This window comes from Brevundimonas sp. NIBR10 (assembly GCF_027912515.1).
In the GTDB taxonomy this organism is placed as follows: domain Bacteria; phylum Pseudomonadota; class Alphaproteobacteria; order Caulobacterales; family Caulobacteraceae; genus Brevundimonas.
This window is the reverse complement of sequence record NZ_CP115464.1, coordinates 1,570,292-1,683,582: the sequence shown is the minus strand read 5'-3', so window position 1 is coordinate 1,683,582 and position 113,291 is coordinate 1,570,292. Positions and strand designations below refer to the sequence as shown.

At 67.4% G+C, this 113,291-nt stretch carries 109 protein-coding genes and 1 other RNA gene (2 of these 110 running past the window's edge); 60 read left to right on the top strand and 50 right to left on the bottom strand.

The annotated features are described in order from the left end of the window. On the top strand, nt 1-380 hold the 3' portion of the coding sequence (locus O5K39_RS08260) for a hypothetical protein (protein ID WP_271146797.1). Its footprint begins 148 nt before the window's first position; 380 of the gene's 528 nt are visible here — the last part of the coding sequence; the start codon falls outside the window, past its left edge; the stop codon is at nt 378-380. 44 nt (nt 381-424) lie between these two features. Beyond that, nucleotides 425-745, top strand: a complete 321-nt coding sequence (locus tag O5K39_RS08255) for an Mpo1-like protein (RefSeq protein ID WP_271146796.1) — start codon at nt 425-427, stop codon at nt 743-745. Between the two features lies 1 nt (nt 746). On the opposite strand, the gene O5K39_RS08250 is transcribed toward O5K39_RS08255, so the two are convergent. After that, nucleotides 747-1,367 carry a 3D domain-containing protein gene (locus O5K39_RS08250; protein ID WP_271146795.1) on the bottom strand — a complete coding sequence of 207 codons (621 nt, stop codon included), beginning with the start codon at nt 1,365-1,367 and terminating at the stop codon, nt 747-749. A 219-nt stretch (nt 1,368-1,586) separates the two neighbouring features. Here O5K39_RS08250 and O5K39_RS08245 point away from each other — a divergent pair, with 219 nt between their 5' ends. From O5K39_RS08245 to O5K39_RS08230, 4 genes are all read left to right on the top strand, one after another. Then, nucleotides 1,587-2,174, top strand: coding sequence for a glutathione S-transferase family protein (locus tag O5K39_RS08245; RefSeq protein WP_271146794.1), 588 nt, complete (start codon nt 1,587-1,589; stop codon nt 2,172-2,174). A 105-nt stretch (nt 2,175-2,279) separates the two neighbouring features. After that, nucleotides 2,280-2,558: a hypothetical protein gene (locus tag O5K39_RS08240; RefSeq protein WP_271146793.1), complete on the top strand. Its 279-nt coding sequence runs from the start codon at nt 2,280-2,282 to the stop codon at nt 2,556-2,558. Beyond that, nucleotides 2,555-2,869, top strand: a complete 315-nt coding sequence (locus O5K39_RS08235; protein WP_271146792.1) for a hypothetical protein — start codon at nt 2,555-2,557, stop codon at nt 2,867-2,869. The genes O5K39_RS08240 and O5K39_RS08235 overlap by 4 nt, the downstream gene beginning before the upstream one ends. 134 nt (nt 2,870-3,003) lie before the next feature. Beyond that, a complete protein-coding gene (locus O5K39_RS08230) occupies nt 3,004-3,459 on the top strand; it encodes a hypothetical protein (protein WP_271146791.1) in 456 nt (151 codons plus the stop codon). Between the two features lie 16 nt (nt 3,460-3,475). On the opposite strand, the gene O5K39_RS08225 is transcribed toward O5K39_RS08230, so the two are convergent. Next, on the bottom strand, nt 3,476-4,834 hold the full coding sequence (locus O5K39_RS08225) for a M28 family peptidase (protein WP_271146790.1): 1,359 nt from the start codon (nt 4,832-4,834) through the stop codon (nt 3,476-3,478). Nucleotides 4,835-4,987: 153 nt separating this feature from the next. Between O5K39_RS08225 and O5K39_RS08220 the strand changes: the two genes are divergently transcribed. From O5K39_RS08220 to O5K39_RS08210, 3 genes are read left to right on the top strand one after another with little or no spacing between them, the layout of a single operon-like run. After that, the gene (locus O5K39_RS08220) at nt 4,988-6,019 is read left to right on the top strand and encodes a S1/P1 Nuclease (protein ID WP_271146789.1); all 1,032 of its coding nucleotides are present in this window, start codon (nt 4,988-4,990) and stop codon (nt 6,017-6,019) included. 4 nt (nt 6,020-6,023) lie between these two features. Further along, nucleotides 6,024-7,460, top strand: coding sequence for a sulfotransferase (locus O5K39_RS08215; RefSeq protein WP_271146788.1), 1,437 nt, complete (start codon nt 6,024-6,026; stop codon nt 7,458-7,460). After that, nucleotides 7,457-8,221 (top strand): RNA methyltransferase, encoded by a 765-nt coding sequence (locus O5K39_RS08210; RefSeq protein WP_271146787.1) that lies wholly within the window; start codon nt 7,457-7,459, stop codon nt 8,219-8,221. The genes O5K39_RS08215 and O5K39_RS08210 overlap by 4 nt, the downstream gene beginning before the upstream one ends. Here O5K39_RS08210 and O5K39_RS08205 read toward each other — a convergent pair. Next, on the bottom strand, nt 8,218-8,928 hold the full coding sequence (locus O5K39_RS08205) for an NAD-dependent deacylase (RefSeq protein WP_271146786.1): 711 nt from the start codon (nt 8,926-8,928) through the stop codon (nt 8,218-8,220). The two genes, O5K39_RS08210 and O5K39_RS08205, sit on opposite strands and share 4 nt — an antisense overlap. Before the next feature lie 100 nt (nt 8,929-9,028). Here O5K39_RS08205 and O5K39_RS08200 point away from each other — a divergent pair, with 100 nt between their 5' ends. From O5K39_RS08200 to O5K39_RS08155, 10 genes are all read left to right on the top strand, one after another. Further along, complete coding sequence (locus tag O5K39_RS08200) at nt 9,029-10,135, top strand: S-(hydroxymethyl)glutathione dehydrogenase/class III alcohol dehydrogenase (RefSeq protein WP_271146785.1); 1,107 nt, start codon at nt 9,029-9,031, stop codon at nt 10,133-10,135. Continuing rightward, the gene (locus tag O5K39_RS08195; RefSeq protein ID WP_271146784.1) at nt 10,135-10,479 is read left to right on the top strand and encodes a hypothetical protein; all 345 of its coding nucleotides are present in this window, start codon (nt 10,135-10,137) and stop codon (nt 10,477-10,479) included. Before O5K39_RS08200 ends, O5K39_RS08195 begins: the two co-directional genes overlap by 1 nt. Nucleotides 10,480-10,501: 22 nt before the next feature. Next, nucleotides 10,502-10,942, top strand: coding sequence for a hypothetical protein (locus O5K39_RS08190; protein ID WP_271146783.1), 441 nt, complete (start codon nt 10,502-10,504; stop codon nt 10,940-10,942). Between the two features lie 12 nt (nt 10,943-10,954). Further along, a complete protein-coding gene (locus O5K39_RS08185) occupies nt 10,955-11,335 on the top strand; it encodes a VOC family protein (RefSeq protein WP_271146782.1) in 381 nt (126 codons plus the stop codon). A gap of 2 nt (nt 11,336-11,337) precedes the next feature. Beyond that, nucleotides 11,338-12,192, top strand: coding sequence for an S-formylglutathione hydrolase (gene fghA / locus O5K39_RS08180; RefSeq protein ID WP_271146781.1), 855 nt, complete (start codon nt 11,338-11,340; stop codon nt 12,190-12,192). Continuing rightward, nucleotides 12,189-12,428: a hypothetical protein gene (locus O5K39_RS08175; RefSeq protein WP_271146780.1), complete on the top strand. Its 240-nt coding sequence runs from the start codon at nt 12,189-12,191 to the stop codon at nt 12,426-12,428. Before fghA ends, O5K39_RS08175 begins: the two co-directional genes overlap by 4 nt. A gap of 104 nt (nt 12,429-12,532) precedes the next feature. After that, nucleotides 12,533-13,147: a superoxide dismutase gene (locus O5K39_RS08170; protein WP_271146779.1), complete on the top strand. Its 615-nt coding sequence runs from the start codon at nt 12,533-12,535 to the stop codon at nt 13,145-13,147. A gap of 137 nt (nt 13,148-13,284) precedes the next feature. Continuing rightward, nucleotides 13,285-15,666 carry an EAL domain-containing protein gene (locus O5K39_RS08165; protein ID WP_271146778.1) on the top strand — a complete coding sequence of 794 codons (2,382 nt, stop codon included), beginning with the start codon at nt 13,285-13,287 and terminating at the stop codon, nt 15,664-15,666. Between the two features lie 178 nt (nt 15,667-15,844). After that, on the top strand, nt 15,845-16,462 hold the full coding sequence (gene rpsD, locus O5K39_RS08160) for a 30S ribosomal protein S4 (RefSeq protein WP_271146777.1): 618 nt from the start codon (nt 15,845-15,847) through the stop codon (nt 16,460-16,462). Between the two features lie 199 nt (nt 16,463-16,661). Beyond that, on the top strand, nt 16,662-17,057 hold the full coding sequence (locus O5K39_RS08155) for a hypothetical protein (protein WP_271146776.1): 396 nt from the start codon (nt 16,662-16,664) through the stop codon (nt 17,055-17,057). On the opposite strand, the gene O5K39_RS08150 is transcribed toward O5K39_RS08155, so the two are convergent. From O5K39_RS08150 to O5K39_RS08110, 9 genes are all read right to left on the bottom strand, one after another. Beyond that, the gene (locus O5K39_RS08150; protein ID WP_271146775.1) at nt 17,054-18,121 is read right to left on the bottom strand and encodes a histidine kinase dimerization/phosphoacceptor domain -containing protein; all 1,068 of its coding nucleotides are present in this window, start codon (nt 18,119-18,121) and stop codon (nt 17,054-17,056) included. The two genes, O5K39_RS08155 and O5K39_RS08150, sit on opposite strands and share 4 nt — an antisense overlap. A 209-nt stretch (nt 18,122-18,330) precedes the next feature. Further along, the gene (locus O5K39_RS08145; RefSeq protein ID WP_271146774.1) at nt 18,331-18,756 is read right to left on the bottom strand and encodes a thioesterase family protein; all 426 of its coding nucleotides are present in this window, start codon (nt 18,754-18,756) and stop codon (nt 18,331-18,333) included. A gap of 2 nt (nt 18,757-18,758) precedes the next feature. Next, the gene (grxD, locus tag O5K39_RS08140; protein ID WP_271146773.1) at nt 18,759-19,112 is read right to left on the bottom strand and encodes a Grx4 family monothiol glutaredoxin; all 354 of its coding nucleotides are present in this window, start codon (nt 19,110-19,112) and stop codon (nt 18,759-18,761) included. 85 nt (nt 19,113-19,197) lie between these two features. Beyond that, on the bottom strand, nt 19,198-20,118 hold the full coding sequence (locus tag O5K39_RS08135; protein WP_271146772.1) for an oxidoreductase: 921 nt from the start codon (nt 20,116-20,118) through the stop codon (nt 19,198-19,200). 3 nt (nt 20,119-20,121) lie between these two features. Beyond that, nucleotides 20,122-20,361 (bottom strand): BolA family transcriptional regulator, encoded by a 240-nt coding sequence (locus O5K39_RS08130; protein WP_271146771.1) that lies wholly within the window; start codon nt 20,359-20,361, stop codon nt 20,122-20,124. A gap of 416 nt (nt 20,362-20,777) precedes the next feature. Continuing rightward, the gene (locus O5K39_RS08125) at nt 20,778-21,311 is read right to left on the bottom strand and encodes a GNAT family N-acetyltransferase (RefSeq protein WP_271146770.1); all 534 of its coding nucleotides are present in this window, start codon (nt 21,309-21,311) and stop codon (nt 20,778-20,780) included. Next, the gene (locus O5K39_RS08120; protein WP_271146769.1) at nt 21,308-22,306 is read right to left on the bottom strand and encodes a N(4)-(beta-N-acetylglucosaminyl)-L-asparaginase; all 999 of its coding nucleotides are present in this window, start codon (nt 22,304-22,306) and stop codon (nt 21,308-21,310) included. The genes O5K39_RS08125 and O5K39_RS08120 overlap by 4 nt, the downstream gene beginning before the upstream one ends. Beyond that, nucleotides 22,303-23,034 (bottom strand): DNA repair protein RadC, encoded by a 732-nt coding sequence (gene radC / locus O5K39_RS08115; protein ID WP_271146768.1) that lies wholly within the window; start codon nt 23,032-23,034, stop codon nt 22,303-22,305. Before radC ends, O5K39_RS08120 begins: the two co-directional genes overlap by 4 nt. Further along, nucleotides 23,031-23,522, bottom strand: a complete 492-nt coding sequence (locus O5K39_RS08110; protein WP_271146767.1) for a hypothetical protein — start codon at nt 23,520-23,522, stop codon at nt 23,031-23,033. The genes radC and O5K39_RS08110 overlap by 4 nt, the downstream gene beginning before the upstream one ends. Between O5K39_RS08110 and O5K39_RS08105 the strand changes: the two genes are divergently transcribed. Continuing rightward, nucleotides 23,521-24,276: a competence/damage-inducible protein A gene (locus tag O5K39_RS08105; protein WP_271146766.1), complete on the top strand. Its 756-nt coding sequence runs from the start codon at nt 23,521-23,523 to the stop codon at nt 24,274-24,276. The genes O5K39_RS08110 and O5K39_RS08105 overlap by 2 nt on opposite strands. A gap of 67 nt (nt 24,277-24,343) precedes the next feature. Here O5K39_RS08105 and O5K39_RS08100 read toward each other — a convergent pair whose 3' ends face one another. Continuing rightward, complete coding sequence (locus O5K39_RS08100; RefSeq protein WP_271146765.1) at nt 24,344-25,861, bottom strand: DEAD/DEAH box helicase; 1,518 nt, start codon at nt 25,859-25,861, stop codon at nt 24,344-24,346. 377 nt (nt 25,862-26,238) lie between these two features. On the opposite strand from O5K39_RS08100, the gene O5K39_RS08095 reads away from it, so the two are divergent. From O5K39_RS08095 to O5K39_RS08085, 3 genes are all read left to right on the top strand, one after another. Further along, nucleotides 26,239-27,318, top strand: a complete 1,080-nt coding sequence (locus tag O5K39_RS08095; RefSeq protein WP_271146764.1) for a site-specific DNA-methyltransferase — start codon at nt 26,239-26,241, stop codon at nt 27,316-27,318. Between the two features lie 480 nt (nt 27,319-27,798). Beyond that, the gene (locus O5K39_RS08090; RefSeq protein ID WP_271146763.1) at nt 27,799-28,905 is read left to right on the top strand and encodes a glycosyltransferase family 4 protein; all 1,107 of its coding nucleotides are present in this window, start codon (nt 27,799-27,801) and stop codon (nt 28,903-28,905) included. 123 nt (nt 28,906-29,028) lie between these two features. After that, nucleotides 29,029-31,176 (top strand): amylo-alpha-1,6-glucosidase, encoded by a 2,148-nt coding sequence (locus O5K39_RS08085; protein ID WP_271146762.1) that lies wholly within the window; start codon nt 29,029-29,031, stop codon nt 31,174-31,176. Between the two features lie 49 nt (nt 31,177-31,225). On the opposite strand, the gene O5K39_RS08080 is transcribed toward O5K39_RS08085, so the two are convergent. Then, the gene (locus O5K39_RS08080) at nt 31,226-31,921 is read right to left on the bottom strand and encodes a CAP domain-containing protein (protein WP_271146761.1); all 696 of its coding nucleotides are present in this window, start codon (nt 31,919-31,921) and stop codon (nt 31,226-31,228) included. 166 nt (nt 31,922-32,087) lie between these two features. Here O5K39_RS08080 and glnD point away from each other — a divergent pair, with 166 nt between their 5' ends. Together glnD and murJ are read left to right on the top strand one after the other, a co-directional pair. Further along, nucleotides 32,088-34,796: a [protein-PII] uridylyltransferase gene (gene glnD / locus O5K39_RS08075; RefSeq protein ID WP_271146760.1), complete on the top strand. Its 2,709-nt coding sequence runs from the start codon at nt 32,088-32,090 to the stop codon at nt 34,794-34,796. A 9-nt stretch (nt 34,797-34,805) separates the two neighbouring features. Further along, nucleotides 34,806-36,404, top strand: coding sequence for a murein biosynthesis integral membrane protein MurJ (gene murJ, locus O5K39_RS08070; protein ID WP_271146759.1), 1,599 nt, complete (start codon nt 34,806-34,808; stop codon nt 36,402-36,404). Nucleotides 36,405-36,443: 39 nt separating this feature from the next. Here the strand turns inward: murJ and mutY are convergent, their stop codons facing one another. After that, nucleotides 36,444-37,487: an A/G-specific adenine glycosylase gene (gene mutY / locus O5K39_RS08065; RefSeq protein WP_271146758.1), complete on the bottom strand. Its 1,044-nt coding sequence runs from the start codon at nt 37,485-37,487 to the stop codon at nt 36,444-36,446. 20 nt (nt 37,488-37,507) lie between these two features. Here mutY and O5K39_RS08060 point away from each other — a divergent pair, with 20 nt between their 5' ends. From O5K39_RS08060 to O5K39_RS08025, 8 genes are all read left to right on the top strand, one after another. After that, on the top strand, nt 37,508-38,077 hold the full coding sequence (locus O5K39_RS08060; RefSeq protein WP_271146757.1) for a DciA family protein: 570 nt from the start codon (nt 37,508-37,510) through the stop codon (nt 38,075-38,077). 17 nt (nt 38,078-38,094) lie between these two features. Further along, on the top strand, nt 38,095-38,484 hold the full coding sequence (locus O5K39_RS08055) for a hypothetical protein (RefSeq protein ID WP_271146756.1): 390 nt from the start codon (nt 38,095-38,097) through the stop codon (nt 38,482-38,484). Nucleotides 38,485-38,810: 326 nt separating this feature from the next. Beyond that, nucleotides 38,811-39,473, top strand: coding sequence for a thioredoxin domain-containing protein (locus O5K39_RS08050; RefSeq protein WP_271146755.1), 663 nt, complete (start codon nt 38,811-38,813; stop codon nt 39,471-39,473). 27 nt (nt 39,474-39,500) lie between these two features. Beyond that, nucleotides 39,501-40,115, top strand: coding sequence for a thioredoxin domain-containing protein (locus tag O5K39_RS08045; RefSeq protein WP_271147127.1), 615 nt, complete (start codon nt 39,501-39,503; stop codon nt 40,113-40,115). 12 nt (nt 40,116-40,127) lie between these two features. Then, entirely contained in the window at nt 40,128-40,742 is a 615-nt protein-coding gene (locus O5K39_RS08040; RefSeq protein WP_271146754.1) for a DsbA family protein, read from the top strand. A gap of 4 nt (nt 40,743-40,746) precedes the next feature. Next, a complete protein-coding gene (locus O5K39_RS08035) occupies nt 40,747-41,364 on the top strand; it encodes a DsbA family protein (RefSeq protein ID WP_271146753.1) in 618 nt (205 codons plus the stop codon). 96 nt (nt 41,365-41,460) lie between these two features. Beyond that, a complete protein-coding gene (locus tag O5K39_RS08030) occupies nt 41,461-44,898 on the top strand; it encodes an AAA family ATPase (RefSeq protein WP_271146752.1) in 3,438 nt (1,145 codons plus the stop codon). Nucleotides 44,899-45,159: 261 nt separating this feature from the next. Then, nucleotides 45,160-46,140 carry a LysR family transcriptional regulator gene (locus tag O5K39_RS08025; RefSeq protein ID WP_271146751.1) on the top strand — a complete coding sequence of 327 codons (981 nt, stop codon included), beginning with the start codon at nt 45,160-45,162 and terminating at the stop codon, nt 46,138-46,140. A gap of 33 nt (nt 46,141-46,173) precedes the next feature. Here the strand turns inward: O5K39_RS08025 and O5K39_RS08020 are convergent, their stop codons facing one another. Further along, nucleotides 46,174-47,208 carry an aromatic ring-hydroxylating dioxygenase subunit alpha gene (locus O5K39_RS08020; RefSeq protein ID WP_271146750.1) on the bottom strand — a complete coding sequence of 345 codons (1,035 nt, stop codon included), beginning with the start codon at nt 47,206-47,208 and terminating at the stop codon, nt 46,174-46,176. A 129-nt stretch (nt 47,209-47,337) separates the two neighbouring features. After that, the gene (locus tag O5K39_RS08015; RefSeq protein ID WP_271146749.1) at nt 47,338-48,000 is read right to left on the bottom strand and encodes a glutathione S-transferase family protein; all 663 of its coding nucleotides are present in this window, start codon (nt 47,998-48,000) and stop codon (nt 47,338-47,340) included. A gap of 58 nt (nt 48,001-48,058) precedes the next feature. Between O5K39_RS08015 and O5K39_RS08010 the strand changes: the two genes are divergently transcribed. The 4 genes from O5K39_RS08010 (at nt 48,059) to O5K39_RS07995 (ending at nt 50,359) form a co-directional block, all read left to right on the top strand. Next, nucleotides 48,059-48,445: a DUF1801 domain-containing protein gene (locus O5K39_RS08010; protein ID WP_271146748.1), complete on the top strand. Its 387-nt coding sequence runs from the start codon at nt 48,059-48,061 to the stop codon at nt 48,443-48,445. 79 nt (nt 48,446-48,524) lie between these two features. Next, nucleotides 48,525-49,343: a type I methionyl aminopeptidase gene (gene map, locus O5K39_RS08005; protein WP_271146747.1), complete on the top strand. Its 819-nt coding sequence runs from the start codon at nt 48,525-48,527 to the stop codon at nt 49,341-49,343. Further along, on the top strand, nt 49,343-49,825 hold the full coding sequence (locus O5K39_RS08000; protein ID WP_271146746.1) for a hypothetical protein: 483 nt from the start codon (nt 49,343-49,345) through the stop codon (nt 49,823-49,825). The genes map and O5K39_RS08000 overlap by 1 nt, the downstream gene beginning before the upstream one ends. 57 nt (nt 49,826-49,882) lie before the next feature. After that, nucleotides 49,883-50,359, top strand: coding sequence for a hypothetical protein (locus O5K39_RS07995; RefSeq protein WP_271146745.1), 477 nt, complete (start codon nt 49,883-49,885; stop codon nt 50,357-50,359). Here the strand turns inward: O5K39_RS07995 and O5K39_RS07990 are convergent. From O5K39_RS07990 to panD, 13 genes are all read right to left on the bottom strand, one after another. After that, nucleotides 50,310-51,458: a mechanosensitive ion channel family protein gene (locus tag O5K39_RS07990; RefSeq protein WP_271146744.1), complete on the bottom strand. Its 1,149-nt coding sequence runs from the start codon at nt 51,456-51,458 to the stop codon at nt 50,310-50,312. The genes O5K39_RS07995 and O5K39_RS07990 overlap by 50 nt on opposite strands. A 223-nt stretch (nt 51,459-51,681) precedes the next feature. Next, the gene (gene murG / locus O5K39_RS07985) at nt 51,682-52,779 is read right to left on the bottom strand and encodes an undecaprenyldiphospho-muramoylpentapeptide beta-N-acetylglucosaminyltransferase (protein ID WP_271146743.1); all 1,098 of its coding nucleotides are present in this window, start codon (nt 52,777-52,779) and stop codon (nt 51,682-51,684) included. Between the two features lie 217 nt (nt 52,780-52,996). Continuing rightward, complete coding sequence (gene ftsW, locus O5K39_RS07980) at nt 52,997-54,190, bottom strand: putative lipid II flippase FtsW (RefSeq protein ID WP_271146742.1); 1,194 nt, start codon at nt 54,188-54,190, stop codon at nt 52,997-52,999. 10 nt (nt 54,191-54,200) lie between these two features. Next, nucleotides 54,201-55,676, bottom strand: coding sequence for a UDP-N-acetylmuramoyl-L-alanine--D-glutamate ligase (gene murD / locus O5K39_RS07975; protein ID WP_271146741.1), 1,476 nt, complete (start codon nt 55,674-55,676; stop codon nt 54,201-54,203). 4 nt (nt 55,677-55,680) lie between these two features. Continuing rightward, entirely contained in the window at nt 55,681-56,790 is a 1,110-nt protein-coding gene (gene mraY, locus O5K39_RS07970) for a phospho-N-acetylmuramoyl-pentapeptide-transferase (protein ID WP_271146740.1), read from the bottom strand. An 8-nt stretch (nt 56,791-56,798) separates the two neighbouring features. Then, nucleotides 56,799-58,202, bottom strand: a complete 1,404-nt coding sequence (murF, locus tag O5K39_RS07965; protein ID WP_271146739.1) for a UDP-N-acetylmuramoyl-tripeptide--D-alanyl-D-alanine ligase — start codon at nt 58,200-58,202, stop codon at nt 56,799-56,801. Then, nucleotides 58,195-59,667 (bottom strand): UDP-N-acetylmuramoyl-L-alanyl-D-glutamate--2,6-diaminopimelate ligase, encoded by a 1,473-nt coding sequence (locus O5K39_RS07960; protein ID WP_271146738.1) that lies wholly within the window; start codon nt 59,665-59,667, stop codon nt 58,195-58,197. Before O5K39_RS07960 ends, murF begins: the two co-directional genes overlap by 8 nt. Continuing rightward, nucleotides 59,664-61,409 carry a penicillin-binding protein 2 gene (locus O5K39_RS07955; RefSeq protein ID WP_271146737.1) on the bottom strand — a complete coding sequence of 582 codons (1,746 nt, stop codon included), beginning with the start codon at nt 61,407-61,409 and terminating at the stop codon, nt 59,664-59,666. Before O5K39_RS07955 ends, O5K39_RS07960 begins: the two co-directional genes overlap by 4 nt. Continuing rightward, complete coding sequence (locus O5K39_RS07950) at nt 61,406-61,840, bottom strand: cell division protein (RefSeq protein ID WP_271146736.1); 435 nt, start codon at nt 61,838-61,840, stop codon at nt 61,406-61,408. Before O5K39_RS07950 ends, O5K39_RS07955 begins: the two co-directional genes overlap by 4 nt. After that, complete coding sequence (rsmH, locus tag O5K39_RS07945) at nt 61,837-62,787, bottom strand: 16S rRNA (cytosine(1402)-N(4))-methyltransferase RsmH (RefSeq protein WP_271146735.1); 951 nt, start codon at nt 62,785-62,787, stop codon at nt 61,837-61,839. Before rsmH ends, O5K39_RS07950 begins: the two co-directional genes overlap by 4 nt. Then, entirely contained in the window at nt 62,784-63,257 is a 474-nt protein-coding gene (locus O5K39_RS07940) for a division/cell wall cluster transcriptional repressor MraZ (protein WP_271146734.1), read from the bottom strand. The genes rsmH and O5K39_RS07940 overlap by 4 nt, the downstream gene beginning before the upstream one ends. Before the next feature lie 278 nt (nt 63,258-63,535). Then, a complete protein-coding gene (gene hemF, locus O5K39_RS07935) occupies nt 63,536-64,414 on the bottom strand; it encodes an oxygen-dependent coproporphyrinogen oxidase (RefSeq protein ID WP_271146733.1) in 879 nt (292 codons plus the stop codon). A 51-nt stretch (nt 64,415-64,465) separates the two neighbouring features. Beyond that, on the bottom strand, nt 64,466-64,822 hold the full coding sequence (panD, locus tag O5K39_RS07930; protein ID WP_271147126.1) for an aspartate 1-decarboxylase: 357 nt from the start codon (nt 64,820-64,822) through the stop codon (nt 64,466-64,468). Between the two features lie 216 nt (nt 64,823-65,038). Here panD and sppA point away from each other — a divergent pair, with 216 nt between their 5' ends. The 3 genes from sppA to O5K39_RS07915 all read left to right on the top strand — a co-directional run bounded on the left by sppA (nt 65,039) and on the right by O5K39_RS07915 (nt 68,055). Then, nucleotides 65,039-66,817, top strand: a complete 1,779-nt coding sequence (gene sppA / locus O5K39_RS07925; protein ID WP_271147125.1) for a signal peptide peptidase SppA — start codon at nt 65,039-65,041, stop codon at nt 66,815-66,817. Between the two features lie 137 nt (nt 66,818-66,954). Next, nucleotides 66,955-67,272 (top strand): hypothetical protein, encoded by a 318-nt coding sequence (locus tag O5K39_RS07920; RefSeq protein ID WP_271146732.1) that lies wholly within the window; start codon nt 66,955-66,957, stop codon nt 67,270-67,272. An 18-nt stretch (nt 67,273-67,290) separates the two neighbouring features. Continuing rightward, on the top strand, nt 67,291-68,055 hold the full coding sequence (locus O5K39_RS07915; RefSeq protein ID WP_271146731.1) for an N-acetylmuramoyl-L-alanine amidase: 765 nt from the start codon (nt 67,291-67,293) through the stop codon (nt 68,053-68,055). On the opposite strand, the gene O5K39_RS07910 is transcribed toward O5K39_RS07915, so the two are convergent. Next, nucleotides 68,052-68,348, bottom strand: a complete 297-nt coding sequence (locus tag O5K39_RS07910) for a type II toxin-antitoxin system RelE/ParE family toxin (RefSeq protein ID WP_271146730.1) — start codon at nt 68,346-68,348, stop codon at nt 68,052-68,054. The genes O5K39_RS07915 and O5K39_RS07910 overlap by 4 nt on opposite strands. Beyond that, nucleotides 68,345-68,542 carry a hypothetical protein gene (locus tag O5K39_RS07905; protein WP_271146729.1) on the bottom strand — a complete coding sequence of 66 codons (198 nt, stop codon included), beginning with the start codon at nt 68,540-68,542 and terminating at the stop codon, nt 68,345-68,347. Before O5K39_RS07905 ends, O5K39_RS07910 begins: the two co-directional genes overlap by 4 nt. Before the next feature lie 81 nt (nt 68,543-68,623). On the opposite strand from O5K39_RS07905, the gene rnpB reads away from it, so the two are divergent. After that, nucleotides 68,624-69,006, top strand: an RNA gene (gene rnpB / locus O5K39_RS07900) — RNase P RNA component class A. Nucleotides 69,007-69,187: 181 nt separating this feature from the next. Here the strand turns inward: rnpB and O5K39_RS07895 are convergent. Further along, nucleotides 69,188-69,646, bottom strand: a complete 459-nt coding sequence (locus O5K39_RS07895; protein ID WP_271146728.1) for a hypothetical protein — start codon at nt 69,644-69,646, stop codon at nt 69,188-69,190. A gap of 30 nt (nt 69,647-69,676) precedes the next feature. Beyond that, nucleotides 69,677-70,420: a type 1 glutamine amidotransferase gene (locus O5K39_RS07890; protein ID WP_271146727.1), complete on the bottom strand. Its 744-nt coding sequence runs from the start codon at nt 70,418-70,420 to the stop codon at nt 69,677-69,679. A 118-nt stretch (nt 70,421-70,538) separates the two neighbouring features. Here O5K39_RS07890 and O5K39_RS07885 point away from each other — a divergent pair, with 118 nt between their 5' ends. Further along, on the top strand, nt 70,539-71,420 hold the full coding sequence (locus O5K39_RS07885) for a WecB/TagA/CpsF family glycosyltransferase (RefSeq protein ID WP_271146726.1): 882 nt from the start codon (nt 70,539-70,541) through the stop codon (nt 71,418-71,420). A gap of 12 nt (nt 71,421-71,432) precedes the next feature. On the opposite strand, the gene O5K39_RS07880 is transcribed toward O5K39_RS07885, so the two are convergent. Together O5K39_RS07880 and O5K39_RS07875 are read right to left on the bottom strand one after the other, a co-directional pair. Further along, nucleotides 71,433-74,924 (bottom strand): M10 family metallopeptidase C-terminal domain-containing protein, encoded by a 3,492-nt coding sequence (locus tag O5K39_RS07880; RefSeq protein WP_271146725.1) that lies wholly within the window; start codon nt 74,922-74,924, stop codon nt 71,433-71,435. A gap of 122 nt (nt 74,925-75,046) precedes the next feature. Further along, nucleotides 75,047-77,569, bottom strand: coding sequence for an ATP-binding protein (locus tag O5K39_RS07875; RefSeq protein ID WP_271146724.1), 2,523 nt, complete (start codon nt 77,567-77,569; stop codon nt 75,047-75,049). 121 nt (nt 77,570-77,690) lie between these two features. On the opposite strand from O5K39_RS07875, the gene rutB reads away from it, so the two are divergent. The 7 genes from rutB to O5K39_RS07840 all read left to right on the top strand — a co-directional run bounded on the left by rutB (nt 77,691) and on the right by O5K39_RS07840 (nt 87,053). Beyond that, complete coding sequence (gene rutB, locus O5K39_RS07870; RefSeq protein ID WP_271146723.1) at nt 77,691-78,392, top strand: pyrimidine utilization protein B; 702 nt, start codon at nt 77,691-77,693, stop codon at nt 78,390-78,392. A gap of 2 nt (nt 78,393-78,394) precedes the next feature. Then, nucleotides 78,395-78,787, top strand: coding sequence for a pyrimidine utilization protein C (gene rutC, locus O5K39_RS07865; RefSeq protein ID WP_271146722.1), 393 nt, complete (start codon nt 78,395-78,397; stop codon nt 78,785-78,787). A 2-nt stretch (nt 78,788-78,789) separates the two neighbouring features. Continuing rightward, complete coding sequence (gene rutD, locus O5K39_RS07860; protein ID WP_271146721.1) at nt 78,790-79,590, top strand: pyrimidine utilization protein D; 801 nt, start codon at nt 78,790-78,792, stop codon at nt 79,588-79,590. A gap of 11 nt (nt 79,591-79,601) precedes the next feature. Next, the gene (rutA, locus tag O5K39_RS07855) at nt 79,602-80,657 is read left to right on the top strand and encodes a pyrimidine utilization protein A (protein WP_271146720.1); all 1,056 of its coding nucleotides are present in this window, start codon (nt 79,602-79,604) and stop codon (nt 80,655-80,657) included. Nucleotides 80,658-80,661: 4 nt separating this feature from the next. Beyond that, complete coding sequence (locus O5K39_RS07850; RefSeq protein ID WP_271146719.1) at nt 80,662-81,393, top strand: GNAT family N-acetyltransferase; 732 nt, start codon at nt 80,662-80,664, stop codon at nt 81,391-81,393. Nucleotides 81,394-81,484: 91 nt separating this feature from the next. Next, a complete protein-coding gene (gene alaS, locus O5K39_RS07845) occupies nt 81,485-84,151 on the top strand; it encodes an alanine--tRNA ligase (protein ID WP_271146718.1) in 2,667 nt (888 codons plus the stop codon). Between the two features lie 1,111 nt (nt 84,152-85,262). Beyond that, nucleotides 85,263-87,053 (top strand): DUF885 family protein, encoded by a 1,791-nt coding sequence (locus O5K39_RS07840; protein WP_271146717.1) that lies wholly within the window; start codon nt 85,263-85,265, stop codon nt 87,051-87,053. A gap of 6 nt (nt 87,054-87,059) precedes the next feature. Here the strand turns inward: O5K39_RS07840 and O5K39_RS07835 are convergent, their stop codons facing one another. The 3 genes from O5K39_RS07835 to O5K39_RS07825 form a co-directional block, all read right to left on the bottom strand. Continuing rightward, entirely contained in the window at nt 87,060-87,614 is a 555-nt protein-coding gene (locus tag O5K39_RS07835; RefSeq protein WP_271146716.1) for a DUF2939 domain-containing protein, read from the bottom strand. A gap of 46 nt (nt 87,615-87,660) precedes the next feature. Beyond that, complete coding sequence (locus O5K39_RS07830; protein ID WP_271146715.1) at nt 87,661-88,290, bottom strand: DUF2939 domain-containing protein; 630 nt, start codon at nt 88,288-88,290, stop codon at nt 87,661-87,663. A 98-nt stretch (nt 88,291-88,388) separates the two neighbouring features. After that, nucleotides 88,389-88,622, bottom strand: coding sequence for a hypothetical protein (locus O5K39_RS07825; protein ID WP_271146714.1), 234 nt, complete (start codon nt 88,620-88,622; stop codon nt 88,389-88,391). Between the two features lie 267 nt (nt 88,623-88,889). On the opposite strand from O5K39_RS07825, the gene O5K39_RS07820 reads away from it, so the two are divergent. Then, entirely contained in the window at nt 88,890-89,915 is a 1,026-nt protein-coding gene (locus O5K39_RS07820; protein ID WP_271146713.1) for an AraC family transcriptional regulator, read from the top strand. A 69-nt stretch (nt 89,916-89,984) separates the two neighbouring features. Here O5K39_RS07820 and O5K39_RS07815 read toward each other — a convergent pair whose 3' ends face one another. Next, on the bottom strand, nt 89,985-91,205 hold the full coding sequence (locus O5K39_RS07815; protein WP_271146712.1) for an NADP-dependent isocitrate dehydrogenase: 1,221 nt from the start codon (nt 91,203-91,205) through the stop codon (nt 89,985-89,987). A gap of 196 nt (nt 91,206-91,401) precedes the next feature. Between O5K39_RS07815 and O5K39_RS07810 the strand changes: the two genes are divergently transcribed. The 4 genes from O5K39_RS07810 to O5K39_RS07795 are packed head-to-tail and all read left to right on the top strand — an operon-like array spanning nt 91,402 to nt 93,809. Continuing rightward, entirely contained in the window at nt 91,402-91,539 is a 138-nt protein-coding gene (locus O5K39_RS07810; protein ID WP_271146711.1) for a hypothetical protein, read from the top strand. Further along, nucleotides 91,536-91,748, top strand: a complete 213-nt coding sequence (locus O5K39_RS07805) for a DUF2945 domain-containing protein (protein WP_271146710.1) — start codon at nt 91,536-91,538, stop codon at nt 91,746-91,748. The genes O5K39_RS07810 and O5K39_RS07805 overlap by 4 nt, the downstream gene beginning before the upstream one ends. Before the next feature lie 22 nt (nt 91,749-91,770). Further along, entirely contained in the window at nt 91,771-92,907 is a 1,137-nt protein-coding gene (locus O5K39_RS07800; protein WP_271146709.1) for a DUF1176 domain-containing protein, read from the top strand. Further along, entirely contained in the window at nt 92,904-93,809 is a 906-nt protein-coding gene (locus tag O5K39_RS07795) for an NAD(P)/FAD-dependent oxidoreductase (protein ID WP_271146708.1), read from the top strand. The genes O5K39_RS07800 and O5K39_RS07795 overlap by 4 nt, the downstream gene beginning before the upstream one ends. Here the strand turns inward: O5K39_RS07795 and O5K39_RS07790 are convergent. Continuing rightward, nucleotides 93,806-93,961 (bottom strand): hypothetical protein, encoded by a 156-nt coding sequence (locus tag O5K39_RS07790; RefSeq protein ID WP_271146707.1) that lies wholly within the window; start codon nt 93,959-93,961, stop codon nt 93,806-93,808. The genes O5K39_RS07795 and O5K39_RS07790 overlap by 4 nt on opposite strands. Nucleotides 93,962-94,060: 99 nt before the next feature. Between O5K39_RS07790 and O5K39_RS07785 the strand changes: the two genes are divergently transcribed. Then, on the top strand, nt 94,061-94,981 hold the full coding sequence (locus tag O5K39_RS07785; RefSeq protein ID WP_271146706.1) for a LysR substrate-binding domain-containing protein: 921 nt from the start codon (nt 94,061-94,063) through the stop codon (nt 94,979-94,981). A 10-nt stretch (nt 94,982-94,991) separates the two neighbouring features. Here the strand turns inward: O5K39_RS07785 and O5K39_RS07780 are convergent, their stop codons facing one another. The 3 genes from O5K39_RS07780 to O5K39_RS07770 are packed head-to-tail and all read right to left on the bottom strand — an operon-like array spanning nt 94,992 to nt 100,729. Continuing rightward, the gene (locus O5K39_RS07780) at nt 94,992-96,785 is read right to left on the bottom strand and encodes a DUF885 domain-containing protein (protein ID WP_271146705.1); all 1,794 of its coding nucleotides are present in this window, start codon (nt 96,783-96,785) and stop codon (nt 94,992-94,994) included. A 14-nt stretch (nt 96,786-96,799) separates the two neighbouring features. Beyond that, nucleotides 96,800-98,647, bottom strand: a complete 1,848-nt coding sequence (locus tag O5K39_RS07775; protein ID WP_271146704.1) for a DUF885 family protein — start codon at nt 98,645-98,647, stop codon at nt 96,800-96,802. 60 nt (nt 98,648-98,707) lie between these two features. Further along, nucleotides 98,708-100,729, bottom strand: coding sequence for an ATP-binding protein (locus tag O5K39_RS07770; RefSeq protein ID WP_271147124.1), 2,022 nt, complete (start codon nt 100,727-100,729; stop codon nt 98,708-98,710). A 168-nt stretch (nt 100,730-100,897) separates the two neighbouring features. On the opposite strand from O5K39_RS07770, the gene O5K39_RS07765 reads away from it, so the two are divergent. Genes O5K39_RS07765 through O5K39_RS07755 form a run of 3 tightly spaced genes read left to right on the top strand, consistent with a single transcriptional unit; the run spans nt 100,898 to nt 103,218 of the window. After that, the gene (locus O5K39_RS07765) at nt 100,898-101,782 is read left to right on the top strand and encodes a TIGR01459 family HAD-type hydrolase (protein WP_271146703.1); all 885 of its coding nucleotides are present in this window, start codon (nt 100,898-100,900) and stop codon (nt 101,780-101,782) included. Between the two features lie 23 nt (nt 101,783-101,805). Then, nucleotides 101,806-102,258 (top strand): MaoC family dehydratase, encoded by a 453-nt coding sequence (locus tag O5K39_RS07760; protein ID WP_271146702.1) that lies wholly within the window; start codon nt 101,806-101,808, stop codon nt 102,256-102,258. A gap of 6 nt (nt 102,259-102,264) precedes the next feature. After that, the gene (locus O5K39_RS07755; protein ID WP_271146701.1) at nt 102,265-103,218 is read left to right on the top strand and encodes a bifunctional riboflavin kinase/FAD synthetase; all 954 of its coding nucleotides are present in this window, start codon (nt 102,265-102,267) and stop codon (nt 103,216-103,218) included. Here the strand turns inward: O5K39_RS07755 and O5K39_RS07750 are convergent. Next, a complete protein-coding gene (locus O5K39_RS07750; protein ID WP_271146700.1) occupies nt 103,196-103,753 on the bottom strand; it encodes a DUF3828 domain-containing protein in 558 nt (185 codons plus the stop codon). The genes O5K39_RS07755 and O5K39_RS07750 overlap by 23 nt on opposite strands. Nucleotides 103,754-103,845: 92 nt before the next feature. Further along, complete coding sequence (locus tag O5K39_RS07745; RefSeq protein ID WP_271146699.1) at nt 103,846-104,349, bottom strand: DUF3828 domain-containing protein; 504 nt, start codon at nt 104,347-104,349, stop codon at nt 103,846-103,848. Between the two features lie 265 nt (nt 104,350-104,614). Between O5K39_RS07745 and ileS the strand changes: the two genes are divergently transcribed. Beyond that, the gene (gene ileS, locus O5K39_RS07740; RefSeq protein ID WP_271146698.1) at nt 104,615-107,593 is read left to right on the top strand and encodes an isoleucine--tRNA ligase; all 2,979 of its coding nucleotides are present in this window, start codon (nt 104,615-104,617) and stop codon (nt 107,591-107,593) included. A gap of 168 nt (nt 107,594-107,761) precedes the next feature. Here the strand turns inward: ileS and O5K39_RS07735 are convergent, their stop codons facing one another. The 4 genes from O5K39_RS07735 to kduD all read right to left on the bottom strand — a co-directional run bounded on the left by O5K39_RS07735 (nt 107,762) and on the right by kduD (nt 112,751). After that, nucleotides 107,762-108,478, bottom strand: a complete 717-nt coding sequence (locus tag O5K39_RS07735; protein ID WP_271146697.1) for a LamG domain-containing protein — start codon at nt 108,476-108,478, stop codon at nt 107,762-107,764. Beyond that, nucleotides 108,475-110,106 (bottom strand): pectate lyase, encoded by a 1,632-nt coding sequence (locus O5K39_RS07730; protein ID WP_271146696.1) that lies wholly within the window; start codon nt 110,104-110,106, stop codon nt 108,475-108,477. The genes O5K39_RS07735 and O5K39_RS07730 overlap by 4 nt, the downstream gene beginning before the upstream one ends. An 824-nt stretch (nt 110,107-110,930) precedes the next feature. Continuing rightward, nucleotides 110,931-111,971 carry a sugar kinase gene (locus O5K39_RS07725; RefSeq protein ID WP_271146695.1) on the bottom strand — a complete coding sequence of 347 codons (1,041 nt, stop codon included), beginning with the start codon at nt 111,969-111,971 and terminating at the stop codon, nt 110,931-110,933. Nucleotides 111,972-111,992: 21 nt separating this feature from the next. Next, nucleotides 111,993-112,751 (bottom strand): 2-dehydro-3-deoxy-D-gluconate 5-dehydrogenase KduD, encoded by a 759-nt coding sequence (gene kduD / locus O5K39_RS07720; protein WP_271146694.1) that lies wholly within the window; start codon nt 112,749-112,751, stop codon nt 111,993-111,995. Between the two features lie 198 nt (nt 112,752-112,949). On the opposite strand from kduD, the gene O5K39_RS07715 reads away from it, so the two are divergent. Then, a protein-coding gene (locus tag O5K39_RS07715) for an RpiB/LacA/LacB family sugar-phosphate isomerase (RefSeq protein WP_271146693.1) crosses the window boundary here: on the top strand, nt 112,950-113,291 show its 5' portion. Its footprint extends 321 nt past the window's final position; 342 of the gene's 663 nt are visible here — the first part of the coding sequence; the start codon lies at nt 112,950-112,952; its stop codon lies off the right edge, out of view.

Genomic DNA, 113,291 nt, shown 5'->3' with positions numbered 1-113,291 from the left:
TGGGGCTGGCGGCGCTGGGGCTGGGCGTCGGGGTGGTGGTCAGCCTGATGTCGAAGGAGACGCTGGGGACCAAGCTGGTGATCGTGATGCTGGCCGTGGTGCTGGCGATGCCGTTGCTGTGGGGGCCGGTGTCGGCGGCGGTGGTCGCGGCGTTCCTGGCCGACCGGTCGATCGAATATTCCCAGGTCTATGCCGCCTTCCAGATCCGGATCAGCGAGATCCTGTATCCGGTGACTCAAGCCGTGTTCGGCACGACGTTCCAGACGGTGTGGACCCTGTTCCAGGGGGCGGCGACGGTGGTGGGGTTTTTCTCGGCCCTGTCGACCCTGTGGCCGCGTATCCGGCGGTTGCTGGGCCCCGAACCCGTCCAGGAGGCGTGATCCGCGATCTTGTCAGATGCGACGTTCCGGCGCAGCATCGGCACATGAGCAGCCAGCCCGCACCCGAGCGATACGCCTCGTTCGCCGCCTTCTATCCCTACTATATCCACGAGCATTCGAACCGGACGTGCCGGCGGATCCATGTGGTGGGGACGACCGTGGTGCTGGCGGCGTTCGTCGGCTTCCTGTTCACGATGAACCCGTGGTGGCTGCTGGCCATGCCGGTGGTGGGCTATGGCGCGGCCTGGATCGGGCATTTCTTCTTCGAGAAGAACCGGCCGGCGACGTTCAGATACCCGCTGTGGAGCCTGATGGGCGACTGGCGGATGTGGTTCGAGACCCTGTCCGGCCAGCGGAAATTCTAGATCAGTTCGAGGCCATCTGGATCGGGGCCGAGGCCCGGGCCGTCTGGGTGATGACCGGCACGGTGCGACCCCAGGCAGGCGGGCAGCCTTCGAAACGACCCGCGTCGATCACCGTCAGGGCGCGCTGGTTGAAGCGCATGGCCGGCTGCATCGAGCCGCGGCCGTGGCCGGTGTAGAGATCGACGCGCTGGCCCTTGATCGCGCCGCCGGTGTCGGTGGCGTACCAGTAGCCGTCGTGTCGCGTGCCGTCGGGCATCCGCATGCCGACCGTCTCGCGGATGAACAGGCGGGTCCGGCGGGGAATGACGCGGGGATCCACGGCGACGGTGCGCATGGCGATCGGGCGGCAGCCGAGCGAATCGTTGCCGGTCGCCCCGCCTCCGCCTGCGTGATACAGGCTGGCATGGGCACGCCAGTCGCCGTCGCGGGCCATCATCTGGGCGGTTTCAGCGCTGAGTTCGACACCCGCATCCGCCACATCGCCGCTGGAACCAACCGTCGCATCCGGGGTTTGAAGGGCAGCCTGTTCGGCAGCCAGAACCTCGGTATAGGCGATCGGCTCACCCATGGCGGGGAGCGCGAACGCACAGAAGGCGACGACGGCAGCGGCGACGAAACGCATGGACACGGCTCACGGTGGCGCCGACCCCGTACCGTGGCGGCGTGGGCTGTGTCGTTTCGACCTGTGTCCAGAATGTGGCAACCCGGCCCGGTGCGACGGTCTGTCCACACCTGCGACGGATCAGTCCCCCTTATCGATAGCACAGCGGAATCGCGGTATGGCATCTTTTGAGATGGCGATATCAGTATTCGTGCGATCTGTGACCTTCGGGGGTGCGTGATGCTTACTGTCTATGGCGACATTCGTTCGGGTAACTGCTTGAAGGTCAAGTGGATGCTGGACCGGGTGGGGCGTGATTATCGCTGGGTCGAGGTGGACATCATGTCGGGCGGTAGCCGAACACCGGAATTCCTGGCGATGAGCCCCGCCGGGCAGGTTCCGATCATTGTATTGGAGGACGGCAGGCCGCTGGCCCAGTCGAACGCCATCCTGCTGCATCTGGCCGAGAGCACGGACGTGATACCCGCCGACGCCTATGACCGGGCCAGGATGATGGAGTGGCTGTTCTGGGAGCAGTACAGCCACGAGCCCTATGTGGCGGTGGCGCGATTCCAGCGGCTGTATCTGGGCAAGACCGAGGTCGAGGGGCGGATCATGCAGCGGGGCGACGCGGCGCTGGACCGGCTGGAGGGGGCGCTGACGGGGCGGGACTGGATTGTCGGCGAGGGAATGACGCTGGCGGATATCGCGCTGGTCGCCTACACGCGGATGGCGGGCGACGGAGGGTTTGACCTTTCGACGCGAACGGCGACGCGAGCCTGGATCAGACGGGTCGAGGCGGCTCTGGCGCTGGAGCCGTACGGCTGAGGCCTGGTGCCGAGGTCAGGCTCAAGTGACCCGAAATGGGTCACTGGCCCGTGGTTTTTCGAAGGTCCACCCACTAGGAGCGGCCCCCGATCATCGGGGCGCACTATGGAACACGACAGTCACCTGCAGGCGATTTCAATCGATCTGGCCGCCTTGCGATCGATCGTGCTCGGGCTCAGCCGGGCCATCGGCGGGCGTTCGTCTGGTGACATGGCCGATGTCCTCCAGGCCCTGTCCATCGAGGCCGACCGTCTGCGGCAGGAGTGCCGCAACACCGACAGTCCCACGCCGGCAGGCGCAGATGCGGTGGTTCGCGCCTATATTGACAGCCTGACCGAAGAAGCCTCGACCTTGCCTCAAACTCGTCAGGCGAGCCTGTCATGACGTCCCGAGACGCAGCCTCGCGTCAGGCCATGATCCGGGGCCGCGTCGACACCCTGAAGGAAGTCGTCTGGTTCCACCAGCAACTCAGACCCGAGCCGTGCGGCGATCGGGAAAGGCTCGCCTTAGCCTTTGCGGACGCCAATGCGGCGATGGGAGAATGGCTGGCGGAACGACTGAACGATGCCGTCACCGACAGTCGGATGATGCCGGGTCAGGTCGATGCCGTCCAGGCGACCCTCCTGCGCGAGGCCTATACGGCGAAAACCGGCAGACCGCCGCGACAACCGGCAGGTTCGCTCGGATGCCAGTGAAGCCTGCCTCGACAAGGCCGTCCTCAGCGCGCAAGGACATCTGCCGCCTCCGCTGAGCGCGGTTGCCGACGAGGCGCTGGTCGCGAGCGCGCAATTCGAGCACCCTGTCTCCCAAAAATGGGGAGCGAGGTCCGGTGCAGGCGAACCAGGATGATCCGACGGTTATTGCGCTTACGGAGCGCGCGCAGGCGATTTCGGCGATAGAAATCCTTCTGCGTCTGGTGCGAAAGGCGCATGACTGTTTCGAGGGCGACGACGTGGAAACCATCCTCGTCATCCTGACGGTCGCCGCCGCGAGCGCCGGCAAACACCTCCGCGATCCGGAACTGCTGGAGGCGCTCAAAACTCATTCGCTCCCCGACCACCTGCATCAGCCGACGAGCGGACGTTCCATAGCCGATTCGACGGGACTGCCGCGAGAAACGGTGCGGCGCCGTCTCAAGGCGCTGGTGGAAGCAGGACGCCTTGTGAAGGACGCCCGGGGGTATCGAACCCTCAGCGGCATGCTGACCCGGAACCGGAACCTGGAGTTTTCGCGATTCATCATCGGCGAATTGAAGGCCGCGCCCCACAAGCTCGATCGCTTCTGATCCGGATCGAGACGCCTTATCGCGCGCCGGCGACCGGCCGCCCGCCCTCGGCCCATTGCGGGGTGAATGCACCGTCGGCCAAGGAGCGCAGGGGCTCGACGAGGGACTGGATGGCGGCGGTCATGAAACCGATGTCGAGGTTGGCGATCGTGTCCTCAGCCGAGTGGTAGGTCGGGATGGTGGCCCAGCCGGAGATGGTGTGGGCGACGATGCCTTTCAGGGCCAGGGCGTAGTTGTCGGACCGCTGGAAGAACTGCTGCTCCAGATAGGGATCGGCCGTGACCAGGGCCCCGCGCGCCTTCATCAGCGGGCCGAAATCGGAGCGGTCGAAGCCGGTCATCATCATGACGCCGGCGGGCAGGTTGGGGTCCTGCTTGCCGATCATCTCGATCTCGAGATTGGCGACGATCCGATCGAGCGGCACGGGCGGGTGTTCGCCGAAAAACTGTGAGCCCAGCAGGCCGATCTCCTCGGCGCCATAGGCGACGAACAGGATGCTGCGTTTGGGTTGGGGGCCAGCGGCCAGGGCGTGGGCCAGTTCCATCACCGCCGCCGTGCCCGAGGCGTCGTCATTGGCACCCGGCATCAGGACGCCGTCCACGACACCGAGGTGGTCGAGGTGGGCCGAGATCATGACGACGCCGGCGGTGGGGTCGGAGCCCTCCAGCCAGCCGATGGCGTTGACGGTCGAGGCCTCCTCGATCGTCGGCGTGCCGGGATCGAGGACGGCGGGTCCGGTCGCGGCGGCGAGGCGGTCGAAGGCATCAGCGCTCAGGACCAGGATGTCAGGACGCATACCCGGCTCCTCGCCGACCAGGGTGTAGCCGGGGCGTGGGCGCGAGCGTGCGGCCGCCTGTTTCAGGGTGTCGGTCTCACGCAGGACGATGACCTTGGCACCCGCCGCCCGCGCCGCGCCCATCAGGGGACGGAAGCCCGGCCCCTCCGGCGGGGCGACCAGGACGATGTCGGCCCTGGGCATGGCTGCCGCATCCGAACCGGTAGCGACCGAACCCTCGATCCGCTGGCCCGAGGCCGACAGGATCGACAGGCCCTCCCCTTGCGCGACCGCCACGCCGCCGACCGTCAGGATGGCATGGCCGCTGGGGGTGGACCTGGTCAGGGGCGCGGTCTGCAAGAAGCCGGCCATGTCGGGGGCGGGCGTCAGGCCGTAGCGTTCGAAGACCGAGGCGACATAGGTGGCAGCGACGACCTCGTCCGGGGTCGCGCTGCCCCGGCCGCGCAGGGCGGGGGAGGCGAGGAAATTCTCGTGGGCGCTGACCCAGGCCGGCTTGACCGTCCAGGCCTCCTGCGCCTGACCCGCCGTGGCGAAGGCGGCGACGAGGCCTGCGACGAGGAGCGTACGGAGGTTCAGCATGAGACGTTTCCGGAAGGACTTTGGTCCGGTTTGATCGGCGGCCCCCGAACCGTCAAGCGGCGGTGCGAACCCCGGCGTGCAAGAAACCGATAGACGGCGTCGCGGCATGGTTTTAACCGCGCAGACCACACCTCACCTCCCCGGACGGTCGCCATGAAACGCCTGACGAAACGCCTCGCCCTCGCCACCGCCTGCGTCGCGGTCCTGGCCGGATCGGCCGTGCAGGTCTCGGCCTGGGGGTCGACCGGGCACCGGCTGATCGGGGTGGCGGCGATGCGGGCCCTGCCCGAGACCCTGCCCGCCTTTCTGCGCGATCCCGGCAATATCGCCGACGTCGGCGAACTGTCGCGCGAGCCCGATCGCTGGAAGGGCGCGGGCCAGCCGCACGACCGGGAACGCGACACGGCGCATTTCGTCGATCTGGACGACAATGGTCATGTGATGAACGCGGCTGGGATGTCGATCGACGCCCTGCCCGAGCTGAAGTCCGAATATGACGCGCAGCTTCTGGCCGCCGGGATCAAGGTCAATGACGCGGGCTATCTGCCCTATGCGATCATGGACGGCTGGCAGCAGGTGGTGCGCGATCTGGCCGGCTGGCGCGTCGTCTACGCCATGGAGCAGCGCGAGACCGATCCGGCCAGGCGCGCCTGGTATCGCGAGGACCGGGTACGGCGCGAGGCCCTGACGCTGCGCGACATCGGGGTGCTGTCCCACTATGTCGGGGACGGATCGCAACCGCATCACCTGTCGATCCACTACAATGGCTGGGGGCCGTTCCCGAACCCCGAGGGCTTCACCAACTCGCGCCAGACCCATAGCCTGTTCGAGGGCGCCTTCACGCGCCGGGTCGCGCGTCTGGACCAGGTCGAGGCGGCCATGTCGGCACCGGCAACCGAGCCGTTCCAGATGAAGGCCCGCGTCGTCGGATATATGAAGAGCACGCTCGGCACGGTGATCCCCTTCTATCGGCTGGAGAAGGCCGGCGTGTTCGTCGAGACCGATCCGCGCGGCGCCGAGTTCGTCAACCAGCGGCTGAGTGCCGGCGCGGCGGAACTGCGCGACATGCTGGTGGCGGCCTGGGCCGCGTCGGGCGAGGCCTCCATCGGCTGGCCCGCCGTCAAGGTCGCCGAGGTCGAGGCGGGGACGGCCGATCCGTGGATCTCCATGATCGGCGAGGACTGATCGGTTGAGCGCAGAAGCCGAAATCCTGTTGCGGGAGGCGCAAGGCCACCGCGCGGCCGGACGGGCGGGCGAGGCGGCCGACGCCTATGCCGCCCTGCTGGCGATCCAGCCGGACCTGCCCGACACCTGGTTCAACCTGGCCCTGATGCAGCGGCAGGCCGGGCGGCCGGCCCAGGCTCTGGCGTCGTATCAGCAGGCGCTGGATCGCCGCATCCGGGGCCCGGAGGAGGTCCATCTGAACCGGGCGGTGATCTATTCCGACGACCTGGGTCAGGCCGAGGCGGCGCAACTCGAACTGGATCGGGCGCTGGCGATTGACCCGGACTATCTGTCCGCCCTGCTGAATCTCGGCAATCTGCATGAGGACAAGGGCGAGCGGGATGCGGCGCGGGCGGCCTACGCCCGCGCGCTGGCCGTCGCCTCGCCGCCCGAGGCACCGCTTGCCCTGGCGCGGCTGGCCAATGCGACACGGTTCACTGACGCGGCCGATCCCTTGATCGGGCAACTTCGGGCGGCGATGTCGGCACCTGGCGCAAGTCCGGCTGACCGGGCCGAGCTCGGCTTCGCACTCGGTCGGGCACTGGACGAGGTCGAGGCCTACGACGAGGCCTTCGCCGCCTATGCCGACGCCAATGCCGCCAGCCGTGCGGCGACGGGAGCCCGCTACAACCGGGCGGCGCAGGAAGCCTTCGTCGACCGGTCGGTCGCGACCTACGCGGCCCCGGCCGAGGCCGTCGGTTCGACGGGTACGCCGGTCTTCATCCTGGGGATGTTCCGGTCGGGATCGACCCTGGTCGAGCGTATTCTGGCCGCCCACTCCGGGGTGATCTCGGGCGGCGAACTGGCCTTGCTGCCGCGTGTGGTGGCGGGGATCGCGCCCTATCCGGAGGCCGTGGCGGAGGCATCCACGGAAACGGTCCAGGGATGGAGAGAGACTTATCTGGAGGGCCTGCGGGCCGCGCGGCCGGGAGACGGGCTGGTCACGGACAAGCGGCCCGACAACTTCCTGCACGTCGGGCTGATCAAGGCGATGTTCCCGGATGCGCGGATCATCCACACAGTGCGCGATCCCATGGACGTCTGTCTGTCCAACCTGTTCCTGCATCTGGACCGGTCGATGGCCCATGCGACGGACCTGTCCGACATCGCCCACTGGCTGAAACAGCACGATCGGCTGATGGCGCACTGGAAGGCACTGTATCCGGACATCCTGACCGTCGACTACGACGCCCTGGTCGCCGATCCGAGGCCCCAGATCGAACGGGTGCTGGCCCACCTTGGTCTGGATTGGGAGGAGGCCGTGCTGGACTTCCACAAGGCCGGCGGGGCGGTGCGCACCGCCAGCGTCTGGCAGATCCGCCAGCCGCTGTATCGCAAGTCGTCGGGGCGGTGGCGGAACTATGAGGCGCATCTGGGGGCGTTGAGGGCGGCGCTGGCGTGACCCCACCGATCATCATCCTCGACCGGCCCCAGATGGCTGAGAACATCGGCGCGGTGGCGCGGGTGATGGCCAATTTCGGGCTGGACCGACTGCGGCTGGTCAGCCCGCGCGACGGCTGGCCTCAGGAACGCGCTTGGGCCACCGCATCGGGAGCGGACTGGGTGCTAGAAGGGGCACAGGTGTTCGAAGGTGTCGCCGATGCCGTCGCCGACCTGAACACCGTCTTCGCCACCACGGCCCGCCCGCGCGAGACCCGCCAGCCGGTGCGCACCCCGCGTGAAGCGTCGCGGGTCCTGTACGACGACCGGGCCTCGGGTTTGGAGATCGGCCTGCTGTTCGGGGCCGAGCGGGCGGGGCTGGAGACCACCGACATCGCCCTGTGCCACGGCATCGTCACCATCCCCATCGACCCCCGGCATCAGAGCCTGAACCTGGCCCAAGCGGTGGCGATCAACGCATATGAGTGGCGCACGCTCGTTCTGGACGCCCCACCGCCGAACTTCCGCGAGGGCGATCCTCCGGCGGACGGTGCGCTGACCCTGGGGATGTACGAGCATCTGGAGAAGGAACTCGACGCCGCCGGCTTCTTCCATCCGCCCGAGAAGTTCCGCTCCATGAGCCAGAACCTGCGCGTCATGCTGGGCCGGGCCGCGTTTTCGGCGCAGGAGGTGGCGACCTTCCGTGGGGTGATCACGGCGCTCTCGAAGGGACGCGGCAGGGTGCTGGAACGGCTGGCGCGCGAAAAGGCCGGGAAAGACTAGAGCGCTGCGAAAAATCCCGGCACGACCTCCGTCGCCGGCCCATAAAGACCCTCGTCGAACAGCCCAGCCCCGAGGCTGGGTTCCAGGTTGATTTCGACCGTCCGCGCGCCGGCCCTGCGCGCCAGATCGACGAACCCCGCCGCTGGATAGACCGCGCCAGACGTCCCGATCGAGACGAACAGGTCGCAGGCGGCCAGCGCCCGCTCGATCCGGTCCATGTGCAGCGGCATTTCACCGAACCAGACGATGTGCGGCCGCATCCAGCCATCAGGGTGATCGGGCGAGGGCTCGTGGGCGGCCATGTCGCCGGGCCAGTCGCTAACCAGGCCCGTGCGGGTGCAGCGTCCCTTCAGCAACTCGCCATGCATGTGGATCAGCTCGAACCCCATGCCGGGCAGTGGGTCGGCGTGGGCCCGGTCGTGCAGATCGTCGACGTTCTGGGTCACCAGCAGGAAGTCCCCCTCCCACCGCGCGGCGAGCTCGGCCAGGGCATGGTGGGCGGCGTTGGGCTGGACCGTCGAAAGGGCGGCGCGGCGGAGATTGTAGAACCGCTGGACCAGCTCTGGATCGCGCGCGAAGGCTTCAGGCGTCGCCACATCCTCGAACCGGTGGCCCTCCCACAGGCCGTCGGCACCCCTAAAGGTGGGCACGCCCGATTCTGCCGAGATGCCGGCACCGGTCAGAACAACGATATTGCGATGGGTCATGAGACCGTCATCGCGTCCGACTGTGACGGTTTCTAGCGCCGGTTCTTTCGACCCGGCTCACGGCTCGCTACAAGAGGCCCGAGTCACACGAGGATCGCCCATGAAAACCCGCGCCGCCGTCGCCTTCGAGGCCAAACGTCCGCTCGAGATCGTCGAGGTCGATCTGGAAGGGCCGCGCGCCGGCGAGGTGCTGGTCGAGATCAAGGCGACGGGCATCTGTCACACCGACGCCTACACGCTGGACGGGCTCGATTCCGAGGGCATCTTCCCAAGCATCCTGGGCCATGAAGGCGCGGGCGTGGTGGTCGAGGTGGGGCCGGGCGTGACGAGCGTGGCGGTCGGCGATCACGTGATCCCGCTGTACACGCCGGAGTGCCGCCAGTGTAAATCCTGCCTCAGCCGCAAGACCAACCTGTGTACGGCCATCCGCGCCACCCAGGGCAAGGGGATGATGCCCGACGGCACGTCACGCTTCAGCTACAAGGGACAGGCGATCGCCCACTACATGGGTTGTTCGACCTTCTCGAACTATACGGTCCTGCCCGAGATCGCCCTGGCCAAGATCCGCAAGGACGCGCCGTTCGCGAGCGCCTGCTACGTCGGGTGCGGCGTGACGACCGGCGTGGGCGCGGTGGTCAATACGGCCAAGGTCGAGCCGGGTGCAAACGCCGTGGTCTTCGGCCTGGGCGGGATCGGGCTGAACGTCATCCAGGGGCTGAAGATGGTCGGGGCCGACATGATCGTCGGCGTCGATCTGAACCCGGCCAAGGAGGAATGGGGCCGCCGCTTCGGCATGACCCATTTCGTCAATCCGAAGGATGTGAGCGACGTCGTGGCCCATCTGGTCGAGCTGACCGGTGGCGGAGCGGACTATACCTTCGACTGCACGGGCAACACCGTGGTCATGCGTCAGGCGCTGGAGGCCTGTCACCGGGGCTGGGGCGAGAGCATCGTCATCGGGGTGGCCGAGGCGGGCAAGGAGATCGCCACCCGGCCGTTCCAGCTGGTCACCGGCCGCGTCTGGCGCGGCTCGGCCTTCGGCGGCGCGCGCGGACGGACGGATACGCCGAGGATCGTCGACTGGTACATGGACGGCAAGATCGAGATCGACCCGATGATCACCCACACCCTGCCGCTGGAACGGATCAACGAGGCCTTCGACCTGATGCACGCGGGGGAGAGCATCCGGTCGGTTGTGGTGTTCTGATGCTTACCGCGCTCGCTCTCTCAGCCTTGTTCTCTGGCGGCGCCTGCGAGCTAGATGCAGATGAGCAGGTGCGTATGGCCAACGCCAGCATCAGAAGGGTCAGCGCCGGTGAGACCTCCTCTGCGCCGATCTTTGAAAGCAGCAGCAGTCCGGCGGGTTGCGGGGTCTGGGAACTCACCGTCGGTGAGGACGGCACAGTCAAGGACGCCCGATTGCTTCGTGGCGATTTCACAGAGAACTACGAGCGCTATGTTCGACCGATCTTGCTGACGCAAACCTATGCTCAAGGTGGAACGCCATGGAGTGCGCTCGTTGTCGTGAAGCTCAACGAGTCGCCAAAGTGACTTTGGTGGGCGGACAATCCCGATGATCGCGGTCGGCCTCGCCATTGCGCTCCTGTCAACGCCGCCCCAGGCCGCGACCGCCGACGCGGACGGCTATAGGCCTTCGACCGCCGCCTACAATTTCGCCCTCGAACTGCCCGCTGATGCGACGTTGACGCGGCGGGAGATCCTGGATTTCGATCTGTACCGGGTCAGTGTCGATGGGGTCGTTGGGCTGAACCTGTACGAAGGCTGGTCGGCCAATGTCGGGGACTGGGTCACCGATCGCCATGCGGCGGGGCGTCAGGAGCGCAAGGTCGGCGATCTGACGGTCGAGTATTTCTGGAACCAGCAATGCGACGGCTGGTCCAACGAGGTCCATGCCTGGATCACCGCCGACACTCCGCCTGAGATCGCCTCGCGCGCGCGCGAAATCGCCGATACGGTGGTCATGAAACCGTGCTTCAACACGCCGGAAGAATAAGGGAGAGAGCCGATGTTCAGCCACATCATGGTCGGGGCCGACGACATCGAGGCGTCAAAGGCCTTCTATGACGCGGCCTTGGGTGCCCTGGGCGTCCGGCCGGGGACGCTGGATCCGAAGGGCCGGGTCTGGTGGCGAACCGACAAGGGATTGTTCGCCATTTCCAGACCGATCGACGGCGGTCCCGCCAGTTGCGCGAACGGCGGCACCATCGGCTTCGTCGCCGCCTCGATCGAGGCGGCCGACGCCTTCCACGCTGCGGGCCTGGCCCACGGCGGCACGGCCATCGAGGACCCGCCCGGCCTTCGCGACGGCACCTTCGGCAAGCTGCACCTGGCCTATCTGCGCGACCCGGCGGGCAACAAGGTCTGTGCGATGCATCGGCTGGGGTAAAAGTGGAAACTCTGAAGACCCACACCGTCCACGGCGGCACCCTGCGCTACCTGCGTCACGACAGTGCGGCGACGGGCACGCCGATGACCCTGTCGGTGTTCACGCCGCCGGGTGAGGGCCCCTTCCCTGTCCTGATCTGGCTGTCGGGCCTGACCTGCACCGAGGACAACTTCACGACCAAGGCCGGGGCCTATCGGTCGGCGGCCGAGCATGGGGTGATGATCGTCGCGCCGGACACCTCACCACGGGGGCCTTCGAGCAAGGGCGGGGAGGTCGCCGACGATGAGGCCTATGACCTGGGTCAGGGGGCGGGGTTCTATGTCGATGCGGTGCGCGAGCCGTGGGTGCCGCATTTCAACATGGAGACCTATGTCACCCGCGACCTGATCGCCCTGATCGACGCCGAGTTCCCGACGACGGGCGTGCGCGGGATCAGCGGCCATTCGATGGGCGGGCACGGGGCCCTGACGCTGGCGCTGCGCCACCCGGACCTGTTCCGCTCGGTCTCGGCCTTTGCACCGATCGCATCCCCGACGCGGTGTGAGTGGGGTCAGAAGGCATTCGGGGCTTACCTCGGCGACGATCGCTCCGTCTGGGCCGGGCATGACGCCGCCCTGTTGATCGAGAGCGGTGCCGCAAAGGGGCGGTTCGACGACATCCTGGTGGACCAGGGCGACGCGGACGGGTTCCTGGCCGACCAGCTGAAGCCGGAACTGCTGACCGAGGCGGCGCGGATCGCGGGCCAGACGCTGACCCTGCGGATGCAGCCGGGCTATGACCATTCGTATTTCTTCATGGCCAGCTTCATCGCCGACCACGTCGCCTTCCACGCCGAACGCCTGAAAGCCTCATCATGACCGACGCCGACAGCGAGCTGGACCGCCACGCCGGGATGTTCGGCGCGCTGTGCAAGGAGCTGGGTTACTGTCTGCATGACAAGGGTCAGAAGCGGGTGATGGCGGCCCTGCCGGACGGGCTCGACGCGGCGGTGAAGGCGGTGCTGGACGCCGACGGAGCCGACTTCCTGAATTCGTCCGGGACTCTGAAACGCCAGATTCGGGACTGTCTGAAAGCCAATCTGCCCGCAGGCTAGCGAACGACTCGCAAGAGGAACGAAAACGCGGCCTCCGGCTTGGGTCCGGCAGGTGGGTTGCCTAGATGCAGCCCGTCGCAACCTTGTCCTGACGGAGCCTCCCCATGGCCTATGAACTGCCCCCCCTGCCCTATGCCCACGACGCGCTGGAGCCGATCATCTCCAAAACGACGCTGGAGTTCCACCACGACAAGCACCATCAGGCCTATACCGACAACCTGAACAAGGCGCTGGACGGCCTGGCCGAGGCCGACGGCAAGTCGCTGGAGGAGGTCTTCGCCGAGATCTCGAAATTCCCCAAGGCCGTGCGCAACAATGGCGGCGGTTACTGGAACCACATCTTCTACTGGGAGAGCATGGCACCCCAGGGTGAGACCGGCGAACCCTCGCCCGAGCTGGCCGCGGCCATCGACGCCGACCTGGGCGGGATGGACGCGTTCAAGACCGCGTTCGAACAGGCCGGGGTGACCCAGTTCGGTTCGGGCTGGGCCTGGCTGATCCTGAAGGACGGCAAGCTGAAGGTCATCAACACGCCGAACCAGGACAACTCCCTGATGGACATCAACCCCGACAAGGGAACGCCCCTGCTGGTCAACGACGTCTGGGAACACGCCTACTACCTCGACTACCAGAACAAGCGCCCAGCCTTCCTGGGGGCCTTCTGGCCGATCGTGAACTGGAACAAGGTCAATGAACGGTTTACGGCAGCCAAAGCTTAATTGAACGGATATACAGAACAACTTTTGGTTGATCTGTAGGATTTGCAGTATAACGCCGTCACATCAGCCGATGTGGCGGCGTTCTATTAACGCCTTTCGTCTAGTCTTGACAGGTAGCGAACATTGTACCGGCCAAGATGCGTATTTATACCTGCCTCGTCGAAGACCATAATTTAGTCCTTGTCCTGCTCGCTGCCGCGATCTGCATCGTAGGGGCCTGGACCACGGTTCGGCTGGCACAACGGGTCCGAAGCCGCAGCCGGGGCCAGAAGATGGCCTGGCTCTTCCTGGGTGCCGTCGCCTCGGGCGCCACCATCTGGTGTACCCATTTCGTCGCCATGATGGCCTATCAGCCCGGCGTGACGGTCACCTACGAACCCATCATGACGGGCGTGTCCCTGGGGATCGCGGTCCTGGGCTGCACCATCGCCCTGGCCGTAGGTGCCATCCAGAACCGCTTCGCGCCCGCCGTCGCCGGGGCCATCTTCGGCGCCACCGTCACCACCATGCACTATGCCGGAATGTCAGCCTTCGCGGTCGACGCCCAGGTGCTGTGGTCCGCCGCCTATCTGGTGGCCTCCGGGATCGCGGCGCTCGTGATCGGGTCGATCGCATGGATCCTGGCCAGCCGCGAAGCGGGTTTGAAGGGCCAGGCCTGGGCCGCCGGCGCCTTGGTGCTGTGCATCGTCAGCCTGCATTTTACCGGCATGGCGGCCATGACCATCCTGCCCTTCGCACCGGTCGCCGGTGCCACTACGGCGGACGGTGCCTCGGCCCTGATGGCGCTGGGCGTGGCCGGGGTCGCCTTCCTGGTCCTGGGGATCAGCGTGGCCACCCATGTGATCGACACCCAGATGGCATTGCAGAACCGCGGCAGACTGAAGGACCTCATGGAAGGGTCGGTCGACGGCATGGTGGTGGTTCGCCACGGCAGGATCATCAACGTCAACTCCGCCCTGACCACGCTTTGCGGCATCTCCCCGGAGGTGCTCGAGGGATGGCCGATCGGAAGCCTGATCGACGGCGCCGCCACGATGGAAAAGGACGTCCTGATCCAGAGCTATCTGATCCGGCCGGGTCAGGAATCCATTCCGGTCGAGATCGCGATCCGACAGGAGACGGGCGATGGTGGCCAGGCCCTGATCTTCGCCGTGCGAGACTTGCGCGCGCGTCTGGCCCAGGAACGTCGTATCAGCCACCTGGCGCGCAACGACAGCCTGACCGGCCTGCCCAACCGCACGTCCTTCCTGGAGAAGCTGGAACGCAGCATCGCGACCCTAAATCCCGGCGAGACCCTGGCCCTGCTGGCCATCGACCTGAACCGCTTCAAGGAGGTCAACGATCTGTATGGCCACGCGGCCGGCGACCGGTTGCTGATCCACGTCGCCAACCAGATGCGCGATGCGCTGACGGAAACCGAGTTCGTGGCCCGGCAGGGTGGCGACGAGTTCGTCGTCCTGGTCGGTGGCGTCGGGCGTGACGGTGCCCTGGCGGCGGCGGAACGGCTGCGGGACGCGATCATGGTTCCGACCGAGATCGAGCATGCCCAGGTCGGCTGCGGTGCCGCCATCGGCATCGCGCTGTATCCCGACGACGCCGCCGATGCCTCCAGCCTGATCAACGACGCAGACCTGGCCATGTACCGGGCCAAGGGGTCGCTGCTTCGGCCGATCTGCTTCTATGAGGAGGCGATGGACGAGGCGGTCCGCAACCGCCGCCGCCTGACCCAGAGCCTGCGCGAGGCCCTGGATAACGACCAGTTCGAGCTTCACTATCAGGTCCAGGGATCGCTCGAGACCGGCAAGGTGACGGGCTACGAGGTCCTGCTGCGCTGGCGACAGGCCGACGGGTCCTTCATTCCGCCGGACAATTTCATCCCCCTGGCCGAAGAGACGGGGCTGATCCTGCCGATCGGCGAATGGGTGCTGAGACGGGCCTGTGGCGAGGCGGCAAGCTGGCCCGAACCGCACAAGATCGCGGTCAATCTGTCGGCCGTACAACTGGCCCATACCGACCTGCCCCGGCTGGTCCATCAGATCCTGATCGAGACGGGCCTGAAGCCGTCGCTGCTGGAGCTGGAGATCACCGAGACGGCGATGATCGAGGATCTGGATCGCACGACCCATGTCCTGCGCCAGCTCAAGATGCTGGGCGTGTCGGTGGCGATGGACGACTTCGGCACGGGCTATTCGTCGCTATCGACCCTGCGCGCCTTCCCGTTCGACAAGATCAAGCTAGACCGGTCCTTCATGTCGGCGTTGAACGACAGCCCGCAGTCCCGGGCCATCATTCGCGCGGTGCTGGCGCTGGGGGCCGGTCTGGAGATCCCCGTCCTGGCCGAAGGCGTCGAGACGCGAGAGCAACTGGCCTTCCTGCGCGATCAGGGCTGCGACGAGGTCCAGGGCTATCTGCTGGGGCGCCCCCAGCGCGAGGCGGAACACGCCGATCTCGCCGAGGCCGTCCTGTCCACCGACGACCAGATCGAAGACCTCGACGGTCCGGTTTCGATGGCGTCTTAGACGACCCAGGGCCCGATGGGCGTTGACTCAAGGAGGGCGGGCCGTCATAAGCCCGCCTTTCCCGCGTCGGCCTTATGGCTGAACGCGCGAAGACACTACGGACGATGCGTGGACCGCCGTTGAGATCGCCCTCCCACTTTCGGGAAGGCCGGGCCGCATCACTGAAGAAGAGATACGTATGTCCAAGCGCCACAGCGCCAAGTACAAGATCGACCGGGCCATGGGTGAAAACCTGTGGGGTCGTGCCAAGTCCCCCGTCAACAAGCGTTCGTACGGCCCCGGCCAGCACGGCCAGCGCCGCAAGTCCAAGGTCTCCGACTTCGGCCTGCAACTGAAGGCCAAGCAGAAGCTCAAGGGCTACTATGCCAACCTGACGGAAAAGCAGTTCCGCAAGACCTATGACGAGGCCGCGCGCCGCAAGGGCAATACCTCCGAGACCCTGATCGGCCTGCTGGAAGCCCGCCTGGACGCCATCGTCTATCGCGCCAAATTCGTGCCGACCCCCTGGGCCGCGCGCCAGTTCGTCAACCACGGCCACGTCACCGTCAACGGCAAGAAGGTGAACATCGCCTCCTATTCCGTGAAGCCGGGCGACGTCGTCGAGGTCAAGGAAAAGTCCCGCAACATGGCGCTGGTGCTCGAAGCCCAGCAGTCCGGCGAGCGCGACATCCCCGACTATATCGAACTCGGCGACCGTGGCTTCTCGGTCCGCTTCATCCGCTTCCCCGAACTGGCCGATGTGCCCTTCGCGGTGAAGATGGAGCCGAACCTGGTCGTGGAATACTACAGCTCCTGATCGCTCCGCGATCAGTTCGCTTTCCTGTTCCGGCTACCGCGCTTCGCGCTACTTGAGCCGGGACGGGATCAAAATCGAAGAAGGCCCCGGGGAAACCCGGGGCCTTTTCCTTTGGGGAAGGATTACGGAACCGTCAGTTCCCTTGGCGCGCGAACAGGCGCACTATGTGTCAGGGTTCGGGATCCGGCGGGAGGCTGGAATGAAACGCATCGTCGTCGCGTTGATTGCGATCGCATCGCTGACGGCCGGGTGCGCCGCCTTGCCGTCAGGCCTGCCGTTCGGACCGGACGACGTCCAGGTGGCGACACAGCCCCCCATGCCCGGCCAGTTGGAGCCTATCCACGCCGCCGCCCTGGTCAACAATGTCGCGGTGTTCTGGGTGTCGTCGAACGGCTGCACCACCAAGGACGACCTGACGCCGGTGGTCGAGACCCACGGCGACGCCTCGGTCATCACCCTGCGCCGCATCTCCGAGGATCGCTGCAAGACCCCGCTCGACGACGGGTTCGAGGTCCAGTGGTCGTATCAGGAACTGGGACTGACGCCGGGATCGCGGGTGTCGGTCAACAACCCCTATCAGCTGCCGCAGACCTAAGGCGTCCCACTCGCGCTGAGCGAGGGGTTCTGGACCGCCTCCAGCTGACTGTGGATCACCGACACCATTGTGCCGTGGCCGGGGCTCTCGACCTGAATCCGGGCGTGAAGCTGTTTGCCCAGAGCCTCGACGATACTGGTACCCAGACCCGGGGTGGCACTGGCCGCGTCCTTGGGCATGCCGACGCCGTCGTCGCGAACCGTCAGGGTCCAGTTGGGACCATGGCTGGAATAGCCGACCACGATCGTGCCGCTGCGTCCGCCGGGAAAGGCATGCTTCAGGGCGTTGATGACCAGTTCGGTCACGATCAGGCCCAGGCTGACGGAGACGTCGGCGGTCGTGGAGCTCTCATCGGCCTCGACCCTCAGCGACAGGCGGGTCGGGTCGTGGATCATCGAGGCGCCGATGCTCTTGCACAGTTGGATGAAGTATGGGGCCAGCTCGACCTCACCGAGGCGAGAGGTCGCGAGTTGCTGTTGCAGGGCGGCGACCGACATGACGCGACTGTGGGCGTCTGTCAGATGCAGTCTGGTCTCGTCGGAGGTGGTCTTCTTGGCGCTTTGCAGGATGACGCTGGCGATGATCTGCAGGCTGTTGGCGACACGGTGCTGAAGCTCCTGCAACAGGACGGCCTTCTCGCGCAGCAGGTCGTCACGCAGTTGGCTGTCGGCGCGCGCATCGGTGACATCCTGGATCGTCAACAGCAGGCGGACAGGATCGGTATCGGAATAGACGAGCCGCTGGGCGTTGATGACCAGTTTGCGAACGCCCTGGCGTGGGCCCTTCAAATCCATCTCATAGGCGTCGATGGCGGCGTCACCGTCGGCTGTGGCCTCAAGCAGCACCCGCAGTTGGGGCCTGTTCCATTCGCCGATTCCGATCTCGCCCAGGAAGCGATCGACGATCCGATCCGGGTCGATGTCGAACGTACGACAGAAGGACGTGCTGGCGGCGATGACCTTCAGGGACTGGTCAAGAAGCAGCAGCGGGGCCGTCGAGGATCCCACAACGGCCAGCGCGAGGCTGAGCGGACCATCGGGATGCAGCGGCGGGTGGGCAGCCATGGCTGACCCTTCAGGTGATCCGGAGGCTCGCGGAGCGAGAGCCATACCCGGCCGAGATTTCGAGGAAACGCGAAGATCGCCCCAGACGATCATTCGATCAGGATGAAACCTTAACACGCGTCGCGCACTTGCGCGCGTTTTATTGCGCCAACGTCCATCAGCCCGGCTGAATACAGTGAAGCTTTGGGCCGACTGACTATTGCCGGGCGTCAGCGCGCCTCAAAGGTCGGCAGCATGGTCGCCGGGATGCGGGTCGGCCGCATGGTGACGGCATCCACCAGGCACCATTCCGACAGCCCCTGCGCGCACAGCCGGCCCTCGCCGTCCTCGATGCGGACATAGCGGTTGAAGCGCGGCCCCTGCGGGTCGCCGACCCAGGTGCGAGCAACGGCGGTCGCGTCCGGCATGAGGGCGCGCAGATAGTCGATCTCGTGCCGAAGGGCGACCCAGGACCAGCGGGCGCGCGTCTCCGCATCGAAGCGGGCGTTCCAGTGGGCGGTGCCCGCGTCCTGGAGCCAGCCGACATAGACGACGTTGTTGACGTGGCCGTTGGCGTCGATGTGCTCGGGCAGCAGGTCCAGCAGGACGGTGAAGACCTCGCGGTCCGGACGCGGTTCGAGGATGGGCCGGGCCAAGGTCAGTCCTGACCGAGCGCCACGCCCTTCTCGGCCATCAGGGCGTGCAGTTCACCGGCCTGGAACATCTCGCGCACGATGTCCGATCCGCCGACGAACTCGCCCTTCACATAAAGCTGGGGGATGGTGGGCCAGTCGGTGAAGGCCTTGATGCCGTCGCGCAGGGCGTCGTCCTGAAGAACATCAACGCCGACGAAGGGCGCGCCGACCTGATCCAGGATCTGAACGGCCAGGGACGAGAAGCCGCAACGCGGCGCATCCGGCGTGCCCTTCATGAACAGCACGACCTCGTGGTCCCTGACGGTCGAGGCGATGAAGTCGTGGACGGGATCGGCGGCAACAGCTTGGTCGGTCACGGGAGGAGCCTTTCGGGTTCGCCCGTCAGCTAGGGACGATGCCCCGGCCGGTCAAGGCCGACGGGCCAAGGTGACCGGAGCGTGATCAGGCGACCTGTCTGGCCGCGCCGACGCGGGCCATCTCGATCTGGGCCGACAGGCCGGGCGGCATGTCGCGATCGGGAACGGTGGCCAGGACGGCGATCCGGGCCTCGTCGCGCGCCTCGATCATCACGCTGCAGATCGCGGGATCGGTCATGACGTGGGCCAGAGAGATCGACTCGGCGTCCCAGCCCGGGGTCTGGTGCAGGAAGGCGAAGGTGCCCGCGCCGGCCAGGGGATCGTTCTTGGGGCGACCCGAGCCGAAACCGAACAGACCCTTTTTCGGCTGGTGCAGTGAGGCGGCCTTTTTGGGGGTGGCGATGGTCTCGGGGAAATAGCCATAGGCGAAGACGGCCATATCCTGTTCCTTGGCGGCGCGGATCCGGCTGCGCACCCGCCACTCGGAATCGACGTGATAGGGGGTGGCCAGGACGTCGAAGGCCCCGGTCGAGACATATGCGTCCATGACCTCGCCGTCGCCCGAGACGCCCAGATAGCGGACACGTTCGGTGGCGCGCAGGGCCTTGAGCGCATTCAGCGAGGACTGGGGCAGCTCATTCTCTTCGGGCTGTTCCAGCAGGGCCATGTCGATCCAGCCGAGACCCGAGATGTGCAGGGCCCGGTCGATGGCGTGGGTCATGCCCTCGGCCGAGAAGTCGCGCTGGCTGTTGCGACGGCCGTCGCCGCGCCCGAGCGTCAGGCTGACGTTCAGCAGCTTGCGATCGACGCTGGACAGGGCCTGACCGACGCATTCGGCCAGGACCGGGTCGGCGCTTTGCAGGCAGTAGGCGTTGATGCCCGCCTCCAGCCCCGCATAGATCAGGGCGGCGGCCGCGTCAGGCCCGCGCGAGATGGCGTCCAGACCCAGGCTGAGGGTCACGGTCGAGATCGAGGCGCCCGTGGTGCCGAAGGGGCGGTAACGCATGGATCAGCTTCCAGTTGGAGCAGAGGTTTCGAGCGCGAGGGCGTGCAGGGCCCCGCCCATCTGGCCCTTCAGGGCCGCATAGACGAGCTGATGCTGGCGGACCCGGGGCATACCGGCGAAGGCGGTCGAGACGATGCGCGCACGATAATGGTCGCCGTCCCCGGCCAGATCGTCGATGGCGATCTCGGCGTCGGGAAAGGCCTCGGCCAGATGGGCGTGCAGCGTTTCGGCGGACATGGGCATGGAGGGGCGGTCTCGTCGCGACGGTTCACCGCTCAGAGTGGCGCATAAACCTTAATGGACGGCGTACGGCGCACGTGGCCACCAAGGCTACCCGCCAGATCGTTCCCGGAGTGCAGCGCCGTAACACCGGTTCAACATGACCAACCAACCTACGCCGCCAGAGATGATGAGCACCGCCAGCATGACTTGAACCCATCGATCTTGCGCTGCGAATGTTCCCAACAGCAGTCCAGCGAGGAACGCCATGACCGCTGCTCGGGCCCAAGTGACACGATAGGCCGGTGTCGGCCGGTCGCCAACACTCTCTGATACCTGCCACAACCGACGGGATTGGCCGTTGAAGTGTTGCCAGAGCCGGAAATCTCCGAGAACCAAGAAGGCGAAAGCAATCAGAAATTCGATGACGAGCTGAGCTGTCACTTTGCGCTCGTCCGAAGCCGCTCCAAGAGGATGACGGGCCGCTCGTAGTACACCCCCTCCGCATAGGGCCTGAAGCCTGTCCGTTCGGCCAGTTTCAGCGACGGGGCGTTGTCGGGGTTGATCATGCAGACGGTGCGCGGGGCCTTCAGGCTATCGTCCGCCCAGGCCAGGGCAGCGTCCAGCCCCTCGCGCGCCAGCCCCTGGCCCTGAAACGCCGACCCGACGCCCCAGCCGAGTTCGGGCGCGTCCAGTGGCGGCGTGCAGCCCCGGCGATAGTCGAGCACCCCGACGCTGCCGACATAGGCCCCGTCCGTCTTCTGGCGCAGGGCCCAGTTGCCGAAGCCCAGGGCCTGCCAGTGGCCGATGTCGCGCAGCAGGCGGAACCAGACCTCTTCCTCCGACATCGCGCCGCGATGGGCGATGACCTGGGTGAAGACGGGGTCGCTCCACAGGGCCATCAGGTCGTCGAAATCCGCCAGGGCTACAGGCGTCAGGATCAGCCGCTCGGTGGTGAGGATGGGAAGGGTCATCGGGCCTCGAACAACGAACCGGCGCGCTCGACGCGTGTCGCACCCGACGCATCGGTGACGGCGAAGGTGAAACCGGGCTGGAGCGCCCAGCCGCCCCACTCGCCCTGTTTCGACAGGGCCAGGAAAGCGACCTGATGGTCGGCGACGGCCGTGCCGCGCAACCGGGCCAGACGTTCGATCACGCTGCGGCACGCCTCGGTCGGGGATTTTCCCTGACGCATGGCCTCGACTACGGCATGGGACCCGGCGACGCGAACGACGTCCTCTCCGACCCCGGTGGCCGTCGCAGCCCCGACCTCGTCATCGACAAAAAGGCCCGCGCCGATGATCGGGCTGTCGCCGACCCGGCCGCGCATCTTGAAGGCCAGACCCGAGGTGGTGCAGGCCCCGGCCATATGGCCGTCCAGACCGATGGCCAGCAGGCCGATGGTGTCGTGATTGCCCGGCCCGCCCGGCATCGAGCGCCACTCGGTGTTCTCGCGATTGCTGACCGGGGCATAGGTCGAGGTCTTCAACCATTCGCGCCAGGCGGCCTCCGCGCTCGGCGAGGGCATGACGGCGGTCTCGAACGCCTGATCGAGCGCAAAGCGGCGGGCCCCCTCCCCCACCAGCATGGTGTGGGGCGTCTTCTCCATCACCGCCCGCGCGACGGAGACCGGGTGGGTGATGTCCTCCAGCGCGCAGACCGCGCCGATGTCGCCGTTCCAGTTCATGATGCAGGCGTCCAGCGTCACCCGCCCGTCGCGATCCGGATAGCCGCCGATGCCGACCGAGGTGTTGTCGGGATCGGACTCGACAACCCGACCGCCCGCCTCGACCATGTCCAGCGCCGAGCCCCGCGCGCGCCGAATCTCGATCCCCGCCGCGTTGGCCACCCGTCCGAAATCCCAGGTGGAGACCATGACGGCACGCGCGACCGGCGTCTGGGCTGAAACGGCCGAGGCCAAGGCCAGGCCGGGGGCGAGGAACAGGGCGCGGCGGACGATCTCGCTCATATCAGGCCCAGTTGCTTGAAGCTGGCCACGCCGTCGCGACCGACGATCAGATGGTCGTGGACGCTGACGTTCAGCGGATGGCCGGCGGCGACGATCTGCCGGGTCATGTCGATGTCGGCGCGGCTGGGGGTCGGGTCGCCGGCCGGGTGGTTGTGGACCACGATGATGTTCCTCGACGACAGTTCCAGCGCCCGGCGGATCACCTCGCGCGGATAGACGGGGGCATGGTCGATGGTGCCCCGGTTCTGGACCTCGTCGAGGATCAGCTGATTGCGGTTATCCAGATAGAGGACGCGGAACTGTTCGATCGGCTCGTGCTGGAGGGCGACCCGCACATAGGCCAGTAGCGCCGTCCAGGACGAGATGACCGGGCGCTTGGACGCCGGTTCGCGCGCCACCCGCCTCGCCGCGTCGAAGATCAGCTGGAGGTCCAGAGCCGTGGCGCGCGATTGCTTGCCGCGCACGATCTGGAGAGACTCCGCCACCTGGGCGTCGATGGCCTCGTGACTGGCCGCGCCGATGCCCTCCAGGCTGCCGAACCGGGCCAGCAGGTCCTTGGCGAGCGGCTTGGTGTCCCTGTACGGGATCGAGCGGAACAGCAGCATCTCGAGCAGTTCATAGTCCGGCAGGGCGTCGATCCCGCCCTTGGCCGCGCGTTCGCGCAGCCGCTCGCGGTGGCCGGAGTTGCGACTCTTGGCCGGAAGGGGCGCGGGGGCGGCGTCGCTCAAAGCCGGCTTAACATCATCATCACGAACAGGACCCAGGCCGGATAGGCGAACGGCAGGGCCATCGAGAACCCGAACCCGAGCCGCCACATCCGGCGGCGATAGGCGTCCGTGTCGCGCGGGGTCAGCAGCTTCTCGCTGAACGCCCCGATCAGGTAGCAGGCGTTCGCCGCCGCCATGAACCCGAGATACAGCAGTCCGTGGATGAGGATCGCCGGCCAGGGAACCTCGACCGGAGAGGGGTCATTGCGAAAGCTCCAGATCACCAGGCCGGTCAGCCCTCCGGCCAGGACACCCGCCACGGCGAGGCCGAGGTTATAGCGAAGCCGGCGCGCCTCCCACCATTGCCAGGTGTCGGTCGGAGTCTGGTCGGCGATGAGCGCCTCGGCCGGCATGGCGTGGATTCCCCTGTGCCTCCTGATCATGCGCGGCACGGGTGAGGCGTCAAGGGCGCTGGTGCCGTCCGACCCCGACGCGGTAGGTTTGGTCATGACCAAACCCAGCCCCACCGCCGCCGTCCTGATCATCGGCGACGAGATTCTGTCGGGCCGCACGGCCGACACCAATCTCAACACTATCGCCCGGTTCGTGACGGCGCTGGGGATCGACCTGAAGGAGGCGCGCACCGTCGGCGACGTGCCGGCCCAGATCATCGACGCCCTGGACACCCTGAGGGCCAGCCACGACTATGTCTTCACCACCGGCGGCATCGGCCCGACCCACGACGACATCACCGCCGACTGCGTGGCCGAAGCGTTCGGCGTCGCCCTGTCCGAACATCCAGACGCCCTGGCCATTCTGGCGCGGCGCTATGGCGACGACTTCAATGCGGCGCGGCGGCGGATGGCGCGTATCCCAGAGGGCGGCACCCTGATCGCCAATCCGGTCACCGATGCGCCGGGCTTCCAGATCGGAAACGTCTTCGTCATGGCGGGAGTGCCCAGGATCATGACGGCCATGCTGGAGGACGTCGCGCCCCGCCTGCGCACCGGGGCCGTCGTCCATTCGCGAACCCTGAGGGTCACTGGCGTCGGTGAGGGCGCGATCGCCGAGACGCTGGGGGCCGCGGCAAAGGCCCAGCGCGAACTGTCGTTCGGCTCCTATCCGTTCGGCGCAGGATCGGACGGCGAGATCGGGACGAACCTGGTGGTGCGGGGGCGGGATGCGGCGCTTCTCGACGCCGCTGTCGTCTCGCTTTCAGACGCCCTGCGGGAACGGGGCGTGACGGCGATTCTCCAGCTCTGACTAAAAAACCCGCCCGGTTCGCACCGGGCGGGCTCTGCGTTACTCGAACTATGGGTTCCGTAGGCCCTTAGGCCGCGTAGCCCTTGCCGCCGTTGGAGGGACGACGGCCACGGGGGCGGCGCTTGAACTCGCCGTCGGGCTTGGCTTCGGAGACCGGACGGTTGGCGGCCGCGGCCGAGCGCGCGCGGTCGGCGGCCAGGGGGTCAAACGGCTGGGTCGAGGCCAGGGGACGGTCGTGATGGACGCGCGGTGCGCCGTCACGAGCGCCGTCGCGCGCCGGACCGGGCTTGCGCTGGCGGTGGGGCTGACCGCCGTGGGCTGGCTTGACGCCGTCGCGACGGGGGTTCCGATTGCCGCGACCTTCGCCACGGGGACGCTCTTCACGATCGGGCATGGTCGCCTTGGTGCCGACGCCGGCGGCCATGATCGACTGATCCAGCAGACCCAGGGACTTGTCGTTGCGACGGTCGGACGCCGGGATCTTCTGGCGAGTGACCTTCTCGATGTCCTTGAGCAGCTTCATCTCGTCGCCAGCGCAGAAGCTGACGGCCGAGCCGTCCTTGCCCGCGCGGGCCGTCCGGCCGATGCGGTGGACATAGGCTTCGGGCACGAAGGGCAGTTCGAAGTTCACGACGTGCGAGACGCCGTCCACGTCGATGCCGCGCGCGGCGATGTCGGTGGCGACGAGCACGCGCAGCTTGCCGGCTTTGAAGGCGGCCAAGGTGCGTTCACGCTGGGGCTGGGACTTGTTCCCGTGGATGGCGCCGGCCTGGACGCCACCGGCTTCCAGATAGGCCGCGACCTTGTCGGCACCGTGCTTGGTCTTGGTGAAGACCAGGACGCGAGTGAATTTGTCGTCGGCGAACATCTCGGTCAGCAGGGCGCGCTTCCTGCCCTGTTCGATGTGGATGATCGATTGGTTGATGCGCTCGACCGTCGTCGACTGAGGCGTCACCTGGACCTTGACGGGCTCTTTGAGCAACTCGCCGGCCAGCTTGCCGATTTCGGTGGGCATGGTGGCGGAGAAGAACAGGTTCTGGCGCTTGGCCGGGATGCGCGACACGATCTGGCGGATCGGCTTGACGAAGCCGAGGTCCAGCATCTGGTCAGCCTCGTCGAGGACGAAGATCTCGGTCGACGACAGGTCCAGGGTCTTCTGCTGCATGTGATCCAGAAGGCGGCCGGGGGTGGCGACGAGGACGTCGAGGCCGGCCTGGATGGCGCGTTCCTGGGGGCCGTACTTCACGCCGCCGAAGACGACCGCGACCTTGAAGCCCAGGTGTTTGCCATAGGCCTTGAAGCTCTCGGCGATCTGGCTGGCCAGCTCACGCGTGGGCGACAGGATCAGGCAGCGGGTGGTGCGCGGCAGAGGCGCGACGCGGTTCTCGGCCAAACGATGCAGGATCGGAAGCGCAAAGGCCGCCGTCTTGCCGGTGCCGGTCTGGGCGATGCCCAGCAGGTCCTTGCCGAGCATGACTGACGGAATGGCCTGGGCCTGGATCGGGGTGGGGGTGGTGTAGCCCTCGGTGGTGAGGGCCTGCAGCAGGGCCTTGTTCAGACCAAAGGATTCGAATGTGGTGGTCAAGGTGATGTCTTTCGCGTGCGGCGACGCGCATCAGCCATGGCTCAACGCCAGAAAAGGCCGCGCACCGCCAGTCCCGATGGGGCACCAGAGTGGAGCCTTCGGGGTGGATCGGGCGCCGCCCCGCGTGTCCGGGCAGCGTAGTGAACTTGAGGGCCGGCCGCTGCTACAGTCAGGTCTTCGTTGGGGAGTGAAGACCCACACGCGCTGGAGCGCACCGGGGATCGCAATTGTGCGACGCAGGGCAGATGGGCGTTTATTGCGGCCAAGTCAAGGCGAAGGCCGCAAAGGCTCCGGTCGGCCGAAGCGACGCGTCGGCCGGTTACGCCACCTTAACCACAAGGATTCACCATCACGGCTTCTTCTCCCCGAGGCTGCCTGTGACCGATCTGAAGACCGACATCATCCACCTCGGCGACTGCATCGAGATCCTGAGGTCACTACCGTCGAAGTCGGTCGACATGGTCTTCGCCGATCCGCCCTATAATCTGCAACTGGGCGGCGACCTGCTGCGGCCGGATAACTCCCGGGTCGATGCGGTCGACGACGACTGGGACAAGTTCGACAGTTTCGCCACCTATGACGCCTTCTGCCGCGACTGGCTGAAGGAGTGCCGGCGAGTGCTCAAGGACGAGGGCTCGATCTGGGTGATCGGCAGCTATCACAACGTCTTCCGGCTGGGCGCGGCGATCCAGGACCTGGGGTTCTGGGTGCTGAACGACATCATCTGGCGCAAGTCCAACCCGATGCCGAATTTCAAGGGCACGCGGTTCACCAACGCGCACGAGACCCTGATCTGGGCCGCAAAGTCGCGGGATCAGAAACGCTATACCTTCAACTACGACGCCCTGAAGGCCTTCAACGAAGACACCCAGATGCGTTCGGACTGGACCTTCCCGCTCTGCACGGGCGAGGAAAGGATCAAGGGCGAGGACGGCAAGAAGGCCCATCCGACCCAGAAGCCCGAGGCCCTGCTGCACCGGGTCATTCTGGCCGCCACCAAACCCGGCGACGTCATTCTGGACCCCTTCTTCGGCACCGGCACGACGGGCGCGGCGGCCAGACGGTTGGGGCGTCAATACATCGGCATCGAGCGCGACGAGACCTATGCCAAGGTGGCCCGGACCCGCATCGATGCCGTCATCCCCGGCAACCCCGAAGACCTGATGGTCATGGGCTCCAAGCGGGCCGAGGTGAAGGTGCCGTTCGGGGCCTTGGTCGAGGCGGGAATGCTGGCACCCGGCGACATCCTGTATGGGCCCAAGGGGGATCGTCAGGCACGGGTGCGGGCGGACGGGTCGCTGGTGTCCGGCGAATTCACCGGCTCGATTCACAAGCTGGGTGCCCTGCTGGAGAACGCCCCGGCCTGCAACGGCTGGACCTACTGGCAGTTCAAGACGGACACGGGAATGCGCTCCATCGACGCGTTGAGGGCCGAGGTTCGGGCCGCGATGCAATAACCGACATATTGACGCAGAGTCATCTGCGGCGAACGATACGACGTTCCTCCACGGTCAAGCTTGAATCGGGAGGCATGGATGACGATCAGCAGACGGAAATTGTTCACCGGTGCCGGTGCAACAGCATTCGGGATATCCTCGCAGGCAGTGGCCCAGAGCGAAGGATTTCAGCCAAAGCTTACAGTGGCCTATCAACCTGTTCCGAGGGAGGGTCGAGCGTGTGCGGGCTGCCGGCTCTTCAGACCGGGCAAGGAAGCGGACGCACCAGGAAAGTGCATCGTCGTTGCCGGCCCAATCAGAGCGAATGGCTGGTGCGTGCTGCACGACGTGAAATGACAAGGTAGAAATGTCTGCAACCGCGCAATTCGCCTTCTGTAACCGACCGATATCGTTGCGGATTTTGGCTCTCGCGGGGGGAACCTTGTCCGCACTTTTCTGTTGATCCCTACGGCCCGGCTAAGCGGGTCGGGAACATCCGCCATGAAGATCGCCCAGGTCACTCCGCTTTACGAGGCCGTTCCTCCGAAGCTTTACGGGGGGACCGAACGGGTGGTCGCCCATCTGACGGACGCCCTGGTCGATCTGGGCCATGAGGTCACTTTGTTCGCCAGCGCCGATGCGCGCACCAAGGCGAAGCTGATCCCCGTGCGCGATCAGGCGATCCGGCTGGATCCCTCGCCGCTGAAGTCCGACCTGGCGGCTCACATGACCATGCTCTCGGAGGTCATGGACCGGATCGACGATTTCGACGTCGTCCATTTCCACACCGACATGATCCAGTTTCCGATGTTCCGGAAGTACGCCGGCAAGACCCTGACCACCCTGCACGGGCGGCTCGACATGAAGGACCTGCCCGAGGTCTATGAGCGGTTCGGCGAATACGGACTGGTGTCCATCTCGGACGACCAGCGCCGGCCCCTGGCCTTCGCCAACTGGCGCGCGACCGTGCATCACGGGATGCCGGCCGAACAGTACAAATTCCATGCGACGTCGAAGGGCTATCTGGCCTTCCTGGGTCGTATCTCGCCGGAGAAACGGCCGGATCGGGCCATCGAGATCGCGCTCAAGCTCGGCAAGCGACTGAAGATGGCGGCCAAGGTCGATGCGGCGGACAAGGTCTATTATGAGACGAAGATCAAACCCCTGATCGAATCCAGCCCCCTGATCGAGTTCATCGGCGAGATCGGCGATCATCAGAAGTCCGACTTCCTGGGCGGTGCCGAGGCCTTGCTGTTCCCCATCGACTGGCCCGAGCCCTTCGGTCTGGTGATGATCGAGGCCATGGCCTGCGGCACGCCGGTCGTTGCGTTCAAATGTGGTTCGACGACCGAGGTCATCGAGGACGGCGCGACCGGCTTCCTCGTCGACACGATGGAACAGGCGATCGCGGCGACGGACCGGGTCGGTCTTCTGGATCGCGAAGCCATCCGCGCCCGGTTCGAGCTGCGGTTCTCGGCCCAGGCGATGGCGAGGCGTTACGTCGATGTCTACCATGACCTGCTGGCGGTCCAGCCGGTCATCAAGTCGCCGGTCAATGACGTCGTGACGCCGCTGCATGAGCCACGCAGTTTCGGCAACGTCGCCTGAAACACGACGTCAGCGGTTCAAGCTGAACCGTTCGCAGTCTGGGGCATTCGTCACCTGAGCGGCCCGCAAGCGCCGCATTCGGGTGACACGTTCGAACGTCCCCAAGCCGCGCATAGAGACCTCATGGACGATACCTATTCGGTTCAGACCACGGCCGCCGAAACCTCGGACAGCGGCGGACTGGATACGCTCCAGGCGCTGAAGGACGGCGATACCTTTCTGGTGGCCGACACCTGGGGCGACCTGAAGGGCGGGGCCGACGGCCTGTTCGATCAGGACACCCGCATTCTGTCGCGCCTGACCCTGTCAGCGGGGCTGGCGCGGCCGTCGCGGCTGAGCAGCGGCGTGTCGCGCGACAACGTCTTTTTCACCGCCCACCTGACCAACCGCCCCCTGCCCCCGATGGGTGGACGGTCGGCGCCGGCGGGGGTGCTGCATATCGAGCGGCGGCGGTTCCTGTGGGACCGGCGGATGTTCGAGCGGGTGCGGGTGGTCAACCACGGCATCGAGGACGTTCTGCTGCCGCTAGCCTTCGATTTCGGGGCCGATTTCGCCGACATCTTCCAGGTGCGGGGCACTTTGCGCGAGAAGCGCGGGACCCAGCATACGCCGACGCATGACGGTCGCCGCGTCACCTTCCGCTATACCGGTCTGGACGATGTCGAGCGGACCAGTTGCCTGTCCTTCTCCGAGCCCCCCGCCCGCCTGACCGCCAGTCGCGCCGAGTTCATGTTCAGCCTGCCCATGGGCAAGCGGATCGACCTCTACATCGAATGCGGCGGCAATGCCTGCGAGGCTCCAGACGCGCTGCGCTGGCGTCAGAATGCGCTTAAGGCCCAGCTGTCGATGCGTCAGAGGCGGCGGCGCGGCGCCTCCCTTCGCGGCCCTCGCAGCCCCCTTTTCAACGCCTGGCTCGACCAGAGCCGCGCCGACATCGCCCTTCTGACCACCGACCTGCCGACCGGCCCCTACCCTTACGCGGGGACGCCGTGGTTCTCGACCCCGTTCGGGCGCGACGGGATCCTGAGCGCGTGGCAGATGCTGTGGCTCGATCCGTCGCTGGCGCGTGGCGTCCTGACCTATCTGGCCCGGCGTCAGGCGACCGAGGTCTCCGCCTTCCGTGACAGCCAGCCCGGCAAGATCATGCACGAGACCCGGGGTGGCGAGATGAGCGCCCTGCACGAGGTGCCGTTCGGCCTCTACTACGGCGGGGTAGACACCACCTGCCTGTTCATCGCCCTGGCGGGTGCCTACGCCCGGCGTACCGGAGACCTGGAGCTGATCCGGACCCTGTGGCCCAATCTGGTCGCGGCGTCCGAGTGGATGCGCGACTATGGCGACAGCAACGGCGACGGCCTGATCGACTATGCCCGCGCCGCCGAGACCGGCCTGTCGAACCAGGGCTGGAAAGACTCCGAAGACTCCATCTTCCACCGCGACGGCCGCTTCCCCAAGGGTCCGATCGCCCTGCTGGAAGTCCAGGGCTATGCCTATGCCGCCTGGCTGGCGATGGCCGATCTCGGTGCGCGTCTCGGCGACGCCCGCGCCCAGGCCTGGGAAGACCATGCCCACGAGGTCCGGTTCCTGGTCGAGGACAGGTTCTGGATGGAGGACGAGGGCTTCTACGCCATCGCCCTGGACGGCGACGGGGAACAGGTCCGGTCGATCGGGTCCAACGCGGGCCACCTGTTGTTCAGCGGTTTGCCGTCGGCGGAGCGGGCCAAGCGGGTAACGCGGCGGATGCTGTCGAACGAGTTCCGATCGGGCTGGGGTCTGCGCACCCTGGCCAAGGGTCAGGCCCGGTTTAATCCGATGAGCTATCACAACGGCTCGGTCTGGCCTCACGACACCTCCCTGGCCGTCGCCGGCATGGCCCGCTACGGCGAGCGCGACGCCGTGGCCATGATCATCAGCGAGATCTACACCGCCGCCAGCCATTTCCAGATGCGCCTGCCCGAACTGTTTTGCGGCTTCGACCGCGAACCGGGCGAGGGCCCGATCGCCTATCCGGTCGCCTGCCTGCCCCAGGCCTGGGCGGCGGGATCGGCCTTCCTGATGCTTCAGGCGGCGCTGGGCGTGGACGTCGATGCGCTGAACGGCGTCGTCACCGTCACCAACCCCACCCTGCCGAACGGCGTCGACCGCCTGGCGGTCACCGACCTGCGGGTCGGGGGCTCGAAAGTCGATCTAATCTTCGAACGTATCGGCGAGGGAACCGTGCTGATGCCGCGCGGAAAGTCGGGGGATGTTCGGATTCTGACGGCGCGGTAGGTCGCCCCTCGTCCTCGTTCGCCAGGCGACGAACGGGGAGGAGTCGGGTCTACGGCATCGCCGCTCGTGCCGCGCCCGCCGGCTTCCTCGGCGCGTATCCGTAGTCGATCACGCACATATAGCTGAACACCGTGTGCGGGCCGCAGCCGACGCCGGCGCGGACATAGCCGGGGCGGAACAGGTTTACGCGATGGCCCCGGTCACGGACATTGTCGTCGACCAGCAGCTGGATGATGACCTCGCGCGCGGTGTCATAGCCGTAGGAGATGTTCTCGCCGCCATAGGGCTCGCCGCCGCGACGGGCAACGCGGGTGGCGAAGTCCCAGCCGTCGGAGGAGTGGTGGCCGATGTAGCCGGCCGGTCCCTGGTCACGCGCATGGTCGGCGGCGGCCAGGCCCAGGATCGTATCGGGCTGGAGCGGGGGCATCGGCGACTGGGCCTGGAGAAAGCGAATCGCTTCGTCCACGGCGGCGACGCCTTCGCGGGTCTGGATCGAGATCCGGCCCGGGCGAATGACGACGTCGCCCCGGAACTGGGCGCGATAGGCTTGCAGCACAGCGACATAGCCCTGCGGGTCGGCCCGCATCAGGTTCATCTCGTCGAAGACCTCGCGCGACAGCTGGCCGGCACCCCCGCCGGGGCCGGTGCTGGCCGGCATGGCGGTCACGAGCCGATCCGTCGCCCCCAGGGCCATGAGGCCCGGGGCAGCGCAAAGCACCGCTGCGGCGAATAGAAAGCGTTTCAAGAAGTCAGCCCCGACTTGTTGAAGCGACACTGCCTCAGGAAATCACGGGTTTCCAGACCACACGCCCCTCAGGCGAAGCTTGGCGACGAGGTGTCGCATGAGACCCACAGATTCCCGGTCGATGGCGTCCAAACGGTCAAGGATTGTGCCTATAGTATGCGGGCCGATGCCCGCCAGTCCCCCCGCCAATGCCGAACTCTCCGACCTCGACCGGCGTCTTGACGCCCTGGTCGGGGGGCCGAACGTGCGGGCCGAGGTCGCGACCCTGCTGGGCGCGCACCATGCCGCCGCCCGCCACAGGATCGGGTCGAAACTGGCGAACGGCCTGGGCGGGGTCGAGGTCGCCCGGCTGTATTGTCAGGCGGCGGACGAGATCCTGATCGCCCTGTGGCGATTCACCACCGAGACCCTCTACCCCTCCCCTGCTCCAAACGAGGCCGAGCGGCTGTCGCTGATCGCGGTGGGTGGATACGGACGCGGCGTTCTGGCGCCGTTTTCGGACCTGGACCTGCTGTTCCTGCGGCCGTGGAAGACGACGGCCCGGACCGAGACGGTGGCCGCCTTCGTCCTCTATGTGCTGTGGGATCTGGGGCTCAAGGTCGGATCGGCGGCGCGGGCGGTCGAGGAATGCTTGGCCCTGTCTCGCACCGACATGGTGGTGCGCACCACCCTGCTGGAAGCGCGGTATCTGGCCGGGGACCGGCTGCTGACCGAGGATTTCCTGTGGCGGTTCCGGGGGATGGTGACCAACGCCGACCCCCGCCCCTTCATCGCCGCCAAGCTCGAGGAACGCGCCGCCCGGCATGAAAAGGTCGGAGCCGTTCGATACCGTGTCGAGCCCAACATCAAGGACGGCAAAGGAGGCTTGCGCGACCTCAACACCCTGTTCTGGATCGCGCGGTCGCTGGCACCCAATTCCGTGCTGGGGGCGGCGGTGCTGGACGACCTGCTGACGTCGCGGGAGCGACGGACCTTCGAAGAAGCGTTCGATTTCCTGTGGCGAGTGCGGGCGCATCTGCACCTGACGGCCGGCCGCGCCGAGGAGAAGCTGACCTTCGACCTCCAGCCCGAGGTGGCGCGGCGGATGGGCTGGCGCGGGCGCGGCGACGAGCCGGCGGTCGAACGGTTCATGCGCCGGTACTTTCTGGTCGCGCGCGACGTCGGCGCACTGACCCGCGCTATGAGCGCGACGCTTGAGGCACGCCAGCAGAAGAAGACGATGAGCCTGTCGCGGCTGATCCCGGGGCGGAAGCGAAACCTGGGCGTCGAGGGTTTCATCGAAGAGGGCGGCCGACTGTCGGTGACGGGGCCTGAGGTCTTTGCCGAAGATCCGGTCAAGCTGCTGAAACTCTTCGTCTGTGCCGATCAGCACGACCTGGACGTCCATCCCCACGCCTTTTCGGCCGTGACCCGGTCGCTGGGGCTGGTGACGCCGAAACTCAGGCGCAATCCGGAGGCGACGGCGGCGCTGCTGCACATCCTGGCGCACGGCGCGCGGCCCTATCGGGTCCTGACCATCATGAACGAGACGGGTCTGCTGGGCCGGTTCCTGCCCGAATGGGGGCGGATCGTCGGCCAGACCCAGTTCAACATGTACCACGCCTATACGGTCGACGAGCACACGCTCCAGGCCATCGGCATCATCAACGACATCGCGCGCGGCAAGCTGAAGCACGACCATCCCAACGCCTCGGCCATCATCCACCTGATCGCCGATCCGGAGGTGCTGATGCTGGCCATGCTGCTGCACGACGTCGGCAAGGGCGGCGAGCGGGGCCAGCTCGAGGACGGCGCCATCGCCGCGCGCCGGGCCTGTGTGCGCCTGGGCGTCGATCCCCGCCGCATCGAGCTGGTGGTCTGGCTGGTTCGGAATCACCTGGCCCTGTCCGACTATGCCCAGAAACGCGACACCTCCGACCCCGCCACCATCCGCGCCTTCGCCGAACTGGTCGGCGATCCCGAGCGGCTGAGGCTGCTGCAGGTCCTGACCGTCGCCGACATCCGGGCGGTGGGACCGGGCGTCTGGAACAGCTGGAAGGGGCAGTTGATCACCAGCCTGTACAATGCCACCGAGGCCCTGTTCCGGGGCGAGGACGTCCAGGCGCTGGACCCCCTGGCCGACCACGCCGAACTGGTCGCGCGGGCGGCGCAGACGGGCGCGGCGGTTGAGACGCGTCAGGGACCGGGCCGGATCGAATCGACGACCCAGATTTCTCTGGCCGCCCGGGATCGCCCCGGCCTGTTCGCCGACCTGACCGCCGCGCTGGCCGCCGCCGGAGCCGATGTGACCGGCGCGCGGGTCGCCACCACGCCCGACGGCACGGTGCTGGACGTCTTTCAGGTCCAGGACGGCGCCGACGCCCCCTATGGCCAGAACGAGCCGCGCCGCCTGACCACCCTGGTCGCCGCGCTGGAAGCCGCGGCCCGGGGCGAGACCCCGATCGCCCCCCCGCCCATGCCCGCCGCAACCCCGCGCCGGGCCGTTTTCGACGTGCGGCCCGTGGTGATGATTGACACGGCGGCGTCGGATACGGCGACGGTGATCGAGGTCTCTGGCGCCGACCGGCCGGGGCTGCTGGCCGAGCTGTCGCGCACCCTGACGGACCTCGGCCTGTCGATCCGCTCGGCCCACGTCGCCGGCTATGGCGAGCGGGCGGTGGACAGTTTCTATGTCGTAGATCGCAAGGGCCGGAAGGTCTTCGCGGAACAGATCCTGACCGAGATCCAGACGGCGCTGGAAGCGGTGCTGGAACGCACCCCCGCCGCCCCGGCCGGCCGCCGCATCACCGCCGCCCGGGCCAGCGCCCGCGATGTCTCCGACCTGAACCGCCCGATCCGCCGCAAGGCCGTTTCACCGGTGCCGGAAGCGCGCTAGAGGCCGCCGATGTCCCTCGCCCGCAACACCATCGTCCAGTCGACCCTGACGCTCGGCAGCCGCATCCTGGGGTTCGCGCGGGATCTCGTGCTGTCCGCGCGGTTCGGCCAAGGGCCGATGATGGACGCCTTCACCACGGCCCTCATGCTGCCCAACATGTTCCGCCGCCTGTTCGCCGAGGGCGCCTTCGCCCAGGCCTTCGTGCCCATCTACGGCGGGGTCCGCGCCGCCGAGGGCGAGGAGGCGGCGGCCGTCACCGCGTCCGAAGCACTGTCCTTCCTGTTGGCCGTCGTCGCGGCCTTCTGCATCGTCGCCCAGGTCGCGATGCCTTGGATCATGCCCTGGCTGCTTTCGGCGTATCGCGACAATCCCGGCGTGATGGTGGCTGCCGTCACGGCCGCCCAGCTGACCATGCCCTATCTGGTCTTCATGACCATCGCCTCGCTGTTGTCGGGCGTCCTGAACACGGGCGGACAGTTCGCCTTGTCGGCCGCCGTTCCCGTTTTCCTCAATCTTTGCACCCTTGTCGCCCTGTTCGCCCCTGCCTTCATTCCGATGAGCCAGCCCGACATCTTGCTGGCGGTCTCGGCGGCCGTGACGGTGTCGGGCGTCATTCAGGCGGGGCTGCTGTGGTGGGGCGTTCGTCGTCTCGGCATCCGACTGAGAATCTCCTGGCCGACCCTGACCACGGGTGTTCGAAAGACCCTGACGCTGGCCATTCCCGGTGTCTTGGCCGGAGGTGCGTTGCAGATCAACGCCGTCGTCAGCCAGTTTTTGACCGGGTCGGACGTGGGCGCGCGTTCGGTGCTCTACAACGCCGACCGCCTGTACCAGCTGCCGCTCGGTCTCGTAGGCGTGGCGATCGGTCTCGCACTCGTACCCCGTCTGACCAAGGCCTTCGTCTCAGGCGATCACGAGGGTGGTCAGAGGACGCTGGACGACGGCATCACCCTGGCCATGGCCTTCACCCTGCCGGCCGCCGTCGCCCTGTTCGTCATGCCCTTCGTGGTCATCGACGCCACCATGACGCGCGATGCCTTCACCTCGGCCGACGCGGCTCGCACCGCCGACGTCCTTCGCCAGTTCGCCTGGGGCGTGCCCGCCTTCGTCCTGGCCAAGGTGCTGACCCCGCCCTTCTTCGCGCGGATGGATACGCGCCGGCCGATGATCTTCGCCATCACTTCGGTGGTGATCACCGTGATCCTGGGGGCCGGGCTGTTCTTCTGGTTCAGCCGGATCGGCGTCGACGGCGTCCTGGGCCTGGCCATCGCCACCTCGGTTTCGGCCTGGGTCAATGTCGCACTTCTGGGCGGCACATTGATCCGCGAGAAGGCCTGGCACGCCTCGCCCCGGTTCGTGTCGCGCATCGCCCGCGTCCTGGCCGCCAGCGCGGCCATGGCCGGCGTATTGTTCGCCGCCAGCGTCTTCTACGAGGACCTGTCAAGATGGCTGCTGGCAAAGGAGATCGCGGTGCTGGTGGTCTGCGGCGTCGGCGGCATGGTCTATGCCGCCTGCCTGATCGCGTTCCACGCCGTGACCCCCGCCGAGCTCAAGGCAGTCCTGCGTCGCGAACCGGGGGCGCCGACCGTCAATGGCGGGCTCGACTAACGCTCCTGCCTGTTACCAAGCGACGGGGTAGCGAAGACATCATGCCGCCAACCCCCGCGTCAGCGCCTTGGCAAAGACGGTCGGCAAGGCCTTGAGCGCCTCGCCTTCGGGGGTCCAGATGAAGTCTCCCTCGCCTTCCGCCACCTTGACCGACAGGGTCAGGCTGAAGTGGGTGAAGACGTGTTCGATCGCGCCAGCGTCCGCCCAGTCGGCTGCGACGGGAGCGGCATGCGATACTAACCCGGCCCACTCCCCCGTCGGCAGGCCCAGCATCCCGCCAAGCAATCCCTTGTCCGGCCGCCGTACCAGAGCCACCCGCCCCTGGCCGTCCCGCAGCACCCAGGCCGTGCCCAGCCGATGGGGCCGGTCGGCCTTTTTCGTCTTCACCGGATAGCGTTCCGGCGCGCCCGTCGCATAGCCCGCGCACCAGGCACTGACCGGACAGATCAGGCAGAGCGGCGACTTGGGCCGGCACACGGTCGCGCCGAGGTCCATCAGGGCCTGGGCCCAGTCTCCGGGACGATCTTCCGTCACCAGCGATCCGGCCAGCCGCGCCAGCTCCGGTTTCGCCGCAGGAACCGGCGTCTCGACCGCGAACAGCCGGGCCATGACCCGTTCGACATTGCCGTCCACGACATTGGCCGGCCGATCAAAGGCGATCGCCGCCACCGCCGCCGCCGTGTAGGCCCCGACGCCCGGCAAGGCCCGCAAGCCCGCCTCGGTATCCGGAAACACCCCGCCATGCTCGCCCGCCACCGCCCGCGCGCAGGCCAGCAAATTGCGGGCGCGGGCGTAGTATCCGAGGCCCGCCCAGGCCGCCATCAGGTCCCCGTCCTCCGCCGCCGCCAGATCACCCACCGTCGGCCACCGCGCGGTGAAGCTGAGGAAATAGGGCGTCGCGTGCGGCACCGTCGTCTGTTGCAGCATGACCTCGGACAGCCAGACCCGGTAGGGATCGGTCCGCACCCCCGACCCCGGCGGCGCTCGCCACGGCAGGGTCCGCGCAGCCTCGTCGTACCAGGCCAGCAGGGCGGCGCGGACGGCGGCAATCTGATCGGAAGCGGAGCGGGCGACGTCGGTCATCGGTTCGGCTATATAGGGCCATGGCCCGCGACCTGCCCACGGAAAGCGAGACCCGCGAGATCCTGTCGCGGCGACGGACGCGCCCCGCGCCGCGCCCGGCACCGCCTGCGGGTCGGGCGCTCGCCCCCTTCATTCGCGAGCTGGACGAGAAATACGGGCGCGGGGCCGGGGCGCTGGAGCCGCGCTGGCGCGAGATCGTCGGCGATCAGCTGGCCCGCGTCACCCGTCCCCAGAAACTGACCAAGGGCCGCGCCGGTTCGGGGGGCACCCTGGAGCTGCGCGTCGCCGGCCCCGCCGCCCTGCTGGTCCAGCATCAGTCGGCCGAGATCCTGTCGCGCGTCAACCTGTTCCTCGGCCCCGGCGCGGTGGAAAAGCTGCGTATCGCGCAAGGGCCGGTGAAACCCCTCCCCCAACCCGCCGCCTCCACAAAGGGCGCGCGCCGCCGCATCGACCCCCTCGACGCCGCCGCCGAGGCGGATCTGGCGAAGTCGGTGGAAGCCGCGCCTGACGCGCTGAAGGCCGCGCTGGCCAATCTCGGGCGGGCCGTGCTGTCGGACAAGGCGAAGGGCAAGATGGATCGGACGCGTTGATGCCAGCGACAATCTCTATGCCTGACCTTCACCGCGACGGCTGGTCTCTCGACGATGCCGAGGTTCGGCAAAAGGAGAACCCGCAGACTTTTCACATCCCCGACATTCGCATCAGACGCGCCTTGCGGCCCGGTGATCTGGCGAAACTCATATTCAAGCTTGCCGTCGACGATGAAGCGCAGGAAGCAGTGGAGCGGATGTGGGTCGTCGTGAGCGAACGACTGGAGGCGGGCGTCTACATCGGCCTTCTCGACAATCAGCCCTCAGAGATCGCAGAGAACGATGTCTTTTGGCTCGGCTCAGAACTCCCATTCGAGGCCCGGCACGTCATTGACGCCGATATGGGGGACGAGAAGACGCGCGCCTGGGCGGCCAGGGGGCCCTTAAGCAGATGGCCGCGCGGTTGAGATCAGCTTAGCTGGACCGCTTCGCCTTGCGCTTCCTGAAAGCCTCGAAATCGAATGGTTGAGGTTCACCGCTCTGCTCTCCAGCGATCAGGGCGCGGCTGATCCGATCACGGTCACACACAGGCAATGATGGAGTTGTGAGCTTCATGAGCCCTTTGGCTGGAGACATGACATTTAGCTCATCAATAATCACCAAGAGATAGGCGGAGTTGTTCGGCCCTGCCATCCATGCGACCCGTCCACACGTTGACAAAACTTCGCCGCACCTGTTCTCGACAATCGGTGTCGTGCGGACCGTCCCATCCTCGGGGAATCGCGCGATCATCATGACCCGCCGCCTTCAGGATCTCGCCATGCGCGCCACGATACCCTTCACCTTCGCCGCCATGAGCCGGCGGGCGGCCATCACCGGCGCGGCGCTGGCGACCATTGCGATGGCGGCCTGTTCCGGCGGAGCGGGCAAGCCGGCCGAGGGCGATATCGGGATGGGCGCGCCCGAGGGGGCCAAGGTCACGGTCGTCGAATACGCCTCGGTGACGTGCAGCCACTGCGCCGAATGGCAGGAGCAGACCTGGCCCGCCTTCAAGGCCAAATACGTCGACAACAACAAGGTGCGCTATGTCTTCCGCGAGTTCCCGACCTCGCCCGTCCCCGTCGCCACGGCCGGGTTCCTGATCGCGCGCTGTGCCGGCGAGGACAAGTATTTCGACGTGATCCACAAGATCATGGCCAGCCAGGACCAGATTTTCGGCGGCGTCCCGCCCCGTGACGTTCTGCTGCCGATCGCCCTGGAGGCGGGGCTGAGCGAGGCCCAGTTCCAGACCTGCGTCACCGACCCCGAAGCCATCGCCGGCATGGAGGCGCGGATACGAGCCGGGCTGGACGCCGGAGTCACCGGCACCCCGACATTCCTCGTCAACGGCGAGAAGGTGATCGACACCAGCCTGACCGGCCTGTCAGAGAAGATCGACGCGGCCCTGGCCAAATAAGAGCGGACGGAAACCAACATGACCCCGATGAAGACACTGGCCGGCCTGGCGATGGCTGCAGCGGCCCTGACGCTGGCGGCGTGCGGCGGCGGCTCCGGCGCGGCCGAGGGCGACATGGCGATGGGCGCGGCCGAGGGGGCCAAGGTGACCGTCGTCGAATACGCCTCGCCCACCTGCGGTCACTGCGCGGCATGGCAGAACAACACCTGGCCCGCGTTCAAGGCCAAATACGTCGATACCAACAAGGTCCGCTACGTCTTCCGCGAACTGCCGACCCCGCCCGCCGAGATCGCGGCCGCAGGCTTCCTGATGGCGCGCTGCGCCGGGCCGGACAAGTATTTCGACGTGATCCACGAATTGCTGGCCAACCAGGCCGAGTGGCAGTCAGGCGCGATCAGCCCCCGCGCCTCCCTGGTCAAGACGGCCGGTGGCTTCGGCATGTCCGAGACCCAATTCCAGGAATGCGTGACCGACGAAAAGGCCGTCGCCGCGCTCGAGAAACGCGTCCAGGCCGCGGTCGCCGCCGGGGTGACCGGCACGCCCACCTTCATGGTCAACGGAAAGACCGTCGCCTACACCGGCGGCGAAGGCCCGCCCATGCCGATCCTGGAAGCCGCCATCGACCCCGAACTGGCCAAATAGGGATCGATGTCCGTGCTGCGTCGCCTTCTGTTGATCCTGGCTCTTGCCGTCGCACCCTTGGCGGTCGTGGCCCCCGCCGCCTCGGCCCAGACCCCACCGCCGGTGACGGCCGCCGACCGGGTGCTGGGGCGGGCCGATGCGCCGGTGACGGTGATCGAATACGCCTCCTTCACCTGCCCCCACTGCGGTCACTGGTTCAATGAGGTCTTCCCGGCCTTCAAGGCCCGGTTCATCGACACGGGCCGGGTCAAGCTGGTGTTCCGCGACCTGCCGACCGATCCGCAGCAGTATTCGATGGCTGCCGCCATCATCGGCCGCTGCGCCGCGCCCGGCCGGTTCTTCGACGTCGCGACGTCGCTGTTCGCCGGTCAGGCCTCGCTGGCGACCGGCGGGGGCCGCGCCTGGTTCGACAATGCGCTCGCGGCCAGCGGTCGGACCCGGGAAGAGATGCAGGCCTGTTTCACCGCGCCAGGCCGCCAGGAAGCCCTGAACGCTGACGTCAACGCCGCGATCACGGCGGGCATCACCTCGACCCCCGCCTTCTTCGTCAATGGCAGGGCTTTTGCAGGCGACCCGAACATCGAAGCCCTGGCGACCGCCATAGGGGCCGCCGCTCCCGGACGCTGACCCCATGATCCTGTTCCGTCGTCTCATTCTGGTGCTGATGCTGGCCCTGCCGGTGTGCATCGGTGGGACGGCGACGGCGCAAGGGGCTCCGCCGCGCGTGACGGCGGCCGATCAGGTGCTGGGTGATCCGAACGCGCCGGTGACGGTGATCGAATACGGCTCCTTCGCCTGCCCCCACTGCGCCGAGTGGCAGATCGGGGTCTTTCGCGCCTTCAAGGAACGCTACATCGACACGGGCCAGGTTCGGTTCGTGTTCCGCGACCTGCCGACCCAGCCGGTCCAGGAGGCGATCCGTTCGGCCTCCATCGCCCGCTGCGCGGCACCCGGCCGCTATTTCGACGTCGTCCACACCCTGTTCCTGTGGCAAGGCACGGCCCGCAACTTCGGACCCGTCAGCGAATGGTACAGCCGCGCCGTCGCCGAGACCGGCCGGACACCCGAAGAGATCGCCGCCTGCATGGCCGACCCCGCCGTCGAGGCCGCCATCTGGCGCACGGCTCAGGGCGGGTCGGCGGCGGGTGCTACCAAGACCCCGACCTTCTTCGTCAACGGACAAAAGATGGAAGGCGTCGTGCCGATCGAGGACCTGGCCGCCGCCATCGATCCCCTGCTCAACCGCTGAGTCGCAGCTGATTCCCCCCACGCGATGAATCAGGCTCTATAAGGGGTCGAGCCCCCCAGCGGGCTTTCGTCCCAACCCGTCGGCTCAGGGAGTGCGATGCAGTTCCAGCGCCTCCGCCTTGTGGGTTTCAAGTCCTTCGTCGATGCGTCGGAGGTCTTCATCGAACCCGGCCTGACCGGCATCGTCGGCCCCAACGGCTGCGGCAAGTCCAATGTGCTGGAATCGATGCGCTGGGTCATGGGGGCCAACTCGGCCAAGGCCATGCGCGGCCAGGGCATGGACGACGTCATCTTCGCCGGGGCCTCGAACCGCCCGCCGCGCAACCACGCCGAAGTCCAGCTGACCATCGACAATGCGCAGCGCCGGGCACCCCAGCCCTTCACGGATTCGCCGGTGCTGGAGGTCTCGCGCCGCATCGACCGGGGGCAAGGGTCCACCTATCGGATCAACGGCAAGGAGGTCCGGGCGCGTGATGTCCAGCTTCTGTTCGCCGACGCCTCGACGGGGGCCAACTCTCCCGCCCTGGTGCGTCAGGGCCAGATCAGCGAGCTGATCGCCGCCAAGCCCCAGAACCGCCGCCGTATCCTGGAAGAAGCGGGCGGGGTCGCCGGCCTGCACACCCGACGCCACGAGGCCGAACTGCGTCTCAAGGCGGCCGAGGCCAACCTCGAGCGGCTCGACGACATCGGTCGCGAGCTGGAAACGGCCCTGACCCGGCTGAAGCGCGAGGCGCGTCAGGCCGAGAAGTACAAGAAGATCTCGGCCGAGATCCGGGCGTTGCAGGCCGCGCTTCTGTACGTCCGCTGGAACGACGCGCGGGTCGCGGCCGAAACCGCCGCCGACGAACTGCGCGAGGCCGACCGGGCCGTGACCGATGCGACCGGCGCGGCGGCTCGGGCCCAGACCGCCGCCCTGTCGGCGCAGGAAGGCCTGAAGCCCGCCCGGGAGGAGGACGCCGTCGCCGCCGCCCTGCTGCACCGGGCCAGCCTCGAACGCGACCGGCTCGACATGGCCGAGCAGCAGGCGCGAGCCGAGGTCGAACGCCTGACGGCCGAGGCCGCCCGCATCGCCGCCGACGCCGAGCGTGAGGCCAGGATGGCCGAGGATGCCGCCGCCGAACTGGCCCGGCTGACCGCCGATCTCGACGCCCTGACCGCCGAAGTCGCGGCCGCGCCGGCGCGTGGCCCGGAACTGGACGCGGCGCTGGTCACGGCCGAGGACACCCGCCGCGCCGCCGACGCCGAGGTCGAGCGCATCGCCGGAACCCTGGCCGCCGTCGAAGCCCGCGCCAATGCCGAGACGGCCCGGAAGCGCGACGCCGAAGCCCGCGTCGCCCGCGCCGAGGCGGCTCTGGCCCAGGCCCGGCGTGAACGCGAGGTGCTGGGGCCGCTCGAAACGCCGGAACTGGCGACGGCCCGTACGGCGCTGGAGCAGGCCGCCGATACTCTGACCGCCGCCCGCGCCGCCGTTGAGACCGCGGAAGGCCTGCGCGCAGACCGGGCCCGCGCGGAACAGGATGCCCGCACCGCCGCCCGCGCCGCCGAGGACCGGCTGGGCCGGCTCCAGACCGAGGCGCGGGGCCTGGCTTCCCTGCTGGTCTCGGCCAAGCGCGACCATGCCCCGGCGCTGGACAAGGTCTCGGCCGAAAAGGGCTATGAGGCCGCCCTGGCCGCCGCGCTGGGCGACGACCTGGACGCGGCACTGGATCCGAAGGCCGCCGCCTACTGGGCGGGTGCCACGCCCCCCGCCCCGATCTGGCCCGCCGGGGTGTCGCCCCTGTCGGCCCATGTGAAGGCCCCCGACCAGCTCGCCGCCCGCCTCGCCCTGTGCGGCGTCGTGGACAGGGCGGCGGCCCCCGGTTTCGCCGCCCAGCTGCCCCCCGGCGCGCGGCTGGTGACGAGAGAGGGCGACCTGTTCCGGTGGGACGGGTTCGTCAGCCGGGCAGAGGCCCCCCGCCCCGCCGCCGTCCGCCTCGCCCAGCGCGGACGACTGGCCGAGCTGGAGGCCGCGATCGACGAGGGCAGACCCGCGCTCGACGCCGCCCAGACCGCTCAGAAGGCCGCCACCGAGGCCTTCCGCGCGGCGGAAGAGGCGGTGAAGACCGCGCGCCTAGCCCCCTTCGCCGCCGACAAGGCCGTCACCGCCGCCCGCGACCGGGTCGAGGCCCTGTCCCGCGACCAGGCCCGCCGCGAGGCTCGCTCCCAGGCCCTGGACGAGACCCTGGCGCGTCAGGCCGACGAGGTCGCGGCGGCGCAAGCCGCCCTGGCCGAGGCCCTGACCACCGACGCTCCGTCGGAGACCCTGGCCACCTTGCGCGACGACCTCACCGCCGCCCGCACGGCCGCCGACGCCGCCCGAACCGCCGCAGGCACCGCCCGCGCCGATCGCGACGCCGAGGCCCGCGAACGCACCGGGCGCGAGGCCCGCCTGACGGGTCTGACCCGCGAGCGCGATGGCTGGGCGACGAGGGCCAAGGACGCCGCGGCCCGCATCGCCGCCCTGGCCGGCGACGCCGAAAAATCCGCTGCCCTGCTGGCCCAGGCCCGGACGGCGCCCGAGGCCCTGGCGGCCCAGCGGTCGAAACTGCTCGACACATTGACCGCCGCCGAGACCCGGCGAAAGGCGTCCGCCGACGCCTTGGCCACGGCCGAGACCGAGGCCGGCGATGCAGACCGCGCCTCACGCGCCGCCGACGCCGCCGCCGCCTCTGCGCGCGAGGCCCGCGCCGGTCTGGCCGCACGGGCCGAGGCCGCCGCCGAACGTCTGGCCACGGCCGCCGAGACCGTGCGCGAGACGGCGCAGATGGAGCCCGAGGCCCTGGGTCAGAAGCTGATCGACGACGCCGTCGCCCGCCCGCCGGACGCCGCCGGGGCCGAGAGCCTGCTGTACGGGCTGGAGCGCGAGCGCGAACAGCTGGGTGCCGTCAACCTGCGCGCCGAGGAGGAGGCCGACGAATACGCCGAACGCCTGAACACCATGCGGATCGAGCGGTCGGACCTGACCACCGCCATCGCCCGGCTGAGGGACGGGATCGACGAGCTGAACGCCGAGGGTCGCGAGCGTCTGGTCGCCGCCTTCGACATCATCAACGACAATTTCAAGAGCCTGTTCGAGGCCCTGTTCGGCGGCGGTCAGGCCGAGCTGAAACTGCTCGAGAGCGACGATCCGCTGGAGGCCGGCCTCGAGATCTTCGCCTGTCCGCCCGGCAAGCGGCTGTCGGTCATGTCGCTGATGAGCGGGGGCGAACAGGCCCTGACGGCGGCAGCGCTGATCTTCGCCGTCTTCCTGGCCAACCCCGCGCCGGTCTGCGTGCTGGACGAGGTCGACGCCCCGCTGGACGACGCCAACGTCGACCGGTTCTGCCGGATGCTGAACGAGATGCGCAACCGCACCGACACCCGCTTCATCGTCATCACCCACAACCCGGTGACCATGAGCCGCATGGACCGGCTGTATGGGGTGACCATGCCGGAGCGAGGTGTGAGCCAGTTGGTCAGCGTCGACCTGAAACAGGCCGAGACGCTGGTGGCGTAAGCCCGGCCGTAGACTGAACCCTGCTTTCGTCATCCTCCGGCAAGCCGCGCCTTCGCGGCGCAGACCGGGGGACCCAGCGGCGCCGAAGGCGATCTTTTCAGACGAGAAGTTTGAATCTCGCGTGCGCGACAGGTTCGCGCTCTCGCGCGCCGCTGGGTCCCCCGGTCTCGCTACGCTCGCCGGAGGATGACGAAAGCAACGGAATCGAAGGCAGCGGCACGATAGGTTGCGTGGAATACGCTCACCCGTAATATCCGTCGGATGGATTTCAGACATTTCGATCTCAATCTGATTGTCGTCCTGGACGCCTTGCTCGACGAGCGTAGCGTGACGGGCGCGGCGCGGCGGTTGAAGACCAGCCAGCCGACGGTCAGCTTTTCGCTCCAGAAGCTGCGCGACATCCTTGGAGACCCACTGTTCATCCGGACGGGCAAAGGGATGGAGCCGACACCGAGGGCCCTGGAGATGAGGGACGCGGTTCGCAGTGTCCTGGCCACCGTCGAAGATCAGCTCTTGTCCGCGCGAACCTTCGAACCCGCGACATCGGACATCCCGGTAACGGTCAGCACCTCCGACGTCGGCGAACTGGTTTTTCTGCCGAAGCTTCTACGGCACCTTCGAGCGATCGCGCCGCAGATGACGGTGCGGTCGGTCACCATGGGACCGCAACGCCTGGCCGAGGCTCTGGCCGGGGGGCAGGTCGATCTCGCCCTCGGCTATTTCCCGGATCTGGCCGGCGGCATCTATCAGCAGGGCCTGTTCGAGCATCCGTTCGCCTGCCTGGTGCGGGGCGATCATCCCACCATCGGATCGACCCTCAGCCTGGAGGAATTCGTCCAGGCTGAGCACGCCGTGGTCAATGCCGAAGGACGCAGTCAGGAGATCTTCGAGAACGAGATGCAGGCCCGGGGCATCCATCGCCGCATCGCGCTCAGCACCCCCCACTTCATGGGGATGCCCCTGCTCATCGCGACCAGCGACCTCATCGTGACGGTCCCCAAGGCCGTGGCGACGGCCTGGATAGGCCGCGCCAATCTGAAAATGCTCCCTCCGCCGGTCACCGTGCCGCCGATCGCGCTCAAGCAGTTCTGGCATCGCCGCTTCCATGCCGATCCCCGGGGGGTCTGGCTGCGCGGTGTCATCGCGGACCTGTTCATGGGACATGACCCGTCCACGGCCCCGGACTTCGCCGCCGCCCTGGTTCCGGCCCGAGCCGACGCAACGCCTGACCTCAACGCGTGACCCGGACGCTGATCCTCGACACGGTCTGGGCGATCAGGCGGTAGCGATCTCTTTCGGGGCTTCGGCCCTCATCAGCTCCGCCAGCCGGCGGCGCGCCATGTTGCCGCCCGCATCGCTGAGAATATCCACGCGCGGGCGGTCGGGGCTCTGAAGCAGCCTCCGCTGCTGCAGTTCCAGCACCACCTGGTCCTCCCGGAAGGTCGCCGCCGTCTGTTCGAACACGAGGTCTGCGACGCCCTCGGTCAGAACGTTCGTCCCGATCGACCAGAAATAGTGGGTCGTCGTTTCCGTCTCCGGCGTGATGCCGTGGAACCCCATCATCGAGAAACCATGATCGCGATGCCCTTCGTAGGCACCGGTTCCGACGTCACACCCGCCGGTGTGAATGCGCAGCATGACCGGCATGAACTCGATCTCCTGCCAGCGATCGATCCGGCCCGTGAAGCCCCGGGCGGCGACATAGGTCGGTGGCGGCGGCGAGTTCGGCATCCGCCGCTGAACAAAGACTCCGGCCGCTGTCCGCCGGGTCTCCATCTCGGCGCGGAAATGGGTGTCGGGATCGCCGCCGATCGTATGGGGGTGGATGTAGGGCAGGTGGGACAGGTCCATGAGATTGTCGATCAGCAACTGCCAGTTGCCGTTCACCTCATAGTGGGCGCTGCGCCAGGCCCATGCCGGATCGCTGTGCCAGGGATGCCGGGGAATGGTGGCCGGATCGGCCTTTTCGACATCGCCCATCCAGATCCAGATGGCCGCATCCTGTTCGACGACCGGATAGCTTCGGACCCGGGCCTTCGGCGGGATCAGGTCCTGGCACGGCACTCTGATGCAGGCTCCGTCGGCCGCAAACTCCAGACCGTGGTAGGCGCAGCGGATCGCCTCGCCGGCGACCTGTCCCGCGGACAGAGGCACCGAGCGGTGCGCGCAACGATCCTCCAGGGCGACGGCCTGTCCCGCCTCCGTCCTGAACAGGACGACGGGCTGGCCGAGGAAGGTCCGCGCCTGGCTCGCTCTCACCACCAGATCGGCAGACCAGCCCGCAACGTACCAGGCGTTGTAGAGAAACATCGTCCGCTTCCGCCCCAGTTCTTATCTGGCCGCGAGGATAGCGCCGTCTAACGCATCGAGAAGTCCGAAGTTATAGATAGTCCAAATCTACCAAGCCGATACTTCTCAGTCCTTCCCAAGCGGTTCGGATCATCCCTGAGCCATCGCCCTCTCCACCTCCCGGAACGCCGCCATCTGGGCCTCCAAGGCCCTCTGGAAGGCCGGTCTCGCCTCGGCCCTCGCGACAAACGCGGCCAGTTTCGGATAGTCGGCGAGGATATCGGTGTGGCGCAGGTCGCGCAGCACGTGGGTCATGATGATGTCGGCTGCGCTGAAGCGGTCGGCGGCGAACCAGTCGCGGTCGCCGAGCGCGGTCTGAAGCTCGTCCAGCCGCTTGCGCAGGAAGGTCTCGACCTCCGGGCGGCGTTCCTGGCCCCAGGCGCTGGCGGCGGCGAACAGGTCGATGGTGGCCAGTTGGCCGACCCAGGGCTCGATGGTGTTGGAGGCGGCGAACAGCCAGCAGGTCACCTCGGCCCGGCCCGCCTCGTCGCTCGGCATCAGGGCCTCAGACTTGCCGGCGATATGCAGGACGATGGCGCAGCTTTCAAAGATGGCCACCTCGCCGTCGCGATAGGCCGGCACCTGGCCGAACGGCTGTTTCGCACGGTAGTCGGGCGAGGCCTGGTCCTCGAACCCGATCAGCTCGGCGTCATAGGCGACGCCCGCCTCTTCCAGCGCCCAGCGGACACGAAGGTCGCGCACCGACCCCTGCGCAAACGGCGGCACCCATTTGAAGGCGGTGACCTGGACCATGACGGCGCTCCTCATTCCGGCTGGATATTGATAGCCTTCCCATTGGAAAGGACCAAGCATGGCCAGACCCGCCTCCACCGTCGACGACTGGCTGAACGCCCTCGACGTCCCGACCCGCGCCGGAATCGACGCCCTGCGCGCCGTCGTCCGCGCCGCCGATCCCGGCCTGACGGAAGAAATCAAGTGGAACGCGCCCAGCTATGCCCACGACGGGCGCGACCGGGTCACCCTGGGGATCGAGGCGAAGGGAGGATACAGGATCGTCCTGCACCGGGGAGCCGCGACCCGGGATGTTGCCGACTTTCGCTTCAACGATCCGGGCCGGCTGGCCGTCTGGCCTTCGCCGGATCGGGGTGTCATCCGTCTGGCCGATCTGGCTGCGATCGAGGCCGGGATGCCCGAACTGACCGGATTGATTGCGCGCTGGATCGCCGCAACGGCCTGATCGCCACGCGCCGGACATCCTTGAGGTTTAATGCTATAGTCGCCATCTGACCTGACGAAACTGCCCGCCAGAGCCCCTCATGTACGAAACGCCCGACCAGGATATCGAGACCTTCACCCGGTCGAGCGCGATCCGCATCTATAATGCGGACGATTTCGAGGGGATTCGGATCGCCGGGCGGCTGGTCGCCGAGGCACTGGACATGATTGTGCCGTACGTCGTGCCCGGGGTGACCACGGGCGAGTTGGACGACCGGATCCGCGAGTACACCCTGGACCGCGGCGGCCTGCCCGCCTGCCTGGGCTACAAGGGCTATGCCAAGACGGTCTGCACCTCGATCAACCACGTGGTCTGTCACGGGATTCCGGGCGACCGGGTGCTCAAGGACGGCGACATCGTCAATATCGACCACACCGTCATCGTCGACGGCTGGCATGGCGATTCCAGCCGGATGTACGCGGTCGGCGACATCAATCCGCGCGCGAAGAAGCTGATCGACGTCACCTATGAGTCCATCGCCCTGGGCCTGGCCCAGGTGAAGCCGGGCGGGACTTTCGGAGACATCGGCTTCGCCATCCAGCGCCATGTCGAGGCGGCGCGGATGAGCGTGGTGCGCGACTTCTGCGGCCACGGCATCGGCCGCATCTTCCACGACAGCCCCAACGTCCTGCACTACGGCCGCAAGAACGAGGGCGCGGTGCTGAAGCCCGGGATGTGTTTCACCGTCGAACCGATGGTCAATCTGGGCAAGCCGCACGTGAAGGTCCTGTCCGACGGCTGGACGGCCGTGACCCGCGACAAGTCCCTGTCGGCCCAGTGCGAGCACACCGTCGGGGTCACCGAGGACGGGGTCGAGATCTTCTCCGCCAGCCCCGCCGGCCTGTTCCGCCCTAACTGATGCGGGCCCTTCCGGGTGTGGCCGCCTTGGCGGCGGCCATCGGGGTGTCGGTTCCCGCCGCCGCCCAGACCGATCAGCCATCACCCTTTCCGGAGCACGGTTTCGTCCTGACCGGAGCCGGACGGTTCGCGATCCTCGCCGACCAGATGACCATCGTGCGCGACGGCGACAGCGTCACGATGCGGGCGTTCCAGGTCACCGAGCCGGGCTTCACCGCCGGGGGGAATACCTATTGGGGCGGCTGGTCGAAATGGCGGTTCGACTGTGTCGCCGAGACGGCCGACCGCCTGGACTTCGCTTCCGTGCGCGAGGGCGGCGTCGAGGGGCCGATCACACCGGACACGGCCCCGCCCTATCATGCCGACCCCGGCGGGGATGCCGCCGAACTGCTGGTGGTGGCCTGTTCGACCGACGCGCGGTCGCCGGATGTCTTCACGCTGGAAGAGGCGGTGACGCTGGGGCGGGCGGCGCTGGCGGAGTGACGACGCGGTCAGGTTTCGTCGCTTGGCCGAACGCGGATCAGGCGGAATTCTGGGGCCATGACCTCCCTCGTCATGATCCTCGCCCTTGTCGCCATGTCGACGTCTGCCGAACCCGATGTCGCGCCACCGGAAAACCCGGCCCGATATCGGCTGATGGGCATCAACAGCTTCTCGGACGGCATGTGGTTGCTGGAACCTGCCAGTTCCCTGAGCGACGGCGACCGGGTAACCTATTCGCGCGCCACCGTCTTCGCGCGCGGGGCCTCGACCCACAACGGGCGGCCCGTGGCCTATGTGATTAGCCGCGCCGTCATGGACTGCGCCGCCAGAACGGGATCGTGGGGCGTCGTGGAGCGGCATGCGGAGACCGGCGAGGTCTGGCATCGCCAGACCTGGCCCGAGATGCGGCCCCTTGGCGGGGGCGGCGACGAGCAGATCTACGCGGCGCTCTGCCGCGGTGAATGGCCCGCAACGGAAGAAATCTTCACGGAGGCGGAGTTCCTGACACGCGCGCGAGCGCGTCTGGCGCGCTGACAGCCGGCTCCGGACGATCCCAATCCAGACGGTCCCTGGGCAAGGCCTCCGGGCATTCGTCGCGCATGAAGGCCATCAGCTTCTCGCGGATTTCGCAGCGCAGGTCGAAGGCGACCGGGGCCGACCGGGCGCTGGCCAGGCAGCGGACTTGCATGACGCGTTCGGTGATGTCGGTGACCTGCATCACCTGAACGTCGCCGTCCCAAAGCGGCGAGGCCCGCACGATCCGCTCGAAGGCCTCGCGCAGACGGTCGATCGGAGCCTCGTAGTCGACGTAGAACATCGCCGTGCCGATCAGCCGGGCGTTCTCTCGCGTCCAGTTCTGGAACGGCTTGGTGATGAAATAGGACAGGGGCAGGACCATCCGGCGCCAGTCCCACAGCTTGACCACCACATAGGTGGAGGTGATCTCCTCGACATTGCCCCATTCGCCCTCGACGACGACCGCGTCGTCGATGCGGATCGGCTGGGACAGGGCGATCTGGATGCCGGCGAGCATGTTCGTCAGGACGGGCTGCAGCGCCAGGCCGGCGATGATCCCGACCACCCCCGCCGAGGCCAGCAGGCTGACCCCCCACTGGCGAAAGCCGGAGATGGTCATCAGGGCCAGCCCGACCGTGACGATAATCAGCAGGACCTTGGCCACCCGTTGCAGGATGCGCGTCTGAGTCAGGTGCTTGCGCGCGATCAGATTGTCCTCGACCGCCATGTTGAACTTCTTCAGGTGGACCACCGCCCACATGTCGAGCACGCCGGACGCCAGCCAGCCCAGCGCCAGGATCCAGGCGACCAGAAGGACGGCGCGGACCTGCTGCGACGGACCGGGGTCCAACGGCGAGACGCTGACCCCTATGCCGATGCCGATGATGATCACCAGCACCCTCAGCTTGGCCCGCGCCCGCTCGACCACCCCGCGCCAGAAGACGTCGCGGTTCCTGACAACACGGCGAAGGACGGCGAAGGCGGCGGCGTGCGCGAGCCATCCCGCGCCGACGAAGACGACGAGCACCAGCACGATCACCGCCCATTCAGGCAGCCAGTCGAACTGCCGCCACAGGCGGGTGGTCTCGGCCGTCAGGTCGGAAATGAAGGGGGGCATGGGTACAGTAACGCACAACGGCCAAGGTTGTTCGCCGGTTCGGTTCCCTCTCCCATCGGGAGAGGGCTTGAGCGCACGGCGGCGCAGCCGGCGTCCTTGCGCGAAAGGGTGAGGGGTTACGCTGCCAAAAAAGGAGCCCTTTAGAGGACAAGCGTATTTGGACTCACATCCAGCGTCACGCCCCTCACCCTTTCGCCTTGCCGATCGCTACGCTCTCGGAGGCTCAAGCCCTCTCCCCCTGGGAGAGGGAAGCTTCCACAATATCCGCCAGCCTGCGCGCCGCATCAGGGATGGCAACCGATCGGGCCGCCGCGCTCATGGTCGCCAGCCGGGCGGGGTCGGACAGCAGGGGCAGCAATGCCCCCGTCAGTGCCTCGACCGTCACGTCGTCCTCCGCGATCACCACCGCCGCGCCGACGTCGGTCAGGGCCTTGGCGTTCAGGGTCTGATGATCGTCGGTGGCGATCTTGAGCGGGATCAGGACGGACGGCAGGGCGGCGACGGCCAGTTCGGCACAGGTCGAGGCCCCGGCGCGGCCGACCACCAGGTGGGCCTGCGACAGCCGCCCGGCCATGTCGCGGAAGAAGGGCGCGACCTCGGCCTGGATGCCGGCCTCCAGATAGATCTGCTGCGCGGTCTCCAGCGTCTCGGGCCGCGACTGCTGCTGGACCCGCAGGCGGGCGCGCAGGGCTTCTGGCAGGGCCGCCAGCGCGCGGGGCGTCGTCTCGGACAGGATGCGGGCCCCCTGACTACCGCCCGTGACCAGCACATGGATGGGGCCGTCGGCGCTCGGCGCGGCATAGGCGCGGTCGAACAGGGCACCGATCTCGGCGCGGACGGGACTGCCCACCACCTCGGCCTTCATCCCCTTGGGCGCGCGCTTCAGGGTTGGGAAGGATGAAGCGATCCGGCCGACGCGCGAGACCAGCAGGCGATTGGTCCGACCCAGCACCGCGTTCTGCTCGTGGATGACGGTCGGCGTGCCTTGCGTGATCGCGGCGAGGAGGGCGGGCGCCGACGGATAGCCGCCGAAGCCGACGACCACGCCGGCATCCAGTCGCGTGAACGCCGCCCGAGCCTGAAGCACCCCACGCGCGATGGCGATCCCGGCCTTCAGCAGGGCGACGGGGCCGGAGCCGGTGGCGGTGTCGAGATACAGCTTCTCCTCAGCCGGAAAGTTGGCGGCGTACTTCTCGCCGCGATAATCGGTGGCCAGAACCACGCGCCAGCCGCGCGACGCCATCTCGCGGGCCAGGGCCTCGGCGGGAAACATATGACCCCCGGTACCCCCGGCGGCGACGATGCAGACTTTGGACGGCATGGCGGTCTCCTATTCTTCTCCCGCTTGCGGGGGAAGTGGCCCGGCGTCGAGCGCAGCGAGACTAGGGTCGATGGGGGAAGTCCGACTTCTCGTGCGATGGCCAACACAGCCCCCATCGTCGCTGCCTTCGCGGAGCCTGTCCTCGGGCCGAGCGAAGCTCGGACCCGGGGGCTCAGGGACGCGACACTACCCCCGCTACGCGGGCGAAGAAGGATTTCTACGGCAAAATCCGACGCCGGTCCTGCAAGGTCACCCCCGGCTCATAGGCCCCCGGCCTCCGCCGGGTCAGCGCCAGCGCCAGCCCCATCGTCAACCCCATGGCCAGCATCGACGACCCGCCATACGAAATGAAGGGCAGGGTCATCCCCTTGGTCGGGATCAGGTTCAGGTTGACCGCCACATTGATTGAGGCCTGCAGCCCGATCAGGACGAACAGCCCCGCCGCCGCCGTCTGCTCGAACGGGTCGTTCAGCTTCATCGCTCGGCGCATCCCGCGCACCACGATGAAAGCGTATAGGCCGATCATGGCGAGGCTCACCATCAGGCCGAATTCCTCGGCACCGACCGAATAGATGAAGTCGGTGTGCAGGTCGGGCACGTGGCGTTTCATGACCCCCTCCCCCACCCCGCGCCCGACCAGGCCGCCGGCGCGGATGGCCTCGGACGCGCGATCGATCTGGTGGGTGTCGGTGGTCTCGGGGTTGGTGAAGCGGCTCAGACGGTCGCGCATGTGGCCGAACATGAAATACAGGGACACCACCCCGCCGGCGGCGGCGGCGGCCAGCACCGCCATCCACTTCAGCGGCACCCCGGCCATGAAGAAGACGCACATGAAGGTCGTGGTAATGAGCAGGGTCTGGCCGATGTCGGGCTGGATCAGCAGCAGACCGACCGTCAGGGCCCAGAAGCCGAAGGCGATGCTGACGCCGGGCACCCCCTCGCCCTTCTGCCCCTCTGCGAACATCCAGGCGGCAAAGACGATCAGGCTGGGCTTGGCGAATTCACTGGGTTGCAGGCTGAACGGCCCCAGGTTGATCCAGCGCGCGGCGCCCTTCACCTCGTCGCCGATGAACGGCAGGGCCGCCATGACCACTATGGCCCCCAGCAGACCCAGCACCGCGATCCGCCGCACCCCGCGCGGCGACAGCAGCGACATGGTCAGCATGGCCCCCGCACCGCCGGTCGCCCAGACGATCATCCGCCAGGAATAGTGGAAGGGGTCCGAGATCGATTCGTCGGCCAGGATGGCGGCGGGCGAGGAGGCGAAGCTCAGCGCCACCCCGAACGCCATCAGGGTCAGGGCCGCACCCAGCAGGCCGCGATCCACCGTCCAGAACCACTGGGCGATCGGGCTCTGGTCGTTGCGCGAAAAGGCCGGGTTATAGGCCGGGCGATAGGGCTCTGCGGTCATGGTTTCCCATTCATGAACGCAAAGGGGTAGCGCCTTGGTTAAGAACCGCCGCCCGGAACGCCTCTCCGCGCGCCTCGAAGTCGGGATACTGGTCGAAACTGGCGCAGGCGGGGGACAGGAGGACGATCTGTTCCCCGCCGGCGACCTGGGCGTCTGCGGCGGCTCCGGCGACGGCGGCTTCCATGGTCCCGCAGACGACGTGCGGCGTAGTGCCGAGCGTCACGGCGAAATCCTCGGCGGACTGGCCGATGAGATAGGCCTTGGTCACGCGACCGAAGAGATCGGCCAAGTCGTCGATGCCGCCGTCCTTGGGCACCCCGCCGGCGATCCAGAAGACGGAGGGGTAGGACGACAGGGCCTGCCTCGCCGCATCGGCGTTGGTCGCCTTGGAATCGTTGACGAAGCGGATGGGGCCCAGATGGCCGACCGTCTCCATCCGGTGCGCCAGACCCGGAAAGGTCATCAGACCCTCGACCGCCGCGTCATGCGACACCCCCACAGCGCGGGCGGCGGCATAGGCGAAGGCGGCGTTCTGGGCGTTGTGGCGGCCGGGCAGCGAGCGCGCGGGCTTCAGGTCCGCGATGGCGATGCCGTCGGCGACGATCCGCCCGCCCGTGGCATCCACGATGATGAACCTGCCCTGGTCGAAGGCCGGGATCTGGTCCGGCAGGCGGTCGGCCATCTGGTCCACGGGCATGCCGCCGTTAGGATCGAGATACTCCGGCGGCGTCCGGGTCGTGATGGTCGAGACCCGCAGACGACGGTCGTTCAGGGCGTTGACCACGCCCCAGCCCCAGTCGTCATCGACCCCGATCAGGGCGACCTTGTCGGGCGTCATCACCTGGAACAGCCGCCGCTTGGCCGCGACATAGCCCTCCATGCCGCCGTGCCGGTCAAGATGGTCGGGCGAGACGTTCGTCAGGATCGCCACGTCGGGCGCGAAACTGGTGGTCAGGTCCAACTGATAGGACGACGTCTCGACCACATAGACCTCGACCTCGGCCGGGGCCGACAGGGCCAGGACACCGATGCCGATATTGCCGCCGATCGCGACCTTCAGCCCCGCCTGTTTCAGCACCCAGCCGATCAGGGCCGTGGTCGTGGACTTGCCGTTGGTGCCGGTGATTGCGATGACGCGGGGCCTGAGCGAGGCCGGGACCGTGTCGATGGCGCGGGCGAACAGTTCGATGTCGCCGATGACCGGGACGCCCGCCGCCCTGGCCTTCTCGACCGTCCAGTGCGGCTTGGGATGGGTCAGGGGCGCGCCCGGCGACAGGACCAGCGCCGCGAACGCGGACCAGTCGGCGGTGGTCAGGTCCTCGACCGCGAACCCCTCGGCCTCGGCCTGCATTCGGCCCGAGACCCCGTCGTCCCACAGGATGGGCGTGGCCCCGCCCGCCTGCAGCGCCCGCGCCGCCGTGATCCCGGATCGGCCCAGGCCGAAGACGGCGACGCGGCGACCCTGGAATCCCGGAACGGCGATCATCGGGTCAGCGAAGCTTGAGGGTCGCCAGCCCCAGCAGGGCCAGCATGGCGGCGACGATCCAGAAGCGGATGACAACCGTCGATTCCGGCCAGCCCAGCTTCTCGAAATGGTGGTGGATCGGCGCCATCAGGAAGATGCGCCGCTTGGTCAGCTTGAAATAGCCGACCTGGATCATGACCGAGGCGGCCTCGATAACGAACAGGCCGCCCACGATGCCGAGTACCAGTTCGTGCTTGGTTGCCACCGCCATCGAGCCCAGGGCACCGCCCAGCGCCAGCGAGCCGGTGTCGCCCATGAAGATCTTGGCCGGCGGGGCGTTGTACCAGAGGAAGCCCACGCCCCCGCCGATGATGGCCGCGCAGAAGATGGCCAGCTCGCCCGCGCCCGGCACATGATGGACACCGAGGTAGTCCGAGAAGATGAAGTTGCCGACCAGATAGGTGATGATCCCGAAGGCCGCCGCTGCCATCATCACCGGGACGATGGCCAGCCCGTCCAGCCCGTCCGTCAGGTTCACCGCATTGGAAAATCCGACGATCGTGAAGGCAGCGAAGGCCACGTAGAACCAGCCCACGTTCAGCAGCACGTCCTTGAAGAACGGAAACGCGATCGAGGTCTCCAGCCCCGGCGAGGTCGGCGACTGGGTCATCCACAGCACGGTCAGGACGCCCGCGATCACCGCGACCACGAGTTGCGCCAGCAGCTTCTGTTTCGAGGTCAGCCCGGCCGAGGTCTGTTTCGTGACCTTGGCATAGTCATCGACGAAGCCTAGCACCCCGAAGGCGGCCGTCACGAAGCTGACGATCCAGATATAGGGATTGGTCAGGTCGCCCCACAGGAACACCGCCACGCCGATGCCGGCCAGGATCATGAGCCCGCCCATGGTGGGGGTGCCGACCTTGGACAGGTGGCTGACGGGCCCATCCTCGCGGATCGGCTGGCCCTTGCCCTGCTTGGCGCGGATCCAGTTGATGAAACGCGACCCCATGGCCACCGCCACGATCATCGCCGTGGCCATGGCCAGGGCCACCCGCACCGTCTGGTACTGGATCAGGTGAAGGAGCGGATAGTCCTTCGCGACGTCGGCGAACTGCAGGTAAAGTAGATAAAACATCGGTCCCCCTACCGCGTCGCGCCCAATGCAGCCAAGGCCTTCGCGACCAGCGAGGCCTTGGAGCCGTTCGATCCCTTGACCATAACGATGTCGCCATAGGCGGCCAGCTCGGCGGCCTGCTGCGCCAGTTCGGCGGCGGTTTCGGTCCAGACGCCGCGGCGGCTTTCGGGCAGGGCGTCGTACAGATGGCGCATCTGCGGGCCCGCCGCGTGGACCAGATCGAGCCCGGCGGCATCGATGGTCTCGGCCAGCCCGGCGTGCAGGGCCACCGACTGATCGCCCAACTCCAGCATGTCGGTCAGGACCACGATCCGCCGTCCGCCCGTCCGCACCGGCCGCGCGCCGAGGCTCAGGAACCCCGCCCGCATCGACAGCGGATTGGCGTTGTAGCTCTCGTCGATCAGGGTGAAGGCCCCATGCGGCCCGTTCACCGAGCGGATCTCGCCGCGCCCGGCCAGGGGCTCGAAGGTCGCCAGCGCCTCGAACGCCGTCTCGACCGGCACGTCCAGCGCATCCAGCATCAGGATAACGGCCAGGGAGTTCAGGCCCCAGTGAAAGCCCGACTGCTTCAGGGTGAATACATGAGTGCGGCCCCAGATTTCCGCCGTGACCCGCGCCCCCTCCGGGCCCGGCACGAAGTCCAGTAGCCGCGCATCCTGTTCCGGCCCCGATCCGAACTGGGCAATCCGCGCACCTTGGCGCAGGGCGCTCTCGCGCAGCATGTCGACCCAGGGATTGTCGCCGTTGATGACCGCGACGCCGCCGGGACCCAGCCCCTGGAAGATCGCCGCCTTCTCGCGCGCCACCCCGGTCTCGCCGTCGGAAAACCCCTCGATATGGACCGGGCCGACCGTGGTGACACAGGCGGCGTGGGGCAGGACCATCTTCGACAGGGGTGCGATCTCGCCCGGCGCATTCATGCCGATCTCGAACACCGCCCGCTCGGTGTCACGCGGCATCCGGGCGAGCGTCAGGGGCACGCCGATATGGTTGTTGTAGCTCTTGATCGAGGCGTGGGCGGGCCCGGCCAGATCCAGGCCCGCCTTGATCGCCTGGGTCACGCTGGTCTTGCCGACGCTGCCGGTCACGGCGCCACGCCGCACCTGGGGGGCGCGATCACGGGCGGCGGCACCCAGTGCCTCCAGCCCTCTCAGCGTGTCTGGAACGATCACGTGCGGCCCGCCCTCGATGGCGTGTTCGACCAAAGCCCCGGCAGCCCCTGCGGTGAAGGCGGAGGCCGCGAACTCGTGCCCGTCCCGCGCGCCCTTCAGCGCCAAGAACAGGTCTCCGGGGGCGATCTCGCGGCTGTTGTAGGTGATGCCATGGACGTCGAAGTCGCCGCCTTTGAGGCGGCCGCCGGTGGCGTCGGCGATCTCGGCCGCAGTCCACAGCGGCGGGGTCGTGTCAGGCATGAATGCTCAGGGCTTCGGCGGCTTCGGTGGCGTCGTCGAAGGGGTGGGTCACCCCGGCGACGATCTGACCCTGCTCATGCCCTTTTCCGGCGATGACCACCACATCTCCGTCGCGCATCGTCGAAATCGCGTGGCGGATGGCCTCGCGGCGGTCGCCGATCTCCAGCGCATCGGGGCAGCCCTTCCGGACATCCGCCCGGATCGCCGAGGCCTTCTCCGAGCGAGGGTTGTCGTCGGTGACGATGGCGATGTCGGCCAGCCGCCCGGCGATGGCACCCATCAGGGGTCGCTTGCCCCGGTCCCGATCCCCGCCCGCGCCGAACACCACGATCAGCCGTCCCGTCGCATGGGGCCGCAGTGCCGTCAGCACGGTCTCCAGCCCGTCGGGCGTGTGGGCATAGTCGACATAGACCTCGCCGCCCCGGTCGCCCCCGGCCACCCGCTGCAACCGCCCGGCCGCGCCCGTCAGTCCCTCGAGCGCACCCAGAACCCGGTCGGCGCTTTCGCCCGCCGCGATGCACAGCCCCGCCGCGACCAGAGCGTTCGAGGCCTGAAACGCGCCGGCGAGCGGCAACAGGATGTCGTGGACCTGGCCGCGCACATCGATCGACAGGCGCTGCCCTTCGGGCGTCGCCGTCCGGCCGATCAGGGCCAGGTCGCGACCGCGCTGGCCCACGCCCATGATGCCGAGACCGGACATGATGCTGGCCGAGGCGAAGCTGGAATAGTGATCCGAGTCCGCGTTGAGTACGGCGGTCCGGCCGCGCGCCAGCAGGGTCTCGAACAGCCGCAGCTTGGCGTTGCGATAGGACTCCATCGTGCCGTGATAGTCGAGGTGGTCCTGGGTCAGGTTGGTGAACCCCGCCGCCTTCAGCGACACCCCGTCCAGCCGCCGCTGATCCACGCCGTGCGACGACGCCTCCAGCGCCAGGTGAGTGACCCCCTTAGCCGCCAGTTCGGCCATCAGCCGGGCCGCGTCGGCGGCATCGGGGCTGGTCAGGCCCGCGCCGGTCAAGGTGTAGGTCTTGTCGCCCTTCTGACCGACGACGCCCAGGGTGCCCATGCTGGCGGACTTGAGCCCCAGCGACGCCCAGATCTGGCGACAGAAGGTGGCGACCGAGGTCTTGCCGTTGGTGCCGGTGACGGCGACGCAGGTCGCAGGCTGGGTTCCGTAGAAGCTGCGCGCCGCCAGCGCATAGGCCCGACGCACATCGCCCGACGTCACCAACAGCGGTGCGGAGCCTTCGGGGGTATCGGCGGGTGCGAGCACGGCGGCGGCCCCTTGGGCGAGGGCCTGGGAGATGAAAGCGCGGCCGTCTGTGACGCTGCCAGGCAGGGCGACGAACAGCGAGCCCGGCGCGACCTTGCGGCTGTCGGCCGTCACGCCCGTGATGAACGGGTCGGAGGACACATCGCGACGCAGCAGGTCGGACAGCCTGATGGAGGGGACACCGGCGGCGGTCATCGGCCGTCACCCTCCACATCCTCGAACGCGGGGACCTTCTCACCCAGAGCATCGCGCCAGGCGTCGGCACCGCGCTGGACGCCCAGGAAGGGCGCGATCCGGGCGGCGATCCGGCCCACGGCGGGCGCCGCGACAAAGCCGCCGGTGCGCGGATAGGTCTGGGGCTCGTCCATCAGGATCAGGATCGAATAGCGCCGGGTGTTGATCGGCCCGTCGGTCGGGAAGACGGCGGCGAAGGTGCCGACCGCGTGGCTGGCCTGATAGCGCCCGTTGACCAGCTTGTTGGCCGAGCCGGTCTTGCCTCCGACCCTCAGGCCCGGCGCGTCGGCGCGGGTGCCGGAACCGTTGACGACGTTCCGCCGCATCAGGTCCAGCATGGTCAGGGAGGTCTGTTCCGAGATCACCCGGCGCGGCTCGACATTGGGCGCCCCTCCCTTGCGCAAGCTCAGGGGGACATAGCGGCCGCCGTTGGTCAGGGCCCCCATGGCCGCCGACATCTGGGCCGGGGTGATCGAGATGCCGTACCCGAACGACAGGGACGCCAGGGTGGTGTCGGACCACTCGCGGGGGCGGATCGGACGGGCCGATTCACGCAACTCTATCGGCGCCTTGGCCAGCAGGCCGAAGCGGGTGAAATAGTCCCGCATCACGTCGCCGCCCATGCCGACGGCCAGCTGCGTCGTGCCGATGTTGGACGAATGCAGATAGACCTCTTCCAGCGACAGAACCCGGTTCGTTGCGTGGAAATCCTTGATGGCCCGGTTGCCGATCATATAGGCCCTGGACGCGTCGATCATGGTGTTCATGTCGGCCCGGCCGGTATCGACGGCGGCGGCGATGGTGAAGGTCTTGAACACCGACCCCATCTCATAGACCGAGGCCACGGCCCGGTTGACCTGGCTGTCCTGCGGATAGCTGGCCATGCCCAGGACCTCGCCGGTCGAGGTGTCGGCGATGATCCCGACGGCACCCTTGGAGCCGTTCTCGCGGGCGGCCGCATAGAGTTCGTTTTCCAGCACGCCCTGGACGCGCAGGTCGATCGACAGGGGGAAGTCGCGGCTGACGGCACCGGCCGCGCGGATCTCGTCGTTGAAGGCCAGTTCGGCACCGGTGATGCCCATGCCACCGCTGTCGGCCTGGCCGATCACGAAGGTCGCCGACTGATCCATCGGATAGACGCGGCGATCCTCGGGCTCGAACGAGATACCCCCCAGGGCCAGGGCGTGGACGGCGGCCCGCTCGGCCGGGGTCAGGCTCTGGGCGACCAGGGCGCGACGCTCGCCGAACAGCACCGTTCTCAGCCTGTCCGACTTGATGCGCGGCAGGGCCCGACGCAGTTCACGGATCGCCAGGGCCCGGTCCCAGACCTCGGCCGGATCGATATAGAGGCCGTAGTGAGTGATGTTGGTGGCCAACAGTACGCCGTTGCGATCCACCAGGTCGGCGCGGATCAGGGCGTCGGGATTGCCGGCCGAACCGACCCCGCTCTTCTCGACGAACAGGGCCGCGCGGACGGCGCCGATACCCAGCCCGACGAACACGACCGAGAACACCGCCATGACTAGGAAGATGCGGACGCGGGTGTCCTCCTCCGGCCGGGCGTCGGCGCGGGCGCGCTCGAAGGCGTGCTCGACCCACCAGACGGCCGACGCGGCCCAGCGCAGCCAGGGCGACAGGGCCCGACCGATCGGCTCGGCGCCAGGGGTCGGACGGAAATGACCGCGATGATCCTGAACGCTCACTGCGGCGCCTCGTCGATGACGGGCGGAACGGGCGTGACGACGGGGCTCGCCGCCGCAACGGCAGCGGGCGGGGCGACCTCGGCCGGGGCGGGTGCCGGCTTCAGCGAGGTCAGCTGGCTCTCGGTCGCCTGACGATGGACATCGACGGGCGCGAGACCCGCCGCATGCGAAAGGGCCTCCAGACGGCTGGGCTGTTCCAGGCGTGAAATCTCGGCGCGCAACAGCCGGACCCGCTGCCGGGTTTCGGAGATCTCGCCTTCCAGCCGACCGATCTCGGTGCTTTCGCGGGCGGCGGCGGTCTTGGCGACATAGACCGAGAAGACCATGGCGGCGACGCAGACCGCGCCGATGATCTCGATCCAGCGGATACCGCGCACCTTCCAGTCGAACAGACGTTGGACAGGGTTCGACCGGGGGCCGTACGCGGTCATGCGGCGGCCCTCCACACGGGGGCGTCGGTGCGGACGCCGGCGCGCAGCTTGGCCGAGCGAGCCCGGGGGTTGGTCGCGCATTCCGCGTCGCCCGCCTCGCGCGCGCCCTTGAACAGCAGGGTGAACGAGGGCTTGCGCGTCTCGATGGCGACCGGGGCGTGGCGCGAGCCGCCCGGCGCATTGCCACTGCGCTCGGTGAAGAAGGCCTTCACGATGCGGTCTTCCAGCGAGTGGAAGGTGACGACGGCCAGCCGCCCGCCGGGAGCCAGCGCGCCTTCAGCCGCCGCCAGTCCGGCTTCCAGCTCGCCCAGCTCGTCGTTCACCGCAATGCGCAGCGCTTGAAACGTCCGGGTCGCCGGATGGGTCGGGGCCCCGCGCCGTCCGCCAAGGGCCTTTTCGACCACCTCGGCCAGGTCCAGCGTGCGGGTGAATGGCTCGGCCTGACGCCGACGCAGGATGGCCGTCGCGATCCGCCCCGACTGACGCTCCTCGCCGTACAGTTTCAACAGATGCGCCAGCGGCCCATGGTCATAGGTATTGACGATGTCGGCCGCGCTCTGGCCCTCGTTCGACATCCGCATGTCCAGCGGCCCGTCACGCATGAAGGAAAAGCCGCGCTCGGCCTGGTCCAGCTGCATCGACGAGACGCCGATATCGAACACCGCGCCGTCGAGCCGGGGCTTGCCGGTTCCCTCGAACGCCTCGGCCAGACCCGAGAACGGCGTCCGCACCAGGGTGAATTTTCCAGGGAAGTCGTTGGCGACGGCATCGGCATGGGGCTGCACCGTCGGATCGCGATCCAGGCCGATGGCCTCCGCGCCTGTCGCCAGGATCGCACGCGTATAGCCGCCCGCGCCGAAGGTCGCGTCGATCACGACATCGCCGGGTTGCGGCGACAGGGCCTCGATCACCTCGGCCAGCAGGACGGGAGCGTGCGGCGCGGTCATGCCCCCTCCGCCCGCTTCATCTGGGCCGCCAATTTTTGGGCACCGATCTGGGCCATCGAGGCCTTGGCCAGGGCGCGCTGCTCGGCCCGACGCGCGGCGTGGGCCGCCTTGTTCCAGATCTGGAACCGGTCGCCCAGGCCGACGATGACGACGTCCTCGCCCAGGCCGGCCTCGGCGCACAGGCTTTCAGGCAGGGTGATGCGGCCGCCCGCATCGAAGGCGAGCCGTGTCTGCTCGCCCATCACCTGCCACTCCAGCGCCGACCGCTCGGCCGAGCCAAACGGCAGGTCCTGGATCATGTCGGTCAGGGTGGCCAGCAGACGATCGCCGCCCGCCTCCAGACAGTCGGCCTCGATGGAGGGAAACAGGAAGACAGCGGTCTCTGCGCCGTTGTCGGCTGTGCGGTAGTCCTGCGGGATCAGGAGGCGGCGCTTGCCGTCCAGCTGTTTCTCGTAGGTCTGACGAAACAACCTAAGCCCACTCGAACCTTCCGGCCCGCCCCTGATTGCCGAGGCGTCAAATGACGCCGATCACCCCCGGATACGTATCTGGGATAGCATGGGATGAACTGGGTCTCAATGGGATGGTTGACGCGTTTTAACCACGATTAAGAAGATTTCGACGCTCTAGACTGTTCATAATCGGAACATACAAAGAACATGGCAAGTATTAACAGGCTGTGGGTGCATCACGCGTCCCCTTTCCGCCCAAGGCGTTAACCGATCATTGACGGTGGAAAAGCCGCCCCTCAGGGCCAGGCGACGGTCGGCGGCATGGAACTGAGGATTGAATCCACATTTCCTCCGGTCTTCAGTCCGAACATGGTGCCGCGGTCGTAGAGCAGGTTGAACTCGACGTAGCGGCCGCGTCGCACCAGCTGTTCCTGACGCTCCTGCGCCGTCCACGGCTCCGCCATCCGCTTGGTCACGATCGCCGAATAGATGTCCAGGAACGCCGTCCCCACGTCGCGGGTGAAGGCGAAGTCGGCGTTATGGTCGCCGCTGTCATGGTGGTCGTAGAAGATGCCGCCGATGCCGCGCGGCTCATTGCGATGCGGCAGCCAGAAATACTCGTCGCACCAGGCCTTGAAGCGCGGGTGATAGGTCGCGTCGTGCGGATCGCAGGCTGCCTTCATCGCGGCATGGAAGGCGATGGCGTCCGGCGCATCCTGGGTGCGATCCACGTCCAGCACCGGCGTCAGATCCGCCCCGCCCCCGAACCAGCTCTGGGTCGTGGCGATGAAGCGGGTGTTCATATGGACCGCCGGCACGCGCGGGCTCCACGGATGGCAGATCAGGCTGATGCCGGTGGCGAAGAACCTCGGATCCTCGGCCGCGCCGGGCACCGTCTTGGCATAGTCGGCCGGAAAGGTGCCGTGGACCGTCGAACAATGGACCCCGACCTTCTCGAACAGCCGCCCGTGCATCATCCCCATGACCCCGCCACCGCCCTCAAGCCGGGTCCACGGCGTGCGGACGAACCGGCCGGGCTCGCCGGGAAACAGGTCCGGCGTCGCCGCGTCCTCCAGCGCCTCGAACCCGGCATGGATGCGGTCGCGCAGCACCTCGAACCAGGCACGGGTCTCGGCCTTCTTCAGGGCCAGGGGGTCGGTGGTCACGTCGCTCATGTACGGGCTTTAACGCCCATTCCCCGACGCGTCATCCTGGGATGAAGGCGATCAGGCCGCGCGCTTGATCGCGTTCTGGTCGTCCAGCAGCACCACGGTCGGCGACCATTGGCGCGCTTCTTCTTCAGGCATCTGGCCATAGGTGACGACGATGATCTTGTCGTTCTTCTGGACCAGACGCGCCGCCGCGCCGTTGACGCCGAAGGTCCGCGATCCGCGCGGGGCCTCAATGGCATAGGTGGTGAACCGCGCGCCGTTGGTGATGTTCAGCACATCGACCTGTTCGTGCGGAAAGATGCCCGCAGCATCCAGCAGATCGCCGTCGATGGCGATCGAGCCTTCGTAGTCCAGATCGGCCTGGGTCACCGTTGCGCGGTGAAGTTTGGCCTTCATCAGGGTGACCAGCATAGGCTTGTCGTCCCAATCGTGACGCGGGGCGTGGGCCCCCGCTCGCAGACGGCTCATATAGGGACTTACGCGGTCCCCATCAATCGCGTTGCTGCGATGCAGCGAAGGCGCGATGAATTCGCTCGCGCGTGAAGAGACCTTCATTTGACCGCGACCGCGCGCGCACTATGGTCGCGGCTGAGGCCATACCGGTCCTCGACGGACCGCCAGACGCCCATGAAACAGTTCTTCCTGACCGTGCTCGGCGTCTTCACCGGGCTGGTGCTGTTCCTTGTCGTGGTGCCGATCGTGCTGATCAGCGCAGCGGCCGCCTCGTCCTCCAAACCCGCGACCCCGGCCAATGCCGTGCTGGAACTGGACCTGCGCGAGGGGCTGACCGATCAGGCCCCGACCGATCCGTTCGCCATTTTCGGCGGCTCGGGCCTGTCGACGATGAAGATCGTCGACACCCTGGCCCAGGCCGAGAAGGACGATCACATCAAGGTTCTGCTCGTCCGCCTGCCCGAGGGCGGCGTGACCCCGGCCGCCGCCGACGAGGTCCGCCAGGCGATCCGCCGCTTCCGCACCGCCGGCAAGCCGGTCATCGCCCACTCGCAAGGGTTCTCGCCCGTCGGCACGGTGATCTCCAGCTATATGGTCGGCGCCGCCGCCTCCGAGCTGTGGATGCAGAACACCGCCTCCTTCCAGGTCTCGGGTCTGGCCTCCGAGGAGATGTTCCTGGGCCGCGCCTTCGACAAATACGGCGTCCGCGCCGATTTCGAACAGCGTTACGAGTACAAGAACGCCGTCAACCAATTCACCCAGTCCAACTTCACCGAGCCGCATCGCGAGGCGATGACAGCCTGGATGACCTCCATCTATGACGCCGCCCTGGCCAGCATCGCCAATGACCGCAAGACGGCGGTTCCGGCCCTGCAGACCACGATCGAGGCCGGCCCCTATACCGCCCAGCAGGCCCTTTCGCTCAAGCTGATCGACAAGATCGGCCAGGCCGAGGAGGCCGAGGCCGAGGCCAAGCGTCGCGCGGGAAACAACGCCGACATCCTGGAGTTCGACGACTATGCGTCGTCGCAGGGCGAACGCACCGGCTCGGGCAGCGACGCCATCGCCATCGTCGGGGGCGAGGGTGCGATCGTCACGGGGCGCGGCGGCTCGAGCGGCTTCGGCGGCGGCTCGTCCATCCACTCCGACGTCACGGCCAAGGCCATCTATGACGCGATCGAGGACAAGGACGTAAAAGCTATCGTCTTCCGCGTCTCCTCGCCGGGCGGTTCGCCCGAGGCGTCCGAACAGATCCTGGCCGCCGTCCGCGCCGCACGGAAAGCCGGCAAGCCGGTCGTGGTCTCGATGGGCGACTACGCGGCGTCCGGCGGCTACTGGATCAGTTCCCAGGCCGACTGGATCGTGGCCCAGCCCACGACCATCACCGGGTCGATCGGCGTGTTCGGCGGCAAGTTCGTCATCGCCGACGCCCTGGCCCGGTTCGGTGTCGATGTGCGCGGCATCTCGGTCGGCGGCCAGTACGCCGACGCCTACTCGTCGTCCGAGCCCTTCACTGCGGCCCAGCGCGCCGCCTTCTCGGCCTCGATGGACAAGACCTACGAAGAGTTCGTGACCCGGGTCTCGACCGGTCGCCGACTACCCGTCGCCCGGGTGCGCGAGATCGCGCGCGGCCGCGTCTGGACCGGTGCCCAAGCCAAGACCCTGGGTCTGGTCGACCAACTGGGTGGGGTGACCGAGGCCATTTCCAAGGCCCGCGAACTGGCCCGCATCCCGACCGACCGCTCCGTCCGCTACAAACGCTTCCCCGAGGCCGAATCGCCGTGGGAGGCCCTGTCGTCAGCGTTCGGCGTGTCCAGCGAGGCGGCCCACGCCCTGGTCGCCATCGGCGGGGTCATGGCCGACCCCCAGGCCCAGGCCCTGCTGCAACGGGTGGACGCCGAGCGGATGCGGTCGTCGGGGGCCGTGGTCCTCGCCGATCAGCCCCTGCCCTGAGGATCGTTCCGGCACCTGCGACAAGGGCGCACCGTTCCGTGAACGGCCTGTTCCTTGACGATGGGCGTCATTCGACCGACATTGGGCCCTCAGGCGTGATCCATCACGCCTGAGGGCCCCGGCCTCCAAGGACCAGCATGACCCAGGATCGCGTCGCCTCCCTCGGTTTCAACGCCCGCCGCTCGAACGGGGGTGTGCTCGCGCCGCTGATGTGGCTGGCGGGACTGATCGCGACGGTGGCGGCCCTGACCGTCGGCGCCATCCTTGCGGTGTTCACCGCCGCGGCTGTGGCGGTCATCGCCCTGATCGCCAGTATCCTGGTCTTCTTTGCCGGGTTCGCCATGCGGACCCGTCGCAAGGTCACCGTGCAGCGCCGCCGCGACGACGACTTGATCGAGGCCCAGAAGGTCGGCGACACCTGGGTCGCCTATGGCTGGGAGCGGCCCGGCCGCTAAAGCCGCGCCCGACGCATTATGCCGCTCGACCTGATCGACGCGCCCTCCCCCAATTTCGACACTCGGCGCGCCCCGCCCGACATCCTGGTGCTGCACTACACAGGGATGCTGACCGGCGAGGCCGCCTTGGCCCGTCTGCGCGACCCCGAGGCCAAGGTCTCGGCCCACTATGTCGTCGAGGAAGACGGCCGCATCTTCTCGCTGGTGCCCGAGGAACGTCGTGCCTGGCACGCGGGCCGCGGGGTCTGGCAAGGCGAGACCGACGTCAATGCCGCCTCGATCGGCATCGAGATCGTCAATCCAGGCCACGAGTTCGGCTATCGCGCCTTTCCGGATGTCCAGATAGCGGCTGTGATCGCCCTGACCTCCGACATCCGCTCGCGCTGGTCGATCCCCGACGCCCGCATCATCGCCCACTCCGACCTGGCCCCCGACCGCAAGGAAGACCCCGGCGAACTGTTTCCGTGGAAAGCCCTGGCCGGTGCCGGTCACGGCCTGTGGTTCGAACCCGCCGCCGAACGGATCGCGGCCCTGGGCGGCTTCCTCCAGATCGGCGACGAGGGCATCGGCGTGGTCGTCCTGCGCGCCGGCCTGCACCGCCTGGGCTACGGCCTGCAACCCGGCTCCACCTATGACGAGGACACCGCCACCACCGTCCGCGCCTTCCAGCGCCACTGGCGTCAGAGCCGCGTCGACGGCGTCGCGGACGGCGAAACCCGCGCGACGCTAATGGGGGTCCTGCAACTGGCGACGGCGGAGAGCGTCACCGGAGTGCTGAACTAAAGGGTGGCCTCATCCTGCCTAGGGCCCAGAACCCGGCGGACAGTCACCATCCGTCGATTTCCGTCGATGCTGTAGAAGATGCGATAGCCGTTGATCGACCGCTTCCGAAAGCCAATGTGCTCGCTTTTCGGCCACCGATGCGGCGTCTCGCTGAGGTTCTCGAGAGCGTCGATGATCGAGATATACCGCGCGTGTGATCGCTGCCCGCTGCCTGGCTGTGTCAACCAGGCCTTCGCCGATTTCAGGTCGCCACGGGAACGCGCCGTAAACTCGACCTGAAACGGGTCACTCATTCGCTTTCGAGCAACATGGCCGCTTGAGCTTCGGCCCGTTCTTTACGAAGCCAGGCCAGTGCTTCATCGCCCGAGATGACACGCCCATTGGCGATATCGTCTTCGGCCTCTGCCAGCCGCTCACGCTCCCACGCCAACCGCGCTTCCCGGTTCTCGAAGACCATGAACTCTTCAGTTTGGGCTGGATGCGCCATTCCAACCTCATAGCAGACTTCCTGGCCGGTCGCACCTTGCCAGGTTGACCCCCCGCCCCTCCTGCCCCACAACCCGGCCCGTCAGACGGCCGGGCGGTCGCGGCGGGGGCTTGCCCCTGTCGAGGAAAGTCCGGGCTCCACGGTGAGAAGGCGGCGGGTAACGCCCGCCCGGGGCGACCCGAGGGATAGCGCCACAGAAAGCAAACCTCCGGACCTGCGGGACCGGTAAGGGTGAAAGGGTGGGGTAAGAGCCCACCGCGGGCCTGGCAACAGGAACGGCATGGCAAGCCCCGCCTGGAGCAAGACCGAATAGGGACGTCGCGCGCAGGGCAACCTGCGCAGGGTTCACCGCCCGAGACGTCCGGGTAGGTCGCGAGAACCGTCCAGCAATGGGCGGTCCAGAGGAATGATCGTCACCGGTCCTCGGATCGGGACAGAACCCGGCTTACAGGCCGTCTGACGCTTATCCCCCACAGCGACGAGCCATGACCGGATTGTCATGGTGTGTCAGGGCGATAGGACTTTGCGAGGGCATCGCAATATGCCTTAGTGGAGACTGTCGCTGGTCCCCCGGCGACCGGCGGCCCGACCTCCCCGATACCGCAAACTGTCGGGAATGTTGGGCCGCCACCCCCAATTTGCATCTCAGCGTGAACCGAGCAGGGCGCCCTTGTGCCGCCAGCCGCCCTCGGTGGTGCGCTCCAGCACGGCGTGGATGATGGTGTCGGCGGGGGTGGCGCGATAGGCGACCAGCACCGTCTCGTCATGGATTTCGGGCCGCCACAGCTGGACCGCCGGCCCCGTGTTGACCAGCCGCACCTCGGTCAGCGGGCATGACCGCATCGAGATCGGCCCGCTGGCACGTTGTTCCGGTCGTTGCGGCTGGAACGACGGTGTCTCCAGCAGGGCCACCTCCATGACCGCCAGACCCGATCCGTCGTGGGGCCGGTCGAACAGCTCCAGGGCCTGGGCCAAGACCGCGCAGTCCTCGTTGGAGGCCAAGGGCGCGGACGGGGCGACCGCGCCCGGTCGTGCCGCCGTGGTGCCACAGGCCGCCACGCCGAGCGCCAGCAGCAGGATCGATGCGAGGGTAAACTGTTTCATTCGGGGGCCTCCGACGCCGCCCCCTGCATATCAGATGCCACTGCCGTCGTCCTCGACCGGCGGCGGCGTCACCATCAGAAAGGCGCGGATCCAGGCGGTCAGCACGGCCCGGTCATTGGGCCGCGCCAGGGTGTCCAAGGCCTCGTCGGCCAAGGCCTCGGGGATGCGATGGCCGCGCCTCTGGCGCACCAGGGCGGCGGCGTATTCCGGCTGGAACTCGGGATGGCACTGGAACGACACCGCCGGCTCGCCCTCATGACGGTCCCAGGCCAGGGACGCATAGGGGGTAAAGGCGCTCGACGCGATGACCCGCGCATCGTCCGGCGGCACGATCACCTGGTCCTGGTGCGACACGGCGATGGTGATGGCCTTCGAGCGGGGAAACATCCACGGCTCGTCACTGTGAACCTCATAGCGATGCGACCCGACGCCCCAGCCGCGATCCGACTTCTCGACCCGACCGCCGAACGCCTGGGCCATGGCCTGGTGCCCGAAACAGATGCCGACCAGCCGCGTCCGGCCCCGCGCCGCCCGCAGCCAGTCCAGCAGCGGCCCGATCCACGGCAAATCGTCATAGACCCCGGCCGCCGAACCGGTGACGATCGCCCCCTGAAACGCGCCGGGGTCATCCGGCAACCGCCCCGCCTGGACGTCGAACCGCACCGTCGGCACCCCCTCACCCAGCAGGGCGCGGAACCGTGCCGGATAGTCGTCGAACGAGTCCGCCAGGTCGGCGGGCGGCTTTCCGGTCTCCAGGATGGCGATGGGTTTCAAGACGGGCTCCGGGGTCGATCCTCCTCTGCCGTTCCGCGGCGCATGAGGAAACCCCATCTGACGCGATGAAACCTCAGGTCTTCGTTAAGCCTGTCTGATGACCGGGCGTTGAGGCCTGATGGCGCACAGTCCAGCCATGGCCGACAGCTCCACCTTCATCGCCGCCCGTACCGGACCGGACCGCAGAGACGACTCGCGCCCGAACTTCCGAAAGGCCCGTCGAACCGACGAACGGATCGTCCTGCTGGGCCAGCCCATCGACCTGGTGAAGCCCGAGGAGGTGCTGCATCACATGCAGCGCTGGATCCTGGAAAAGAAGAAGGCCATCGTCGCCAACCACAATCTGAACAGCCTGGCCTTGATGCGCCGCGTGCCGGAAATGCGCGCCTTCTACGAGCGGGCCGACCTGATCGAGCTGGACTCCACCCCCCTTGTGCATTTCGCCCGCGCCCTGGGCCTGAACAGCCGGCCCTTCCACCGCTGCACCTATCTGGACTGGCGCGATCATTTCTGGAGCCTGGTCAACCGCAACGGCTGGCGCGTCATGTATGTCGGCGGTGCCGCAGATGTCGTCGAGGTGGCCCGCGACCGCCTGCTGGCCCGCTATCCCCGCGCGCGTATCTCGGTCCGCGACGGCTTCTTCGACATGACGCCGGGCTCGGACGGCAATCAGGACGTGCTGGACCAGGCCGCCCTGTTCCAGCCCCACATCCTGTTCGTCGGCATGGGCATGCCGCGCCAGGAACTGTGGATCCACCAGAACCTCGACGCCCTGCCCGATTGCGTCATCTTCTCCGTCGGCGCCGCCTTCGACTACGAGGCCGGTGCCCAGAAGGCCGCCCCGCGCTGGATGGGCCGGATGGGCATCGAATGGCTCTACCGCGTCACCGCCGACCCCAAACGCCTGTTCCGCCGCTACTTCATCGAGCCCTGGAGCCTGATGGACCTGATCGTCGCGGATGTGGCGACGGCGGCGAGGCGGCGGCTGGCGTGCGGCTGACGGGCGGCGCCCCTAGAGATACCAGTCGTGCCCCCGCGCCGAGGCGGAACCACCGTCGGCCAGGAACAGCCACACATCGTCCGACATCGCGGCCTGCCCGTCCCATGAGCGATCCTCCGATTCCGGCAGCGTCTCCGGCACTGCCGGCTTGACCTCCGGTTCGAGCCCCCCCGCTCCGGCGCTCCAGCGAATGTCCGACGCGACCAGGGTCGTCCCCGCCAGCTGGATCAGCATGTCGTTGGTCCCGTTGCCGCCCAGATCCACGAACAGGAAGCTGGAACCGTTCAGGTAGGCGATACCGTATGAGTCCTGACTGCCTGTGCGAACCGCGGTCAGATCCAACCGATCCTGTCCGGAGACAAGGCCGAAAATCGTGTCTGCGGCCGCGACACCGGAGTCAGAAGCGTTGGAATAGACGAACGTATCGGCACCGCCCTCACCGAACAGGACATCGGCTCCCCCACCGCCGGTGATCGTATCATTCCCGGCCCCGCCCTGTATCGGATCAGCGCGATTTGAACCGACCAGGATGTCTGCGCCGCTCGATCCAATCAAATAGACGCCATGACCGGCGCCGTAGAGGATATCCTGGCCGTTGATCGCCCGGCCCGCCGCTGTGATCAGCATGCTACCCGTGGCCGTCTCGGCGAAGACGAAGCTGGACCCGTTGTCTGCCCGGATGATGCTGATCGAACTTGTCCCCAGGCGCGACAGATCGATGGTATCGATGCCGGTCTGGAAGTCGAACAGATTGTCTGCGGTGCCGGCCACCGATTCCGCTGCCGAGAAATAGTAGAACCGGTCCGAACCCACACCGCCGCCCAGGGCGTCGGCTCCACCGCCGCCGAATATGGCGTCGCTGCCTGCGCCGCCGACCAACGTTTCCGCGCGCGTCGATCCTACCATTGATACCGACCCTCCGGTTCGTTGTACGATGTCGCTGCCCTGGATGACGGTGTTCACAACGATGGTGATCTGACCCGCGCCGGCGCTCGCCTGAACATAGGTTTGGCCGGTCTCGGTGCGAGCGACCGATAGGGTGTCCGGGGCAATCGCGCTGAGATCCAGCCGATCCAGCCCGGTCTGGAAGTCTGTGATGACGTCAATGGCGGGTTGCAGGTCCGAAGCCAGGAAGATGAACTGATCAACATTCCCGCCACCGGTCAGGATGTCGGCCCCATCTCCACCGGTCAGGCGATCATCACCATTGTCTCCGACAAGGACGTCATTGCCGCGACCTCCGACCAGAGAGTCATTGCGATAACTGCCGGACATGGAATCCGGCCCGTCACTTCCGAAAATGTAGACGCCGACCGTTCCGAAGTAGGTGAGGTCCCCTGCGTTGACGGCCCCCTGGACGAACAGCTGAAACGCGCCGTTGGCCGTTTCGGCGAAGACCACGCTGTTGCCCCCGACCAGCCGCCCTATGCTCAGCGATGTCGCATTCAGCGCAGTCAGGTCGATGGTGTCGGTACCGGTGACGAAATCGGTGATCGTGTCCTGGCGCAAGGCTGTGGACTCGGACGCAGAGAAGTATCGGAACACATCCGCCCCGCCCCCACCGGTCAGGGTGTCGGCACCGACGCCGCCGGCAAGAATGTTTGCCCCGGCCGTTCCGATAAGGACATCGTCGAAAGCCCCGCCGATGACGCCTTCGATCGACACCAGGGCGTCTCTGCCATCGGTACCCATGTCATAGACGCCGCCGACGTTGAGGTCGAACCGCAAGGCCGAGGTCGCACCGCTGTAGTCCGCCACATCCACGCCCGAGCCGCCGTCCAGGATGTCGTCACCCCCGTTGCCGCGCAGGGTGTCGTCGCCATCCATGCCGCGCAGGATATTCGCCCCGTCGTCGCCGGTGAAACGATCGTTGTACCGGGTGCCGGAGAGCCCTTCGATGGAACTCAACTGGTCCCGACCCATGTTGGTATTCTGGGCCGTCGTGATGCGCAGATCGACGATGGCGTTTATGAAAAGGCCATCGGTCTGGAAGTCCGCGATGTCAAAACCGTCACCGCCATTCAGCACGTCGTCTCCGACGTCGCCCGCCAGGATGTCGTCGCCGCCGGCCCCGAACAGGATATCGCCGTCGCCACCGCCGGCCAGACGGTTCGCTCCGGCATCGCCGATGATGGTGTCAGAGAGTGCGCTGCCCACCGCGTTTTCGACCGACGTCAGCCGGCCGACGTTGGCGCCGTTAGGCTGAGACAGGCGAACTGTCCCGGCACCGAGATCGGCGATCACCTGACCGGCGTAGTTCAGCCTGACGGTATCCGTCCCTGCGCCGCCATCGAGATCACCACCCAGCATCGTGACGAAGTCGTCGCCGTCCTCACCGAAGACCGTCCCCATGGCCAGCATCGTGTCGTTGCCGGCTCCACCATAGACAAGGGAGTCGCGTTGAACATTGATCGTATCGTCGCCGTTGTCGCCATAAATCTGGCCGCTGCCGACAATGTTGTCGTTGCCGGCACCGCCGCGCATCTCATTGTTGAGGGAGTTTGTCGAAGCGCTGACGGTGGTGGTCAGCACATCGTCGCCGTCACCGCCGAAAATCCGGCTGTTGCGCGCTGTGACTGCGATCGCGTCATTGCCGCCACCGCCGTCGAAATACGCCCCCGAAATCTGGCCCTCGCCATAGTAGGAGGTGCGGATACTGTTGGCATTGTCGTCGCCCTGGATGCTGATTGCCCCCGCGGGCCCGGTGCTGCTGTATGGGCCCCACAGATCGATGTGCTCGATCCCGATAGCGCTGACCGTGCCGTAGGTCACTGCACCACCGACAAGCCTCAGATCCACTGCGGTCGAAAGGGCGACGTTGAGCTGGAAGGTGTCTGCACCGTCGCCGCCATCGATCGTCGTCGGCAGGACCCCGGGCGTGAATGCCCCCACCTGAAAGACGTCGGCACCGGCTTCGCCAAACACGCTGTCGGCTCGTCCGACCTCGATGACATCGTTCCCGTCGCCGCCGTACAGCGCGTCCGCCCCCAGGCCGGAGGTCAGCGAGTCGGCACCGGCTCCTGCGCGTATCTCGATAGGGGTCGCCAGATTGGTCAGATAGAAGAAGTCGTTCAGACCGGAGCCCTGAATGACCTCAATGCCAGTAACATTGGCGACGTTCACGGGAGTGAACAGACCGCTTGTGGCGACCGTCAGACCGCTGGGCGAGCCGGCAATCGACCGAACCACATAGCCGACAGCGGTGCCGCCCACCTGCGTACCGTTCGCGAGGATAAGCGTATCGCGCCCGGCGCCGCCGTCGATGTTGCTGAGCCCGGTCCCCAGTAACGTCGCGGGATTATTGTTGCCCGGCCAAAGGCTATAGACGGTGATGACGTCGTCGCCGTCCTCGCCAAAAACGATATCGTTGTTCGATCCCGCGTCGATCCGATCCGCGCCGGCACCCGCCCGGATCGTATCATCTCCGGCCAGGCCGATGATGACGTCGTCCTCGAGACCTCCGAGAAGCGTGTCCGCGCCACTTGTTCCCGTGATGGTGGGCATGAGCCTGCTTCCCTGATTTTGGTCGAGGCTAGCGCTTCCCTTTGGAGTTGCACAGAGAGCTCAAGGCGATTTGCAAGCATGACGGCCGAAACGGCACCGCCTGTCCGCTTGCTCGGTGTGCGTCAGGCCGCCTGCGAGTGCGGGTGCGTCTCCGCGCCATCCTCTCCCGCCCCCATCGCCGCCTCGATCGCGGCGAACAGGGTGGCCAGGGTGATGGGTTTGGCCAGGTGGCCGTCGGCGCCCGCCTCCTTGCCCGCCGCGACGTGTTCGGCCAGGGCATTGGCGGTCAGCATGACGATCGGGGTGCGTGCCCGACCCGTCCCGGCCTCCAGCGTGCGGATGGCGCGGGTCGCGGTCAGGCCGTCCATCACCGGCATCTGCATGTCCATCAGCACCAGGTCGAAGGGCTCGCTGGTGAACCGGTCCAGTGCCTGTTGACCGTCCTCGACCATGGTCAGTTCGACACCGCTGTCGCCCAGCATGATCTCGACCACCTTGCGGTTGGCGGGATGGTCGTCGGCCAGCAGGACGCGCAGGCCCCGCGCGTCGGTCTCGGCGGCGTCGGCCTCCTCGGCCAGGGCCATTTCGGGCGCGGGATCCAGCGGCAGGTCGAACCAGAAGCTGGCCCCCTCGCCCGGCCGGCTGCGGCAATCCATCGATCCGCCCATCAGTTCGGCGAGGTCTCGCGAGATGGCCAGGCCCAGGCCCGTGCCGCCGAACCGGCGCGTGATCGATCCGTCCGCTTGCTGGAAGCGGGTAAAGATGCGGGCCTTCTGGGCATCGTCGAAGCCTACGCCCGTATCGGTGACCGTGAACCGCATCCGGCCGTCGCCGGTCGGAGCGCCCTCGATCCGGACCGATCCCGCGTCTGTGAACTTCAGGGCGTTGGAGGTCAGGTTGGTCAGAATCTGGCGGAACCGCACCGGGTCCCCGATCACCGCGATGTCCAGGGTGGGATCCAGATTGATAGACAGATCGACACCCTTCTCGGTGGCCTTTGGCCCCCACAGCATCCCGATACTGCGCACCGCCTCGCCCAGATGGAAGGCGATCGGCTCGATCGTGACCTGGCCGGACTCGATGCGCGCCGTGTCCAGGATGTCGGACAACAGCCGCTCCAGCGTGATCCCCGATGATCGGATCACCCCGACCATCTCCTGCTCGCGCGGCGGCAGGACCGACCGGGTCAGGGTATCGGCCATGGCCACGATGCCGTTCAGCGGCGTGCGGATCTCGTGGCTCATATTGGCCAGGAATTCGCTTTTGGACCGGTTGGCCAGGTCCGCCCGGCGACGCGCGGCGCGCAGGTGACCCGACAGCCGGAACTGCCAGACCATGGCCCCGCTGACGAACAGGAAGAAGACGATGCCGATGCCGAACATCCAGTTCTGGGACCGGATGACGTCGCGTTGCAGGGTGGCGTTGGCGCGCACGGTCTCCAGCTGGGCGCGGCGCTCATCCAGTTTTTCCTGCATGTCGCCCGTCACCTGACGAATGCCGGCGCTGAACCTCTGGGCGATCCGCTCGGCGTCGGCGCGGTCATAGGCGCGCAGGATCCGGTAAGCCTCGGCGGACTGTCCCCGGGCGAACAGAATTTCGGCCTCGACCAGAGGCAGCTTCGACGCACCGTCCTCACGGAACGCGCCCGAGGCCTCGCGCCGACGGATCTCGTTCAGGTCGGCCTGGGCCTCACCCACCTGACCCGTGCGGGCATAGGCGATGGCCCGCATCGGCAGCAGGCTGCCGGCCAGAAAGGCCGCGTCGCCCAGGTCGTGGCCGTAGGGCTCCAGACAGTCCAGCACGCCGCGTGCGTCGTCACCGGCCTGGGCCACCATGGCGCACAGATTGGCGTCATAGGTCGACAGGCTAGCCAGACTGGCCCGCTCGGACAGCCTGTGGTGCGAGGCATAGAACTGATGCGCCAGGTCGGCGTCGCCCAGCTGGGCCGCCAGCTTCGCCAGATTGTACAGGCTGTCGAAATCGGGGCGCGGATAGGCCGGGTCGGCAAAATCGATCTCGAACCGGCCGAAGGCGGTGGCGGCCCCGTCGAAGTCGTTGAGATCCATCAGCCCCATCCCGACCATCTCCCACACCCCGGCATGGGCCGTGGCGGCGTACCGGTCGCCCTCGGGGATCAGGGTGTCGACGTCGCCCAGCATCTTCAGCGCCTCGCCGATCCGGTCTTCGTCGATCAGGGACAGGGCGTGGAGGCGCGTCGCATGGGCCCGGGTGAACCAGTCGCGCTCGGATGTCGCCAGGACCGCCATCTGACCTGCCGCCGTCGCGTCCCCCTGGTCATAGCGGATGGCCAGATTGTTGAGGTGCGCGATCATCACATAGCGGCCGTCGTCCAGCCGCCGCGCCGCCGCCTCCAGCCGCCTGTTCCACAGGATCGCATTGTCGAAATCCCCCTGGTTCAGGAAGATCCAGGCCACGTGATACAGCCGGTTCAGCCCCTCGCGATCGTCGCGCGTCATCGCTGCGTCACCGAAGGCGACCAACTGCGCGAAATCGGTCGCGCCCGCGCGTCGTTCCACAGCCGCCGCCAGCTCGCGCGGGGATCGCTGCGGAGCGGAGGCCCAGACAGGACCGCCGATCAAAACGCCCAGCAGAAGAGCGACAAGGACAAGACTGAATCTGGGCATCGAAAATCCGGCTACCGGACAGCCATGACACAGGTTTATTGAACAAGGCTTAGCGGTATCCGCTTTCGTGCTGCGGTGCCGAAGGGCTTGGCGCGGGCGCCTGGTGTGTCATGGTGGGCGAATGCCGACGATAACCCTGCCCGCCCGCCCCGACCCGCTCCAGATCGACCCGGCGACCACGGCGGTGATCGTCATCGACATGCAGAACGCCTATGCCTCGCCGGGCGGCTATCTGGATCTGGCGGGTTTCGACATCTCGGGCGCGGCCCGGGTGATCGCCAACACCAGGGGGGTGCTGGAGGTCGCGCGATCGGCCGGCGTCCAGGTGATCTATTTCCAGAACGGCTGGGACCTCGACTATGTCGAGGCGGGCGGCCCCGGATCGCCGAACTGGCACAAGTCCAATGCGCTCAAGACCATGCGCGCCCGCCCCGAACTGCACGGCACCCTGCTGGCGCGTGGCACCTGGGACTACGAACTGGTCGATGAATTGAAGCCTCAGCCCGGCGATATCTGCCTGCACAAGAGCCGCTACAGCGCCTTCTTCAACTCCCAGCTCGACAGCGTGCTGCGCTCGCGCGGCATCCGCACCCTGGTGTTCGTCGGCATCGCCACCAACGTCTGCGTGGAATCGACCCTGAGGGACGGCTTCTTCCTGGAATATTTCGGTGTCGTGCTGGAGGACGCCACCCATCAGGCCGGGCCCGCGTTCGTGCAACAGGCCGCGATCTACAACATCGAGAAATTCTTCGGCTGGGTCTCCAGCGTCGCCGACTTCAAGGGCGTCGTCGGCCAGATCGCGCCCCACTCACAGGAGACCTGACCATGCCCAAGATCGTCATCACCCCGCCCGGAACCCAGACCCCGATCGCCCCCTTCTCGCCCGGCACCCTGGCCGACGGCGTGATCTATGTGTCCGGCACCCTGGCCTTCGACAAGGACAACAATGTCGCCTGCGTCGGCGACGCGGAAGGCCAGACCCGCATCGTGCTGGAGACCATCAAGTCGGTGATCGAGACCGCGGGTGGGACCATGGACGACGTCACCATGAACCACATCTTCCTGTCCGACTGGGCCCACTACGCCGCGCTGAACAAGGTCTATGCCGAGTATTTCCCCGGCGACAAACCGGCCCGGTTCTGCATCCAGTGCGGCCTGGTCAAGCCCGACTTCCTCGTCGAGATCGCCACCATCGCCCACATCGGCAAACGCGTCTGACCTTGCGCAGCGGAACCGCCGATGGCCTGTTCTGGGAGGTCCACGACGCCCCGACGGGTGCGCCCAGCGTCGTCCTGTCCGCCGGCCTCGGTGGTTCGGCCGCCTTCTGGTCGCCCCAGATGCAGGCCCTGACCGAGCGGTTCCGCGTCATCCTCTACGACCATCGCGGCACCAGCCGCAGTGACCGCAGCCTCAAGCCCGATCACACCGTTGCCGCGATGGCCGAGGATATAGTCACCGTCCTTGACGCCACCGACACGCCGCGGGCCCACCTCGTCGGCCACGCAGCGGGCGGCAACGCCGGGCTGCAGTTAGCGCTCGACCACCCCGAGCGGCTCGATCGCCTCGTCGTCGTCAACGGCTGGTCACGGCCGGATCCCCACGTCGCCCGCTGCTTCGCCGCCCGCACCCACCTGCTCGAAGCCTTCGGTCCCGCCGCCTATGTGGAGGCGCAGGCGTTGTTCCTCTATCCGCCCGACTGGATCAGCCAGAACGATGCGGCGCTGAGGATCAGCGACGCCCACCATGTCGAAAACTTCCCACATCCCGACGTCATGCTGGCCCGGATCGGCACCCTGCTGGCCTTCGACATCGACGACCGGCTGTCAGAAATCGTCCACCCCGTCCTGGTCTCGGCCTCCGCCGACGACATGCTGATCCCACCCCGCCTGTCGCGCCGCCTGGCCGAGGGCCTGCCCAACGCGACGCTCGATGTCGTCCGTTACGGCGGTCACGCCTTTACGGCGACGGTTCCGGATGTCTTCAATGCCCGTCTGATCGCCTTCCTCCTCGGCGACGCGTGAAAGGTCACTCCATGGAAGTCGGCGTCTTCATCCCGATCAACAACAACGGCTGGCTGATCTCGGAGACCTCGCCCCAGTACATGCCGTCGTTCGAGCTCAACAAGAAGGTGGTCCAGGCCGCCGATCGCTACGGCCTCGACTTCGCCCTGTCGATGATCAAGCTGCGCGGCTTCGGCGGCAAGACCGATTTCTGGGAGCACGGCCTCGAAAGCTTCACCCTGATGGCGGGCCTGGCCGCCGTCACCGAGCGGATCAAGATCTTCGCCACCGCCGCCACCCTGACCATGCCGCCCGCCATCGTCGCCCGGATGGCCGCGACCATCGATTCTATCGCGCCGGGCCGGTTCGGCATCAACCTGGTCACCGGCTGGGCCGAGGCGGAATACAGCCAGATGGGCCTGTGGCCCGGCGACAGCCACTACAAGGACCGCTACAAATACCTGGCTGAATACGCGCAAATCCTGCGCGACCTGTTCGACACCGGGGTTTCGAACTTCAAGGGCGACTATTTCACCATGACCGACTGTCGCGTCAGCCCCAGGGCGACCGACACCAAGCTGATCTGCGCCGGCTCGTCGGGCGAAGGCCTGGCCTTCACCGCCCAGTACGCCGACTATTCCTTCGCGCTCGGCATGGGAACCAACACCCCGACCGCCTTCGCCAGCGTCAGCCAGCGATTGATGGACGCCAAGGCCAAGACCGGTCGCGACGTCGCCGCCTACATCCTGTTCATGGTCATCGCCGACGACACCGACGAGGCCGCCATGGCCAAGTGGGAACTCTATTGCGACGGCGTCGACAAGGAGGCCGTGAAATGGCTGGTCGGCCAGGCCGCCGCCAACACCGGTGAGGACACCAACACCAAACAGCTCGCGGCCGAGAAGGCGGCGGTGAACCTGAACATGGGCACCCTGGTCGGCTCCTACGCCTCCATCGCCCGCATGCTGGACGAGGTGGCGACGGTGCCGGGCACGGCGGGCGTCCTCCTCACCTTCGACGACTTCGAAAAGGGCATTGAGGACTTCGGCCAGAAGATCCAGCCGCTTATGGAATGCCGGAAGAGATGAGTCTGTGCTGAAGGTCTATTGCGATTTCAACGACGTGACAGACGACAACCGATACTGGGGCCTCAGGTATCGTGGGCGGCCGCTGGAGGCATCGGTTGCCGATCTCGGTTTGAAAAATCTGGATCGTGTGACCCTGTTCGATGACGCCTATCAGTTTGAAGTCGATGCGGAGTTGTTTTTCGATCAGACCCACGCATGTTTTTTGGGCAGCCAGCTGTGCGCCCGCCCTGACTGGTCGACTCGCCGAGACACGCCGTTTTCAAATGACTGGCGATACGATCTGCAAGTCCGCGTCGATGACCTGTCCAGCAATCAGACCCGCGCGCTCTTGGCGCTTCACCTCGCCGGAATGCACGCCAACTCGCCACCAGATCATGTGCGAGCCCTCGACCTGACGGGCCTACAGGCCACGAATGTCACCGTCGTGACCGCGTGGCGCGGCGACAACATCGCGGGCATCGGAGCGCTAAAGGATCACGGCGACGGGACCGGCGAGTTGAAATCGATGCGCACCCACCCTGACCATTTGCGAACCGGAGTAGCAGCCCATCTGTTAGCCTATATCGTCGCAGATGCGCGTGTTCGGGGCTACCGCCGCCTCAGCCTCGAGACCGGCTCCGGCCCCGCCTTCGACCCCGCCCTGATGCTGTATCGCCGTCGCGGCTTCACCGACGGCGAGGCCTTCAGCGACTACGAACGCAGCGCCTTCAACCAGTTCCTGCATCTGGATTTGTAAGGCCTCATCGGCCCCACGGGTGATGCACGCCGGGCAAAACCCCTATATGACGCCGGTTCGCCCGCGCCCGCCTCCCCGAAGAAGACCCGCCATGACCACGCTGAAACAGATCCGTTCGACCTTCCTCGACTATTTCGCGGCCGATGGACACACCAAGGTCCACTCGGCCCCCCTGGTGCCCCAGAACGATCCGACGCTGATGTTCGTCAATGCGGGCATGGTGCCGTTCAAGGACTATTTCACCGGCGCGGCCACACCCCCCTATCCGCGCGCCACCAGTTCCCAGAAATGCGTCCGCGCGGGCGGCAAGCACAACGACCTCGACAACGTCGGCTATACGGCCCGCCACCTGACCTTCTTCGAGATGCTGGGGAATTTCTCCTTCGGCGACTATTTCAAGGAACACGCGATCGACCGCGCGTGGAACCTCGTCACCAAGGACTACGGCCTCGACCCGAAACGCCTGCTGGTTACCGTCTATATCGACGACGATGAGGCTGCCGCGATCTGGAAGAAGGTCACCGGCTTTTCCGACGACAAGATCATCCGCATCGCGGGCTCGGACAATTTCTGGGCCATGGGCGACAACGGCCCCTGCGGGCCCTGCACCGAGATCTTCTGGGACTACGGCGACCACGTCCCCGGCGGTCCTCCCGGCAGCCCGGACGAGGACGGCGACCGCTATGTGGAGATCTGGAACAACGTCTTCATGCAGTTCGAGAAGGAAAACGACGAGATCGTTCGCAAACTCCCCAAGCCCTCGGTCGACACCGGCATGGGGCTGGAGCGGATGACCAGCGTGCTCCAGGGCAAGAACTCGGTCTTCGACACCGACCTGTTCCAGACCCTGATCGCCGCCTCCGAAGACGCCACCTCGACCAAGGCCGAAGGGGATCGCGCCGCCAGCCACCGCGTCATCGCCGACCACCTGCGCTCATCGTCCTTCCTGATCGCCGACGGCGTGACCCCGTCGAACGAGGGGCGCGGCTATGTCCTGCGCCGGATCATGCGGCGCGCCATGCGTCACGCCCACCTGCTGGGCGCCGCCGATCCCCTGATGCACCGCCTGGTCCCGACGCTCGTCGATCAGATGGGCGAGGCCTTCCCCGAACTGGCCCGCGCCCAGGCGAGCATCGAGGACACGCTGAAGCAGGAGGAGATCCGATTCCGAACGACGCTGGGTCGCGGCATGGGCCTGCTGGACGAGGCCACGGCCTCGCTGTCCGAGGGCGGCGTGATCCCGGGCCGGACGGCCTTCACCCTGCATGACACCTACGGCTTCCCCCTGGACCTCACCCAGGACGAGGCGCGCCGTCGTGGCTTCACCGTCGATACCGAGGCCTTCGACGCGGCCATGGAAGAGCAGAAGACCCGCGGCAAGGCCAACTGGAAGGGCTCGGGCCAGACGGCCTCGGCCGGCGAATGGCTGTCCCTGCGCGACCGCCTGGGGCCGACCGTCTTTACCGGCTATGACGCCGTCGAGGGCTCGGGCGAGGTCCTGGCCATCGTGGCCGACGGCGCCTCCGTCGATCAGCTCGAACCCGGCCAGACCGCCGAGGTCCTGTTCGACCAGACCCCCTTCTACGGCGAAGGCGGCGGCCAGGTCGGCGACCGGGGCGAGATCGAATGGACGGACGCCTCGGGCCAGCAGGGCGCGGGCACGGTGCTCGACGTTCTGAAGCACGCCGGCGGCGACCTCTATGCCCACAAGGTCGAGATCACGTCCGGAACCCTGACCATCGGGGCTCGCGTCCAGCTGCGCGCCACGGCGGATGCTCGCCTGACCACCCGCGCCAACCACTCGGCGGCCCACCTGCTGCACAAGGCCCTGAGCAATGTGCTCGGTGCCCACGTCGCCCAGAAGGGCCAGATGGTCGACGCCGCGCGGATGCGGTTCGACTTCAGCCACAACGCGCCGCTGACCGAGGCCGAGATCGCCGCCCTGGAGGACGAGGTCAACGCCGTCATCCGCCAGAACCTGCCCGCCGAAACGAAGCTGATGAAGCCCGACGAAGCCATCGAGGCCGGCGCCGTCGCCCTGTTCGGCGAGAAATACGGCGACGAGGTCCGCGTCCTGACGCTCGGCCGGTCGCTGACCGATGCGGCCAAACCCTATTCGGTCGAACTGTGCGGCGGCACCCATGTCGCTCGCACCGGCGACATCGCCCTGTTCAAGATCGTGTCGGAGACCGGCATCGCTGCCGGCATCCGCCGCATCGAAGCGCTGACCGGAGAGGCCGCCCGCCAGTATCTGGAAGCCCAGGCCGGGGTCGCCCGTCGTCTGGCCCAGGGCTTCAAGGTCCAGCCTTCGGATGTCCCCGCCCGCGTCGAGGCCCTGACCGCCGAACGCCGCGTCCTGGAAAAACAGGTCGCCGACCTGAAGAAGCAACTCGCGCTCGGCGGCGGTTCGTCCGCCTCCGCCGCCCCGGAAGAGATCAACGGCGTCAAGCTGATCGCCCGCATCCTGGACGGCGTCGACGGCAAGGGCCTGCGCGGTGTGGCCGAGGACTTCAGGAAACAGGTCGGCTCCGGCGTCGTCGCCCTGATCGGCGTGACGGACGGCAAGGCGGCGGTCACCGTCGCCGCAACCAGCGATGTCACCGATCGTGTGAACTCCGCCGACCTCGCCCGCGCCGCCGTGCTCGCCATGGGCGGCCAGGGCGCCGGCGGCAAGGCCGACTTCGCCCAAGGCGGTGCCCCCAACGGCTCGAAGGCCGAGGCCGGTCTGGCGGCCGTGCGCGCAGCCCTCGCGGGCTGACCTTTCGGGCCAGAGAGTTACCTCTCCTCCCCCGTCGCGAAGCGATGGGGCTGCGGGCGGCTCGTATACGAGCCGTCCTCAGGCGCGGCCCTCCTTCAGGGCCGTGACGGAGGGGGCGTCGGGGTCTGGCCGATCAGCGGTCGTCTTCCCCCGTCCTTCACGGGGGTGGAGGAAGGCTCGCATGCGAGCCTACGACGGGTCCGTCGATCGCGCAGCGATCCAGGACCGATGGGGGAAGTCTTGCTTCTTCGCCTACTTCACACGGCCCCCATCGACCCTGGTCTCGCTTCGCTCGACTGCGGCCCACTTCCCCCGCTACGCGGGAGAAGAAGAAAGTCGGCTCGTCCAGCGCCTCCAACTTGCGAACCTCGCCCGCTCCAACCCCTTGCCCCATCTGGGGATGCGACCGTTTCTGACGCTGGGCTGCACCGATCTACGCGCCCAGGTCCCCGGATCGGCTATGCTGTATCTGTCCCGTTGCGGAGGGGAAGGCGTCCTGGGCCCAGGACCCGGACGTCGCGGCGGGAGCGATCGAGCGGGTGTACCGTGTCGTTCAAGGGTGACGGACCCTGGCCCGGCGATGACCTGGAGCCTGTGGAGAGCGAACCGGCGGCGATGCGGCTGTCCACGGCGAAACCGTGGAGCCCGGAGGGCCCTGAACCCTCCGCCCGCCTCGGGCTTCGTTTCGACCGGGTCTAAACGGCGAAAAGCGCAGGGGATTGAAGACCCCCGGCAGGCTGTACGAAACCCTCCCCGAAATGCTCGAGCGAACCGGTCGCGGCGGAGCCTCGGCGTGAGCCGAAAACATCATCAGCCCCTACGGCGAAAGCACGGGGCATCCACACGGTTCCGGGCGATCGCCCAGGCTCCGCCCGCTTCCCCATCACTTCAGCGCATCGGCGCGTGAGGGCGAAGAGGCGCGTGTGATGGGGTGACTGGTGGCTGGTGATTTGTGGCTGCTGGATCCGGCAGGGCGCCCGCTAGTCGTCAGCGTCACGGCTTCGAAGATGCGACAACCACCAGCCACCAATCACAAACCACCCATTCACCACTCCCCATTGACGCCGCTCCTGCGATCCCGCCCCATGCATGCCTTCATCCGAGGGGTCACATGTCCAAATTCGTCGCCGGTCTCGCCGCCCTCCTGCTGACTTCGGTCGCCCTGCCCGCCTCGGCCCAGATCTCGCCCACCACGGCTGCGGCGACGCCGGTGCCCGACCCGGCACTGGCGGCCCTGCTCGACGATTACGAGGCCTTCCTCAAGGCCAACGACCCCATCTCGGCCGGGTTCGAGGGCGATCAGGCGGCCAAGTCGAAACTGCCGGACCTGTCTCGAACGGCCGAACTGGCCCGCAAGGCCCCGCTCGAGGCCTTCCTCGCCCGCGCCGAGGCCATCCCCACGACGGGCCTGTCGTCAGAGGACCGGCTGAACCGCGACTTCCTCGCCTGGGTGCTGAAACGGTCGATCGAGGCGATCCAGTTCGACGACCGGCGCCTGGCCTTCGACTCCGAGGGTGGGGTCGGCCAGACCGCCGCCTATGTCGCCTCGGGTACCCGGATCACCACGCGGGCCGACGCCGACGCCTGGATCGCCCGGCTGGAAGGGTTCGCCAAGCTCTATGACGACGGCCTGGCCAATGCCCGGCGGGGCCTCGAGACCGGCTTCACCCAGCCGAAATCCGTGGTCGAAAGCGTGCTCGTCACCCTCGGCAACGAGGTCGCCTACACGGCCGAGACCGAGCCGCTGATGAAGCCGTTCGCGACCCTGCCCGCGACCATCCCGGCCGAAGACCAGGCCGCCTATCGCACCCGCGCCGCCGCCATCGTCGCCGACCGGATCGTGCCGCGCCGCCAAGCCTGGCTGGCCTTCGTCCGCGACGACTATCTGCCCGCCTCAACCGATGTCGTCGGCATCGGCTCGCGGCCCGGCGGCAAGGCCTACTACGCCTTCCAGGCCCGATCCTACACGACCACCGACCTGACCCCGGATCAGATCCACCAGATCGGCCTGGACGAGGTCGCCCGCATCCGGGCCCGGATGGATGTCGAGATGCGCGCCGCCGGCTGGACCGGCGACTTCGCCGGCTTCCTCGCCCATCTGCGCACCGACCCGTCCTTCTACGCCACCTCGCGCGAGGACATGATCGAGAAGGCCTCGGAGATGGCCAAGCGCGCCGACGGCGGCCTGCCGGCCCTGTTCCGCACCCTGCCGCGCCTGACCTACAACGTCCGCCCCGTGCCGCTGGACATCGAGGCCACCTATACCACCGGCCGCTACAACGGCGGGTCGCTGGCCGAGGGCGTACCGGGCGGCTACATCGTCAATACCGGCAAGCTGGACCAGCGTCCGCTCTATGAACTGCCCGCCCTGACCCTGCACGAGGCGGTGCCCGGCCATCACCTCCAGATCGCCCTGCAACAGGAGGCCGCTGCCGGTCCCTATTTCCGCCGCAACGTCGACGTCACCGCCTTCACCGAGGGCTGGGGCCTGTATTCCGAATTCCTCGGCGAGGAGATGGGCTTCTATCGCACGCCCGAGGAGCGCTTCGGCCGCCTGTCCTACGAGATGTGGCGGGCCTGTCGCCTGGTCGCCGACACCGGGATGCACTGGATGGGCTGGAGCGTCGAACGGGCCCGCGCCTGTTTCACCGCCAACTCGGCGCTGGCCCCCCACAACATCGAGACCGAACTGCAGCGCTACATCGGCTGGCCGGGTCAGGCCCTGGCCTACAAGATCGGCGAGATCCGGCTGCGGGCCATCCGGACGCGGGCGGAAGGTGCGCTCGGCGATCGCTTCAACGTGCGCGATTTCCACGATGCGCTTCTGGTCGACGGCCCCCTGCCGCTCGACCTGCTGGATGCCCGCATGGACGCCTGGATCACGGCCCAGTCCGCGAAATAGAGGAGGCTATTTCGGATCGGGCAGATCGACCCCGGCCAGTTTCCAGAAGAAGACCGAATGCCGCCTGAGCAGCAGGTCGAGCTTCTGATCCGGTTGGTCCGGATCGCTGAGCGTCACCGCAAAAGTGTCGAGATCGCGGTAGCTGTAGCTCCTGCGGATATCGTTCCCGGCGGTGTCGGCCGTCGGAGCGGCCTCCCCCACAGCATCGGCGGCGCGGGGCTCGCGGGCCTCGACCACCATGGCGGCGACGGCCTTGGGCGTCACCAATGTATCGACCGCGCTAGAGATCAGGCTGGGGGCCAGCAGCATGCCCAGACCGCCCAGCGCGGACCCCCGATCGCCCAGATCCCGGCGCATCTCGGCGACCAGACGGGCGTTCATCTCGTCCTTCATCGACTGACGCAGGGCCGGGAAATCGACCTTGCGCTCCAGCGCCGCCTCATCTCCCGCCTTGGCCGCCTCGACCAGCCCCCGCACGGCCAGCAGGGGCGAGGCGAAATAGGCGATCAGAAAGGCACCGACGACGGCGACGACGATGGCGATGACGGACTTGCGGTTCATGAATACTCCTACACGCACCAACGCGGCCAAGCTTGGGCGGTTGCGATCAGGGCCGCGACGGGTTCTCGTCCGGCAACCCGACATGCACCAGCTTCCACTCGTACGGCCCACGCCGCTCGAACGTGAATATGGTGCGGGCCCCGCCGTCGTTCGTCACCGCCAGCCGGGTCCGGTTGACGGACCAGTAGATCGGCGTAGGCCATTTCGCGTCGGCCGAGGTCGGCGGTTCGATCGCCGCCCGGCCCTCGCCCCGCGTCAGCGACGACAGGGCCGGCGGCGACAGATAGGCCTCCACGTCCGGCGCATCCGCTGCCCCAGGCGTCACCGCCTGATCGAACTGGCGTCGCACGGCCCCGATCGGGTCCTGGATGAAGGACGGCGGCGGCGTCAGAGGCTCGGGCCGACCCGACAACTGCGGCCTCAGCGACGCCCGGACGGCGTCATAATCGATCAGCCTGGCCAGGCCCGCGACATCCCCTGCCTCGGCCGCCGCCCGGATGCCGAAAAAGCCGACCACCGGCGCGGCGAAAAAGGCGACGACCGCCGCCACGGCCGCGACCGCGATCAGGTTGACGATCAGCCGCTTGAACGACGGCTCGTTCCGACGGGCCGCCTTGCGCGCCGCATCCCTCGCCCAGACCGGGCCTTCATCGGTCGGCGGAGAAGAAGGGGTCAAGGCAGGGGCTCCAGGATCAGGGCCGGAACGCTAGACGGAAATCCTGCCTCGACAAGGCCCCTTACCCGAAATCGCGACTCGCTGTGCCGCATCGGCCGTCAGTCGTTCGGACGGTCGGCGTCCTGGGCCCCACGCAGGGCGTCCTCGCGAGTATGGGCTTCCCCGGCCGCGACGGACTTGCCGTCCTCGGCGATCAGCATCCAGGTCCAGCGATCGCCGTCCTGTCGCAGGTGGACGGCGGACGAACCCTCGCTCGGGCGGCTGTGCGGCAGCGCGGCCGGCCCCGCAGGCTTTCCGTCGAGGCCCTCGATCATGGCGGCATCGAAAATCAACGCAACAACTCCTGTCGAAACAGAGGCAGGTCGTTCAGCGTGGGCTGAACGACCTGCTAGGCCCTGGCGCAATTCCCCACACCTGGGCTGTCTCGAACCGACGCTGTCACGCCGATCTGGCGTCTTGATAACGGCTCTCCCGATCATGACCATGCCTGTGCGTCTCAAGCCGCCCGGCCCGCCCAGGTCGCGGGATGATTGCCTTGGCCGGAGAAACCACGATAGGTTCGGGCCTGAGTTGGGAGCGGCGCCGGGCGTCGAGACGCGTTGACCAGTGAAGCCCTGGCCTGGGACACCGGGTCGCGTAACGGCGAAGAGACCTACGAACTCTATCGACAGAGCATGGCCGACCTGTATGCGGTCGAGGGCGTCGCACCCGAGGCTCGCCCCAGCTTCTACAATGCCACGGTCATGGCCCTGACGGCTGAAGGCGTCGTCGGTCGCGGACGATCCAGCGGCCAGATCATGCGACGCACCCGGCCCTATGTCGGTCGCTCGGCCATCGACGGGATCAACCTGCTGGTCAATCTGGCCCCGCTGGTCGGAGACTGCGCCGGGCGCGACGTGCGCTCACGCCCCGGCGACCTCCAGATCCGGGACCTGTCGCGCGAAACCGTGTCCCGGGTCGCCAGCGTCGATGTCTACAGCCTGCTGATCCCGCGCCGATACGTCCCCGACATCCTGCTACAACCGTCGGCCCACGGAACGGTACTCAGGCGCGACACCCCGGCCGGACGGTTGATCGCGGGCCATGTCCGCATCCTCGGCAACCAGATCGAGCGGCTGGACGATGCCCACAGACGAGCCGGGCTGACGGCGGCCCTGGCCATGACCGCCCGCGCCCTGGGGGATACGCGTCCGCTCGATCCGGAAACGCGTGCCTCCCTGCGCCTGGGACTACGCTGGCGGGCGGAGCGATGGATCCACGACCGACTGCTGGATCCCGACCTGGATGCCGACACCGTGGCCAGGGCCTGCGGCGGGTCTCGGGCCACCCTCTATCGCGCGTTCGACCATGACGGCGGGGTCCACCGCTTCATCCAGAAGCGGCGTCTGGAACGCGCCCATATGACCTTGCGCGAAGGCCGCCGCCGGTCGGTCGCTGATGTGGCCGAGGACCATGGCTTCCCCTCACAGTCCCACTTCAGCCGCGTGTTCCGAAATACCTTCGGCTATTCCCCGTCCGACGTCCGTCCTGGCCTGTCTCCGGACTTCCCGTTCCCCGTCCGCAATGGACGGATGAGGCATGACGTCGCCGTCGGATGGCTGAAAACCCTGGCCGCCACGGGCTGACATCGACCACGAAAACGCCCGCCGGAGCGATCTCCGGCGGGCGTCGATGTCGCGGATTTCAAGCCGGATTTAGCCGACGTTCGGCAGCTCGGCGCGCAGGTTCTCGGCGACCTTGTCGAGGAAGCCCTCGGTGGTCAGCCAGCCCTGGGTGTCGCCGACCAGCAGCGCCAGGTCCTTGGTCATGAAGCCGGCCTCGACGGTGTCGACGACGACCTTTTCCAGGGTCTCGGCAAAGGTGGCCAGTTCGGCGTTGCCGTCCAGCTTGGCGCGGTGCTTGAAGCCGGCGGTCCAGGCGAAGATCGAGGCGATCGAGTTGGTCGAGGTGGCCTCGCCCTTCTGGTGCTGGCGATAGTGGCGGGTCACGGTGCCGTGGGCGGCCTCGGTCTCCAGCACCTTGCCGTCCGGCGTCATCAGAACCGAGGTCATCAGGCCCAGCGAGCCGAAGCCCTGGGCGACGATGTCGGACTGGACGTCGCCGTCGTAGTTCTTGCACGCCCAGACGAAACCGCCCGACCACTTGATCGCAGCCGCGACCATGTCGTCGATCAGACGGTGCTCATAGGTCAGGCCGGCGGCCTTGAACTTGTCGGCATATTCGGCGTCGAACACTTCCTGGAAGATGTCCTTGAAGCGACCGTCATAGGCTTTCAGGATCGTGTTCTTGGTCGACAGATAGACCGGATAGTTGCGGGCCAGGCCATAGCTGAACGAGGCGTGGGCGAAGTCGCGGATCGAGTCGTCGAGGTTGTACATGGCCATGGCCACGCCCGCCGACGGGGCCTTGAACACCTCATGTTCGATCACCGCGCCGTCGTCGCCGACGAACTTGATCGTCAGGGTGCCGGCACCCGGCATCAGGAAGTCGGTGGCCTTGTACTGGTCACCGAAGGCGTGGCGGCCGACGACGATCGGCTGGGTCCAGCCCGGAACCAGACGGGGCACGTTCTGGCAGATGATCGGCTCGCGGAAGACCACGCCGCCCAGGATGTTGCGGATCGTGCCGTTCGGCGACTTCCACATCTTCTTGAGGCCGAACTCCTTCACCCGGGCCTCGTCCGGAGTGATGGTGGCGCACTTCACGCCGACGCCGTGCTTCTGGATGGCGTGGGCGGCGTCGATCGTCACCTGGTCGTCGGTGGCGTCGCGGTGCTCCATGCCCAGGTCGTAGTAGTCCAGTTCGACGTCGACGAACGGAAAGACCAGCTTGTCCTTGATCCATTGCCAGATGATCCGGGTCATCTCGTCGCCGTCGATGTCCACGATGGGATTGGCGACCTTGATCTTGGCCATGAAGCGCCTCTGTGCTGGGTGTCGGGGATTTGAGTTGGCGGGGGTATAGCGAGGCATTGCCGCGGGCGAAAGGTCTGGTGCGCGCCCACATCCCCCCGGGTTAACTTTGTCTTGAAAAAGTCGCCGTGTGCGGACTGAACCGATGCGCGGCTCAGACCTTAGTTTACCCGAACGGGCGTTGCGTACTGAGGCGAGAATGGACGATGAGACACGAAGACTGGTCGATCGCTGGATCATCACCTTCCTGGAGCCCCCCGCCTTCGTCGATGCGGAACTGATGGCGCGCGTGCTCGCTGAAGAGGACGACAGGATCGCGGAACGGCAGACCTCATGACGGAAAAGACCTTCAGGGCCGGCGAAACGGTGAAGTGGGACCACAGTCAGGGCACCACGACCGGCAAGGTCGTCAGGAAGCTGACGAAGCCCATGACGATCAGAAATCACAAGGTTGCGGCCTCGCCCGACAACCCCGAGTATCTGGTCGAGAGCGCAAAGACAGGCGCGCAGGCGGCCCACAGGCCGTCGGAACTGCGCAAGGCCTGAACACGCTGTGAGGGGGATGACGATGAACCGATGGACCATGGCGGCCGCGACCGTCTTGCTGGCGGCCTGCGGGAACGGCGAGGCGCGAACCGCCGGCGAGCCGGGCGCGTCGTCGACGGCTGCGACGCAAGCCGCGATCGTGAAATCGGAGAGCCGCCAGTTCCGAGACTGGTACGCCGTCTGTGACAACGGCAACGCCTGTGTCGCCTATACCGGGGGCGTGGCCGCCTGGGTTCGGGTCGGGATCGATGCAGGTCCGCAAGCCCGGCCGACGATCCATTTCGGCCTCTGGCCTGATGGCGGAGAGGAAAATCTCGGCGCTCCGATCAGTCTGGTGATCGACGGGCGACGCCATGCGACCACGCCCGGCCCCGACGACACCTCCAGCGCCGTGATCCCGGCGCGCGACGTCCGCGCCGTGCTGGCCGAACTGGCTGCGGCCAGGACCATATCCCTGGTCTCGGGCGATCAGACGGCGGAGCTTCCGGCCGCCGGCGCGTCTGCCTCGTTGCTGTGGTTCGACGAACGGCAGGGACGCCTGGACACGACCACCGCCCTGATCCGACGCGGGCAACGGGCAGCCTCGGCCGTGCCCGCCGCTCCAGACCTGCCTGTGATCACAGCGGCACCGGCCGTCAGCCAGACAGGCTTCACCACCGCCCTGGATCCGATCAACACCGATGACGAGGACGACAACGCCGTCCCGCCCGCCGCTCTGGAGGCCGTGCCCGCGGTCAGACAGTGCCGCGAAAATACCGCCTTCAACGACTATCTCCGCAAGGCCGTGACGGCCTCGCGGCTGAACGCCACGACCGAGCTCTGGGGCATCCCATGCGACAGCGGGGCCTACAACGTCAGCTACGCCTATTTCCTGGCCGGGGCCGGCGGCGCTGACCCACGACCGGTCAGCTTTCCCGATGCGGACGGAAAGGCGATGCAAGGGGCGGACGGAACAGAAGACTGGCTGATCAATCCCGCCTATGATCCCGCCACCCGGACCCTGTCCGCCTTCGCCAAGGCGCGGGGCTTAGGCGATTGCGGCGTCTCCCAGACCTGGACCTGGACCGGCCGCGCCTTCGTGCTCAGCCGCGAACAGGTGATGAGCGACTGTTTCGGCATGGTCTCGGACTTCTGGCCCACCACCTTCCGCAGTCGATGAGCGGCGACCCCGAGGTTCTCATCATCGGCGCGGGTCCGGCCGGGCTGACGGCGGCGACCTATCTCGGTCGGTTCCTGCGGCGGGTACTGGTGGCCGACGCCGGCGAGCCGCGAGCCTGCTGGATTCCGCTCAGCCACAATATGCCGGGCTTCCCGGCGGGCATCACGGGCGCTGCCATCCTGTCACGGCTGCGCGAACAGGCCGGGGAATACGGCGCGGCGATCGAGGCGGGGTCGGTCGAGGCTGTAAAGGTCGTCGACGATGGCTTCGTCGCCCGGCTGAACGGACGCAACGTCCACGCGCGGGCTGTGCTGATGGCGACGGGCGTGGTCGATCACCACCCGGACCTGCCCGGCGTCGAGGACGCCGTTCGCCGGTCGCTGGTGCGCATCTGTCCGATCTGCGACGCCTATGAGGCCACCGGCAAGGCCGTCGCCGTGATCGGTGCCAGCGACATGGGCGTACGCGAGGCCGCCTTCATGCGCACCTATTCCGACCGCGTGACCCTGATCCACGTTGGGGAGCCCGGTGCCCTGACCGAACGCGAGGCACTGGAACGCCTCGGCATCGGCCTTGTCGAGACGCCGATCGAACAGATCCATCTGGAAGGCGACCGGGTGACGGCCCTGAGCTGGGGCGGCCGCCAGACGGCCTTCGACATGGTCTATTCCGCGCTCGGCACCTCGGCGAACGCCGTACTGGCCCGGACGCTGGGTACCGCCCTGTGCGACGACGGACGATTGCTGGTGGACGATCATCAGATGACCAGCATCCCCGGCTTCTATGCCGCCGGGGACGTGGTTCGGGGCCTCAACCAGATCGCGGTCGCCACGGCCGAGGCCGCAGTGGCCGCCACGGCCATCCACAACGCCCTGCGCGAAGCGGACGGCCAGACGGTCTAGGCCGACCAGCCGGGAGCCGAGCGAGGGCTCCACGGGGTGACCACCTGGTGGGGCGTCGGGGCTCGCCGCTGAGCGCGGGGCGGCAGGGCGGCGACCAGTGCGCCGATCCAGCCCCATGCGGGTTCCTTATGAGTGCGGGTCATCTCTTCCATATCGGCCTCCTCAGGCAGTCGTTTCGGGGAGGCCCATATCTGGGCTTGACGGCCGCCGGTCTCAAACCAGATGATGGCTCGTAATCACAAGGCGGACTTATGCCAGATCCTCTCGCCGGCTTTCCCTTGGCCTCGATCCGCGTCTTCGAGGCGGCGGCCCGCCTGAAGAGTTTCACGCGGGCCGCCGACGAACTGGGCATGACCCAGGCCGCCGTAAGTTGGCAGATCAAGGCGCTGGAGACCCGGCTGGGCCTCAGCCTGTTCCGTCGCCTGCCACGCGAGGTTCAGCCGACCGAGCCCGGGGAGAGACTATCGCGCGCCGCCACCGAGGCCATGCTGGTGCTTCGCCGGGCTCTGACCGATCTGACCGACGCCGATGAAGGTGTGCTGTCCATCACGACCCTGGCGACCCTGGCCAGCCAGTGGCTGGCGGCGAGGCTGGGCGGGTTCCAGATCGCCAATCCCGGTTTGGCGGTGCGGGTCGACACCTCGTCCAACCTGATCGACCTGAGCCGCGAGAACACCGACATCGCCATCCGCTCAGGCACGGGCCAGTGGCCGGGGCTGGAGGCGGCACTGCTGATGCCCAGCGTCTTCACGCCGCTGTGTACGCCGGACCTGTGCGAAAGCCTGAAGCTTGAGACCCCCGCCGACCTGATCGCCGCGCCCCGCATCGGCGAGGAAAAGGAGTGGGGTGCCTGGTTCGCCGTCGCCGGGGTCGAGGGTGTGGCCCATCCGGCCGTGCGGCTTCAGGCCGACTTCCAGGCACTGGAGGTGGCGGCGGCCCTGGGTGGCCAGGGCGTCGCCCTGGCCTCGCCCATTCTCTATGCGCGGGAGATCGCGGCCGGGATGCTGATCCGGCCGTTTCCCCAGATCGTCGAGCTGAGCCCCGGCTACTGGGTCTGCTGGCCGGCCGATCGACGGCGCTCGCCCAAGATCGTGCGCTTCCGCGAATGGCTGCTGGCCGCCGCCGCCGCCGACCCGGCGATCCGGGAGGCGCTGACCGCCCTGGGTCGCTGAGCCCGGGTCGTCAGCTGAGCTGGGCTTCCAGAACCGCCAGGGGCACCGAACCGTTCAGCAGGACCCGATCGTGCCAGGCCTTCAGGTCGAATCCTGGCCGGCGTTCGGCCTCCTGCCGCAGGCGTTCGATGACCGTCTGTCCCAGCTTGTAGGAACAGGCTTGGCCGATCGAGACGCAGTAGCGGTCGATCTCCTTCTCGGCCGACCCCGCCGGCTCGCCGCATTCCTCGATCATGTACTGGATGGCCTGATCCCGGGTCCAACGCTTGTGGTGCAGGCCGGTATCGACGACCAGCCGCACTGCGCGGAACAGGTAGGATTGCAGATATCCGACCCGGCCCAGCGGGTTGTCGGCATAGACGTCGAGGTCGTCGGCAGCGACGCGTTCGGCATACAGGGCCCAACCTTCGTTATAGGCCGAGTTGCCCGCGATGCGGCGGTAGACCGGCAGGGTGCCGGCCTCCCGCGCTATGGTGATCTGCAGGTGATGGCCCGGCGAGGCCTCATGATAGGTCAGGGTCGGAAGACCCCATTTGGGCCAGTTCGCCGTGTCCGACAGGTTGATGTAATAGGCCCCCGGCCGCGACCCATCCAGCGACGCCCCCTGGTAATAGCCACCCGGCGCGCCGATCTCGATCGAGGGCGGCACGCGGCGAATCTCTACCTGGGCCTTGGGCAGGGTGTTGAACACGCGGGGCAGCATCGGCGCCAGGGCCGCCATCTGTTCGTTCAGCGACACCAGCAGATCGGCCTTGCCCTGGTCCGTATTGGGCCAGAGGTATTGCGGGTCTTCATTCAGGGCCCGAATGCGAGCCCCGACTGAACCTTCGGCCATGCCCTGGGCCTTCAGGATGGTGTCGATCTGCGCCTGGATTTCGGCGACCTGCTCCAGACCGATCTGGTGAATCTGTTCGGCGCTATAGTCGGTGGTGGTGTAGGCGCGGAGCGCCAGGCCGTAGGTCCTGCCGCCTTCGGGCAGCTTCCAGGCCCCGGCGTCCTCGGTGGCGTTCGGGCGCTGGGCCTCGAACACGGCGATCTGGCGGGCCAGGGCGGGCTTGACCAAGGTCTCCACGACATCGGCGGCCTGGGCTCCCCAGTCGCTTATCATCGACGCCGCGTCCGTCTTGCGGATCAGGGCCTGGATCATGGCCATCTCGTTGGGAGGCGTATCCCGAAGCGTCTTCAGTTGCGTGAGTGTCTTGTCCATCAGGAAGGACGGCAGCATGACCCCCGCCCGGCCATCGGCGGCGATGCGCTCGCTCTCGCCATCCAGCACGCCGGCGAAGGCTTCCAGCCGCGATATGAACGCGGCGGCATCGGCCTCGGTCTCGATCCGGTGCTGGTTGGCCAGGAAGTCGGGAACCGAGAAATAGGCCCCGGACCGCTGGGTCACCACATAGGGTCCGATCCCGCCGCCATAGGGAATGTCCGCGGCCATCGCCGCCCCCTCGGCGGTGAAGCGGAAGATGGCCCGGGTCACCCTGGCCTGGTCCGACAGGCCGTCCTCGGACACCGTCTGAATCTCGGCCCAGCGGGCACGGGCGCGGGTACGATCCGCTTCGGCGTCGGCGAGGCCGGACTTGCGCAGCTTGCTGGACAGGTTGGCCTTGTCGCCCCGGTCGAGGCCCAGGTTGGTCGCCTGTTCGGGACTGTTCTGCAGATTTTCCTCGAACCAGCGGGTCATCATGGCGTCCAGCCGGGCATCGGCCTCGGACATGACGGGCGGCGTCTGGGCCGCGGCGGGCAAGGCCGCGACCATGCCGAGACCGGCGGCGGAGACGAGCAGGCGGCGGCGATCGATCATGGTCATCTCTCTCATCAGGCCTGACGCGACGCGACCCAGCCGTCGATAACCTCTTCAAGCACGGTCAGGGGCACGCCACCGGCGGCCAGACCCACGTCATGGAAGCCCTTGATGTCGAAGCGCGGGCCCAACTTGGCCTTGGCCGCCTCGCGAAGACGCACCCAGGTCGAATGGCCGACCTTGTAGCTGGACGCCTGACCGGGCCAGACGGCGTACCGTTCGACCTCGGTCGCGATGGAGCTTTCCTGGTCGCCCAGGGTGTCGACCATGTAGCGGATGCCCTCCTCGCGGCTCCAGCGCTTGTAGTGCAGGCCGGAATCGACCACGAGCCGCGTCGCCCGGAACATCAGCGACTGGATGGACCCGATCTGGCCCCAGGGATCGCCCTCGTACATCCCGATCTCGTCGGCCAGCTGTTCGGAGTACAGGCCCCAGCCTTCCGAATAGGCCGAGAAGCCCAGGATCTTCATCAGCATGGGTGCCGACGCGTTCTCCTGTTGCAGGGCGATCTGGAAATGGTGGCCGGGCACCGCCTCGTGATAGGTCAGGGTCGGCAGGGTGTACTTGGGCCATTCGGCCGTGTCGCGCAGGTTGATATAGTAGGCCCCGGGCCGCGATCCATCCAGCGACGGCGACTGGTAGTAGCCGCCGGGCGCGCCGGCCTCGATGTCCTTGGGCACGCGGCGGATGTCGCAGCCGGACTTGGGCAGGCGGCCGAAATACTCGGGCATCCGCGCCATGACCCGCTCCATCTGGGCGTTCAGATCGGTGAGCAGGACCGCCTTGGCCTCGTCGGTGTTGGGATACAGCTGGCCGGGCACCTGACTGGCGATCGAGGCGATCCGGGCCCCGACCGTGCCCTGGGTCAGGCCCTGGGCCTTGAGCAGGACGTCGGCGCGGGCGGACAGCTCGGCGACCTGTTCGAGACCCATCTGATGGATCTCCTGCCCGGTCATGCCGGTGGTCGTGTAGAAGCGCAGGCCGAAGTCGTAGTAGGCCTCGCCCTGCGGCAGACGCCAGACGCCGGCGTCATGCACCGCCGTCGGACGCTGGCCGGCGAGCGCGTCGCGCTGGCGGCGGAGGGCCGGCAGGACCTCGCGTGACACAATGGCGAGCGCCCGGGCTGACCAGTCGCCCGCCAGCCCCTTGGCCTCGGCCCGCCGCGCCACGGACGTTACGAGCGTCAGACCCGCAGCATCGGCGTCCAGCGTCCGGTCCATCTGGCCGGTCGTCCGGTCGATGACGAAGTCCGGCGGGACGGCACCGGCGCCGAAATCGGCCCGCATCCGCTCCGTCTCCTGGTCATAGACCTTGCCCAGGTCAGACAGGCGCGACAGATAGGCCTCGGCGTCCTGGGCCGTCTCGATCGAGTGCTGGCTGTCCAGGAAGTCAGGTACCGACTGATAGGCACCGCCGAGTTGGCTGATCGTATAGGGCGACGGGTACTGGCCGCCGCCGTATGGAAAGTCGGAGCCCGACGCCACCGTCTCACCAAAGAATTTGACCGAGTCGAAATAGACCTTGGACTGGGTCGTCAGGGCGTTGCGGTCGATGGCCGAAAGCTCGGCCATGCTGGCCCGCATCTTGACCTTGTCGGCGTCGATCTTGGCCTGGGACTGGTCATCCAGCTTGGCCTTCATCGGTGCCGCCGGTCCCTTGTCGAGCCCCAGCATGGTCAGGGTCTGGGGCGAGGTCATGATCATGTCGCGCACGATCCCGTCCATCGCCGCCGTCAGGGCCGCATCGGCGGTGCCGGCACCAGGCGAAGCGGTCTGGCGCACCGTCCCGGCGAGGGCGCGGGCGGGTTCCGACAGCGCCGCCAGGGCGCTGGCGGCGACGAGGAGGCGGCGGCGATCGATCATGGGGGAACTCCGGGACGGGACTTCGCGCATCAGCCGTGATCCCACGCCCCGACGCAAGCCTTACCCGGCGTGCAGTTCCTGCTTTACCCGTTCGGCCAGTGATTTGATGTCCAGCGGCTTGGGCAGGAAGGACACGCCCTTTTCGTCCTGCAACAGGTCCGAGAAGTCGCTCTCGGCATAGCCCGAGATGAACATCACCGGTGCGTCCCCCAGATACTGGCGCGCCTTCTTCAGCAGGGACGGCCCGTCGAGGCCGGGCATGATGACGTCGGAGATCATCATGTCGATCTGGCCGGCCCATTCCTCGGCCAGGGCCAGGGCCTCCTCGCCGTCGGCGGCCTCGATGACCTCATAGCCGCGCTGGCGCAGCAGGCGGGCGGCGATGCCCCGAACGGCGGCCTCGTCCTCGACGAACAGGATGCGACCAGCCCCCGACAGGTCGCGCGGCGCGGCCTTGACCTTGACCACCACGGGCGCGGCCTCGACCAGTTCCTCGGCCGTCGCGGCGGGCAGGAAGATGCGGAACGCAGCACCCGCGCCCGGCAGGTTGGTCACCCCGATGTGGCCGCCCGCCTGCTGGACGATGCCGTAGACGGTGGCCAGGCCCATGCCTGTGCCCTCGTTGACGGCCTTGGTCGTGAAAAAGGGCTCGAAGATCTTGTCCAGCAGTTCGGGCGGCACGCCGGGGCCGGTGTCGGACACCTCGATCAGCGCCACTTCATCGGTCGTGGCATCGAGCCAGCCCATGGTCCGGGCCTCGGCCCCGGTCAGGCGGCGGGTCAGGATGGTGACCACTCCCGCCCCCGGCTCGACCACGCCGCGCATGGCGTCGCGGGCGTTGACGGCCAGGTTCATCACAGCCGTCTCCAACTGGGACTTGTCGGCCAGGACGACCGGCAGATCGCGTCCATAGTCCGTCTCGAGGCGCACATCCTCGCGCAGCAGACGGCGCAGCAGGACGGTGAATTCGCTGACCAGTTCGCCCAGGTCCAGCCGCTCGCGCCGCACGGTCGACTTGCGCGAGAAGGCCAGCAGTTTCCGCACAAGGTCGGCTGCTCGAATGGCTGTCTGGCGGATTTCGTTCAGGCCGTCATAGGAGGGATCGCCGACCGGGTGGCGCTCCAGCAGACCCGAGAGCTGAAGCTGGATCGCGGTCAGCAGGTTGTTGAAGTCGTGCGCCACGCCCCCGGCCAGCTGGCCCACGGCCTGCATCTTCTGGGCCTGCGACAGCTGAAGCTCCATCGACTTCTGGGCCGAGACGTCGAACAGCCAGACGCGACGCTTGTCGCCTTCCGGCGCGACATACAGGTGCAGCATCCGGTCGGGATGGGCCCGGGCGACCAGTTCGATCGGGCCGGTCGATCCCGCCGCCATACGGGTGCGGGCTTCGCTCACTCCGTTGGGCTCGAACAGATGACCGAAGGCGGCGTCTCGGGCGGCATTCGGACCGGTCAGGACCGCGAGCGCGGGATTGGGGTCCTCGGCGCGACCGGCGAAGATGTCGTCGCCGTCGATGACCGCCGAGCCGAACGGCGCACCGGCCGCCATCGCTCTGCCTTCGCCAGAGGCTGCGACGTAGGCTTTCGGGAGGGCGGCGGCCGGGGTCTCCAGCGCGGCCTGCGGGGCCTCGCGCACCAGGAAGCGACCGCCTCCGCTCGCATCGGTTCCGGCCTGACCGATCATCACCTCGATCTCGCGCGTGCCGACCAGGACGATGGCGCGTCCCTGTTCGCCTTGCCGGGCCTGGGCGAAGGCCATGTAGAGCGCCTGAGCCGACTTGCCCTTGGGCAGGGCATCCAGGGCACCGTTCTGCGCACCCCAGGCGGCGTTGTAGACCAGCACCTGTCCATTGGCGCGAACAAGGGCGGCCGGCTCGGCCATGGCGTCCAGCATCTCGACCGCGACGTCCCCGGCCGGAGCTGCGCCCGTCGTCTTGCGTTCGCCGCGCCCGAAGGCCAGCAGCCCGATCAGGGCCACGGCGGCGACCGTCAGCAGGAGCACCGCATGCGGCGTGGTCGTCGGGCCCGAGCGGAACGCCGGCCAGGCCAGGGCCCCGATCGCGACCGAAAAGCCGATCGCCATCACGATCAGCAGCGGATCGAAGCGGAACCTCGGCGAGGGATGGACGGGTGCGGTCACGCGACCTCTCAGGCGAATCAGTGCGTCAGCATACGCCACAAATGAAATCTTCCCCTTCGTGCGCGAACAGGCGGGTTCTCCGCAGGCTTCCGACCGGCTATCTGGCCCCTCATGACCTTGCCCCACGCCATTTCCGGCCTCTCCGAGATCGCCGCCGACTATGACATCCTGCTGTGTGACGTCTGGGGGGTGATCCACAACGGGCGCGAAAGCTGGCCCGAGGCCTGCGACGCCCTGGCCCGTTTCAACCGAGACCATGGCCACGTCATCCTGATCTCCAATGCGCCGCGTCCGGCCTCGGACGTGCATGCTCAACTCGACGCGCTGGGCGTGCCGCGCGAGAGCTGGCGGGCCTTCGTCACCTCCGGCGACGCGACCCGCGCGGAACTGGCGAGGCGGGCGCCGGGTCCGGCCTGGGTCCTCGGACCCGACCGGGACTGGCCCCTGTACGACGGCCTTGGGCTGGACCTGGCTGAAGACGCGGGCGACGCCGCCTTCCTGTCGGTCACCGGTCTGCTGGACGACACAACCGAGACGCCCGCCGACTATCGCGAACGGCTGAAGCCCGCCGCCGAACGGGGACTGGAGATGATCTGCGCCAACCCCGACCGGATCGTGCAGCGCGGCGACACCATCATCTACTGCGGCGGGGCCCTGGCCGATCTGTACGAGGAACTCGGCGGCCGGGTGACCATGGCGGGCAAGCCCTATGGTCCCATCTACGCCCTGGCTCTGGCCGAGGCGGCGCGGCTTCTGGGTCGTCCTGTCGATCGTTCTCGGGTGCTGTGCATCGGCGACGGGGTCATCACCGACGTGATGGGGGCCAACCAGCAGGCGCTCGACTGCCTGTTCATCGCCCAGGGCATCCACGGCGACGCGGCAAAGGGCCCGGACGGGCTGATCGATCCGGCGCTGGCCGCAGGCCTGCTGAAGGCGGAGACGACCTATGCCCGGTACGCTGCACTCGATCTGACCTGGCAGGCCTCGCCAAAATGATGCGGGCCGTCTAACAGCGACGCATGACCGGACCCCACCCCTCAGGCGGCTATATCCTCGAAGAGCTCTCGGTCGGCATGGTCGCCGAGAAGCCCGTCATCATCACCGAGGAGCGGATTCAACGTTTTGCCGAGGCGTCCGACGACTTCAATCCCGTGCATATGGACGAGGCCTATGCCTCAAAGACCGCCTATCGCGGCCGGATCGCCCACGGCCTGCTGTCGGCGTCGTTCGGCTCGGCGGTGGTCGGGACCATCCTGCCGGGCGCCGGCGCGATCTATCTCAGCCAGACCCTGGCCTTCCACAAGCCGGTGCGGATCGGCGATGTCGTCATTGCGAAGATCACCGTCGCCTCGGTCGATGAGGTGTCTGCCCGGGTCGTCCTGACCTGCGAGGGCCATGTGAACGGCGAGCTGATCATGGACGGCGAAGCCACCGTGCGTGTGCCGCGTCGGCGCCGTCCCGCCAAGGGCTGACCGTCCATGGCCATCAAGGTCATTCGGGGCTGGCGCGACCTGCCGGCCGAACTGAAGGGCGCTGCCGCTGCGATCGGGGCGCTGGACGGCGTACACCGGGGCCATCGCGCGGTGATCGCCGCAGCGAGCGAGGCTGCTGCAAGGCTGGGTGCCCCCTTGGCGGCGGTCAGTTTCGATCCTCATCCCCGCCGCTGGTTCCAGCCCGACGCGGCCCCGTTTCGCCTGATGAACGCGAACCAGATGGCCCGGGCGCTGGAGCCCCTGGGCGTGGAGCGCCTCCATCTGCTGGCGTTCGACGCAGAGATGGGGGCGATGAGCGATGCAGACTTCGCCCGGGACGTGCTCGGAACGGGATTGGGCATCCGTCACGCCGCCGTCGGCTTCGACTTCACCTTCGGCAAGGGTCGGTCGGGATCGCCCCAGTCCCTGAAGGCTTATGGACACGACCTGGGTTTCACCGTGTCGGTCACGTCCCGGGTCGATGACGCCAACGGCCTGAAACTGTCGTCCAGCGCAGTGCGTGAGGCCTTGCAGGCCGGCGACATGGCCCGCGCCGCCGCCATCCTGGGCCGCCCCTTCGCCATCGAGGGCGAGGTGGTCCACGGCGACAAGCGCGGCCGCACCATCGGGGTGCCGACCGCCAATGTCCGGCTCGGCGACTATATGCGGCCGGCCTACGGGGTTTATGCCACCCGGACCCGGTTGCCGGACGGCCGCGTCGTCGACGGCGTCGCCAACCTGGGCGTCCGGCCGATGTTCGAGATCGACGAGCCGCTGCTGGAGGTGTGGCTGTTCGACTTCTCTGGCGATCTGTACGGCCAGACCGTCGAGACAGACCTCGTGGCCCGTCTGCGCGGCGAGATGGATTTTGACGGGCTGGACGCGCTGAAGGTCCAGATCGAGGCCGATGCGAAGGCGGCAAGGATCGCCCTGGCGCTCAGCCCCCCGCCGCCTCGATGACCTTGAGGGTCTCTGCCCGCACCGACTTGCCATCGGCACCGATGACGTCGTCGACCTTCCAGTTCACGCCCTCCCGGACCAGATTGAGCGTTTGCGTGGTCGTCTCGCCCGCATTGGTGAAGACGACGGCGGCGGTGGCGGCGTTCACCCCCGTCTGACCGACGGTCAGGCTGTCGAGGGTGAACGGCCCCTGGTCCTGGCAGGCGCAGATCAGGTCGTAGTTCAGGGTCGGCACTTCGCCGTTTGCGACCCGGAAGTCAGCGCCGATCGTGGCGTTCATCATGCGCGAATAGATCGGGTCCTGGCCCGGCGCCGGGGTATCGGTTCCAGGGCCGCCTGCGACGTAGACGGCGTAGAGCGCTCGCACGAAGGGCTCGGGCCCCTCGCCCGCTGCCTGATAGATGGCCGGGCGACCCGGCGGCAGGGTGGCGGCCGCCGGGGTCTCGGCGATGGGGGCCGAACCGCCCTCGGAACATCCGGCGAGGGTCAGCGAGGCCACGATCGTGGCGGCGACAACCGAGGGGGCGACACGCATGGGCGTTTCCTGATGGTGCGCGATCCTGAAACGCCGCGCTGACGTGCTGACGCTAGACCCGGGGCTTGCGATTTCCCAGAGGCTTCATCGGGTCAGTCGTGGGCAGACCCACCCGCCTCGACCCGCTGGATGGATTCGGTCAGCTGGTCGGCCAGGCTGGGGTAGCCGGGGTTCAGGACGTCGTCGATCGTCCATCCCCGGATCGGATCACCCCAGAGCAGCAGGCGCGCGGTCTTCGTCTCGCCGGCGTTGACGAACCGCACGGTGGCGATCCAGCGCATCCGCACGTTGTCGAGGCTGACCCCCACGGACTGGACCCGCAGGTTCTCCCAGTCCTGGCAGTCACAGATCGGATCGGCGTCGAGATAGGGCAGATCCTCGGTGGCCAGTTCGCGGTCGCGCCGGATCAGCGTCGCCATCCGGGGCGACCAGACCGCCCGGTCGCCCAGATCCGGCGGCGAGACGTCCTCGTCGGAATAGGCGGCATAGACGCCGCGCACGAAGGCAGCGGCCCCCTCGTCGCCGCGCTGGGCAGAGGCCGAGGAGGCTGTGCCCGCCAGCAGCAGCCCCACGATCATCGCTGGAAAATGTCGCATCCCTACCTCCGTAACCCGCCGGATCATGCGCCGAGTTCGCCCCGGTCCCACTGTCGAATGCTGACGCTCGCACTGGCGCAGCCGGTTCCGGCTCTGCTAGACAGCGCCCATCATGACCGTCCGCGTCTTCCGTCGCCCGATTTCGATTAGCCGCCCGGCGTAGCGCCGAGGGCTGCTTCAGCCCCGCCCACGCCGGGAACTCCGCTCTTGACCCGAGCGACCATCGAGACAGCGAACGATCAATCAGAACACGCCGAGACCAACCATGGCCGACGACCAATCCAACGCCCCCGCCGCCCGCGATTACCGCGAGACGGTCTTCCTGCCCGAGACGCCGTTCCCGATGCGGGGCGGCCTGCCGCAGAAGGAGCCGGCGATCCTGGAGCAGTGGGGCGACCTGTATGCGACCCTGCGCGCCGAACGTCAGGTCCAGGGCGCGCCGCTCTATGTGCTGCACGACGGCCCGCCCTATGCCAACGGCGACATCCACATCGGCCATGCGCTGAACAAGACGCTGAAGGATTTCGTGGTCCGGTCGCGCTTCCTGCTGGGCTATGACGTCGACTACGTCCCCGGCTGGGACTGCCACGGCCTGCCCATCGAGTGGAAGATCGAGGAACAGTACCGGGCCAAGGGCCGGCGCAAGGACGAGGTCTCCAAGGAGGAATTCCGCAAGGCCTGCCGCGACTATGCCGCCGGCTGGATCGACGTGCAGGGGGCCCAGTTCAAGCGTCTGGGGATCACCGGCGACTTCGACAATCGCTATGCCACAATGGACTTCTCGACCGAGGCGAAGATCGTCGCCGAGTTCCACCGGTTCAAGAATTCGGGTCAGCTGTATCGCGGCTCCAAGCCCGTGATGTGGTCGCCGGTCGAACGCACGGCGCTGGCCGACGCCGAGATCGAGTACCACGACCACGTCTCGCCCACGATCTGGGTCAAGTTCCCGGTGATCGCGGCGTCGGACGACCATGACGACGACCTGCTGGCCTTCCGCCACGCGACCCCGTCGATCGTGATCTGGACCACCACGCCCTGGACCATCCCGGCCAACCGGGCGATCAGCTACGGGCCCGAGATCGCCTATGGCCTGTACGAGGTCCAGTCGATGGAACAGGGGCTGGAGTTCGAGCCCTGGGCTGCGGCCGGAGACCGTCTGATCGTCGCCGACAAGCTGGCCGAGGATGTGTTCAGGGCAGCGAAGATCGCGACCTGGACCCGGGTGTCCGACCTCAATCCGTCGGGTCTGGAGTGCGCCCATCCGCTGGCGGCGCTCGATCCGGGCTATGGCTTCTCGGTGCCCCTGCTGGCCGGAGATCACGTCACCGACGACGCGGGGACCGGCTTCGTCCACACTGCGCCCGGCCACGGCGCCGACGACTTCGAGGTGTGGAAGGCCCACGGTCATCACGAGGTGCCCGACACGGTCGATCCGGACGGTGCCTACTATCCCGGCGTGCCCCTGTTCGCGGGGCTGAAGGTGCTGGAGACCGAGGGCAAGAAGACGGGCAAGTTCGGTCCTGCGAACGGTGCGGTGATGGACAGGCTGATCGAGGCCGGGACGCTGCTGGCGCGCGGTCGGATCGAACACACCTATCCGCACTCGTGGCGGTCCAAGGCGCCGGTGATCTTCCGCAATACGCCGCAGTGGTTCATCCGCATGGATGCCCCGCTCAAGGACGGCGACACCCTGCGCGAGACGGCGCTGAAGGCCATCGACCACACCGACTTCCACCCCGAGGCGGGCCGCAACCGCATCCGCTCCATGGTCGAGGGCCGGCCCGACTGGCTGATCAGCCGCCAGCGCGCCTGGGGTACGCCTCTGGCCATGTTCGTGGACAAGCACACCGGCCAGCCCCTGCATGACCCCGAGGTCGACGCCCGCATCCTGAAGGCCATCGCCGAGCACGGTGCCGACATCTGGTTCAGCGCGCCGGACAGCGATTTCCTGGGTGTCCACGACCCGGCGCGGTACGAGAAGGTCGAGGACATTCTGGACGTCTGGTTCGACTCCGGATCGACCCATGCCTTCACCATCGAGCCCCGCGATCCGGCCAATGGATACGTCGGCGACCGGCCCTCGCACTGGCCGGCGGACCTGTATCTGGAAGGGTCGGACCAGCATCGCGGCTGGTTCCAGTCGTCCCTGCTGGAGGGCTCCGGCACGCGCGGCCGGGCACCGTTCAATGCGGTCCTGACCCACGGCTTCACCCTCGACGAGAAGGGGGAGAAGATGTCCAAGTCCAAGGGCAATACGACCGACCCCGCCGTCATCATCAAGGAGAGCGGGGCCGACATCCTGCGCCTTTGGGTCGCGCTGGTGGACTATTCGGACGATCAGCGGATCGGCAAGACGATCCTTCAGACGACGGTAGATGCCTATCGCAAGCTGAGGAACACCGTCCGCTATCTGCTGGGTGCCCTGGTCGGGTTCGACGAGGACGAGCGACTGACCGACTACGATCAGATGCCGCCTCTTGAGAAGTTCGTGCTGCATCGGCTGCACGAACTGGATGGCCAGGTGAGGAAGGCCTACGCCGAATACCGCTTCCAGGACGTGGTCCGGCCGGTGCTGGAGTTCTGCGCCAACGACCTGTCGGCCCTGTATTTCGATATCCGCAAGGACAGCCTGTACTGCGACCGTCCGGATGCGATCCGCCGCCGTGCGGCTCGGACGGTGATGGACGAGGTGTTCATGCGGCTGACCGCCTGGCTGGCCCCGCTGACGCCGTTCACCATGGAGGAGGCGTGGCTGACGCGCTTCCCGGAGGCGGGGACGAACTGTGCGCGGGTGATTCCGGAGACGCCCAGTGAGTGGCAGAACTGGAACGAGAAGCATCGTTGGGAGAAGGTCCAACGCGTGTTGCTGGTCACCAATGGCGCCCTGGAAGTCGAACGCCGCGAGAAGCGTATCGGAACCGGCCTTGACGCCGAACTGACCGTCTACATTGCGGACGATCAACTTCTGGCAGCGTTTGAGGGGCTCGCGGCACAAGACGTGGCCGACATCTTCCGGTCGAGCGTCGCAAGCATCGTCGCCGGTATCAGCCCCGAAGCGGTCGAGACTTTCCAGGCCCTGGAAGTGATCAACGTTGAGGTCGTCGCGAAACCGATTCTGGACCACCCCAAATGCGCCCGCTCCTGGCGTCGGGTGCCGGACGTGGGGTCCGACCCCGACTACCCCGAGTTGAGCGCCCGCGATGCAGATGCGGTGCGGTGGTGGGATCAGCAGCGGGCGGGGTAACCCACATTCCGCTCATCCCGGCGAAAGCCGGGACCCAGTGCTTTTGGGGGTCACAGGTGTGGGATCGCCGCTGGTGGAAAACTGACGGCATCGATCGCCCAAAGGACTGGGTCCCGGCTTTCGCCGGGATGAGCGGGATTGAGTTGTCAAAGACCGTGGGCAGGCGAGTTAGTTTGGATTCAAACCCGTGAACTGATCCGGGCGCAGGAATCGCTTCGTGAACCGGGCCTCGGCCACCGCGCCGTTGAAATAGTTCACCCGGTTGATGCGACAGCCGACGGACGCCCGCCCCGGGCCCTGGGGTGTGAAGGCGACGGCGGCCTCGCCCTGGAGTTCGCCGTCGACGAAGCTGCGGTAGGTCGTCCCGTCATAGGTCTGGGCCACGTGATACCAGCGGCCGACGGGGTGCAGCTTGTCGGGAAACAGCAGGGTCTGGTTGTAGGTCGGGCCCTTGGTGAAGGCGTCGAGCGCCCATTGCTCGCCATAGACGCGGATCTCGAACAGGAAGCGGGTGCCGACCGGGGTTTGGCCCGGCACCACCGCCTCGTCGGCCTGCAGGTGGAACCAGCGTTGCTCGAAGGCGCCGCCGTCGGGGCGGAACACGGCTTCGAAGGCGAAGGTGGAGGCACCGGCCAGGGGGTGGTCGCCGATGAACAGGGCGTCGTCCACACCGTCGAACTTGAGCGCGCCGCCGGGCACGGAGGCCGGGCCGTCGATACGCTGTGGGGCCCCTTCGATGGTCAGGGGCGCACCGATCCGGTCGAGGTCTCCGAAGCGCCAGACGGTCTGATCCGGCTGAGCCGACCCGGCGAAGGTCGCGCAGCCGGTCGTGGCGACCAGCCCCGCTGATGCGCCGCCGATCAGGGCCTGTCGCCGGTCGATCATGCGGCCAGACCTTCGATCAGGTCGCCCAGATTGCGCACGAACACCTGGGTCGAGATGCATTCGACGGGGTAGTCGGTGTTGTAGGGCGAGGTGTCCCACAGGTCGCCGACGCGGGTCGTCTGATACTCGCCGCCGGTCACCTCGGCCGGGGCCGGCCCGATATAGGGGTTGGAGATTGTGGTCAGAGGCGAAGGCCAGTAGCCCCGGTCGTTGAGGCCCGAAACCAGCTCGGCGACGCGCGCGGGCGTCGTCGGCCGCTCGCGCCGGGCGTCGGTGGACATGTCCCAGATGCTGACGTCGCGCAGGGTGAAATATTTCGGCAGTTTCAGCGACCCGGCCCGCGCCTTCAGCGGCGAGGCGGCGATCAGGGCGGCGGGGTCCATGGCGGCCGCCGCCTCGTACTCGGCGCGGATGGCGGCGGTGTCCACGTTCCGGAACGAACCGTAGTGGACGATCAGATTGTTCGGATTGGTGTCGGCGTAATACTGGCCGTTGGTGATGTTGGACCCGCGGCGGTGGATATAGACCGGGGTGTTCGACCCTTCGAGGATGAAGGTCGGATGGGTCCGGCCCGGCGCGATCAGATTCTGGGGCGTCCTGACCTGATCCAGCCAGTCCAGGGCCTCGGGCAGGCGTTCGAGGAATTTGCGGTCGCCGGTCAGCCGATAAAATCCGATCATCGAACGGATGTTGGTCCCCGTCGTGTGGGTCGCAAACGCTTGGGGCTCGATGGTGCGGGCGGGGGCGGGCTTCAGGGTGTCGGGGAAATGCTGGAGGCCCCAGGCCGGCTGAGGCATGGGCTGCTGGGTCTTCACATAGATGTCCATGCCGCGCTCGATCGCGTCAACCAGCCGGGCGTCGTTCGAGCCCAGGGCCTGATGCGCATAGAGCAGGAACTCGATGTTCTCGCCCGCCACATCGTCGTTGAAAGTGATGTAGGGCGTATAGTCGGCATGTCCGTGGGCACCGCCGTTCTCGACGAAGGGGAAGCGCTGGGGCCAGCCGCCGTTCGGATACTGGGCGTCGAGGACAAACTGGATCGCCTTGTCGAGCGGGGCCCGGTATTTGCGCTCGCGCTTCTCGAGATAGATGCGCAGCAGCAGTTGCGAGGCCTCGGCCGTGCCGGCGTCGTCGAACGTCGCATTGCCGTAATAGCGATGGTATTCCTCCATCCGCCAGGCGTTGTGACCATAGGTCTCGTACCAGGCCTTGAGGCTTTCCTCGCCCGCCGTGTCGACGACGTAGTTCCAGCCCCCCCGGGGATGCTGGCCCGCGACCAGGGCGTCGGCGGCGGACCTGGCGGCGGCGTAGAACTGTTCGTCGCCGGTGGCGTGATAGGCGTCGAGGAAGGCGTGACCCACCGTCGCCGTGCCCGGAGGCTGGACCCAGATGATCGTCGGCGAGGCCTCCAGCTCGCCCCAACGGCGCGAGAAGTCGGGCAGGACGTTCCAGACATAGCCGCCACCGACCGCGACCTCGTCGGTCATGAAGGCGGCGGCCTTCTTCATCGCGGCCAGGATGGCGGAGCGGTCGGGCGAGCCTTGCGCGAAGGCGGCGGGCGCGGCCGAGGCAAAGGCGCTCGCGGCGGCGGCACCGAGCAGGGCACGACGGTTCATCGAGATGGACATGAGGATACTCCGAACGCTTCCACGGGGCGGACTCTGCGGTCCTTCCGTATCAGATTAGGCGCTATGACACCGGTTTCCTAGTGGGTTCGGCCGGGCATTTTTCACGCCTCTTCGCCCTCACGCGCCGATGCGCTGAAGCGATGGGAAGGGCCGGCGGAGCGTCCGGGCCTTCGCCCGGAATGAAATAGAAAATACCGTTTCGGCGAAAGACGAACGCTCCGCGTATGTGGTTTTCGCAGGAGCTGTACGGCTCGTGTCGCCACGAACCAGCGGGGCTCTTAACCCCTTGCCGCTACCGCGCCCCCGGCGGGAGGGTGATGCCCTTGCAGCATCATCCCCTGAACGATCCGACTCTCTGCGCCAGACCCTTTGACGGTCCGGGGCGACGCAGTCCCCGAAAGAACTGCGCCGGCATCCCCCGGTCCGATCCCGCTCTACACACTCCCGCCGCAACAAGATCGCAAGGCCTTGCGCCCTTCCCCGCGACGGGACGGAAGGATCATAGCGGGGTTGGGGACCTGGGCGCGTGGATAGCCCTGACTGAACGTCAGAATCGGTCGTATCCCCAGGCACGGCAAGGGATAGGGTCGGGCGAGCTTCGCAAGTTGGAGGCGCTGGACGAGCCGACTTTCTTCTTCTCCCGCGTAGCGGGGGAAACCATCCCCGGCGTCGAGCGGAGCGAGACCAGGGTCGATGGGGGGCGTGTGAAGGGGGCGAAGAAAGAAGACTTCCCCCATCGGTCCTGGATCGCTGCGCGATCGACGGACCGCTTTCCCCCGCAAGCGGGGGAAGAAGATCGGCTTACCGGCGTGACCGGGACTGCCCTACCGCTTGATGTCGAAACCGTCGGCGTCCATGGCGGCGCGGACGTCGGCTGAGGTGAACAGGTTGAAGTCGCCGTGGACCGAATGCTTCAGGCCGGCGGCGGCGAGGCCGAAGGCGAGGGACTCCTCGTCGGGCCAGCCGCTCCAGACACCGAACAGGACGCCCGAGGCGAAGGCGTCGCCGCCGCCGACGCGGTCGATGACCCCGGCCATGTGGATGGGTGCCGCGTCCACCTGGCCGTCACGGGTCAGCATGACGGCGGACAGGGCCTGGTCGGCGACGCTGTCCTGGACGCGCAGGGTGCAGCAGATGCGCTCCAGTTTCGGGAAGGCCTCGAAGGCGGCGGCGGCGGCCATTCGGCGGCGCTGATGCGGGTCGGCGTCCTCGAAGGTGCGGCCCAGCACCAGGGCGAAGTCGCGTTCGTCGGCGAAGGCGATCGAGGCGGTGGCCAGCATCCGGCCGAGCGTCGCGGGCGGATCGCCGGCCCATTCGCCCCACAGCTTGCCACGGAAATTACCGTCGAAGGAGACCTTGACCCCTGCCCTCTCGGCCGCCTCGACGGCCTGGATGGCGGCTCGGGTGCCGTTCGGACCGACCGCCGGGGTCACGCCCGAGACATGCAGCCACTCGACCCCGTCCAGCAGCGAAGGCCAGTCGAAGGCGGTATCGACGTGTTCGACGAAGGCCGAACCTGCACGGTCATATAGGACGTCAGCCGGGCGACGGACGGCGCCGGGGGTCATGAAATACAGGCCCATCCGGCCCGGCCTGAACTCGATGCCGGAGGTGTCGACGCCGTGCTTGCGCACCTCGTCACGGGCACCACGGCCCAGCCCGTTGTCGGGCAGGACGGTCACCATCGCCGTCGGCGCGCCGTAGCGGGCCAGCGAGACGGCGACATTGGCCTCGGCCCCGCCGGGTCGCACCGTCAGGGTCGGGCCCTGCATCAGCACCTCACCCTCGGGCGGATTGAGGCGCAACAGCATCTCGCCGAAGCACAGGATTTTGCCGCCTGCGGCAGCGTTCGGGGACCCGGTCATGCGGCGGAAACTAGCGCGAGATCAGCGCGCCTGCCAGCCACCATCGACCGGCAGGATGGCGCCCTGGACATAGTCGGAGGCCTCGCTGGCCAGGAAGACGGCGGCGCCGCCAAGGTCGGACGGCTTACCCCAGCGACCGGCGGGAATGCGGCCCAGGATCTCGGCCGAACGGACGGGATCGTCACGCAGGGCCTGAGTGTTGGCCGTGGCGAAATAGCCGGGGGCGATGGCGTTGGCGGTGATGCCGTGCGGGGCCCATTCGTTGGCCATCAGCTTGGTCAGGCCCGCGACGCCGGACTTGGACGCCGTATAGGACGGCACCCGGATGCCGCCCTGGAAGGACAGCATGGAGGCGATGTTGATGATCTTGCCGCCGTCACCCTGTTTGATGAACTGGCGGGCGACCGCCTGGCTCATGAAGAAGACCGTCTTCAGGTTGATGTTCATCACCAGATCCCAGTCGGCCTCGGAGAAGTCGACGGCGTCGGCGCGGCGGATCAGGCCGGCGTTGTTGACCAGGATGTCGATCCGGCCAAACGCCGCCAGGGTTTCCTCGACGATACGGCCGACCGGCTCGATCGAGGTCAGATCGGCCTGCAGCGAGACGGCCTTGCGGCCCTTGGCCAGGACCTGGCCGACGGTGTCGTCCGAATCCGACAGGGCGACCGAGGCGATGTCTGCCCCGGCGTCAGCCAGGGCGAGCGCGATGCCCTGGCCCAGGCCCGTGTTGCCGCCGGTGACGAGGGCGACCTTGCCGGTCAGGTCGAAGGGGGTGGTCATGGTCGGCTTCCTACCTTGGTTCACAGGTCCAGCTCAGCCCTGTCGAGGGACTTCAGGCCGGATTCGGGTTGTGCGTATAGGTAACCGGTGTCATAGGCAGATGCAACAGGCAGAACCAGACGGCGGGGATCAGCCCGGACCTCTTGCAGAGGCCTCGCTCTTCGCCCACTTCCTGTCCAACCCCGCGAGGAAACACCCATGAAAATCGCTCTCATCACCGAGAACAGCCAGGCCGCCAAGAACGCGGTGATCCACGACGCCCTGACCACGGTCGCCGAGCCCCTGGGCCACCAGGTGTTCAACTACGGTATGTACACCGCCGAGGATAAGGCCTCGCTTACCTATGTCATGAACGGACTGCTGACGGGTATCCTGCTGAACTCCGGCGCCGCCGACTTCGTCGTGACGGGCTGTGGCACGGGCATGGGCTCGATGCTGGCCTGCAACGCCATGCCCGGCGTGTTCTGCGGTCTGGTCATCGACCCGACCGACGCCTTCCTGTTCGGCCAGATCAACGACGGCAACGCCATCTCCATGCCC

Bases quoted from the DNA above. Each gene is read 5' to 3' on its own strand.
- glnD (WP_271146760.1), top strand. From the start codon at position 32,088: ATGCCCGCCAGTCCCCCCGCCAATGCCGAACTCTCCGACCTCGACCGG.
- O5K39_RS07800 (WP_271146709.1), top strand. From the start codon at position 91,771: ATGAACCGATGGACCATGGCGGCCGCGACCGTCTTGCTGGCGGCCTGC.
- O5K39_RS08175 (WP_271146780.1), top strand. From the start codon at position 12,189: ATGACCGACGCCGACAGCGAGCTGGACCGCCACGCCGGGATGTTCGGC.
- O5K39_RS07895 (WP_271146728.1), bottom strand. From the start codon at position 69,646: ATGAAACAGTTTACCCTCGCATCGATCCTGCTGCTGGCGCTCGGCGTG.
- kduD (WP_271146694.1), bottom strand. From the start codon at position 112,751: ATGACCACCCCCTTCGACCTGACCGGCAAGGTCGCCCTCGTCACCGGC.
- O5K39_RS08185 (WP_271146782.1), top strand. From the start codon at position 10,955: ATGTTCAGCCACATCATGGTCGGGGCCGACGACATCGAGGCGTCAAAG.
- O5K39_RS07995 (WP_271146745.1), top strand. From the start codon at position 49,883: ATGACCTCCCTCGTCATGATCCTCGCCCTTGTCGCCATGTCGACGTCT.
- murG (WP_271146743.1), bottom strand. From the start codon at position 52,779: ATGCCGTCCAAAGTCTGCATCGTCGCCGCCGGGGGTACCGGGGGTCAT.
- O5K39_RS07920 (WP_271146732.1), top strand. From the start codon at position 66,955: ATGACCCAGGATCGCGTCGCCTCCCTCGGTTTCAACGCCCGCCGCTCG.
- O5K39_RS07765 (WP_271146703.1), top strand. From the start codon at position 100,898: ATGACCTTGCCCCACGCCATTTCCGGCCTCTCCGAGATCGCCGCCGAC.
- O5K39_RS07735 (WP_271146697.1), bottom strand. From the start codon at position 108,478: ATGATCGACCGGCGACAGGCCCTGATCGGCGGCGCATCAGCGGGGCTG.
- mraY (WP_271146740.1), bottom strand. From the start codon at position 56,790: ATGTTTTATCTACTTTACCTGCAGTTCGCCGACGTCGCGAAGGACTAT.
- O5K39_RS08150 (WP_271146775.1), bottom strand. From the start codon at position 18,121: ATGGCTGCCCACCCGCCGCTGCATCCCGATGGTCCGCTCAGCCTCGCG.
- O5K39_RS08060 (WP_271146757.1), top strand. From the start codon at position 37,508: ATGGCCCGCGACCTGCCCACGGAAAGCGAGACCCGCGAGATCCTGTCG.
- O5K39_RS07885 (WP_271146726.1), top strand. From the start codon at position 70,539: ATGGCGCACAGTCCAGCCATGGCCGACAGCTCCACCTTCATCGCCGCC.
- murF (WP_271146739.1), bottom strand. From the start codon at position 58,202: ATGCCTGACACGACCCCGCCGCTGTGGACTGCGGCCGAGATCGCCGAC.
- O5K39_RS07780 (WP_271146705.1), bottom strand. From the start codon at position 96,785: ATGATCGATCGCCGCCGCCTGCTCGTCTCCGCCGCCGGTCTCGGCATG.
- O5K39_RS07960 (WP_271146738.1), bottom strand. From the start codon at position 59,667: ATGACCGCCGCCGGTGTCCCCTCCATCAGGCTGTCCGACCTGCTGCGT.
- O5K39_RS08090 (WP_271146763.1), top strand. From the start codon at position 27,799: ATGAAGATCGCCCAGGTCACTCCGCTTTACGAGGCCGTTCCTCCGAAG.
- rpsD (WP_271146777.1), top strand. From the start codon at position 15,845: ATGTCCAAGCGCCACAGCGCCAAGTACAAGATCGACCGGGCCATGGGT.
- O5K39_RS08245 (WP_271146794.1), top strand. From the start codon at position 1,587: ATGCTTACTGTCTATGGCGACATTCGTTCGGGTAACTGCTTGAAGGTC.
- O5K39_RS08050 (WP_271146755.1), top strand. From the start codon at position 38,811: ATGACCCGCCGCCTTCAGGATCTCGCCATGCGCGCCACGATACCCTTC.
- alaS (WP_271146718.1), top strand. From the start codon at position 81,485: ATGACCACGCTGAAACAGATCCGTTCGACCTTCCTCGACTATTTCGCG.
- O5K39_RS08045 (WP_271147127.1), top strand. From the start codon at position 39,501: ATGAAGACACTGGCCGGCCTGGCGATGGCTGCAGCGGCCCTGACGCTG.
- O5K39_RS07835 (WP_271146716.1), bottom strand. From the start codon at position 87,614: ATGAACCGCAAGTCCGTCATCGCCATCGTCGTCGCCGTCGTCGGTGCC.
- O5K39_RS08250 (WP_271146795.1), bottom strand. From the start codon at position 1,367: ATGCGTTTCGTCGCCGCTGCCGTCGTCGCCTTCTGTGCGTTCGCGCTC.
- O5K39_RS08125 (WP_271146770.1), bottom strand. From the start codon at position 21,311: ATGACCCTTCCCATCCTCACCACCGAGCGGCTGATCCTGACGCCTGTA.
- murJ (WP_271146759.1), top strand. From the start codon at position 34,806: ATGTCCCTCGCCCGCAACACCATCGTCCAGTCGACCCTGACGCTCGGC.
- O5K39_RS08035 (WP_271146753.1), top strand. From the start codon at position 40,747: ATGATCCTGTTCCGTCGTCTCATTCTGGTGCTGATGCTGGCCCTGCCG.
- O5K39_RS07770 (WP_271147124.1), bottom strand. From the start codon at position 100,729: ATGGCGATCGGCTTTTCGGTCGCGATCGGGGCCCTGGCCTGGCCGGCG.
- O5K39_RS07840 (WP_271146717.1), top strand. From the start codon at position 85,263: ATGTCCAAATTCGTCGCCGGTCTCGCCGCCCTCCTGCTGACTTCGGTC.
- O5K39_RS08030 (WP_271146752.1), top strand. From the start codon at position 41,461: ATGCAGTTCCAGCGCCTCCGCCTTGTGGGTTTCAAGTCCTTCGTCGAT.
- O5K39_RS08025 (WP_271146751.1), top strand. From the start codon at position 45,160: ATGGATTTCAGACATTTCGATCTCAATCTGATTGTCGTCCTGGACGCC.
- O5K39_RS07755 (WP_271146701.1), top strand. From the start codon at position 102,265: ATGGCCATCAAGGTCATTCGGGGCTGGCGCGACCTGCCGGCCGAACTG.
- O5K39_RS08240 (WP_271146793.1), top strand. From the start codon at position 2,280: ATGGAACACGACAGTCACCTGCAGGCGATTTCAATCGATCTGGCCGCC.
- O5K39_RS08020 (WP_271146750.1), bottom strand. From the start codon at position 47,208: ATGTTTCTCTACAACGCCTGGTACGTTGCGGGCTGGTCTGCCGATCTG.
- ileS (WP_271146698.1), top strand. From the start codon at position 104,615: ATGGCCGACGACCAATCCAACGCCCCCGCCGCCCGCGATTACCGCGAG.
- O5K39_RS07950 (WP_271146736.1), bottom strand. From the start codon at position 61,840: ATGACCGCGTACGGCCCCCGGTCGAACCCTGTCCAACGTCTGTTCGAC.
- rutA (WP_271146720.1), top strand. From the start codon at position 79,602: ATGGAAGTCGGCGTCTTCATCCCGATCAACAACAACGGCTGGCTGATC.
- murD (WP_271146741.1), bottom strand. From the start codon at position 55,676: ATGATCGCCGTTCCGGGATTCCAGGGTCGCCGCGTCGCCGTCTTCGGC.
- ftsW (WP_271146742.1), bottom strand. From the start codon at position 54,190: ATGACCGCAGAGCCCTATCGCCCGGCCTATAACCCGGCCTTTTCGCGC.
- O5K39_RS08130 (WP_271146771.1), bottom strand. From the start codon at position 20,361: ATGCCCATGTCCGCCGAAACGCTGCACGCCCATCTGGCCGAGGCCTTT.
- O5K39_RS07760 (WP_271146702.1), top strand. From the start codon at position 101,806: ATGACCGGACCCCACCCCTCAGGCGGCTATATCCTCGAAGAGCTCTCG.
- O5K39_RS07910 (WP_271146730.1), bottom strand. From the start codon at position 68,348: ATGAGTGACCCGTTTCAGGTCGAGTTTACGGCGCGTTCCCGTGGCGAC.
- rutB (WP_271146723.1), top strand. From the start codon at position 77,691: ATGCCGACGATAACCCTGCCCGCCCGCCCCGACCCGCTCCAGATCGAC.
- O5K39_RS08120 (WP_271146769.1), bottom strand. From the start codon at position 22,306: ATGAGCGAGATCGTCCGCCGCGCCCTGTTCCTCGCCCCCGGCCTGGCC.
- O5K39_RS08015 (WP_271146749.1), bottom strand. From the start codon at position 48,000: ATGGTCCAGGTCACCGCCTTCAAATGGGTGCCGCCGTTTGCGCAGGGG.
- O5K39_RS08165 (WP_271146778.1), top strand. From the start codon at position 13,285: ATGCGTATTTATACCTGCCTCGTCGAAGACCATAATTTAGTCCTTGTC.
- O5K39_RS08110 (WP_271146767.1), bottom strand. From the start codon at position 23,522: ATGACCAAACCTACCGCGTCGGGGTCGGACGGCACCAGCGCCCTTGAC.
- rutC (WP_271146722.1), top strand. From the start codon at position 78,395: ATGCCCAAGATCGTCATCACCCCGCCCGGAACCCAGACCCCGATCGCC.
- rsmH (WP_271146735.1), bottom strand. From the start codon at position 62,787: ATGACCGCGCCGCACGCTCCCGTCCTGCTGGCCGAGGTGATCGAGGCC.
- hemF (WP_271146733.1), bottom strand. From the start codon at position 64,414: ATGAGCGACGTGACCACCGACCCCCTGGCCCTGAAGAAGGCCGAGACC.
- O5K39_RS07750 (WP_271146700.1), bottom strand. From the start codon at position 103,753: ATGCGTGTCGCCCCCTCGGTTGTCGCCGCCACGATCGTGGCCTCGCTG.
- O5K39_RS07880 (WP_271146725.1), bottom strand. From the start codon at position 74,924: ATGCCCACCATCACGGGAACAAGTGGCGCGGACACGCTTCTCGGAGGT.
- O5K39_RS08190 (WP_271146783.1), top strand. From the start codon at position 10,502: ATGATCGCGGTCGGCCTCGCCATTGCGCTCCTGTCAACGCCGCCCCAG.
- O5K39_RS07775 (WP_271146704.1), bottom strand. From the start codon at position 98,647: ATGATCGATCGCCGCCGCCTCCTCGTCGCCGCCAGCGCCCTGGCGGCG.
- O5K39_RS07805 (WP_271146710.1), top strand. From the start codon at position 91,536: ATGACGGAAAAGACCTTCAGGGCCGGCGAAACGGTGAAGTGGGACCAC.
- O5K39_RS08155 (WP_271146776.1), top strand. From the start codon at position 16,662: ATGAAACGCATCGTCGTCGCGTTGATTGCGATCGCATCGCTGACGGCC.
- O5K39_RS08200 (WP_271146785.1), top strand. From the start codon at position 9,029: ATGAAAACCCGCGCCGCCGTCGCCTTCGAGGCCAAACGTCCGCTCGAG.
- O5K39_RS08195 (WP_271146784.1), top strand. From the start codon at position 10,135: ATGCTTACCGCGCTCGCTCTCTCAGCCTTGTTCTCTGGCGGCGCCTGC.
- O5K39_RS08220 (WP_271146789.1), top strand. From the start codon at position 4,988: ATGAAACGCCTGACGAAACGCCTCGCCCTCGCCACCGCCTGCGTCGCG.
- O5K39_RS07810 (WP_271146711.1), top strand. From the start codon at position 91,402: ATGGACGATGAGACACGAAGACTGGTCGATCGCTGGATCATCACCTTC.
- O5K39_RS07815 (WP_271146712.1), bottom strand. From the start codon at position 91,205: ATGGCCAAGATCAAGGTCGCCAATCCCATCGTGGACATCGACGGCGAC.
- O5K39_RS07915 (WP_271146731.1), top strand. From the start codon at position 67,291: ATGCCGCTCGACCTGATCGACGCGCCCTCCCCCAATTTCGACACTCGG.
- mutY (WP_271146758.1), bottom strand. From the start codon at position 37,487: ATGACCGACGTCGCCCGCTCCGCTTCCGATCAGATTGCCGCCGTCCGC.
- O5K39_RS07790 (WP_271146707.1), bottom strand. From the start codon at position 93,961: ATGGAAGAGATGACCCGCACTCATAAGGAACCCGCATGGGGCTGGATC.
- O5K39_RS07990 (WP_271146744.1), bottom strand. From the start codon at position 51,458: ATGCCCCCCTTCATTTCCGACCTGACGGCCGAGACCACCCGCCTGTGG.
- O5K39_RS08135 (WP_271146772.1), bottom strand. From the start codon at position 20,118: ATGCGTTACCGCCCCTTCGGCACCACGGGCGCCTCGATCTCGACCGTG.
- sppA (WP_271147125.1), top strand. From the start codon at position 65,039: ATGAAACAGTTCTTCCTGACCGTGCTCGGCGTCTTCACCGGGCTGGTG.
- O5K39_RS08225 (WP_271146790.1), bottom strand. From the start codon at position 4,834: ATGCTGAACCTCCGTACGCTCCTCGTCGCAGGCCTCGTCGCCGCCTTC.
- O5K39_RS08235 (WP_271146792.1), top strand. From the start codon at position 2,555: ATGACGTCCCGAGACGCAGCCTCGCGTCAGGCCATGATCCGGGGCCGC.
- O5K39_RS08170 (WP_271146779.1), top strand. From the start codon at position 12,533: ATGGCCTATGAACTGCCCCCCCTGCCCTATGCCCACGACGCGCTGGAG.
- O5K39_RS07785 (WP_271146706.1), top strand. From the start codon at position 94,061: ATGCCAGATCCTCTCGCCGGCTTTCCCTTGGCCTCGATCCGCGTCTTC.
- O5K39_RS08085 (WP_271146762.1), top strand. From the start codon at position 29,029: ATGGACGATACCTATTCGGTTCAGACCACGGCCGCCGAAACCTCGGAC.
- O5K39_RS07875 (WP_271146724.1), bottom strand. From the start codon at position 77,569: ATGCCCAGATTCAGTCTTGTCCTTGTCGCTCTTCTGCTGGGCGTTTTG.
- O5K39_RS07745 (WP_271146699.1), bottom strand. From the start codon at position 104,349: ATGCGACATTTTCCAGCGATGATCGTGGGGCTGCTGCTGGCGGGCACA.
- O5K39_RS08205 (WP_271146786.1), bottom strand. From the start codon at position 8,928: ATGACCCATCGCAATATCGTTGTTCTGACCGGTGCCGGCATCTCGGCA.
- O5K39_RS08000 (WP_271146746.1), top strand. From the start codon at position 49,343: ATGCGGGCCCTTCCGGGTGTGGCCGCCTTGGCGGCGGCCATCGGGGTG.
- panD (WP_271147126.1), bottom strand. From the start codon at position 64,822: ATGCTGGTCACCCTGATGAAGGCCAAACTTCACCGCGCAACGGTGACC.
- map (WP_271146747.1), top strand. From the start codon at position 48,525: ATGTACGAAACGCCCGACCAGGATATCGAGACCTTCACCCGGTCGAGC.
- O5K39_RS07795 (WP_271146708.1), top strand. From the start codon at position 92,904: ATGAGCGGCGACCCCGAGGTTCTCATCATCGGCGCGGGTCCGGCCGGG.
- O5K39_RS07905 (WP_271146729.1), bottom strand. From the start codon at position 68,542: ATGGCGCATCCAGCCCAAACTGAAGAGTTCATGGTCTTCGAGAACCGG.
- O5K39_RS08255 (WP_271146796.1), top strand. From the start codon at position 425: ATGAGCAGCCAGCCCGCACCCGAGCGATACGCCTCGTTCGCCGCCTTC.
- O5K39_RS08055 (WP_271146756.1), top strand. From the start codon at position 38,095: ATGCCTGACCTTCACCGCGACGGCTGGTCTCTCGACGATGCCGAGGTT.
- O5K39_RS08010 (WP_271146748.1), top strand. From the start codon at position 48,059: ATGGCCAGACCCGCCTCCACCGTCGACGACTGGCTGAACGCCCTCGAC.
- O5K39_RS08105 (WP_271146766.1), top strand. From the start codon at position 23,521: ATGACCAAACCCAGCCCCACCGCCGCCGTCCTGATCATCGGCGACGAG.
- O5K39_RS07730 (WP_271146696.1), bottom strand. From the start codon at position 110,106: ATGTCCATCTCGATGAACCGTCGTGCCCTGCTCGGTGCCGCCGCCGCG.
- O5K39_RS07725 (WP_271146695.1), bottom strand. From the start codon at position 111,971: ATGACCGGGTCCCCGAACGCTGCCGCAGGCGGCAAAATCCTGTGCTTC.